General features: G+C 56.2%; 104 protein-coding genes and 1 other annotated feature (1 of these 105 running past the window's edge). Of the genes, 24 read left to right on the top strand and 80 right to left on the bottom strand.

Annotated features, from left to right (window positions below; genetic code table 11):
• The 4 genes from mtaB to prmA all read right to left on the bottom strand — a co-directional run.
• Window positions 1-599, bottom strand: the 5' portion of a protein-coding gene (gene mtaB, locus IDH45_RS18415) for a tRNA (N(6)-L-threonylcarbamoyladenosine(37)-C(2))-methylthiotransferase MtaB (RefSeq protein WP_190929596.1). 751 nt of this gene lie to the left of the window's left edge; only the first 599 of its 1,350 coding nucleotides appear in the window; its start codon is at window positions 597-599; the stop codon falls past the left edge of the window.
• A gap of 5 nt (window positions 600-604) precedes the next feature.
• Window positions 605-1,366, bottom strand: coding sequence for a 16S rRNA (uracil(1498)-N(3))-methyltransferase (locus IDH45_RS18410; RefSeq protein WP_190929595.1), 762 nt, complete (start codon window positions 1,364-1,366; stop codon window positions 605-607).
• 154 nt (window positions 1,367-1,520) lie between these two features.
• A complete protein-coding gene (locus tag IDH45_RS18405; RefSeq protein WP_190929594.1) occupies window positions 1,521-2,195 on the bottom strand; it encodes a site-2 protease family protein in 675 nt (224 codons plus the stop codon).
• 13 nt (window positions 2,196-2,208) lie between these two features.
• On the bottom strand, window positions 2,209-3,210 hold the full coding sequence (prmA, locus tag IDH45_RS18400; protein WP_190929593.1) for a 50S ribosomal protein L11 methyltransferase: 1,002 nt from the start codon (window positions 3,208-3,210) through the stop codon (window positions 2,209-2,211).
• Between the two features lie 186 nt (window positions 3,211-3,396).
• Here prmA and IDH45_RS18395 point away from each other — a divergent pair, with 186 nt between their 5' ends.
• From IDH45_RS18395 to IDH45_RS18380, 4 genes are all read left to right on the top strand, one after another.
• The gene (locus IDH45_RS18395) at window positions 3,397-3,621 is read left to right on the top strand and encodes a hypothetical protein (RefSeq protein WP_190929592.1); all 225 of its coding nucleotides are present in this window, start codon (window positions 3,397-3,399) and stop codon (window positions 3,619-3,621) included.
• Between the two features lie 4 nt (window positions 3,622-3,625).
• Window positions 3,626-4,147 carry a hypothetical protein gene (locus IDH45_RS18390; protein ID WP_190929591.1) on the top strand — a complete coding sequence of 174 codons (522 nt, stop codon included), beginning with the start codon at window positions 3,626-3,628 and terminating at the stop codon, window positions 4,145-4,147.
• 31 nt (window positions 4,148-4,178) lie between these two features.
• On the top strand, window positions 4,179-4,748 hold the full coding sequence (locus IDH45_RS18385; RefSeq protein ID WP_190929590.1) for a GNAT family N-acetyltransferase: 570 nt from the start codon (window positions 4,179-4,181) through the stop codon (window positions 4,746-4,748).
• 182 nt (window positions 4,749-4,930) lie between these two features.
• The gene (locus IDH45_RS18380; protein ID WP_190929589.1) at window positions 4,931-5,518 is read left to right on the top strand and encodes a guanylate kinase; all 588 of its coding nucleotides are present in this window, start codon (window positions 4,931-4,933) and stop codon (window positions 5,516-5,518) included.
• A 115-nt stretch (window positions 5,519-5,633) separates the two neighbouring features.
• Here IDH45_RS18380 and cls read toward each other — a convergent pair whose 3' ends face one another.
• The 14 genes from cls to IDH45_RS18310 form a co-directional block, all read right to left on the bottom strand.
• Window positions 5,634-7,076: a cardiolipin synthase gene (gene cls / locus IDH45_RS18375; RefSeq protein ID WP_190929588.1), complete on the bottom strand. Its 1,443-nt coding sequence runs from the start codon at window positions 7,074-7,076 to the stop codon at window positions 5,634-5,636.
• Window positions 7,077-7,280: 204 nt separating this feature from the next.
• Window positions 7,281-8,666 carry an MFS transporter gene (locus IDH45_RS18370; protein ID WP_190929587.1) on the bottom strand — a complete coding sequence of 462 codons (1,386 nt, stop codon included), beginning with the start codon at window positions 8,664-8,666 and terminating at the stop codon, window positions 7,281-7,283.
• Window positions 8,667-8,962: 296 nt separating this feature from the next.
• Window positions 8,963-9,670, bottom strand: a complete 708-nt coding sequence (locus IDH45_RS18365) for a DNA alkylation repair protein (protein ID WP_190929586.1) — start codon at window positions 9,668-9,670, stop codon at window positions 8,963-8,965.
• A 184-nt stretch (window positions 9,671-9,854) separates the two neighbouring features.
• A complete protein-coding gene (locus tag IDH45_RS18360) occupies window positions 9,855-10,616 on the bottom strand; it encodes a DeoR/GlpR family DNA-binding transcription regulator (protein ID WP_190929585.1) in 762 nt (253 codons plus the stop codon).
• Window positions 10,617-10,637: 21 nt separating this feature from the next.
• Window positions 10,638-12,113: a rhamnulokinase gene (locus tag IDH45_RS18355; protein WP_190929584.1), complete on the bottom strand. Its 1,476-nt coding sequence runs from the start codon at window positions 12,111-12,113 to the stop codon at window positions 10,638-10,640.
• 24 nt (window positions 12,114-12,137) lie between these two features.
• Window positions 12,138-13,400 carry an L-rhamnose isomerase gene (gene rhaA / locus IDH45_RS18350; RefSeq protein WP_190929583.1) on the bottom strand — a complete coding sequence of 421 codons (1,263 nt, stop codon included), beginning with the start codon at window positions 13,398-13,400 and terminating at the stop codon, window positions 12,138-12,140.
• A gap of 65 nt (window positions 13,401-13,465) precedes the next feature.
• Window positions 13,466-13,837: a sensory rhodopsin transducer gene (locus tag IDH45_RS18345; protein ID WP_190929582.1), complete on the bottom strand. Its 372-nt coding sequence runs from the start codon at window positions 13,835-13,837 to the stop codon at window positions 13,466-13,468.
• 16 nt (window positions 13,838-13,853) lie between these two features.
• Window positions 13,854-15,923: a bifunctional aldolase/short-chain dehydrogenase gene (locus IDH45_RS18340; RefSeq protein ID WP_190929581.1), complete on the bottom strand. Its 2,070-nt coding sequence runs from the start codon at window positions 15,921-15,923 to the stop codon at window positions 13,854-13,856.
• A 632-nt stretch (window positions 15,924-16,555) separates the two neighbouring features.
• On the bottom strand, window positions 16,556-17,254 hold the full coding sequence (locus IDH45_RS18335) for an SGNH/GDSL hydrolase family protein (protein WP_190929580.1): 699 nt from the start codon (window positions 17,252-17,254) through the stop codon (window positions 16,556-16,558).
• Between the two features lie 221 nt (window positions 17,255-17,475).
• Complete coding sequence (locus IDH45_RS18330; protein WP_190929579.1) at window positions 17,476-18,408, bottom strand: manganese-dependent inorganic pyrophosphatase; 933 nt, start codon at window positions 18,406-18,408, stop codon at window positions 17,476-17,478.
• Window positions 18,409-18,781: 373 nt separating this feature from the next.
• Window positions 18,782-18,997: a CLC_0170 family protein gene (locus tag IDH45_RS18325; RefSeq protein WP_190929578.1), complete on the bottom strand. Its 216-nt coding sequence runs from the start codon at window positions 18,995-18,997 to the stop codon at window positions 18,782-18,784.
• Between the two features lie 120 nt (window positions 18,998-19,117).
• Window positions 19,118-20,401 (bottom strand): Ger(x)C family spore germination protein, encoded by a 1,284-nt coding sequence (locus IDH45_RS18320; protein WP_190929577.1) that lies wholly within the window; start codon window positions 20,399-20,401, stop codon window positions 19,118-19,120.
• Complete coding sequence (locus tag IDH45_RS18315) at window positions 20,328-21,497, bottom strand: GerAB/ArcD/ProY family transporter (RefSeq protein WP_190929576.1); 1,170 nt, start codon at window positions 21,495-21,497, stop codon at window positions 20,328-20,330. The genes IDH45_RS18320 and IDH45_RS18315 overlap by 74 nt, the downstream gene beginning before the upstream one ends.
• Window positions 21,442-23,130: a spore germination protein gene (locus IDH45_RS18310; protein WP_190929575.1), complete on the bottom strand. Its 1,689-nt coding sequence runs from the start codon at window positions 23,128-23,130 to the stop codon at window positions 21,442-21,444. The genes IDH45_RS18315 and IDH45_RS18310 overlap by 56 nt, the downstream gene beginning before the upstream one ends.
• A 247-nt stretch (window positions 23,131-23,377) precedes the next feature.
• On the opposite strand from IDH45_RS18310, the gene IDH45_RS18305 reads away from it, so the two are divergent.
• Together IDH45_RS18305 and IDH45_RS18300 are read left to right on the top strand one after the other, a co-directional pair.
• A complete protein-coding gene (locus tag IDH45_RS18305; RefSeq protein WP_190929574.1) occupies window positions 23,378-23,884 on the top strand; it encodes a metal-dependent hydrolase in 507 nt (168 codons plus the stop codon).
• Window positions 23,885-24,097: 213 nt separating this feature from the next.
• Entirely contained in the window at window positions 24,098-24,757 is a 660-nt protein-coding gene (locus IDH45_RS18300; RefSeq protein ID WP_190929573.1) for an SOS response-associated peptidase family protein, read from the top strand.
• Window positions 24,758-24,944: 187 nt separating this feature from the next.
• Here IDH45_RS18300 and IDH45_RS18295 read toward each other — a convergent pair whose 3' ends face one another.
• Together IDH45_RS18295 and IDH45_RS18290 are read right to left on the bottom strand one after the other, a co-directional pair.
• The gene (locus IDH45_RS18295) at window positions 24,945-25,697 is read right to left on the bottom strand and encodes an SDR family NAD(P)-dependent oxidoreductase (RefSeq protein WP_190929572.1); all 753 of its coding nucleotides are present in this window, start codon (window positions 25,695-25,697) and stop codon (window positions 24,945-24,947) included.
• Between the two features lie 103 nt (window positions 25,698-25,800).
• Window positions 25,801-26,559 (bottom strand): SDR family NAD(P)-dependent oxidoreductase, encoded by a 759-nt coding sequence (locus tag IDH45_RS18290; protein ID WP_190929571.1) that lies wholly within the window; start codon window positions 26,557-26,559, stop codon window positions 25,801-25,803.
• Between the two features lie 181 nt (window positions 26,560-26,740).
• Here IDH45_RS18290 and IDH45_RS18285 point away from each other — a divergent pair, with 181 nt between their 5' ends.
• Window positions 26,741-27,409 (top strand): TetR/AcrR family transcriptional regulator, encoded by a 669-nt coding sequence (locus IDH45_RS18285; protein ID WP_190929570.1) that lies wholly within the window; start codon window positions 26,741-26,743, stop codon window positions 27,407-27,409.
• A gap of 117 nt (window positions 27,410-27,526) precedes the next feature.
• Here the strand turns inward: IDH45_RS18285 and IDH45_RS18280 are convergent, their stop codons facing one another.
• The 12 genes from IDH45_RS18280 to IDH45_RS18225 all read right to left on the bottom strand — a co-directional run bounded on the left by IDH45_RS18280 (window position 27,527) and on the right by IDH45_RS18225 (window position 42,099).
• Window positions 27,527-28,606, bottom strand: coding sequence for a Gfo/Idh/MocA family protein (locus IDH45_RS18280; protein ID WP_190929569.1), 1,080 nt, complete (start codon window positions 28,604-28,606; stop codon window positions 27,527-27,529).
• Between the two features lie 111 nt (window positions 28,607-28,717).
• Window positions 28,718-29,470 (bottom strand): SDR family NAD(P)-dependent oxidoreductase, encoded by a 753-nt coding sequence (locus IDH45_RS18275; protein WP_190929568.1) that lies wholly within the window; start codon window positions 29,468-29,470, stop codon window positions 28,718-28,720.
• Between the two features lie 21 nt (window positions 29,471-29,491).
• Window positions 29,492-29,866 carry a RidA family protein gene (locus IDH45_RS18270; protein ID WP_190929567.1) on the bottom strand — a complete coding sequence of 125 codons (375 nt, stop codon included), beginning with the start codon at window positions 29,864-29,866 and terminating at the stop codon, window positions 29,492-29,494.
• A 3-nt stretch (window positions 29,867-29,869) separates the two neighbouring features.
• A complete protein-coding gene (locus IDH45_RS18265) occupies window positions 29,870-31,165 on the bottom strand; it encodes a M20 family metallopeptidase (protein WP_190929566.1) in 1,296 nt (431 codons plus the stop codon).
• 58 nt (window positions 31,166-31,223) lie between these two features.
• Complete coding sequence (locus IDH45_RS18260) at window positions 31,224-32,288, bottom strand: hypothetical protein (protein WP_190929565.1); 1,065 nt, start codon at window positions 32,286-32,288, stop codon at window positions 31,224-31,226.
• 109 nt (window positions 32,289-32,397) lie between these two features.
• Window positions 32,398-33,498, bottom strand: a complete 1,101-nt coding sequence (locus IDH45_RS18255) for an alanine racemase (protein WP_190929564.1) — start codon at window positions 33,496-33,498, stop codon at window positions 32,398-32,400.
• Between the two features lie 16 nt (window positions 33,499-33,514).
• Window positions 33,515-35,257, bottom strand: a complete 1,743-nt coding sequence (locus IDH45_RS18250) for a hypothetical protein (protein ID WP_190929563.1) — start codon at window positions 35,255-35,257, stop codon at window positions 33,515-33,517.
• A gap of 16 nt (window positions 35,258-35,273) precedes the next feature.
• Window positions 35,274-36,296 carry a zinc-binding dehydrogenase gene (locus IDH45_RS18245; protein WP_190929562.1) on the bottom strand — a complete coding sequence of 341 codons (1,023 nt, stop codon included), beginning with the start codon at window positions 36,294-36,296 and terminating at the stop codon, window positions 35,274-35,276.
• A 28-nt stretch (window positions 36,297-36,324) separates the two neighbouring features.
• The gene (locus IDH45_RS18240) at window positions 36,325-37,218 is read right to left on the bottom strand and encodes a dihydrodipicolinate synthase family protein (RefSeq protein ID WP_190929561.1); all 894 of its coding nucleotides are present in this window, start codon (window positions 37,216-37,218) and stop codon (window positions 36,325-36,327) included.
• Between the two features lie 70 nt (window positions 37,219-37,288).
• Window positions 37,289-38,419, bottom strand: coding sequence for a Gfo/Idh/MocA family protein (locus IDH45_RS18235; RefSeq protein ID WP_190929560.1), 1,131 nt, complete (start codon window positions 38,417-38,419; stop codon window positions 37,289-37,291).
• Window positions 38,420-38,473: 54 nt separating this feature from the next.
• On the bottom strand, window positions 38,474-40,360 hold the full coding sequence (locus IDH45_RS18230; protein ID WP_190929559.1) for a beta-N-acetylhexosaminidase: 1,887 nt from the start codon (window positions 40,358-40,360) through the stop codon (window positions 38,474-38,476).
• Window positions 40,361-40,407: 47 nt separating this feature from the next.
• Entirely contained in the window at window positions 40,408-42,099 is a 1,692-nt protein-coding gene (locus IDH45_RS18225; RefSeq protein WP_190929558.1) for a hypothetical protein, read from the bottom strand.
• A gap of 151 nt (window positions 42,100-42,250) precedes the next feature.
• On the opposite strand from IDH45_RS18225, the gene IDH45_RS18220 reads away from it, so the two are divergent.
• Complete coding sequence (locus IDH45_RS18220; protein WP_190929557.1) at window positions 42,251-43,132, top strand: AraC family transcriptional regulator; 882 nt, start codon at window positions 42,251-42,253, stop codon at window positions 43,130-43,132.
• A gap of 683 nt (window positions 43,133-43,815) precedes the next feature.
• Here IDH45_RS18220 and IDH45_RS18215 read toward each other — a convergent pair.
• From IDH45_RS18215 to IDH45_RS18175, 9 genes are all read right to left on the bottom strand, one after another.
• On the bottom strand, window positions 43,816-44,145 hold the full coding sequence (locus tag IDH45_RS18215) for a DUF4870 domain-containing protein (RefSeq protein ID WP_317891232.1): 330 nt from the start codon (window positions 44,143-44,145) through the stop codon (window positions 43,816-43,818).
• Between the two features lie 390 nt (window positions 44,146-44,535).
• On the bottom strand, window positions 44,536-44,892 hold the full coding sequence (locus tag IDH45_RS18210; RefSeq protein WP_190929555.1) for a Rieske (2Fe-2S) protein: 357 nt from the start codon (window positions 44,890-44,892) through the stop codon (window positions 44,536-44,538).
• Window positions 44,893-44,940: 48 nt separating this feature from the next.
• On the bottom strand, window positions 44,941-45,996 hold the full coding sequence (locus IDH45_RS18205; protein ID WP_190929554.1) for an amidohydrolase family protein: 1,056 nt from the start codon (window positions 45,994-45,996) through the stop codon (window positions 44,941-44,943).
• Window positions 45,997-46,014: 18 nt separating this feature from the next.
• Entirely contained in the window at window positions 46,015-47,550 is a 1,536-nt protein-coding gene (locus tag IDH45_RS18200; protein ID WP_190929607.1) for an extracellular solute-binding protein, read from the bottom strand.
• 90 nt (window positions 47,551-47,640) lie between these two features.
• Window positions 47,641-48,501, bottom strand: coding sequence for a carbohydrate ABC transporter permease (locus IDH45_RS18195; RefSeq protein ID WP_190929553.1), 861 nt, complete (start codon window positions 48,499-48,501; stop codon window positions 47,641-47,643).
• 11 nt (window positions 48,502-48,512) lie between these two features.
• Complete coding sequence (locus IDH45_RS18190; RefSeq protein WP_223836774.1) at window positions 48,513-49,424, bottom strand: ABC transporter permease; 912 nt, start codon at window positions 49,422-49,424, stop codon at window positions 48,513-48,515.
• A gap of 207 nt (window positions 49,425-49,631) precedes the next feature.
• A complete protein-coding gene (locus IDH45_RS18185; protein ID WP_190929551.1) occupies window positions 49,632-51,872 on the bottom strand; it encodes a helix-turn-helix domain-containing protein in 2,241 nt (746 codons plus the stop codon).
• 637 nt (window positions 51,873-52,509) lie between these two features.
• Complete coding sequence (locus IDH45_RS18180; RefSeq protein WP_190929550.1) at window positions 52,510-54,270, bottom strand: sensor histidine kinase; 1,761 nt, start codon at window positions 54,268-54,270, stop codon at window positions 52,510-52,512.
• Complete coding sequence (locus IDH45_RS18175; protein ID WP_190929549.1) at window positions 54,267-54,947, bottom strand: response regulator transcription factor; 681 nt, start codon at window positions 54,945-54,947, stop codon at window positions 54,267-54,269. The genes IDH45_RS18180 and IDH45_RS18175 overlap by 4 nt, the downstream gene beginning before the upstream one ends.
• Window positions 54,948-55,131: 184 nt before the next feature.
• Between IDH45_RS18175 and IDH45_RS18170 the strand changes: the two genes are divergently transcribed.
• Window positions 55,132-56,172, top strand: coding sequence for an AI-2E family transporter (locus tag IDH45_RS18170; protein WP_190929548.1), 1,041 nt, complete (start codon window positions 55,132-55,134; stop codon window positions 56,170-56,172).
• A 31-nt stretch (window positions 56,173-56,203) separates the two neighbouring features.
• Window positions 56,204-56,689 (top strand): DedA family protein, encoded by a 486-nt coding sequence (locus IDH45_RS18165; protein ID WP_190929547.1) that lies wholly within the window; start codon window positions 56,204-56,206, stop codon window positions 56,687-56,689.
• Window positions 56,690-56,750: 61 nt separating this feature from the next.
• Here IDH45_RS18165 and pdaA read toward each other — a convergent pair whose 3' ends face one another.
• Entirely contained in the window at window positions 56,751-57,536 is a 786-nt protein-coding gene (pdaA, locus tag IDH45_RS18160) for a delta-lactam-biosynthetic de-N-acetylase (protein ID WP_190929546.1), read from the bottom strand.
• Between the two features lie 172 nt (window positions 57,537-57,708).
• Window positions 57,709-58,752, bottom strand: coding sequence for an SIS domain-containing protein (locus IDH45_RS18155; RefSeq protein WP_190929545.1), 1,044 nt, complete (start codon window positions 58,750-58,752; stop codon window positions 57,709-57,711).
• A gap of 201 nt (window positions 58,753-58,953) precedes the next feature.
• Here IDH45_RS18155 and IDH45_RS18150 point away from each other — a divergent pair, with 201 nt between their 5' ends.
• The 8 genes from IDH45_RS18150 (at window position 58,954) to IDH45_RS18115 (ending at window position 66,211) form a co-directional block, all read left to right on the top strand.
• Window positions 58,954-59,670 carry a response regulator transcription factor gene (locus IDH45_RS18150; RefSeq protein ID WP_190929544.1) on the top strand — a complete coding sequence of 239 codons (717 nt, stop codon included), beginning with the start codon at window positions 58,954-58,956 and terminating at the stop codon, window positions 59,668-59,670.
• Complete coding sequence (locus IDH45_RS18145; protein ID WP_190929543.1) at window positions 59,660-61,090, top strand: sensor histidine kinase; 1,431 nt, start codon at window positions 59,660-59,662, stop codon at window positions 61,088-61,090. Before IDH45_RS18150 ends, IDH45_RS18145 begins: the two co-directional genes overlap by 11 nt.
• Before the next feature lie 149 nt (window positions 61,091-61,239).
• A complete protein-coding gene (locus IDH45_RS18140; protein WP_190929542.1) occupies window positions 61,240-62,202 on the top strand; it encodes an ABC transporter ATP-binding protein in 963 nt (320 codons plus the stop codon).
• A gap of 1 nt (window position 62,203) precedes the next feature.
• On the top strand, window positions 62,204-63,145 hold the full coding sequence (locus IDH45_RS18135) for an ABC transporter permease (protein WP_190929541.1): 942 nt from the start codon (window positions 62,204-62,206) through the stop codon (window positions 63,143-63,145).
• 80 nt (window positions 63,146-63,225) lie between these two features.
• On the top strand, window positions 63,226-63,417 hold the full coding sequence (locus IDH45_RS18130; RefSeq protein ID WP_190929540.1) for an alpha/beta-type small acid-soluble spore protein: 192 nt from the start codon (window positions 63,226-63,228) through the stop codon (window positions 63,415-63,417).
• Window positions 63,418-63,599: 182 nt separating this feature from the next.
• A complete protein-coding gene (locus tag IDH45_RS18125) occupies window positions 63,600-64,139 on the top strand; it encodes a sigma-70 family RNA polymerase sigma factor (protein ID WP_190929539.1) in 540 nt (179 codons plus the stop codon).
• Window positions 64,136-65,680, top strand: a complete 1,545-nt coding sequence (locus IDH45_RS18120; RefSeq protein ID WP_190929538.1) for a DUF4179 domain-containing protein — start codon at window positions 64,136-64,138, stop codon at window positions 65,678-65,680. Before IDH45_RS18125 ends, IDH45_RS18120 begins: the two co-directional genes overlap by 4 nt.
• A gap of 231 nt (window positions 65,681-65,911) precedes the next feature.
• Window positions 65,912-66,211, top strand: a complete 300-nt coding sequence (locus tag IDH45_RS18115) for a HesB/YadR/YfhF family protein (RefSeq protein WP_223836769.1) — start codon at window positions 65,912-65,914, stop codon at window positions 66,209-66,211.
• 147 nt (window positions 66,212-66,358) lie between these two features.
• On the opposite strand, the gene IDH45_RS18110 is transcribed toward IDH45_RS18115, so the two are convergent.
• Window positions 66,359-66,895, bottom strand: a complete 537-nt coding sequence (locus IDH45_RS18110) for an NADPH-dependent FMN reductase (protein WP_190929537.1) — start codon at window positions 66,893-66,895, stop codon at window positions 66,359-66,361.
• Between the two features lie 73 nt (window positions 66,896-66,968).
• Window positions 66,969-67,322 carry a HesB/IscA family protein gene (locus IDH45_RS18105; protein ID WP_190929536.1) on the bottom strand — a complete coding sequence of 118 codons (354 nt, stop codon included), beginning with the start codon at window positions 67,320-67,322 and terminating at the stop codon, window positions 66,969-66,971.
• Between the two features lie 342 nt (window positions 67,323-67,664).
• On the opposite strand from IDH45_RS18105, the gene trhO reads away from it, so the two are divergent.
• Window positions 67,665-68,567 carry an oxygen-dependent tRNA uridine(34) hydroxylase TrhO gene (gene trhO, locus IDH45_RS18100; RefSeq protein ID WP_190929535.1) on the top strand — a complete coding sequence of 301 codons (903 nt, stop codon included), beginning with the start codon at window positions 67,665-67,667 and terminating at the stop codon, window positions 68,565-68,567.
• A 19-nt stretch (window positions 68,568-68,586) separates the two neighbouring features.
• The gene (locus IDH45_RS18095; RefSeq protein ID WP_190929534.1) at window positions 68,587-69,231 is read left to right on the top strand and encodes a helix-turn-helix transcriptional regulator; all 645 of its coding nucleotides are present in this window, start codon (window positions 68,587-68,589) and stop codon (window positions 69,229-69,231) included.
• A 145-nt stretch (window positions 69,232-69,376) separates the two neighbouring features.
• On the opposite strand, the gene IDH45_RS18090 is transcribed toward IDH45_RS18095, so the two are convergent.
• The 5 genes from IDH45_RS18090 to IDH45_RS18070 form a co-directional block, all read right to left on the bottom strand.
• The gene (locus tag IDH45_RS18090) at window positions 69,377-70,642 is read right to left on the bottom strand and encodes a glucuronate isomerase (RefSeq protein WP_190929533.1); all 1,266 of its coding nucleotides are present in this window, start codon (window positions 70,640-70,642) and stop codon (window positions 69,377-69,379) included.
• A 94-nt stretch (window positions 70,643-70,736) separates the two neighbouring features.
• A complete protein-coding gene (locus IDH45_RS18085) occupies window positions 70,737-72,224 on the bottom strand; it encodes a tagaturonate epimerase family protein (protein WP_190929532.1) in 1,488 nt (495 codons plus the stop codon).
• A gap of 101 nt (window positions 72,225-72,325) precedes the next feature.
• Window positions 72,326-73,285, bottom strand: a complete 960-nt coding sequence (locus tag IDH45_RS18080; RefSeq protein WP_190929531.1) for a metallophosphoesterase family protein — start codon at window positions 73,283-73,285, stop codon at window positions 72,326-72,328.
• Between the two features lie 111 nt (window positions 73,286-73,396).
• A complete protein-coding gene (locus tag IDH45_RS18075; protein ID WP_190929530.1) occupies window positions 73,397-74,059 on the bottom strand; it encodes an SGNH/GDSL hydrolase family protein in 663 nt (220 codons plus the stop codon).
• Window positions 74,060-74,342: 283 nt separating this feature from the next.
• Window positions 74,343-74,654 carry a hypothetical protein gene (locus IDH45_RS18070; RefSeq protein WP_190929529.1) on the bottom strand — a complete coding sequence of 104 codons (312 nt, stop codon included), beginning with the start codon at window positions 74,652-74,654 and terminating at the stop codon, window positions 74,343-74,345.
• Window positions 74,655-75,159: 505 nt separating this feature from the next.
• Between IDH45_RS18070 and IDH45_RS18065 the strand changes: the two genes are divergently transcribed.
• Window positions 75,160-76,035, top strand: a complete 876-nt coding sequence (locus IDH45_RS18065; RefSeq protein WP_223836768.1) for a pentapeptide repeat-containing protein — start codon at window positions 75,160-75,162, stop codon at window positions 76,033-76,035.
• 592 nt (window positions 76,036-76,627) lie between these two features.
• Here the strand turns inward: IDH45_RS18065 and IDH45_RS18060 are convergent.
• The 17 genes from IDH45_RS18060 to IDH45_RS17980 form a co-directional block, all read right to left on the bottom strand.
• A complete protein-coding gene (locus IDH45_RS18060) occupies window positions 76,628-76,996 on the bottom strand; it encodes a hypothetical protein (protein WP_190929527.1) in 369 nt (122 codons plus the stop codon).
• Window positions 76,997-77,044: 48 nt separating this feature from the next.
• Window positions 77,045-77,209 carry a YfhD family protein gene (locus tag IDH45_RS18055; RefSeq protein ID WP_190929526.1) on the bottom strand — a complete coding sequence of 55 codons (165 nt, stop codon included), beginning with the start codon at window positions 77,207-77,209 and terminating at the stop codon, window positions 77,045-77,047.
• A gap of 147 nt (window positions 77,210-77,356) precedes the next feature.
• Window positions 77,357-78,478 carry a molecular chaperone DnaJ gene (dnaJ, locus tag IDH45_RS18050; RefSeq protein WP_190929525.1) on the bottom strand — a complete coding sequence of 374 codons (1,122 nt, stop codon included), beginning with the start codon at window positions 78,476-78,478 and terminating at the stop codon, window positions 77,357-77,359.
• A gap of 192 nt (window positions 78,479-78,670) precedes the next feature.
• Complete coding sequence (gene dnaK, locus IDH45_RS18045) at window positions 78,671-80,509, bottom strand: molecular chaperone DnaK (protein ID WP_190929524.1); 1,839 nt, start codon at window positions 80,507-80,509, stop codon at window positions 78,671-78,673.
• A 60-nt stretch (window positions 80,510-80,569) separates the two neighbouring features.
• On the bottom strand, window positions 80,570-81,166 hold the full coding sequence (gene grpE, locus IDH45_RS18040) for a nucleotide exchange factor GrpE (protein ID WP_190929523.1): 597 nt from the start codon (window positions 81,164-81,166) through the stop codon (window positions 80,570-80,572).
• A gap of 27 nt (window positions 81,167-81,193) precedes the next feature.
• Entirely contained in the window at window positions 81,194-82,720 is a 1,527-nt protein-coding gene (locus IDH45_RS18035; RefSeq protein ID WP_190929522.1) for a TCP-1/cpn60 chaperonin family protein, read from the bottom strand.
• A gap of 46 nt (window positions 82,721-82,766) precedes the next feature.
• Window positions 82,767-83,792 (bottom strand): heat-inducible transcriptional repressor HrcA, encoded by a 1,026-nt coding sequence (hrcA, locus tag IDH45_RS18030; protein ID WP_190929521.1) that lies wholly within the window; start codon window positions 83,790-83,792, stop codon window positions 82,767-82,769.
• Window positions 83,793-83,897: 105 nt separating this feature from the next.
• Entirely contained in the window at window positions 83,898-84,359 is a 462-nt protein-coding gene (locus tag IDH45_RS18025) for an N-acetyltransferase (RefSeq protein WP_190929520.1), read from the bottom strand.
• A 106-nt stretch (window positions 84,360-84,465) separates the two neighbouring features.
• Window positions 84,466-85,713, bottom strand: a complete 1,248-nt coding sequence (gene hemW / locus IDH45_RS18020; protein WP_190929519.1) for a radical SAM family heme chaperone HemW — start codon at window positions 85,711-85,713, stop codon at window positions 84,466-84,468.
• Window positions 85,714-86,038: 325 nt separating this feature from the next.
• On the bottom strand, window positions 86,039-87,853 hold the full coding sequence (gene lepA / locus IDH45_RS18015) for a translation elongation factor 4 (RefSeq protein WP_190929518.1): 1,815 nt from the start codon (window positions 87,851-87,853) through the stop codon (window positions 86,039-86,041).
• A gap of 380 nt (window positions 87,854-88,233) precedes the next feature.
• Window positions 88,234-88,758, bottom strand: a complete 525-nt coding sequence (locus tag IDH45_RS18010) for an ADP-heptose synthase (RefSeq protein WP_190929605.1) — start codon at window positions 88,756-88,758, stop codon at window positions 88,234-88,236.
• A 285-nt stretch (window positions 88,759-89,043) separates the two neighbouring features.
• Window positions 89,044-89,424 carry a hypothetical protein gene (locus IDH45_RS18005; protein WP_190929517.1) on the bottom strand — a complete coding sequence of 127 codons (381 nt, stop codon included), beginning with the start codon at window positions 89,422-89,424 and terminating at the stop codon, window positions 89,044-89,046.
• 40 nt (window positions 89,425-89,464) lie between these two features.
• A complete protein-coding gene (spoIIP, locus tag IDH45_RS18000; RefSeq protein WP_190929516.1) occupies window positions 89,465-90,766 on the bottom strand; it encodes a stage II sporulation protein P in 1,302 nt (433 codons plus the stop codon).
• Window positions 90,763-91,986 (bottom strand): stage II sporulation protein P, encoded by a 1,224-nt coding sequence (gene spoIIP / locus IDH45_RS17995; protein WP_190929515.1) that lies wholly within the window; start codon window positions 91,984-91,986, stop codon window positions 90,763-90,765. The genes spoIIP (IDH45_RS18000) and spoIIP (IDH45_RS17995) overlap by 4 nt, the downstream gene beginning before the upstream one ends.
• 242 nt (window positions 91,987-92,228) lie before the next feature.
• Window positions 92,229-92,993, bottom strand: a complete 765-nt coding sequence (locus IDH45_RS17990; protein WP_190929514.1) for a YheC/YheD family protein — start codon at window positions 92,991-92,993, stop codon at window positions 92,229-92,231.
• Between the two features lie 4 nt (window positions 92,994-92,997).
• Window positions 92,998-94,128, bottom strand: a complete 1,131-nt coding sequence (locus IDH45_RS17985; protein WP_190929513.1) for a glycosyltransferase family 4 protein — start codon at window positions 94,126-94,128, stop codon at window positions 92,998-93,000.
• A 134-nt stretch (window positions 94,129-94,262) separates the two neighbouring features.
• Window positions 94,263-95,444 carry a hypothetical protein gene (locus IDH45_RS17980; RefSeq protein WP_190929512.1) on the bottom strand — a complete coding sequence of 394 codons (1,182 nt, stop codon included), beginning with the start codon at window positions 95,442-95,444 and terminating at the stop codon, window positions 94,263-94,265.
• Between the two features lie 137 nt (window positions 95,445-95,581).
• On the opposite strand from IDH45_RS17980, the gene IDH45_RS17975 reads away from it, so the two are divergent.
• Window positions 95,582-96,346: a polysaccharide deacetylase family protein gene (locus IDH45_RS17975; RefSeq protein WP_223836766.1), complete on the top strand. Its 765-nt coding sequence runs from the start codon at window positions 95,582-95,584 to the stop codon at window positions 96,344-96,346.
• An 86-nt stretch (window positions 96,347-96,432) separates the two neighbouring features.
• On the opposite strand, the gene IDH45_RS17970 is transcribed toward IDH45_RS17975, so the two are convergent.
• The 4 genes from IDH45_RS17970 to IDH45_RS17955 form a co-directional block, all read right to left on the bottom strand.
• A complete protein-coding gene (locus IDH45_RS17970) occupies window positions 96,433-96,798 on the bottom strand; it encodes a VOC family protein (protein WP_190929511.1) in 366 nt (121 codons plus the stop codon).
• A gap of 70 nt (window positions 96,799-96,868) precedes the next feature.
• The gene (locus tag IDH45_RS17965) at window positions 96,869-97,780 is read right to left on the bottom strand and encodes a phosphotransferase family protein (protein ID WP_190929510.1); all 912 of its coding nucleotides are present in this window, start codon (window positions 97,778-97,780) and stop codon (window positions 96,869-96,871) included.
• Window positions 97,781-97,875: 95 nt separating this feature from the next.
• Complete coding sequence (locus IDH45_RS17960) at window positions 97,876-98,610, bottom strand: SDR family NAD(P)-dependent oxidoreductase (protein ID WP_190929509.1); 735 nt, start codon at window positions 98,608-98,610, stop codon at window positions 97,876-97,878.
• 154 nt (window positions 98,611-98,764) lie between these two features.
• The gene (locus IDH45_RS17955) at window positions 98,765-100,051 is read right to left on the bottom strand and encodes a Gfo/Idh/MocA family oxidoreductase (protein ID WP_190929508.1); all 1,287 of its coding nucleotides are present in this window, start codon (window positions 100,049-100,051) and stop codon (window positions 98,765-98,767) included.
• Window positions 100,052-100,272: 221 nt separating this feature from the next.
• Here IDH45_RS17955 and IDH45_RS17950 point away from each other — a divergent pair, with 221 nt between their 5' ends.
• Window positions 100,273-101,133: an AraC family transcriptional regulator gene (locus IDH45_RS17950; RefSeq protein WP_223836765.1), complete on the top strand. Its 861-nt coding sequence runs from the start codon at window positions 100,273-100,275 to the stop codon at window positions 101,131-101,133.
• Window positions 101,134-101,513: 380 nt separating this feature from the next.
• Here IDH45_RS17950 and gpr read toward each other — a convergent pair whose 3' ends face one another.
• Window positions 101,514-102,515 (bottom strand): GPR endopeptidase, encoded by a 1,002-nt coding sequence (gpr, locus tag IDH45_RS17945; RefSeq protein ID WP_190929507.1) that lies wholly within the window; start codon window positions 102,513-102,515, stop codon window positions 101,514-101,516.
• A gap of 277 nt (window positions 102,516-102,792) precedes the next feature.
• Here gpr and rpsT point away from each other — a divergent pair, with 277 nt between their 5' ends.
• The gene (gene rpsT, locus IDH45_RS17940; protein WP_190929506.1) at window positions 102,793-103,065 is read left to right on the top strand and encodes a 30S ribosomal protein S20; all 273 of its coding nucleotides are present in this window, start codon (window positions 102,793-102,795) and stop codon (window positions 103,063-103,065) included.
• An 85-nt stretch (window positions 103,066-103,150) separates the two neighbouring features.
• Here the strand turns inward: rpsT and holA are convergent, their stop codons facing one another.
• From holA to IDH45_RS17900, 8 genes are all read right to left on the bottom strand, one after another.
• Window positions 103,151-104,164 carry a DNA polymerase III subunit delta gene (holA, locus tag IDH45_RS17935; protein WP_190929505.1) on the bottom strand — a complete coding sequence of 338 codons (1,014 nt, stop codon included), beginning with the start codon at window positions 104,162-104,164 and terminating at the stop codon, window positions 103,151-103,153.
• A gap of 268 nt (window positions 104,165-104,432) precedes the next feature.
• On the bottom strand, window positions 104,433-105,734 hold the full coding sequence (locus IDH45_RS17930) for an anti-sigma factor family protein (RefSeq protein WP_190929504.1): 1,302 nt from the start codon (window positions 105,732-105,734) through the stop codon (window positions 104,433-104,435).
• Window positions 105,731-106,279 carry an RNA polymerase sigma factor gene (locus tag IDH45_RS17925; RefSeq protein WP_190929503.1) on the bottom strand — a complete coding sequence of 183 codons (549 nt, stop codon included), beginning with the start codon at window positions 106,277-106,279 and terminating at the stop codon, window positions 105,731-105,733. Before IDH45_RS17925 ends, IDH45_RS17930 begins: the two co-directional genes overlap by 4 nt.
• Before the next feature lie 830 nt (window positions 106,280-107,109).
• Window positions 107,110-108,192 carry a VanZ family protein gene (locus IDH45_RS17920; RefSeq protein WP_190929502.1) on the bottom strand — a complete coding sequence of 361 codons (1,083 nt, stop codon included), beginning with the start codon at window positions 108,190-108,192 and terminating at the stop codon, window positions 107,110-107,112.
• A 429-nt stretch (window positions 108,193-108,621) separates the two neighbouring features.
• Window positions 108,622-109,893, bottom strand: a complete 1,272-nt coding sequence (tyrS, locus tag IDH45_RS17915; protein ID WP_223836771.1) for a tyrosine--tRNA ligase — start codon at window positions 109,891-109,893, stop codon at window positions 108,622-108,624.
• Between the two features lie 117 nt (window positions 109,894-110,010).
• Window positions 110,011-110,243 (bottom strand) — a binding site (T-box leader).
• Between the two features lie 340 nt (window positions 110,244-110,583).
• Window positions 110,584-113,205, bottom strand: coding sequence for a DNA internalization-related competence protein ComEC/Rec2 (locus IDH45_RS17910; RefSeq protein ID WP_190929500.1), 2,622 nt, complete (start codon window positions 113,203-113,205; stop codon window positions 110,584-110,586).
• Between the two features lie 104 nt (window positions 113,206-113,309).
• Window positions 113,310-113,822, bottom strand: coding sequence for a deoxycytidylate deaminase (locus tag IDH45_RS17905; RefSeq protein WP_190929499.1), 513 nt, complete (start codon window positions 113,820-113,822; stop codon window positions 113,310-113,312).
• 16 nt (window positions 113,823-113,838) lie between these two features.
• Window positions 113,839-115,131: a homocysteine synthase gene (locus tag IDH45_RS17900; RefSeq protein WP_190929498.1), complete on the bottom strand. Its 1,293-nt coding sequence runs from the start codon at window positions 115,129-115,131 to the stop codon at window positions 113,839-113,841.
• Between the last annotated feature and the right edge of the window lie 212 nt (window positions 115,132-115,343).

The following is a 115,343-nucleotide window of genomic DNA, read 5'->3' as shown; positions in this document are numbered from 1 at the left end:
CCGGTATGAATACCGGTCAGCACAATTTCCTTGTATCCGGCTTCTACGAGCATATGCGCCTGCTTGATGACGCTGTCGGGCTTCCGGCTGCGCATCAGGCCGCGCGACCACGGAATGATGCAGAACGTGCAGAAATTGTTGCAGCCTTCCTGAATTTTCAAGAAAGCGCGTGTCCGGTCGGCAAAATCCGGAACGTCCAGTTCCTCGAATTCGCGGGTTTTCATAATGTTGCGGACCGCATTGATCGGCTGGCGCTCCTCCCGGTACTGCTTCACCAGCGGAAGAATCTGATCCCTGCTCTGTGTGCCGATGACGAGGTCGACACCGGGAATCGCCAAGATTTCCGCTGGAGACGTCTGGGCATAACAGCCCGTAACGGCCACGATCGCGTCCGGGTTGCGGCGGACGGCGCGGCGGATAATCTGCCTGCTTTTCTTGTCCCCCGTATTCGTCACCGTACACGTATTGATGACATAAACGTCTGCGGTTTGTTCGAAATCGACCTGCTCGTAGCCTTCGTTTTTGAACAGCTGCCAGATCGCTTCGGTATCGTAAAAATTAACTTTGCAGCCAAGCGTATAAAACGCGACTGTCGACATTTTCGTCAGCCTCCCATCTCTCCGGCTTCGTATAACAAACAAGTCAGTCCTACCATGCCGGCCGTTTCCGTTCTTAAAATCCGTCTGCCGAGCTTAACGCAGACACAGCCCGCCGCTTCGGCCTCCGCCGCCTCGCGTTCGGTGAAGCCGCCTTCGGGACCGACGATCAGCATCACGTTCATGCCGGCCGTTCCGCCCCGCTCGGCAATCGCCTGCAAAGCCGCCTGCTTCAGCATCGTGCCTTCTTCCTTCTCGTAGCAAAAAAACGCCTTGTCCGCCTCACGGGCCGACTGCAGCAGCTGCTTCCAGGAGCAGGGCGGCTCGACCGCGGGAATCCGGTTGCGGTGCGCCTGCTCGGCTGCTTCCTTGGCGATTTTGTGCCAGCGCTCCAGCCGCTTCGACTCCTTCTTCGCATCGTACTGGACGACCGTCCGCTCCGATACGAAGGGGAGGAACCGGACCGCGCCGATCTCCGTTCCTTTTTGAATGACAGTTTCCAGCTTGTCGCCTTTCGGCAGGCTCTGGGCGATCGTCACGCGGATCGCCGGCTCGGCCAGCATCGGCAGCGGCTCGACTACGGCCGCCACGACGCGGTCCTTCGAGATGTGCCCGAGCTTCGCCAGCACTTCGCGGTTATCGCCGTTACTGATAATAATCGTGTCGCCCGTGCGGGCGCGCATTACGTTCGCGATATGATGAGCGTCGTCACCGGTCACGACCGCTTCGGATTCCGTCAACTGCTCCGGCGGAATGAAATAACGCTGCATAACACCCAACCATTCTTTACGCTGTAGTTGCCTCGCGTCCTGTGAATCGGATCGCAGGATGAAACCATCTTCCATCATACAACGTTTTTTGTCGAATTTCTACTACGGACGATTCAAAGAGACGGCGCAGCCGATGGGTCTGCGCCGTCCGAGGTTAGATGAAGATCGCGATAAATTTGCTCATCGAGTAGATCAGATCCCCGCCCAAGGCAAACAACGGATCGATCGTCACCCTTCTCAGCGGCGTAATGAAAATAAGCAGCAAAAATACGAAAATGCCCCATTGTTCATTTTGCGCCATTTTGACCCGGATATGCGTCGGCGCCAAATCCTCGACGATCCGGTAGCCGTCCAGCGGCGGCAGCGGAATCAGGTTAAAGATGAACAGCACGATATTCAGCTCGATCAGCAGCCTGAGGAACAGATCGATCGCCCGGATCACTCCGACCGAGGCACTGTTGAGCACGCCCGTTCCGGCCAGAATATGATAGAGCAGCAGGCCGACGAAGGCCAGAATCAGGTTGCTCAAAGGTCCGACAGCCGAGACGATGATCCCCATCAGCCGCGGATTTTTGAAGTTCGCCCGGTTGACCGGAACGGGCTTGGCCCATCCGAAGCCGGCGATGAAGATCAGGATCGTACCGATCACGTCCAGATGGACGCGGGGATTCAGCGTAACCCGGCCGAGTTGCTTCGCCGTTGGATCGCCGAATTTGTAAGCCGAGTACGCGTGGGCAAATTCATGGAATGTAAAAGCAATCACAAGGACCAAAAAAACGAACGGCAGCTCTTCGAGCGGATACCGTAAAAAACTGTTCAACCCTTCCATCGTCGTCCGTCACCTACCGTTTCTTCGCTACGATCGCTACCCAGTCCTGGTCGCGCTCGACTCGTTCGATCTCGAATCCGGCTTCGGTCAGCCCTGCGGAGACGGCTTGTTCCTTATCTTTGTAGATCCCCGATGTCAGGTAGGTTCCGCCGCTGCCCATTACGTCGTATACGTCTTTGGTGAACAGCAAGATGATTTCGGCCAATATATTCGCTACGACGAGCTGAACCGGAAGCCGGACGCCGAACGCCGGAGCCGCCGCTCCTTCGCCCCCGCTCGAAGCCGCCTCAGCGCTGCGGAGAATGCCGAGCAGATCGCTTTCCATCACGTCGATCTGTCCGGATAGCCCGTTCAGCTCCACATTCTCCGAAGCGTTCTTCACCGCGACCGGATCGAGATCGAGCGCCAGCACCCGCCGTGCCCCCAGCTTCGCCGCCGCGATCGCCAGCACGCCGGAGCCCGTCCCTACGTCGATCAGCTCGGCATCCGGCATTACGTACTCTTCCAGCAGCCGCAGGCACAGCGAGGTGGTCGGATGTGTTCCGGTACCGAAGGCCATACCCGGATCGAGCTCCAAAATAATCTCGTCATCGCTTTCTTTCTCATACGTTTCCCAGGTCGGCTTGATCGTCAACCGGTTCGAAATGCGCATAGGCTTGTAATACTGCTTCCAGCCGTGCGCCCAGTCTTCCTCGTCGACCTCCCGGGTCGTAATCTCCGCCTTGCCTACGTCATATCCGAGTTCGTCCCGCACGAACCGGACATGCTCACTGATTTGCGCGATCAGCTCATCGATATTTTCCGGCTCGGCGAAATACGCCTGGATAACCGCTTCTCCTTCGGGAATATCGTTAAGCGGCGTATCGTACAATTGGCCGTACGACGTATCCCGCTCCTTGTTCAGCGTACCGGATTCCTCGATCGTGACTCCTCCGGCCCCCAATTCGTGAAATCCGCTTGCAATCAGTTCTCCGACTTCCTCGCGCGTATGTATCGATATTTCCTGCCAGCGCATCGTATTCCTCCTATAGGGTCGTGCCCTTCCATTCCATCCATTGTACACCATTCCGGCAGAGCGAGTAAAATCCGCCTGAACCGCCCCGGCCTTAAGGCAGCGGCGCATCCGGTCAGCGGTTTGCCCCGGCGGCCGCATCTGGTACAATATGGATACGTGCAATTTGCTTGGAAAGGAGCTGACAAAATGGCCCGCAACCGCCGATTAACGACCGACCGGGACTTCCAGGAAGCGATGGAGGGCGAGGTCGCCATCCGCGTCTTTCAGGACGATCATATGATCGACTCCGGCGGCATCGTGATCCGGTTCGACGACGATATCGTCGTCACTCAGGCCGGTGTAAGCGAGCTGGCTTATCATCCCAGGGCGCTATGCGAATTTTTCGAGATGAAGGAACGAAAAGGAGGCTGACTGAATGACCGGCAGAACTATCGGATTTCTGGCGCTAAGACTGTTGTCCGTATATTTGTTCATTCAGGCTATATCGTGGGCGTCGAACCTGCTGGGCTTTGTGTACGTTTCCAGCCCCGCCATCGCGGGCGGACCGGGGACGAGCGGGCTGCTGCTGCTCTCTGTCGGACCGTCCGTCCTGTTTTTGCTCGCCAGCCTTTTTTTCTGGTTCCGCACAGAGAAGCTTGTAGGGCACTTTACTCTTCGGGACGCGGCCGAGCCTGACGACAACCGGCATTCGCGCTTTTTCGAGCTCGCCCTGATGGTGGCCGGTACGATTCTCGTCGCCGTCTCCATACCGGAGCTGTTCGCCATTCTGCATAATACGGCCCTGATCGGGATCGACCCGGTTATGGACAATCCGAAGGTCCGGTACGAGATCGGATTCGCAGCAGCGAAGCTGGTTACGAAGCTGCTTCTGGGCATGCTGCTGGTATTCCGCTCCAAAGCGATTGTCGCCCGCCTCAATAAGTGGAGAGACCGGTAGTAACAGTTCTCGGTAAAAGAGGGGGATCGCTATGCTGGACAAAAGCATGCCTTATGCGCGCGTCATTATGAAACGGCAGCCGGGCACGCCCGTTCCGGCAGCCGGATTGCCGGCAGGATATTCCTTCGAGTATTACCGGGACGGGGATGAGCTCGCGTGGGGCATCATCGAGGCGTCCGTAGCTGAGTTCGAACACGCGGAGGAAGCGACGTTATATTTTCGCGAAAACTATGTCCCCTACGCGACCGAAGTAAGCCGGCGGACGTTGTTCATCCGGAATGAAGCGGGCAACAAGGTCGCTACGTTTACCGCCTGGCGGAACTATACGGGGAACCGCCGCTATCCGTTTATGCATTGGGTTGCGGTCATGCCGCGCTACCAGGGGCTCGGCCTCGGCCGAGCGATCGTCGCGCAAGGCGTCCATCGGATGATCGAGCTGGAGGGCGATTGTACGATGTATATACCGACCCAGACATGGAGCCATAAGGCGATCCGGCTGTACCGGTGGGCCGGCTTCGAGCCGGTGCTCGATGAAGCGGCGCCGGGCGGCTTCGAGAACCAGACGGCGAGGGCGCTGACTTTGATCGGACATTTGCTTTAAATGTCGGCGACGAAACCGCGTCCGCTCCCTTGCCTCCCGGCTTCCCTGCATCACCCCCTTACCGTTAGAAACGGCCCGTTCTGCCTGGAATTCGCGTTTTTTCGGAACAAACACAGGATTTTCGGTGCAAATGGCGAATAATGTATATAGCACCGTTATATTAATTCTCGAGGAGGTAGCGCATGTACAAACTGAAGGACAAAGAAATCATCTTCGTCTTTACGGGTCCGACCGGAGCAGGGCGCAAAACGATCGCCGAGATGGCCGGGACGACAATCCAGATGAAGCAAGTCATCTCCTGCACGACCCGTCAGCCCAGAGCGAACGAGGCGGACGGCCGCGACTACCACTTCATTACCAAAGAACAGTTCGAAGCCTCCCGGCGCAACGACGAATTCATCGAAACGGTCGAAATCGACGGCGTCCATTACGGCCTGAGAAGCGCCGATGTAGAAGCCGGCCTGCAGCAGTTCGGATGCATCTATCTCGTGCTGAACCGGTACGGAGCGGAAATCCTGAAAGAAGTGTACGGGGATAAAGTGAAGCGGTTTTTCATCTACGCAAGCCGCGAGACGATCTTAAACCGCCTGAAGGATCGCGGAGATTCGCAGGAGCGGATCGATGGATACTTGTCCCATTACGAAGAAGAGATGGCGTACCGGAACGAATGCGAGCACGCTTACGAAAATATCGACTCGTCGCATACGATCTACGATCTCGCGAAAGCGATGGAACACTATTTGCAGCGGGGTCTTGTCGACCTCGATTAATAACCGCCCGTGCGCTGCCCGTATGAATAGCGGCGAGACGCGATACGGCGCACTACGAACAAGAGACCGCAGTCCGGACACGCGCCGGCGGCAGTCTCTTGTTTGTTTGCTGTTGTTACAGAAGCGGGGAAAGCAGCCTGGCGCACGATTCGAGAAAACGTTTGAACAGCGGGCGTTCCAGATACTTCTTCTCGGTCAGCTCCGTGCTGTTGCGCTGATCCTCCAGGAAAATATCCTGCAGCGCCGTAGCGGTCGCGGTGTCGTACAAAAAGGCGTTGACCTCGAAGTTCAGCTTGAAGCTGCGCAGATCGATATTGGCCGTTCCGACCGAGGCGACCCTTCCGTCGACAACGATGGTTTTCGCGTGCAGAAACCCTTTGTCGTACAAATAACATTTGACTCCGACCGACAGCAGCTCCCCCAAATACGAGGTGGACGCCCAGTATACCAGCTTGTGATCCGGTTTGCCGGGAAGCATGAGCCGGACGTCCACGCCGGACAAGGCGGCCATCTTCAGCGACGTCATCAGGCTCTCGTCGGGAACGAAGTAGGGCGTCTGAATCCATACGCTTTGCTTGGCGGCATGAATCATCTTGATATACGCTTTCTTGATCTGCTCCAGATCGTTGTTCGGCCCGCTGGAGACAACCTGCATGCCGACCTTGCCCGGATGCCGGGCCGACGGGAAATAGGGAGTCACTTCAGCTACCTTCGCTTCCGACGACAAGTTCCAATCGAGCAGAAACTGCATCTGCATCTGGAACAAGCCTCCCCCGCGCACTTTCAAGTGCGTATCCCGCCAGTCGCCAAACCGTTTGTCCAGCCCGAGATATTCGTCTCCCACGTTTAATCCGCCGATATACCCGCACGAGCCGTCGATAATCGCCAGCTTCCGGTGGTTGCGGTAATTGAGCCGAAAGTTCAAGTACGGGATTTTGGGAGGGAAAAACGCCGCGGTCCTGCCTCCCGCCTCGGTAAGCGGCCGGAAAAACCGTTTGGACAGCCCCGGGCTGCCGATATGATCGTACAGAAACCGCACCTCGACCCCTTCCCTCGCCTTGCGCGCAAGCGCCTGGATAAGCGATCGGCCCAGCTTGTCGTTTTTGACGATATAATACATCAGATGAATGTGATGTTTCGCCTTCGATATATCGGCCAGCAGCGAATTGAACTTGCTCCTGCCCTCGGTAAAAATCTCAATATCGTTATCCTGCGTATAAATCGACTGGCCGCTCGCCAAGTTCAAGTAGATCATATCCTGAAAATGGATCATCGCAGGGTCGTGAAACCGGATTTGCCGGATGTCCCGCTTCTGCCGCTCGACCAGATCGTTCACGAACTCGCGCTGCTCGGCTTTGATCTTGTAAATTTTGCGGCGGCTTAAGTTTTGTCCGAGAAACAAATAAAGCAAAAATCCGATACCGGGCAAAAAAAACAAAACCATCAACCAAGCCCACGTTACGCCGACGTTCCGTCTTTCCAGAAAGATGACCGTCGCGGCAAGCAGCAAGTTGAGCAAGGAGAGCAGCGAATATACGTTTTGCATCGATATTTCCATAGTTGTCCAACTCCTCAAGCAGGTTGCTGGCATAAATCGATCCCGGCCGTCAAGCGACAATCGTCCGACAATATGTGGAATTTCAAGCTATGTATCATTATAGCAGGAAGGCCGGGCGTGTAACAGATGCACAAAAAAGACGGGAACACGCGTTCCCGTCTCCGTATCGCATCGCCGGACCGATCTGAAGCCGGACATACGCTATCAGCGTCTCGCCCGCAGAGCGGCCGCAGCGCCCGCTTGCCCGAACTGCACGAAATATACTGCGGTTACGACGATCACCATAACCGAGAGAAAGACGAAAATGTTGCTGTACAGCGCCGCTTCCACAGGCGGGAGCGGGTTCAGCCGCAGCGCCGACGTTCCCGAGTCGAGCGTTTTCCCGATCAGAGCCGTCGCCGAAGCTGCCGCGATGAAGTTCAGCATGGCGAACAGTCCCATCCCGACTCCGGTCTGCTCGGGCGTAAGCGTGCGCGATATCGTATTGGACATGGCAATCTGCATGAACGACTGTCCGACGTTGCCGAAGATCAGGAAAAATGCAACGATCAGCGGGGAATAGCCGACGACCGACGATAACGTCAAGAAGCTGAATAAGATAAGCGATGCCGCGATCGTATACAGATACCGGTTGCCCTTCAGATCGGCCAGCTTGCCCCCTTGACGGCCCAGCAAAGCGGTGCAGATCGCCGCCGGAAACATGACGAATCCTACGGCGAGCGGAGACAGATGGTTGACGTTCGCAAGCAATTGCGGAGCAAGGAACGGGATGGCGAAGTTAAGTCCCGTCATCAGAAAGGCGATGACGAGCCCGAGCGTAAAGGAGCGGTTGCGGAAGATGGCCGGCTGAACGAACGGCTCCTCGGCGGACCGGATGCGCATGATAAACAGGACGAAAAGCACCAGCCCCAAACCGCACAGAAGTAAGCTTCCCGTTGTGATCGCAAGCAATAGGGTCGCAACCGTCGCGGCCAATGCTACCCCTCCGATGAGATCGATCTTGCGCGCCGCCCCGCGTTCGTCGTCCAAATATTTACGATAATAAGGAAGCACGAATATGGCCAGTACGGATAAGGCGAACAAATACCGCCAATTGACCAATCCGGACACGATGCCGGATACGATCGGACCAAGCGCGGCGCCGAGAGCGAGCCCCACCGCCGTCATCCCGAGCGCGCGGCCTCTCCGCTCCTGCGGAAAATACCGGACCGGCACGATCATCGCCGCCGCCGGAATGACCGAACCTCCCGCCGCCTGAAATAATCTTCCGGCGATGACCATCCAGTAATCCGTCGCAGCCAGCCCGATCACGGAGCCGAAAGCAAACGCGCAAATCCCGTAGGTCAGCAAATCTTTAAGCCGATATTTGTCGGCCAGCTTGCCGAACGTGACGGAGCCGATCGCATACACGATCATATATCCGGTCAGCATCCAGCTGGCCTGCGACGGCGTCAGGTCGAATTCCCGGCCGATAACCGGCAGCGCGACGTTAAACATCGAAGCGTTCATAACGGAAATAATTAAAGTAAATACGAGCACGCGAAGCAGCTTATCGGCTTGCTTCAGCCGTGCGGGTGAGATCTCTTCCATCCGTCTTCCCTTCTTTCCCATTCCTCGAATGCCGCTCTTCATAATTTCTTTACATTTCATACTTTCTATATAACTATGTTTCGTATTATGCGGAACAAACGGCCGGGTGTCAATCCTTTTTTCACTACTCACTTCCCCGGCCGCGAGCGTAAGCCCGGCTGCATCTGGCGCCGTTACAACTACCGGGACACGTCGGCACGGCAAAGAGCTGCCCCCAGCCCGCTCGCCAGGAACAGCTCTTTAGTTGGTTGCTTAAACTTCCGCTGTGCTGACCCTGCCGGCCTGAGCAATACCCGCTAGCAGATGCAGGATTTCCGTTTCACGCCCAATTTGCCGGCCGATTCGACTTTATGAATATATTCCTCCGCAAGCGGAACTTTGCAAGCCGTCTGGCCGACATCCACATGGACTTTGCCGATCGCCCGGGCGGCGTCCAGCGCTTCCTGCTGCAGCTCGGGGATATAGGAGCCTGCCGCAATAACGAACCCGTTCATCGTATACCGCACCCAGTTGCGCTCCTGATGAATCGTATCGCGAACGACGCGCAGCAGACCGCGAATGTGTTCGATATCCAGCTGATCGTCCGGTGTGATAGATATATAATTCGCATACGTGCTCCATCCGCAGACCGCTTTCAGCTCCTCTTCGGAGGCGATCCATTCCTTCGCCAGCTCGAGCGCATGCGCACTCTCGGCCGCTACGCCGGCCACCGTATATTCGGCCGGACCGTGCCAGCTCGCTTGGTCCGCCCACCGCCGAAGCTCGTCTGCGGTCATCGACTTCGGATTGATCGACAGCCCGGCCAAGTACATCGCGTCGTAATTGCCGGAATCGTACAGCGCCAGCGCCAGCTCGCGGTTTTTTTTCACGTGCTTCACCAGCTTTTTCAGATCCCCGACCTTAACGCCGAATAAAGGCTCGTGCGCTCCATGACGGAGAAATGTCCGCTTGGTCTGCTCCGTTCCGAGCTCCTTCAAGTTGTCCATTACTTCTTCATATGTCATAGGCTCACCGCTTTCTGCGCTTTATTGACATTATGGCATAGAAGGCTTGCAGAAGGAAGGCTGCAGCCCCGCAATCCCGCGCCCCTGCTGGACGCCGCTGCACCGAAAAAAGAGCCGCATCCCAAGGCGGGAACGGCTCCGGCTCCATATAATAAAGGTAAAACTTGCACATCCGGCACGGTCGTTATACGTCGGTAACCGTGATTCCCAAGCTTTGCAGCTGCTCGGTCGTCTCTCGGTCCAGCTCCGAATCGGTAACGATTTCGTGCACTTTGTGCAGAGGGGCGACATGCGTAAACGCCTGAACGCCGAACTTGCTCGAATCGGCCAGCAACACGACGCGTTCCGCGATCCCGATCATCTTCTGCTTGATGCGGCCCTGCAGCTCGTTCGATTCACTGATGCCCCGCTCCAGGTGGACGCCCTTGCAGGACAAAAAGGCGAGATCGACATGATACGCGTCAAGCGAACGCTCGGCCAGCGGACCTACGTACGACAGCGAACGGGCGGCGAGAATACCGCCGGTGGAAATGACCTCGATCTTCTCTTTTCCAGCCAGCTCCATCGCGACTTTAATCGAATTCGTCAGCACGGTCAACGGAAGGTCCGGCAGATTCGCCGCCATATACCAGGCCGTCGTGCTTGCGTCGAGAAGAATGCGTCCATTCGGCGCGATCCGCTTGACCGCTTCCCGGGCGATCCGCTTCTTCTCCTCCGCCTGCGTAATCTCGCGTTCGGCGTAAGGGATCTCCGGCTGCTGCTGGTCCCTGACGCTCACCGCTCCGCCGTGGGAGCGGCGCAGCCGTCCCGACTGCTCCAGCCGGTCCAGATCGCGCCGGATCGTCTCCTCCGTCACCTCGCACAATTCGCTTAGCTCCGACACTCGAATGCTGCCTCTCTCATTGACCAGTTGTACGATTTTCTCGTATCGTTCCGCGACCAGCATGCGTTCCCTCTTTCCGTGTCGTTATTCGGCCAGGCCGGTAGCGGTACGGAATCGTCCGTACGCGTCTTCCCAGGCTTCCCGGTTATTCGGCTCGTATACCTCCACGGGAAACGACTCGCGGATAACCCGCCGCGCTTCCCAGATGTCCGCGAACACTCCATGAGCGATCCATTGGACGGCCAAGTTGCCGATCGCACTGCCCTCGGCAGGTCCCGCCCAGACGGGCTTGCCGATCGCGCTTGCCGACCACTGGCACAGCAGCTTGTTCTGGATGCCGCCGCCTACCATATGCAGCCCGCTGAATGCGTTCCCGGACAACCGCTCGGTTAACTCCAGCACATAGCGATATTTTAACGCCAAACTTTCCAAAATACAACGAACGACTTCGCCAGGCTGCTCGGGCGCCCGCTGTCCGGTCTCCCGGCAGTAATCCCGGATGCGCGGGGTCATATCGCCGGGAGCGAGGAAGCGCGCATCGTCCGGATCGATCCAGGCGGTAAAGGCGGGCGCCTGTTCGGCCAGTCCGATCAGTTCCGGATACGATAGCGTCGTCCCGCCGCGCTCCCACTCTCTCTTCGTCTCCTGCAAAATCCACAAGCCCATAATGTTCTTCAGCAGCCGGTACGTGCCGCCTACGCCGCCCTCGTTCGTAAAGTTCAGCTGTTGCGCCAGCTCGCTGAGCACCGGACGGTCCGTCTCGGTTCCCATCAGCGACCAGGTGCCGCAGCTCAAGTAAGCGAAGGAGCGGTCTGTCGCCGGAACGGCCGCCACAGCCGATCCCGTGTCGTGTTCCGCGACGGCAATAACGGGGACGGAAGCGATACCGAGCTCCCCGCATACGGAAGGAAGCAGCTCGCCCGCACCCGCTCCCGGCTGCAGCACCGGACCGAACCAGGACGCCGGAATCCCGATCGCCGCCAGCAAGTCCGTATCCCAATCTCCCCGCAGCGGATTGTACAATTGCGTAGTCGTCGCATTGGAAAATTCGTTGTACATGTCTCCGGTAAGGAAATAGCGCAGCAGATCCGGGATCATCAGGAAGCGGTCCGCCTCCCGCAACAGCGGCGAATCGTCCCGTTTCATCGCAGCCAGCTGGTAGATCGTATTAAACGGTAGAAACTGAATGCCTGTACGGCCGAAAATATACGGCGGCGTCAACTGAACGGAGAGGTTCTCCATTACGCCGTCCGTATGCGTATCCCGGTAATGGTACGGATTGCCCAGCAGCTCGCCGCTCCGGCCGATCAGCCCGAAGTCGACGGCCCACGAGTCGATCGCCAGACTCTGAAGCGTTACGCCGCGGTGCTTGGCCTTGAGCAGCGCCTGCTTCATCTCGTGCAGCAGACGTAGAATGTCCCAGTGCAGTCGTCCCCGCACTTGCACCGGGTTGTTCGGGAACCGGTGCAGCTCTTCCGTTTCGATGGTGCGGCTGTTTAACCGGCCCAGCAGCGCTCTCCCGCTGCTCGCGCCGAGGTCATACGCGAGTATGCTCGTCAATTGATATCACCCAACCCGAATTTCTTATTCGCCGCGCTTCAGCAGTACGTCCCGCTCGTATGATTTTACTTCGGCCAGCCACTGCTCGCGAACCGGAACGCCCGATTGGGCGCAGTAGTAATCCCAGACCGCTCCGAACGGATACGATTTGAACTCCTCGGTCAATGCCAGACGCGTCGTATAATCGCCCTCCAGCTCCGCCTGCTTCAGCGCTTCCGCCGGCGTCAGCATGGCGCGGAGCAGCGCTTTGATCGTATTGCGCGTGCCGATGACCCAAGCCGCGACCCGGTTGATGCTGCCGTCGAAGAAGTCGAGCCCGATATGCGTTTTGCCCAGCAAATCGCCGTAGACCAGTTCCTTCGCGATATCGAGCAGCTCGTCGTCGAGAATGACGACATGATCGCTGTCCCAGCGCATCGGGCGGCTTACGTGCAGGAGGATTCCGTCCGCGAACAAAGACAAGGACGACAACTTGTTCGAGATCACTTCAGTCGGATGAAAATGACCGGCATCCAGACAAATCAGCTTGTTGTTCTGCAGCCCGTAGCCCATATAAAATTCATGAGAACCGACGACATACGCTTCCGAGCCGATACCGAACAGCTTGCTCTCGACGGCGTCCAGGTTGTGAGCCGGGTTGAGCTCCTCTGCGAACACTTCGTCCAGCGCGTCTTTGAGCCGCTGTCTCGGGCCAAGCCGGTCTGCCGGAATATCTTTGAATCCGTCCGGAACCCATACGTTCGTCACACAAGTTTGGCCCAGCTGTTCTCCGAAGTACGCCCCGATCTTCCGCGACGCCTTGCAGTGGTCGATCCAGAACTGCCGGATAGCCGGGTCCGGATGGCTGAGCGTAAAGCCGTCCTGCGACTTCTCGTGCGAGAAGCAAGTCGGATTAAAGTCAAGACCGAGCCCGTGCTCCTTCGCCCAATCGACCCACGATTCAAAATGCTTCGGCTCGATCCGGTCCAGCTCGACTTTCTCGTCCGTATCCGCGTAGATTGAATGAAGGTTCACTTTATGCTTGCCGGGAATAAGGCTGAACGCCTTCTCCAGATCGGCGCGCAGTTCCTCCGGCGTCCGGGCCGCTCCCGGATAGTTGCCGGTCACCGAGATGCCGCCGGTCAGATCCTGGTCGCGGTTCAGAAAGCCGCGCACGTCGTCCCCTTGCCAGCAATGCATCGAGATTTTAATTTGCGCCAGCCGCTCCAGCGCCCGGTCGACGTCGATTCCATGCTGCGCATACAGTTTCTTGGCTTCTTCGTAGCTGGATTGAATGGTAGGTTCCATATCGATTGTACTCCTTCCGGATAACCCGTGTAGTCTCGTAGCGGGTTCGCTTCCATACTCGTTCGTCAGAGCGGATACGCCATGACTGACATAAGCGCATTCTCCGCCTGGGTGGCATCAAGTCTGCTGTATTGCACGATAACCGGAATGTCGCTGCGCACTTCGATCGCATACGGAACGCCTACGGGAATCGAAGCGCCGTTTTTTTCGAGCAAGCTCGTGCGGATATGTTTCGTACGTCTGCCCGGCACGATAGCGAACAGATCCTCCATCGGGTCCCGGTCTTCGAAATAGATCGTTATCGCAAGCTGCGCATCGTCGGACGAGCAGTTCAGCACACAAATCGACTCATGGCTCGTCAAATCTCCCGAGCTTTTCTCCGGAATGTAGCCGTCCGGGATGATCCAGTGCAAAGCTCCAGCCGCCTTATGGTTCATCGTGATCCCTCCGCGTTTATCGAGTAAATGCCGCCGGCACACCGCCGTCGATCGTCAGCATGCAGCCCGTCGTTTTGTCCGATCGGGACGAAGCGAAGAAGGCAATGCCTTCCGCAATATCTTTCGGGAAAATGTTCACCAGCAACGTCGTCCGTTTCCGGTAATACTCCTCAAGCTGATCCGGTTCGATGCCGTAAGCGGCCGCCCGCTCATTGCGCCAGTTCGAGTTCCAGATCGCCGAGCCTTGCAGGATCGCGTCCGGCAATATCGTATTAACGCGGATGCCGTACTCCCCGCCCTCGGCTGCGATGCAGCGGGCGAGATGGGCTTCCAGCGCTTTGGCGGCGCTGTAGGCGGAGGCGTTTTTGCCGGCATACACCGCATTTTTCGAGGCAATAAACACCATGTTGCCGCCCTGTCCCTGCGTTTTCATCAGCTTGAACGCTTCGCGGGCGACGAGGAAATATCCCGTGCCGAGCACGTTGATGTTCAAGTTCCATTCCTTCAGCGTCGTCTCGTCGAATGGACTGGAGGTCGCCAGCCCCGCGTTGTTGACGATGATGTCCACGCCGCCGTAAGCCAGAGCGGTTTCGGTATAAGCCGCCGCTACGGCCTCTTCGTCCGTTACGTCCATTTTAACTGCAAGAGCCCGGTTGTCGCCGTATTTTTCGTTAATTTCGGAAGCTACTTTCTGCGCTCCCTCCAGATTCAGGTCGGCCAGGACGACATGCGCCCCTTCCGATACGAGGCGGCGTGCCGTTTCGCTGCCGATCCCCCCGGCTCCGCCCGTAATAAACGCCACCTTGCGGGAAAATTCGGCTTCCGGCGGAGCCAGCGTCAGCTTATACAGCTCGAGCGGCCAATACTCCACGTTGTACGACTCGTTCTCGCTCAAACTGACGAAACGTCCGAGCGCCGTCGCTCCTCTCATCACCGCGATCGCGCGGTGGTACAGCGCTCCGCTTATTTGCGACATCGCCCAGCTTTTGCCAGTGTTGATCATGCCGACGCCCGGAATCAGGATAACGCGGGGAGCGGCCTCGAACATAACGTCTCCCTCGTTCTTATTGCGCTCGAAGTAAGCCGCGTATAACTCCTTGTAGGCGGAGATGCCTGCTGCAAGTTTGGCCTTCAAGCCTTCGATGTCGGACGGGTCCGGCGTCCAGTCGATAAGGAGCGGCACGACCTTCGTATGAACGAGATGGTCCGGGCATGCGGCGCCGACCTGGGACAGCTCCGCGCAATCGCAGCTTCCTGCAAATTGCAGCACATCCTCGCCGTCGTCGAAAGAGAGGATCATTTTTTTCGTATCGCTGACCGCTCCACGGACAGCCGGCATCACTTGCGCAGCGATATCGCGGCGCACATCGGCCGGCAGCGCCTCGTGCTTCACTCCTCCGAACAGCTTCGCCTCGTCGACGCGCGCTTCGATATAACGCTCGGCTTCGTTGATGATCGCGATCGTTTTCTCGTAGCAGGCTTCCGCCGTATCGCCCCAAGTGACGAGACCGTGTTTCTCCATCAGCACGAGCTCCGCCTTCGGATTGGCCAATACGCCTTCGGCGATCATCTTGGAGAGCGTAAAGCCCGGACGTACATACGGCACCCAGACGAACCGGTCGCCATATATTTCGCGTGCCGCCTGCTTGCCGTTATCCGCGCAGCACAAGCTGATAATCGCATCCGGATGCGTGTGGTCCACATGCTTAAACGGCAGGAACGCGTGCAGCAGCGTCTCGATCGAAGCGCGCGGATGTTTGGCATCGATCATGCAGTGCGCCAAATAACCGACCATCTCCTCGTCGGACATCTCCGGCCGCTCGAACAACGGACGGATGTCGTCCATCCGCAGCCCCGTGAAATTGCCGGCCTTCATCGTCGCGAGGTCGGAGCCGCTGCCCTTCACATACATCACTTCCACCTCGCGGCCGCGAAAATCGCGCACCGTCGTCTTGCTCGACGTATTGCCGCCTCCCCAATTGCATACACGACGGTCGGCCCCGATCAGATTCGACCGGTAAACGAGCTGATCAAGCCCTTCTTGCAGCTGCGATGCTTTCGTGTTGTCCCACAAGCTTTGTACCATCGTTCTCCTCCACCTTGCGTTTGTTTTGTTTATGCTTGTTTTCACTATATCATTTTTGTTTGTTTTTGAATATGCTTATTTTCAAAACAAAACGGAAATTTTTTGCGGGAAAAGTCTTGTTTTGTTCAACACCTTTGCCGCATCGCACATCCCCCGGGTAAACGGCAGCTTACCGGTGAGTCGAGAGCGTTCCGCTCCCTCTCCCAAACGTATACGGATACGCGCCGGCCTGCAAAGAAATAAGAGATGCTGGCACCCTTTATTTTCAGCATATCGGGAAGACGGAGAGGCATAGAAGCGGTTTGCATCCCTTATTTCAACCTGTTGGTCGTGTCTGCACCCGTTTCTCCGATTTTAACAGCTCCAAACCGCTCCTGTTCCGTGCCCAAGGGTTTTCGGACCAAATAGGGGACAAACCACTCTTAACCGACATCGGCTCCGGCTCCAGCTCCTACTCCTGCTCCTGCACATCTCCCGTCAAAAGTCCCCGTTCATACACCGGCTGTCCATATTGCTCGCAAACCGGCGGATGCACAAGGCCGAACTTTCACGATAACGTTCCTGCACCCGCACAAAAAGAAAAAGCCGCGTCCACCGCCAAAAAGGCAATCAACGAAGCTTTTCTCCCCGCCTCATATGTCCAGCGTTTCGCAAATGCAGGCGAAAATCCGGTCGTGGCCGATCTGCAAAAAATGAATCGAGTCATAAAACCAGCCCGAAATATCGACTCCCTCCCGCCATTCCGCTTCGATCCAGCGCTCCGCATCGGCCAGCGGAAGCCCGCGCTCCGCCGCGAGTTCGCGCAGCGTATCGTTGAACCGGGCGAACGGCTCCGGGAACCCGTCATCCTTCATCGGACTGTGCCAGCCGTACGTCTCGCCCGATAACGCGGATACCGGACCGCTCGTCCACAAAACAGAGGCGCTGCCCAGCTCACCGGCTTTATCGAGAATGCGCTCCAGATCGGCTCTGTACCGCTCCAGGGGGACCGGACGTTTCCAGTCATTAATGCCGTAGTTCAGCAGGAGCAGATCCGGTTGATGGGCGGCGACCAGCGTATCGAACGCCTCCAGTGCTTGCGGAGCCGTCCAGCCGCCCTTGCCGGAATTCACTACGACGGCTTGCGGATTCAGCTGATGCAGCCGTCTGCGAAGCTGCATCACCCACGATCCGCGGATTAGCTCGGGATTCATGGCGGACTCCCGGGCTTCGTACCAGCCTTCGGCCACACTTCCATACGTCCAGCTGTCTCCAAGCGCAACTACGGTTATCGGTTCCCCGTTCGTCAATTTCCGTCTCCAATGGAGTGAATCGTTCGTTTTCCCGTTCATCCCATGTACCGTCCTTTCGTATTCGGGGACGTATCCCTCGGCTTCCCTCATTATAGAGGCATCCGATTCGCCGAGAAAGCGGTTCCGCACCATCTTCACACGATATTCACGGGCATTGGAGAACAAAAAAAAGCCTTCAATCCCGCCGGAGGGCGGGACGAAGACCGGGTCCGGCATGATAGAAGGCCGAATGGCAGTTCCGAACCGGTTAACAAAACCGATTAAAGTTTGTTAAACACGTCGGTCAGAACCGGTACTATTTGCGATTTGCGCGATACGACGCCTCTCAGCTCCGCTTTGTTGTCCGCGAGCGTTACGTTGTAGGCTTTCTCAACCGCGTGCGCGGCGCGGCCAAGCGCAACGCCTACCGAATCGTTATTGAGAATGTCCGTAACAACGAACAGGAACAAATCGAGCCCTTTCGAAGCGATGATCGCTTCAAGAGCCGTTTCCAGCTCGGCCTGACGGGACAACACGTCGTTAACGTCCACAGCGTTAACTTGCGCGATCTCGACTTTGTACGTGCCCATTTGGAACTCTTTCGCATCGAGGGATACGAGCTCGGCGATCGTTTTGTCGCCCAGGTCCGCTCCGGCTTTCAGCATCTCGAGACCGTAGCTGTCAGCGTCCACCCCGGCGATAGCGGCAAGCTCCCGCGCTGCCGCGACGTCTTCCTGCGTGCAGGTCGGCGATTTGAACAGCAGCGAGTCGGAGATAATCGCCGACAGCATCAGGCCGGCAATCTCCGGACGAATCGAAACGCCGTTTTCCTTATACAATTTGTTCAGGATCGTCGCTGTGCAGCCGACAGGCTCGGCACGGTAATACAGCGGGCCGCTCGTCTCGAAATTCGCAATCCGGTGATGGTCGATCACTTCGGCTACACGGACTTGTTCGATATCGCTGGCGCTTTGCTGGCGCTCGTTATGGTCAACCAAAATGACGGTTTTCGTCTCGTTCGCTACAGTCCCGACAAGACGGGGCGCCTCGGCTTTGAACTTGTCGAGAGCGAATTGCGTCTCGCCGTTGACGTCTCCGAGCCGGACAGCCTCTACGGCCTGCCCCAGTTCGGTTTTCAGCGCAGCGTAAGCGATAGCGGAACAAATCGAGTCCGTATCCGGATTTTTGTGTCCAAAAATTAATGTTTTCTCCATCGTCTGGCTCCTTCGTTTTGTGAATTGGTAGGAGGGGTCTGCTCCAGCCCCAACAATCGATAAGTACAAAAAACTCTACTAGATATAGTACCATTAATTCGTTCCACCGCAACTATATTCGCCAAAAAAGGAACGGCACCTCCTCGATTATAGCTTATAATTCATTTTATTCCTATCCCTTTACAGAGATTAATTTAGCATAAGTTCCCATTACCCTTCAGGTTTGCCTTCGCCCCCCACCTATGCATGCGGGCTCTAAGCAAAATGAGTGTCTCGGGTACCCTCTACTTTCGTCTTTATCTGACCTGGAACCATAACGAAAAAAGCCTGCGCACCGTCCGCAGACTTCTTCGATACAATTACGACGCGCCAATCACCAGAGAAATTTCGTGTACACCCAGCTTCCAAGCAATACGACTACACCAAGCGTCAAGTTCAGCCAAGCGGAAATGAGAGCGGCTTTGCGTTCCCTCATCATCTTCCCGTCTTTATAGACCGTTGCGTCCATGTACAAGATAAAGACGCCGCTCGCGATAAATAATATGACGATGTAATGCAAATATCCGATGTACGTGTTCCCGCCAAACATGAGCCGCCCTCCTTCGCGTTTACGCCATCAAGCCCTCACGCTGTCAAGCTGTCAACGCCAAGCCATCAAACCGTCAACAGCCAAACCGGCAAAACCGCAAGCTATCGAGTCATCAAGCCGTCAAGTCGTCTTGCTGCCGACCCTGCGTATGCTGTTGCTCACTTCCAGCTCGATCTCCAGCGTTCTGTACAGCTCCTCCCATCGCTCCTTCGTGCGGACCTCGCTGGCCCAGTAACCGGGTCTTTTCGCTCTGACATACTCCCCGAAGCCGAATATATCGGACCCCCGCTGCTGGGTTTTGCGGATCAGATTGCGGTATTCCTTCGCCCCGTTCTCATTAATCTGACGTTCGATCTGCCCGATAATGTAGGCGTCCAGCTCGACCTGCTCGCTCGACTTCTCGGATAAGTTCCCTTCGGTATGGATTCTCAATTTCATTACAGGCTTGCCGTCGCGGATCTCGACCTTCGTCCGCGATTTCCGGTGAGTCGCCTGATACATGACCGTCGTTTCCGAATCCGGAATATGTACGACTACACCGTAACCTCCAGGGGACAATCCCTTAATCCCCATAAATCCGGCGATCTCCAGAGGTTCGGTCGTTCCAACCAGCTTATCCGCGCGGAAATAGGCGAGTCCCGCAATCTCGATATTTTCCGCCTCAAGCAGCTTGATATACGGCAGAAAAGGGTCCGTCCCTTTCGAGGAGCCGGCAGACCAGAACCGGCCTGCGAAGATGTTCGGCAGTTTGCCCATCTGCACCGCATGCTCCATCGTGTTCAGCAAGTAAAGCGGCGGCAGCCGTTCCAATTGGGGGGTCAGTCCCATCAGATCACTTGCTTTCCCTTCCGATATGGCGATCCACGTCGTCCTCCGTACCTCCGTGTTGCGGCGCAAATAATCGTTTATATTGGCGAGCCCCTGCTTCGCCAGCTCCTTGGAGATGACGATCACCCGCAGATGTCCCCAGAACAGCCGGTCCGCCATCTTCTGCTGCAAATTCATGATCGCATCGTCCATCGTATGCCCGACCACTTCAAGCACCCAAATCGGCTTCTGTCCGGGCTGCGACCCGCCGCCGGCGTCGCTTGGTCCGAGCGGAATCCGGCCGGGAACGGCGATTTGCGCGGTTAACCGGATCGGGTCCGTCTTCGGCTTCGGAAATGCTTCTCCGACATGCGTAATATTCTCGTCTTGGCCGCTTATCTCGTGCGTTTCGGTATCGATGCCGATTCCGAGCACCATCGCCCGCTCTTCGATCTCCAGCCTGTCCCAGCAGCCGCTGAGCAGGGAACAGACGATCCAGGCCGCAGCCGCGCGAAGAGCCAATCTACTTAACCGGCTGGGAAGAAACGGACGGGGTTGGTTCGGCTCCTTTTCGATCCGTCGTCCGGTTGCGGTCATCGGTTTTGCCACCTCCTTTTTTGCGAAAAATCGCCACGAGCAGCAGAAAAAGCGGGTAGACGAAAGTCAGTACAAGTCCGATCCGCCCGACCATGCTGATAATCTCGTACATTTGGAGCACATTTTTCGGATACATGGCCATCACGAACACATACGGCAGCAGCATCATCGAGAACAGCTTGTGATCGTTCAGGCGGAACAGCTGGCTGAGCGCATGAATCGTAAAGTAATGGGCGGACAGCAAGGTCGTGAACACGGCCGTCACCCAGATCGCCAGAAATGCGGCGTCAAGCCTTTCCAAAATATTGGCGGGAAGCGAAGTCACCTTGGCCAGCTCCAGCGTAGGCCACAGCAGCTTATTCGTCTCCTCCGGGCCGAAGACGGCCAAGGTGGCGATCACGATCAGCAAGTACAAACCGCCCGAAATCGCGATTCCCCAGAATGAAGCCCGCATCGCCTTGCCTGGTGAGCGCATCGCCGGAATAACAAGCGTCATTACGAACGAGCCTTGAAACAACGCCGCGATGATCAAAATCCCGTGCAGCATCCCTGCCGTACTTTCCCCCCACACCGGCTGCAGGTACAGCAGGTTGGCGTTTTTGAGCGACAGTGCGATGATGACCATCGCCGGAAACAAAATGAGCGGAAAGTAAAACTGGTGGATGTACGCGAACGTGGCCAAACTGTTGCGGGTCGACAACGCGGCGAGCAGCAGCATGACGATGACCGTCACATCCAGCGGCGTCTTCTTAAGTACGGACGTAATGACCACTTCGCCGAATTCGCGGGCGGTCATCGCCGTCAGCACTCCGAAAAAAACGATAATGCACACGGTCCCGAGCCGGGCAGGCCACTTGCCGATCAGCTCTTCGCTGTATTGAACGATGGTCTGTTTCGGAAACCGCTGACCGAGCTTCGTAATCAGCAGCAAGCTGACCAGAGCCGTCACAACTGCAACAGCCGTCACCATCGGACCGCCCGTTCCGCCGGCCCGCGAGGCGAACAACGGAAGCGGCAGCACCCCGACCCCGATGATCGTGCTAATAACGATGATCGCCGCTTGGATTTCCGTGATTTGACGCGGATTGTCCTTCATGACCTTCCCCCGATTCGTTTCGTACGGGAAGCGGATCGAGCACATTATGCTTCGAATGTTCCAGCTCGTGCATCCGTTTCTCCGACAGTCTTGTATCATCGCCCGGCTGCAGCATGGCGGGACGCCGCTTCATCCACCAGAGCGGAGCCCGGAACAAGGAATCCTTCATCCCTTCATAGTCGCCCGGGACGATCGGGCTGAGGTACGGCACGCCGAACGATTTCAGCGACAACATATGATTGGCGATAAAGATCAGCCCGACCATGACGCCATACAGCCCGAACATGCCGGAAGCGATAATGATCGGGAATCTTAACAGCCTTAAGGCAAGCGCGGCATTGTAAGCCGGCGTCGCGAAAGAACCGATCGTCGTTAAGGCGATGACGACGACCGTGATCGGGCTGACGAAGCCGGCTGCTACCGCGGCTTGGCCGACGACGAGCACGCCTACGATCGACAGTGCGCCGCCTACCTGCTGCGGCAGCCGGATCGTCGCTTCGCGAAGCACTTCCATGGATATTTCCATAATCAGCACTTCGACGACGGCCGGGAAAGGAACGCCCGCCCTTCCGCCTGCGACGGCAACAGCGAACTCCGTAGGGATAAGCTCCGGGTTAAACGAAATAATCGCCACGTACAAGGAAGGAAAAACAAGTGAGAACAGCAGCGCAAGCAGCCGGGCAAGCCGGATGAAGCTGACCAGCAGAAACCGTTCCGCATAGTCTTCGCTCGTCTGGTAAAATTGGGTGAACACGGTCGGCACGATCAACGCCATCGGCGATCCGTCGACGATCAGGATGACGCGCCCCTCCAACAAATTCGCAACCGCCTTGTCGGGACGTTCCGTCAACTGCACTTGGGGAAACGGCGAATAGTGGTTGTCTTCGATCAATTGCTCCAAATACCCGGAATCCAAAATCCCGTCTATGTCGATCAGCGACAGCCGGTGCATCACTTCATCCAGCAGCTTTCGGTTCGTTATGCCGTCCATGTAACATACCGCCACGGCAGAGCGGGTCCGCTTGCCCAGCTTCAGCGTCTTGATCCGCAGATCGGGCGATTGAAGCCGGTAGCGGATCAGCGACAGATTGGTCGAGATCGGCTCGATGAAGCCTTCCCTCGGACCGCGAATAACCTGCTCCGTCTCGGGCTGGTCGATCGCTCGCTTCTCGATATTGCGCGTACCGAATACGCAGATTTCGTCCGAGCCTTCCACATGCACGATCGTACTTCCGCCGAGCAGCTCTTCCGACACCGCTTCGCGGTCTTTAACTGTAAAGCCGTCGCTGGCGAACAAGAAGTCGTTCATCAGTTGCCGGGTCAGCTTGTCGCCGCGAAGCTTGGCCGTCTCCTGCCGGTTGCCGATCGTCATGAGCGACTTCAGTATTTCCTTGTGAGCTCCGTCGGTCAGATGAGTAAAATAACAAATAACGGCGGGCGTATCCCCCATCACATGGAACGTGCGAATCACGAAGTCGTCGCTTTGCCCGAGACACTGTTCCAAATAACCAATCGTATGCTCGATCCGTTTCGTAACCGGAGAGCGGTTCGGCTCTTGGGGACGGGTTTGCCCATACGGGGCCGCATATTTCCTTTGACGCCGTTTCGGCTTTTGCCAGGGAAACCGGAACATCCGAACACCTCCGTTCTGCGGATGATAGACGAACAAGATCGAAAAAGCTCCATATCCCTGTTAGTATGGTGACCCGCTCTGGAAGTTTATTCATGAGAGCCGAAGAGATTCGGCAAAGAAACGCAAAAAAAGATGTCGAAAAAAGAAACATCTGCGTACCGTTAACGTATGAATGTTTCGAAACCTATATCGTTCGTTTCCGGACAGCCGTCTTTGTCTGGAGGAAAAGTCGGAGAGGAGAATTGTTTTGCTGCAAAAAACGCACAGCGCCGCCGGACTCGTCGCTGCTGAAATCGTACTCGTCTACCGGGACGTGCCGTTTTTGTCCTGGGAGGCTGCGGGGGCTGTGCTGCTCGGCTGCTTGGCCGGAACTTTGGCCGACGTGGATAAGCAGGGATCGACGATGGCCAAGGTGCTGTTCCCGCTGTCGGCGCTGCTTAAGCTGATTAACGTGAAGCACCGGACGCTGACCCATTCGATCTTATGTATCGCCGCCTTGTCGTTCGTCGCGGCCCCCTTGCCCGATTTGTATTACCTCGTATTTCTGGCCGCCTACGCTTCCCATCCGCTGATCGATTTGCTGAACGATAACGGGGTCCAGCTGTTTTGGCCGATTAAAGGCAAAATTCGTCTCCTGCCGAAATGGCTGGCGATCGATACCGGATCTACCGGAGAAACGGTCATCCGCTGGATGCTGCTTGCCGTCAGCTTGTGGATTCCGCTGTCGACGATCCGGTTCGGACTGCTAGGCTAAGGCTTAGCGAAAAACGCCGGAGCTTGTCGCCCTCCGCCGCTCCGGCCGCGTCGTCCGAAGAAAGAGGGCCGCTGCCGGACCGCCCGGGCGATGATGTTCGGCCGAATCCGGCAGCATAGGGGCCGGTTCTCCCTTTCTGATTGTTCGGGATAGAATTGGAAATATCGGTGCATAGTAATTCATGACAATCGCGCCGATAAGGAGACTTTCCCGATGAGCTACCGCCTCGCCCTGCAAACGGATGTGCACGAATTAACCGACCGGTTCCACGTTACACAGGTGCTCGCCTTCCATGAACGAAATAGCGAGATCGCGCCCACCGGGCTTGTTGCCGCGATATTCGGAAAGCAGTCCGAACGTTTGCTGGACGAGTGCCGCTGGGGGTTGATGCCTTACTGGGCCAAAGCGTCCGTTCAGGCCGATACCCGTTCGGCCCTGACGAATAAATCGTTCGATTATATGCTGAAAAGACAACGCTGCATCATTCCTTGCAGCTCCTATTACAGCGTGACCCCCGGACAACGCGGCCGCAAGCCGGAACGTCGCCTGCTCCATAAGGGACGCCTGCTGGCCATCGCCGGCGTATACGACCTGTACAAAAATCCGTACGGCGAGGAGCTCCGGACGTGTACGATCTTGTCCGTTCCGGCGAGATCCGCCGGCCAGGACGGACCGGTGCCGATGCTGCTCAGTCCTGCTCAGATGGACGCATGGCTCTCTACCGAATTTTTGGCTAAAGGCGATTTGGTGGAGATGGTCGAGGACATCGCAGCGATTCAGCCGGAAACGGCCGGACAGCAAAAAGACCAAGTGACCACCCCCAACGAACGACTCGCGACGACACGTACCGCGCTGACTCGACAAGGGAAATAACCCTTCTCCGCTTTAGTACGGTGAAGAACTTGAACTTAAAGACACTTAAAGATACCTGACGTGTCAAAAAAAGGGACATCCACGTAGCGGAATGCCCCTTTTTCTTTCTTCCATACCGTTAACCAGCCAAACCAAACCAAACAATCGTTTCGTATCCGCACCTTGTCCGAAGTACCGCTTGCTCGCCTTATTGTGCGGAATAACCGCCGTCGATCGGAAGCTCGATGCCGGTAATATACGAAGACTCGTCCGATGCGAGGAACAGCGCACCCGCCGCAATATCTTCCGGAGCTCCGAGACGGGGCAGCGGAGTCTGCGCCTGGAACCACTGCTTCATTTTCTCGTCGGCCATCAAGTCCACAGTCATCGGCGTAGCGATATAGCCGGGGTGAATCGAGTTGGCCCGGATATTAAACTTGGCGTAATCGATCGCCGTCGCCTTGGTCAGCAGACGGACCGCCCCTTTGCTCGCCGTATAAGCGCCGGCTCCGCTTCCTCCGGTTAAGCCCGCGATCGAGGAGATGTTGATGATTGAACCGCCGCCGTTTTGAATCATATGAGGAATGACGTGTTTTTGCCCCAAAAACGTTCCCGTCAAATTGATATTCATAATCCGGTTCCACTCTTCCACCGTCATGTCGAGCAGCGGAGTCGCCCCGGAAATGCCGGCGTTATTAACCAGAATATCGATTTTGCCGAACTGCTTGACGGTTTCGCCGACGATGTGAACCCATTCTTCCTCCTGGGATACGTCTTGCCGGAAGCCGATCGCTTCCCCCCCGTTTTGCTTAATCTCGGCCACCACTTGCTGAATTTTGTCTTCCTGGATATCCGAGATGGCGACCTTGGCCCCTTCTTTGGCGAACAAGAGCGCATCCGCTTTCCCCATACCGCCGCCTGCACCAGTAATCAACGCTACTTTTCCTTGTAATCTTCCCATACCGGATGACCTCCCTGGGTGTCTTGTGTAGTCTAAGATCCGAATGCCTGGGCTCGCTTCGCCCGAAATGTTCCTCTCACACAGCCAAAACTGTTCTTCGTTCTTACAAAGTAAGTCCGCCGTCAATCGTCATGATCGAACCGGTCATATAACTGGCCTTGTCCGACGCCAGGAAGGCGACCGCTTCCGCCATCTCCTCCGGCTGGGCGTAACGTCCCATTCTCATGTTGGACACTTCCTCCGGAACGTAGCCGGACTGCTCGAGCATTTTCGGCACGCTGGCCGTCAGCGCCGTTTGCACGCCTCCCGGACAGATTGCATTGACGCGGATGCCTTTTTTGACATATTCGAGCGCCGCCGATTTGGTCAGTCCGACAACCGCATGCTTGCTGGCCGAATAAGCCGCGACGCTGTGCTCGCTGCGAATCCCGGCTGTAGACGCCGTATTAATAATGCTGCCGCTGCCTTGGCGCTCCATCACTTTCAGCACATATTTCAGGCCAAGGAAAACCCCCTTCACATTAACAGCCATGACACGGTCGAATTCGGATTCCTCGATATCGCTTAGCATAGAGAACTTCTGGATAATTCCAGCATTATTAAAGAAAACGTCGATACGTCCGAAAGTGTCCACTGCCGTATTCACATATCGCTGCACATCCTCGCTGACCGCAACGTTGGCCTGTACGAATATCCCTTCCCCGCCCTGCTCCCGGATCAGCCGGAGCGTCTCCTCGCCGGACTCGGCGTTGTAATCGACCAGTACAACCTTCGCCCCGCCTGCGGCGAGCTTTATAGCGCTGGCCCGGCCAATCCCGCTGCCTGCACCTGTAATCAATGCGATTTGATTCGAATGTGTCATTCTGATTCTCCCCTCTCGCAATGCTTGAGTTGTGATATTATGTCTATCACTATGATAGTCATTATATCATCACTACCTATCCGGATACAATCGAACAATTTTCAGACTTCCATTGACTTTGCACAGGTTGTCTGCTAGCATGACCTCGACTATATCTCAAGCATAAGGGGCGGTTGCGGGTATGGACCCCAAAAGCAGATGGGAACAAGAACGGCAGGAAAGCAAAAAACAGCGGGAATTAAGCATGATGGAAGCCGCGGAACGCGTATTTATCCGCAAAGGGCTGGAGAAAGCGACGATGCAGGATATCGCTGCAGAAGACAACGTCGGAGTCGCTACCGTATTCCGTTATTTTCCGAGAAAGGAAAAGCTGATCGTCGCCGTCGCCGCAAAACGGATCGAAGATCAGGTCGCCGTCTTCCAATCCGTTGCCGATATGCCCGGAACGTGCCTCGACAAGCTCGGCAAGCTGTTCGATATATTCATCTCCTTTACGGAGCCGAAATATGTAGAGAGCATGCGGATGCTGGAAGCTTTTGAAAATTACGCGGCGCTCTCCACCGAACCGCTCGAAGATATCGCCTTATATAATCAGGCGCATCACCAGGTATCCGCTATTTTTTCCACGATTATCGAAGACGGCCTTCACGACGGTTCGATCCGCTCCGATATTCCGGTTCAGGAGACGTTGTCCACGCTTGCGAATACGATGGGCATTTTCTCCAAAAAGCTAAGCTTGCAGAAAAACATCATCATGCTCGAATCGGACCTCCCTCCCGAAACGCAGCTTTTATTGCTGAAGCGGATTTTTCTCGATTATTTGAAAGCGCCCGTCGCTGATCGCAGCTAAACCAGCGTTGCTGTACATTCGGTACGTATGTCGCAAGCACGAATAAACCTCCGAAGCCGTTTTCGAGTAACTTTCGAGTAACGGACTCGGAGGTTTATTATTTTTTTAGCTATCCGATCAGCGAACCTGCGGCACATCCAGCCATACGCCGCCCCGCTCCACAGCCTGCTGGGCGATTAAGCCGGGCAGCGTATATTCCATCGCTTTGTAGACGTCGATGCGGGGAGGCGTTCCGCTCTCCAGCGCTTCGATAAAATCGCGGATCAAGTAATACTCCGAAGTCCCGTGGCCGCCCTTCGTCGCTTCCTCAGGCGCGTTCGGATCGCTGATCTCGCAGCGCATCGGCTGAGCGGTCTCCCCGTATTCCGGGTGATCCTCGACATAGATCCAGCCGTCGCTGCCGTAGCCGAGACGTCCGTTCTCAATCTGGCCTTTCGATCCGTACAGCGCAAAATGTCCTGTCGCCGGCTTGCGCGGAGCGACCGAGCTGCGCAACAGTTTGATCGTAGCGCCCCGTGCGGTCTCGAACAGCGCCACCTGCATATCGGTACAGCCAACGCCGCCGGCGGGCAATACGGTCTTGGACGTTCCCGAACCGGTTGCGCGCACAATCCGGTCGTCCATCATCTCCAGCAGCGGTCCCAGCGAGTGGGAGCAATAATGAAGCGGCGGCCTGCGGTCGCGCCAGTACGCCTGACCGGTCGCCGGATCGATGATCCGGTCGCGGATTTCGTGCACATAGTCGCCCTCGGCGTAAAAGATCGTGCCGAACAATCCATCCCGCACCCATTTCCTCCACGTTTGCATGAAATGGAAATAGATCGTATTTTCCGCCATCATGTACGTTCGGCCCGTGCGCTCGACCGCCTCGATAATCCGGAAGCAATCCTCCACGGTAGACGCCGCCGTCACTTCGCATAGCACATGCTTGCCCGCTTCCAGCGCGGCAATCGTCTGAGCCGCATGAAAAGGCACCGGCGTGCCGATCATGACGATGTCCACATCGGATTCGAGCATCCGCTCAAATGAATCGAAACGTCCCGCTTCGGCGACACCCAGCTCGTTGCCTGCGCGTTCGAGCAGCCCGCTGTCGGTATCGCATACCGCCGTCACCCGGATTTGCGGATGATGCATATAAGCCGCAGAACGGCGGGAGCCGCCCAGTCCGACCAGGCCCATTTTCCATACTTTACTCATTCGAGCTTACCTCCCTATATGCCGCCGTACGGCCCCGGATGCCGTATCGTCTGTCCGGCAAAGCAGCTTCCTCCGCCGATCCAGGCGCAAAGTGCAAGCGGCACGTTTTCTTCAAAATGCAAGCTGGCCTCCGTCTACGACAATCGTTTCCCCTGTGATGAAAGCAGCATCATCCGAGGCGAGGAAAGCGAAGACGCCGGAGATATCCTCCGGTTTGCCGACCCGGCCGAGCGGAATTTTCGTCTTGATGTAGTTTTCAATAAATTCCGGACTGTCGATCGCGGCCGACATCGGGGTTTGAATATAACCCGGGCATACAGCGTTCACGCGGATTCCGCTGACTCCAAGCTCCAGCGCCATCGTTTTCGTCAGCAGGACGACCCCGCCCTTCGAGGCGTTGTAGTGCGCGTAGTTCGCTTCGCCGACCAGCCCGTTGGTGGACGCCATATTCAGAATGACGCCTCCGCCTTGCGCCGCCATCCGTTTGGCCACACTCTGGGCTACCCAGAACATGCCGTTCAGGTTGACGTCGATTATTTTCTTCCAGTTGTCCGGCTTGATCTCAAGTACCGGCTCCTCCCAGGCGATACCGGCATTGTTCACCAGCACATCGATCCGTCCGAAACGTTCGGCCACTGCGCTCACCGCTCGCTCGACCTGCTCCGCGTCCGATACGTCGACCACGAGGCTTTGGACGATCGTGCCTTTTGCAGCAAGCTCCGAAGCCGCCTCATTCAAGTCGGCCTCCACATTGGACAACAGCGCAAGCGACGCTCCTTCATCCGCGAATCTCTCCGCTATCGCTCTGCCGATTCCGCGGCCGGCTCCGGTGATCAGCACGACTTTACCTTCAAATCTGTTCATCTGCAGCTCCTCCTTTCCCGATCAATCGCGGGTTTTGGCGATAACGTCGATCTCCACGAGGATTCCGTCGAGCGCCCCTCCGAAACAAGTGCGGGCCGGCATCGGCTCCGAAAAATGGGTGCGGTACATCTCGTTAAATCTGGAGAAATCGTTCATGTCGGCCAAAATCACGTTCACCTTGACGACGTCGTCCATCGTGCAGCCTGCCGCCTCCAAAATGCCTTTTATATTTTGCAAAGTAAGATCGGTCTGTTCCTCGATCGTCTCCCCGATGACGCGGCCTTCCAAATCGAGCGGGCCTTGGCCGGATACGAAAAGGAACCCTCCCGATACGATTCCTTGCGAATAAGGTCCATCCCCGGGGGACGCTTCCTGCGTTCGAATCGCTTTTCTCATCTGTCATTCTCCTCGCATAGGATGGAATACTCCGCACCACGCGGCGATCGTTCTCGCGTAAATCTCCGTCAGGTGGAGCAGCGAGTCGATCTCGACATATTCGTCCGCCGCATGCGCATTGGCGCCTGAAGGCCCGATGATGACGGCCGGTGTCGGACTGTGCAAATTAAACATAAACGCGTCGCAGGCGAATGGCGCTCCCTTCACGAGAGGCTCCGACCCGCATACGCTTCTCGCTTCGTCCTCCAGGACGGAGAGCAGCGGGAAGTCCGGGGCGACCTCGGAACCCGGCAGGAAGCGGATCACCTTGCGGAATTCGGGAATGGCCGCATCGCCCCCGAACATCTCCGTATACCCGCCGATCAGCTCCTGCTGCAGCTGCTCCTCCGTCACGCCGGGGTAACATTCCACCCAGATGTCGATATCGCATCGTTCCGGACCGACGTCGCACAGCTCGGCCTGCAGATCGCCGGCCTCGGCCCGGGTCGGGATAATCGGCATCTCGGATACGGCCGCATACCACGGCGCGGGTCCGGGCTTACAGCTTCGCTCCTGCTCATGCTTCTGCAGAAAGACAAGAAACTTGCCGGCGTCGAACAACGGATTGACAAGCGTCTCTCCGCTGAACGACAGCCCCGTCTTCCCCCGGAACGTGACGCGCCACAAGGCGCCGCCGCGGGTTGCCGGACAGATCGCCAGATTGGTCGGCTCCGGAATGATCGCCGCATCGGCGTTGTAGCCCATCAGACGGCCGGCGAGCGTTCCGTTCGCACCGCCGAACTCTTCGTCCACGACGGATTCGATCGTAACGTCGCCGCCCGGCTGAATGCCGAGCTCGATCAGACACCGCACCGCCATAATCGAGGCCGCCAATCCGCCCTTCATATCGAACGAACCGAGACCGAACAGCTTGCCGTCCGACTCATACGGCTCCCAAGGCGAGCGGGACCAGCCGGGGGCGACGACCGCCGTATCCGCATGACTCGAGAACAGCAGCGAACGTCCGTCTCCTTTCCCCCTCCAGATGCCGGCGACATTGGGCCGATCCGAATAGTCCTTGCCCGGAAAATACGCCTCATGGCTTCGGAAGCCCGGCGCCTCCTCCGGCGAATATAACTCCGTTTCGAGCCCCAGACGCTCCAGCACGCCGGCGATATGCCGCTGGCACTCCTTCTCCGTCCCGTCCGTCACCCGATTCACGGTATCGTACCGGATCAGATCCGACACGAGTCCGATAACGGCGGGGCGGTTGTCCCGGACCCACCGGGAGATGCGTTGTTCCAGTTGTCGGCTGTCCAATAAAACCCTCCTTTCCCGGTACGGCTGCGGCGGGCGCGGCCGTACCGGTCTGATGCGATCATTTCTGCTTCAGCAGCTCCAGCCGTTTGCGGCGAATCTCATCGTTATGCCGGTCCGTAATCCTTCTCATCCCCTCGCCGATCGCATTCCACGCCATGTCCGGGAACGTGGCGCGGTAATCGTTCGATTCGGAGCCGCGGTAGCCCCAGACGAGAATTTTGCGTGCTCCGGCGTCGTAAGCGGCGTCGGTCGCCCAAATGATCTCTTCTTCACGGCCGGGAGGCGTAGCGTATCCTTGTATCCAGATGTTGTGATCCTTATTGTGCTTTTTGCATACGTCCAGATTGAGCTTTGTTTTTTCGTACACGAAATCGTACGGATGCACATCTTTTTGGCCGAGCCAGTACGGATCGGAGCCGATGTTCTCCAGCGTATCCAGCCCGCAGATCTGTTCGATCGAGTCGAGGTTGATGCCGTAAGAACCGCCGAGCATGACGCAGACGATGTTCTCCATTTCCTTCTTCTTGCTGTACTCCGTCACCTCGCGGAAATAGTCGACGACCGACCAGATCCGGAACTCTTCAACCTGCTCGTCGAACTGCTCCGGCATATCTTTGCCGTATTTGTCCCGGAACAACGATTTGCACCGGCTGCAGGCGCACGTGAATACTTTCGGCTTGCCGTTTTCCATCGACTTGGCCGCAAGGTGCGGCTCGTCCCAGAATATGCTTTTGCCGCCGATATCCAGCACCACATCGATCCATTCCTTCGTAAACTTGCGGAAATCCGGGCTGTTCAGGCAGGCGCGGACCGGATCGACCGAACCGTCCGAATACACTTGATGGCTGTCCGGGTAATAGGCGAGAAAATGCGATTTGTCTCCCGGAGGGCCGCCAAGGCCCCAGTTGTCGACCCAGACGTCCAGCCCGTGCCCTTCGGTGATTTGAATGATTTCCTTCATAATCCGGCGGTGGCGGTCCCAGTCGGTATGGGAGAACATGTGCACGACCAGGTTGAAGTGATTGTTTACGATGTCTCGCATATCGGTTTCTACGTGGCGCAATATCCGGTTGCCGTGGTAAGCAACGCCTTTTATCAACTTATCCGGTTGATGATGGATCATATCGGTTTGGCTCCTTTAAATTTGGATTTTGGAAAATCGGCAACCCGCCGATGCGATGCGATACGCTTCGGTGCGGTACAATGCGCCGCGATACGCCCAAACCGGCTACCTAGCGCACTTTCCCTCGGGCGCTTACGTTCCAGAACGATTCAAACTGTCCGTCGCGGGTGACGGCCACCCGGTCGGTCAAGTTCACGACGGCGCAGCAGTGAACCGGAATAAAATCGAGAATGTCTCCGATCGCCAGCCCCTGCTCCTCCGGCGCCAGCTTCAACATGCCGTGCTCTTCGGTCAGCCACTCGAGCGTGATGCCCGGACGTCCCGGCACGTAACCGCGTCCGGTTCCAAGCGGCGAGTCTTCCCCGTCGCTGGAAAATACTTTCGTACCGGCGTCGATGACGGCGCGGTCCGGAGCCGGGCGGCTGATGACGGTCGCTCGTACGGTTAGCGCGCAGCGCTCCAGCTCGTGGGCGCCCAGCTTCACCTGCATCAGGTCGCCGAACACGTAGGTGCCGGGACGCAGCTCGTTCGCCCCGGGGATCGCCGCGGCGAACGAGCTTGACGGCGTCGAGCCGACGCTGACGACGGTTACCGGATATCCGGCTTCGCGCAGTTGCTCCGCCATCCGGGCGGACGTGCCGACTTCCCGCTCGGCGGTCCGGCGGATCGCCTCGGGGTCCGGCACATCGTACGACTGGCCGGCGAACGTCAGCAGCCCTTTCAGACGAAGCCACGGATGGGAAGCGATCACGCCGGCCAGCCGGATAACGTCTTCCCCCGGATTGAGGCCGACCCGTCCGAAGCCGCTGTCGATCTCGATCAGTACGTCGACCGGGACTTCGGCCAATCGTCCGGCTTCGGCTACGGCTTCGACGCCTTCGATGCTTTCGACCGCCGCGGTAATATGCGTCATGGTCAGAAGCGCGGCAAGCCGTTTAATCTTATCCCGGCCGATAACGGGATAGGCGATCAATATATCGCTGATTCCCGCTTTTGCCAGCACCTCCGCCTCGCCGAGTTTGGCGACGGTGACGCCGATCGCTCCGGCCGCAATCTGCATACGGGCCACTTCGGGCATTTTGTGGGTTTTGGCATGGGGCCGCAGGCCGATTCCGTGATCGTCCGCAATTTGCTGCATATGACGGATGTTGCGCTCCACTTTATCCAGATCGATCATGATGCAAGGCGTGTCGTAAGTAGGTGAATTCATCGTGTATCCTCTTTCCCTATAAAACGATTTTAGCAAGTTGTTCCCGGCGGCCCGAGAACGGCCCGACGGCGTGCCATTCGCACCTGCAGCCTTCCGATTCGTCTGTAAAAACAGCGACGGAAAGTCCCGTCTCCACCGCGCCTTCCAGCTCGAAGCGGATTTCTGTACGGTGTTCCGATGCCGCTGCGGATACGATTCGCGTTCTCCGTTTGTCTTTGCAGTAAGCAGCGATCCGGTCGTAGCTTTCAAATACCGGTTTCTCCGGCCAGCGGGCGAGCCGCTCGGAGATCCCGCTGACGATCGCAAGCCATTCGTCCGGCGGGATAACGGCGATCCGCTGCTCGTGCGTCATCAGCGTTCCGAAAAACCGGCTGCCAACGCCGATCTTCAAGGCCGCGGCTCCCCGGTCCACCGCCCGGCTTACGTCGTTATGGCCGTTCTCTCCGGCGAACACGGTGCACGATCCGAGAAACTCGCCCACACCCATATGCGTATCCGGCGTTTTGTAGCCGCCGAGATGATGGGCGACCACGTTCCAGAACCGGTGATCGGGCTCCATCGGTCCGTAATTGAACCCTTGATGGCCGTACGGATACGGCTCCCAGCTGTAGCTGTTCGCCGACCAAGCGACGCCGAACGGAATGAGCCCCATCGTAAACGGCTGGTTGCGCTTGTATAAATACGGCAGAGCGTTTAATCCGAGCTCGTCGTAGTGAATGTTAACCGTACGCGACGGAGTGATGTCCCATTTCTCATAAAACGAATCGAGACGCTGAAAATGCTCCGCCAGCTCCTCGGGCTCGTATTCTTCACCGTTGTGCTTCAAGTAAATCTGATCCGGCTTGCACCGCTCCAGCTCGTCGAACGAATGGGCGCTGATCTCGGCTTTCCCTTCCCGGGATAGCCGGCTAGCCGCCTTCAAATCCTCTTCGTCCAGATCCTCCAGAAACAAGCCGAGATTCGGGATCCAGCCGTGCTCGTTCAACACCCGCACGTAATCCAGATGATCGTACGAACCGGATACGTCGTCGATTCGGCATGTGACGAACGGAGGCATCAGCAGCGCGGCAAACGGCTTGCGGGCAACCCATACGAGACTCCGCCACAACAAATCGTCCAGCCCCATCGCATGGCCGAATACGCTGCGCTGCCACAGAAGAGGCGAGAAATAAAACGCGTAGCGCTTCCCTTCGTCCACAAACACTTTCCGGACGGCTGCGGCAAGCGGACGGCCCACCCCGTCCTCGGCGATCGTCTCGAAGGAAGCCGTCTGACGGGTTACCGCCGTACCCGGTACGCTGCGGAGAAAACGGTAATGCGCGCCCGCTTCCTGCCAAGCGCTGACATAATGCGGCGAATCGCCGAACCAGATATCGTCAAACTCGGCCGGAACCGCATCCTCGATGCCGAAAAACATCCGGACGGCAGTATCCGCCCTGTGAATCGTCCCGTCCCAACTTAACGCTCCGCAGCCTTTACGTACGGCGGTTACGATTTCTTTCCATAAAACCTCGCCAAGTGTCGAAGCGATTCCGTCATGGGCCAGCACGATCGCCGCCGCATCCGTGAGCGGCTCCCGATCCGCTCCTGCTCGGGCCAGGTCGATCACTCGGTAAGGAAAGCCGAAATGGTGAACGGCAGGCAGCAAGGTCCGTTCGAACGCGGTATACTCCGCTTCCAGAGCCGTATTCACTACAAGCAGCAGGACGCGGTTGCCCGTGCTCGGATAATTGCCGGTTGCCTGCAGAACAACGTCCATACCCCTCTACCTCCAATTACGGTCTTAATAGCACTTTTGCCACCTTGCCGGGATTGCCCAGCAGTTTCTCATACCAGAAAGCCCCTTCCTCAAGCGGGGCTTCCGCCAGCCAATCCTCGGGGAAGCCGGCTTTTCCTTCGGCCAGCAGCCTCAGCGCCGTCTCAAAATTGGCCGCCGAATATGCGAAAGAGCCGAAGCCCGTTATTTCATTGCGAATCATGACATTGACCGGCAGGGGCGATTCCGCTTCGTGCAGCCCCGTAAATACAACCTTGCCTCCCGGAGCGGTCAGCTCTGCGCATTGTCGGCGCGTAATTCCCGATCCTACCGCATCGACGGCGATCTCGACCCCAAGCGCTCCCCCGGCGCGAACCTCAGCGGCAACGTCGCCTGCTTTTGGATCGATCGGCTTCGCCCCGAGCTCCTCGGCCATGTCCAGCCGCTCCCGGTGTAAATCTACCGCATAGATCGTCTCTACGCCGTATACTTGCAGCGCCTGAATGACGAACAGCCCGATCGGGCCAAGTCCGAATACGATCGCCCGGTCTCCGGGACGCGGAGCAGCCAGCTCCGCTGCGCGCACGCCGCAGGCGAGCGGTTCGGCAAGAGCCCCTTGCGTGAACGGGACATGGTCCGGCAGCGGATAGACGAACCGGGCCGGAAGCTTAACCCACTCCGCATTGCTTCCCGGCAGGGCGGCGCTGAGCAGCTTGCGGCTCGTGCACAGCTGCTGGCGTCCTGCAAGGCAATACGAGCATAATCCGCACGTTACAAGCGGATTGCCCGTAACTCTCTGTCCAGCCGAGAGCGTCGTCTGGCGCGCCGCTCGCTCTCCGATCGCTTCGATCGTACCGGCAAACTCATGGCCGAATATAAGCGGAGGCTGCCGCAGCGCATTATGCCCCAAATAGCCGCTTAGCTCGGAGCCGCATATGCCGGAATACACCACGCGGATCAGCACCTCTTCTTCGGCCGGCTCCGGACGCTCGGCTTCGCGGATATGCATCTGCTTCGGACCTTCATAGATCAATGCTTTCAACGGGGTCGCCCTCCTTTCCCGGTATCGTTTATACGCCCAATGACAACAGGCCGCTTTTGCCGGCCTCGTATCCAAGCATCAGCTCGCCGATCCGTTTGGCGTCGGCGGGAAGCAGCGGCAGCCTTGTCTCCGCGCTGGAGAACAGGCCAAGCTTATGGAACAACGCCTTCGTCGTCGGGATTTCGTCGCCGGGACCGAACATATGGATGAAGGGCAGCAGCGTCCGGGAGAAGATCCGGTAGCTTTCCGTCCGGTCTCCGGAACGGTACGCCTTCCAGCTGTCGCGGAACGCTTCGGGAAAGATGATCGGCGCTATAATCATGCTACCGTCCACTCCCGCCTCGAACGAGCGGAAGCAGATGATATCGTCCCCGCCGAATACGGTCAGGTCGGAATGCGCTTTCAGCTCGCGCACTTTCCCCAAGTTGTGATCGGTCATCTTGATCGCCGTAATAAACGGAACGTCCTCGGCCAGCTGCAGCAAATCTCCGGTCGAAAACAGCGTTTTGGTCGTTACCGGATTGTCGTAGAACACCAGCTCCAGACCGGTGCCTTCCGCCAGGGCGGTCATATATTCCGCCACCATCTTCAAGGAATTCGGAAAATAATACGGACTCGGGGCGAGGGCCGCCCGCACTCCGCAATCGGCGGCCGCTTTGCCAAGCTCGATCGCTTCTTTCAGATTCGTGTGGCCGAGTCCGACCACGAGCTCTTTGCCGGCCGGCATCCGCTCGGACAAATACCGGACGATCTCGATCCGCTCCTGCGCGGTCAGCGCAGGGGCTTCTCCCGTGCTGCCGCAGGCGACATAACCGTCCACCGAGTCCAGCGTGTAAGCCAAAAGCCGGTCGAACGCGGCATAATCGACCTCACCGTTCAGAAAAGGTGTCGGTATGACCGGAATATTCCCTTGAAGCGCCATGGATATCTCTCCATCCCCGTTATTATGGTTGCCCTTGTACTATAACTGCACCTTCGGAATTCGGATTCCGCTACAGCATTTTCGTAATTTTTTCGGACATCGGCATATTTTTACGGAAGTTCGGCATCTCCGCAGGACGGCCGCCGTTCATGACCGACAGCTCCGACAACAGGCCGACCGCCGTCCACTCGCACGCTTCGTATACGTCTACAGGCGGGCGGCCGCCCATACGTACCGAATCGACGAAATCGTGGATGAGGAAAAAGTCCGAGCCCCGGTGTCCGGCGTTTTTCTGCTCGTCGGTCGCCGTCTTGTACCGCTCCGGCAGCAGGTCCGCATACATATGGAGCGGCCGCCATTTCGCACTGTCCGTATCCGGGTCCATATGGTTCAGCCACAGCTTGTGATCGTCGCCCATCCCTCTCGGCGCCTCGTAGCAGCCCTTCGTACCCTGCAGCGAATAATAGGCCGGGTTATGCGGCCGCTCCGAGATGCAGTCGACCCGTAGCTTCAGCAGCTTGCCGCTTTCGAGCTGGCACAGCGTAACCGCCGTATCCTCCTGGCGGAATTGCGGCGCCGTATGCCAGCCGGTACCGCATGTGATGACCGAACGGATCCGGTCGCCTTCGAACCATTTCATCAACGGACCGATGCTGTGGGTCGGATAAAAGGAACCTCTTCGGCCGTACTGCCAAAACGATCTCCAGTTCGGCGTGCCATCCGGGTACAGCGTTCTTTTCTTTAGCTCGTGGATGTATTCGCCTTCGCCGTAATAGATATCGCCGAACATCCCCCGGCGAATCATTTCGCCGATGATGCGGTTTTCCGGCAAATAACAGTTGTTTTCAGCCATCATATAGGTGCGGCCGCTCTTCTCCACCGTCTCGATGAGCCACCACAGCTCCTCCATGGACACGCCCGCCGTCACCTCGCACAAGACGTGCTTGCCCGCATACAGCGCCTCGATCGACTGGCGGACATGGTGCTGCATCGGCGTGGAGATGACGACCGCATCGATATCGGATTGAATCATATCCTCAAATAATCGGTACTTGTTCGTGATTCCGTACTTCTCGGCGGTCGCGTTCAGCAAATCTTCGTTGAGATCGCAAAAAGCGGTGACCTCCACATCCGGGATCGAGCGAAATCCCATCAACGCGCTCAATCCACGTACCCCTGCGATCCCTACTTTGATCGTCATGGACAATCCTCCTGCCGCTCTTGTATGAGTCCGACTTCAACGCAGCCGACCTGCTTACGGCTGGGCAAGACGGCTCGCCGTCGGAATGAACTGATACCAGTAACAATCGAGTAATCCTTCCACGCCTTGGAACAACAGCCGTGTTTCTTCAAGCTCCTCCAGCTTGGCGACTTTGCCGGATACATAGTCCGCGATCCGCTTCGCCGAAGTTTCCAGCGCGAGGATCAGCCCGCCATAGCGGAAATCGAGCACTTCCCAGCCGAACGCCTTGTTGACCTCGAACCAGCGGTCGCGGTGGCTTGCCTGCAGCTCGCGCACTTTGCCGATCAGATCGGGCAGGACGACGTTCGCGTAATCGTTAAGCTTCATTTTGTCCCCGGCGAGGTAAGCTTTCGTCAGGTTTACTCCCAGCTCCGCCTTCACCGACAGTACGGCGCACAGCTTCTGGAGAATATCGAAGATCGGCCGGTATTCGCCGCTTCGTTCTTTGATCGCCGCAAACTTTTTCTCCAGCCCGGCATAATAGCTGTCGAACTCCCGTCCGTTCAAGTTGGCGTCGAACAGCCCCATCATCGGCTGCTGCCACAGCATCACACGCGACGGGTTGGCCGTCTCCAGATTGTCCTTGCCGATTCCCGGCGCTTCGTCCACCCAGCGGATGTCCATGAAGTCGTCATACTGGCCGCCGGTACAGAAAGCAAACCGCTTGCGCAGCTTCTCTTCGGACAATTCGTCCGCATAACCGTGCTCGGCGAACAGCTGAAGGCCGAGAATCGCCGAAAACCAGTCGCATTCCGTTCCGTCGTCGCCCCACAACGTGGCGATAATCTCGGTAATGCCTTCCTTCTTGCACGCATTCAGCGCCGCGTTCGTCGACTTCATGGTCGCGCCGTAGTTGAGGACGAAGCCTCTCCAGTTCCAGATGCCGCCTGCGAATACGGGGGTGGAGCCGAACGATTTGTGGCGCCGGATCCAATCGACATAAAACTCTTCGTCGTAATGGTAGTAGTCCCAATAGACGAACTGTACGTCCTTCGGCATCGCGTCGATCGTAGATTGCGGAATAACGCATTCTTTGTCGTAATAAGCGCCCGTCTTGGAGCCGGCACGGAAATACATGTCGCTCCACATCATCGGCTCCAGGCCGAGGCGGCGGGTAATCTCCAGGACACGGTACAGATGCTCGTTCATAATTTCGAATTTCGAGCGGTAGCCGTTTTTGGCCAAGTAATGCCCCTGACCGAGCTTCCACGCTTCGTCCATCCCGATATGAATCCGTTTCGTACGGACGGGAGCCGCGGCCGCCTTGATCATTTGCTCGATAAACTCATACGTTTTCGGCTCGCCGACCAGCATCGTTTCTTCATCGTCGCGAATATCGGCGAACGTATTCCATTTCAGCACGTCTTTCAAATGACTGAGCGTCTGTATGCAAGGAATCATCTCGATGCCGAACATATCAGCGTAATCGTCCAGCTCGCGAATTTCGTCCTGCGAGTACCGGCCTCTCATGTAGCCGAAGTAAGGCTGCTCCTTCACGTCGTAGCTGTCTTCCGCATACAGCATGAACATATCGAGCCCCATTACAGCCATCATCCGGATAAACCGTTTGACCGTCTCGGTTTTCATCACCGAATTGCCCTGGGACACGTCGAACATCGGCCCGTTCATCGAGAATTGGGGGCGTTCGCGGATCGTAAACATCTCCCGTCCGTCTTGCAGCGCTTCCACCAGCAAACCTGCCGCCCGGAAAAAGTGAATTTTGCGCGTATAAGAGATGGTAATCCCGTCCTGGTCCTTGTGTACGATAAGTTCCGGACCTTCGTGACGCTTTACATGAACGGACAAACCGTCCGCTCCGCTGCGGAATCCGAGCTCCCCTGCCAATATATCGATTCCTTGCTGTAAATCTGCGATATCCCCATGAAAATAAAGCTGCATAAACGTACTCCTCTCCTTATATGAGCGTTGCCGAATGATTAGTTGTCTTATTTTCCGACCGACAGCGTCTCGCGGTGCGTCCCGTTAAACGGCAGGATCTCCCGCCATACGGGCTCCAGCGTCTCGTCCGCGTAGACGGCTATTTTCGTCTCGCCTGCGCTCGCCCCCTCGAAACGGACCTCCAGCCCCCCGTCGACGCAAGCCGCATCGACCAGCCGGCTCTCATGAAGATCGCGCATGTAGGCCATAGCATCATCCAGCGTCGTATGAATGACGCCTCTTGCAGCGAACGTATCCGTTATCGCTTCCATGATCGCTTTCCAGTGGTCAGGTTTGATATACTGGATGTAACCGGATTCGTGAGTGAACAGCTGCGCCAGCACCTGGGCGTCAAGCGCCCGGGATATTTGGTTGATGCCGTGCTGGATCGTATCGTCCACCTTATTGTTAGGCGCCCATTCGTATCCGTTATCGTCGCGGATTTCCGTAATGCTGGCGAATAGCGATTTCCGGTACATTCCCTCTTTGGCCGGGTACCAGTCGGCATAAAACACCGGTGTAGTCTGTGTCGGAGGCGTCGTTTTTTTGTAATACGGTCCGCCGAACGTCATCGTACCCGGGTATGGGGTGTTCTCCGGATTCATCGAGCAGATAAATTCGCAGCCCCAGCGCGCCAGATGGGGCATGTAGCCTTCCGACAGCTCGTAATAATGCGGAACGAACACTTTGGACATCGGAATATCCGGATGTTTGGCATACCATGCCTCTACGCGCCGGACCCGATCGAGCACCTCGGATTCCGTATACGGCTCGCATGCGGCCGCCTCCGACCAATAGCCCTGATCCGGATATTTCGGGGTATGGCGGAAATAACCGAAATCCCAGTAAGAGAATGCGTGCGGACATGCCGTCACTTGGTTCTGACGCAGCATCGGCCGAAGCTCGTCAAGCACATCCGGAGTCAGATCGTCCAGGAACAAGCCGACCCATGGCTTCCAGCCGAGCTCGACGCAATCGCGGAGCCAGTACAGGCCGGTAGCTCCGCCTTTGAGCTGTCCGAACCCGGATACGTCGTCGATTCGCATCGTCAGAAACGGCGGCAGACTTCGCGTTACGAACGGCTTGCGGGCCGCCCATACGATCGACCGCCACAGCAGATCGTCCAACCCGTACAGCGGACCGAGGACATCGTGCCTTCCCCATTCCAGCGTCGACCATATAGCAACGCGCCCTTGACCGTCCGCTTGGACGACGCTGAGCAGCGGTCCCGGGCCGAGCGTGACGAGCGGCGCTGCGGAGCTGGAGATCGCCGGGGTGATTTCTTTATTCAGATGGTAATGCCTGCGCCTTTCTCCTTGGCGGTGAAGCCGGCTGATCGGATGATCCGCATCGCGGATCGCCACGAATGTCGACGCTTGGCTTCCGGCATAGCTGTGCGCCCATGGTGCGATCTGTTCGCCGAAACTGACAAGCCCGGTTCCTGCTTCGACAGCCCGGACGACCGCGGAAGCCAACTCGGTTTGACCGGACAAGCAGCCCGGATGGGCGAGAATGATCAGGGGCCACTGCGACAATTCGGCTCCGGAGAACGGTCCGGCGGCCTGCTCAAGTAATTCAAAGGATATTCCCATTTGGTTCAAATAAGGCTCCAGCACATCGGAGAAAATCGAATGGCGTTCGTTTCTAGGATCCGCGATTACAAGCGGAAGAGCGCGAAGGCCGTCTGCTGCGTTGCTCAAGTCGCCACCCCTTCTGTACAGTTCGCTGCCAGCGGCGTTTCCGAAGCTTCGGGTGTCCTGCCCCGGAACTGGCGGCCACTGTATGATCATCAAGCATAAAGCTCTATATCAATAACAATAGCAAGGATCAGAAAGGGAGGGTAGGCAATCGGTGACCAAGTTCTTGGACTATGTGATCAGTCCGCTGCCCATTCGCATTATCGATTTGAAGGTCGACCGCTCCAAGCTGAAAATAAAAGGATTAACCCCGATCCAGTTCGGGCATCTGCCCGGAAGAATCTTGATGCGCAGAGGGGCGAAACCGGAAAGCTGGGCGCTGACTTATATCGTAAAGGGACGCGGAACGTTTCAGGTGGGGGACGGACCTGTCCAGCGGCTGGAAGCAGGCTGCCTGTTCTGGGAGCACCCGGACGATGTGTTTCATTACGGGCCGGATCCCGGGGAAGACTGGGACGAGTATTATGTGTACTTCGAGGGCAGCCGCGTTCAGGAATGGCTGGAGAACAGCCTGCTGCAGGATACGGATACGGTGTTTCGGATCGGGATGGACAGCAAATGGGTTCGCAAAATCGAAACGATCGGCGACTATATGGAAAGCGGTCTGGCCGACAATGCCGACCGGGCGGCGCTGCTGCTCGAGTCGCTTATCTACGATTTTTGTTTGGCGAACGAAAGCAGGAAAACGAACGACCGACCCAGCCGCAAGCCGGAATTTACGCTGCAAATACTGGAGGATATCGCAAGCAGCCTGTATCAGACCTGGGACGAGCGTCAAATCTGGGAACGCAATCATATTTCACGCTCCACGCTTCGCCGCATCGTCTACCAGAATACCGGCTACTCGCTGAACGAGTACGTGAACCGGCTAAAAATATCCGAAGCGAAAAAGCTGCTGCGGATGACCAGTATGCAGATCAAGGAAATATCCAAAAAGCTCGGCTTCGAGGACGCCGCCTACTTCTCCCGCCTCTTCCGTAAATTTGCCGGCATGTCGGCTGCGGAGTTTCGCGCGAAGCATCACGATGCAGGCTGATGCCGGGGCCAGCCTGCTTCTGCGTAGGATGCAGCTCCCGGCGTGTCCACACCGCTCCAAACCTGCTGCCTAAAAGGAAAAACCGTCCGGTAAAGACGCCCGGACGATCACTTGACGTGGAGACCCGCACGCTGGTGCGTGGGAGGATTGGGTACCTCCCGCGCTTCAGGTGCGCCATTGATGAGTTTTTTTGCGGGAAAAAACCCCACTCCAGATGAAGCCCGTTCCCCCTCATTCCGCGATCCGATCATGTTTAGCTCGCTGAAACGAAATACGTACGAGTTGGATAACAAAATAGGAGTCTTTGGCACCCTTTATTTTCGGCATATTGATCTACCAGAGATCAATAGAGGCGTTTTGCACCCCTTATTTCACCCCACTCGTCGCGTTTGCCCCCTTTTCGCCGATTTTAACAGCTTCAAACCGCTCTTATTTCCCTGTGCAAGCGGGTTTTGGAAAAAATAACGGCTGCAAACCGCTCTTATTTGGTTCCCTCCGTGCTTGAGGCAGAACAGAAGGTCCAAGTCATCCACGCTGAATGTCATGCGATACCCGCTGACTCGACGAGGGAACCGGTCACTCTTCTACATACCCCGGTGAAGAATGTAGACACTATGCCTATCGACAATAAACACCCGCCTCCATCCCGGAAGCGGGTGTTTTACGTCTTGCCTCGGCAAATTTTATTTCAAAATCTCGAATCCGCCGATCAAAGGAAGCGGCTTGCGCTGGCCGTTCGCCGCGTTGATGATGCCGAGAATAAGAAGTACGAATACCGCCAAATTGCCGAGCGGCCCGATGATCCACCAGCCGATAAACGGAATGACTGTGCTGATAATGTTAATGCCTACCGCGGTGATTAACAGCAGCAGCCCCTGATTGGCATGGTACATCGCGAATTTGGAATCTTTGGCCGTCAGAAGCGGGATGAAGAAAATGATGTACGCCAAAATCGCAATCCCTTTGTTCTTGTCAATATCCGACTGGTCACCGTTAGAAAACGTACTCAACACGATCATTCCTCTCTAATTGTAAGATGCAGCTATTAAGATTTGCCGGCTACCCTCTATACGTTCTGCGCTTGCTCCAGAGCGCACAGCGGAGCTGCACGCTCTGGCAACGGCTGCTCACCTTCCTTCCGCTTGCCTCTCCATCAATGCCGGTCGTGTGAATGCTTCGAAGTCGAGCGAGATTCACAACTTGATGGCTCCTTGATACGTGTATGACTTATTATTTGGCGTTTATTCCCTCATTTCCTTCTTTTGCGACAGCGATTTGTATTATTTTTTTTGCATCGATCCGCTTTTATCGACAAAACCGGCACGTTCACGTACAACAAAAGCTGCCGGGTCGTCCGGCAGCCTTCTGCTCGTGTGCGCAAGCGATCGTTCGAACTCCGTCCTTCAACTGCCGATCACAATCCCTACTTTCCCTTCGCTCACCTCCACTTTATAAGTCCGGGCCCGGACCTTCCCGCTTATAAGCGATTTGCCCGTCTTGATGTCGAATTCCCAGCCGTGCCACGGACAGCGGACAATCTCTCCGCCCCGGCCGTATTCGTACTTGTACACGTCCGACGGCAGCGTCGTCCCGCATACGACTCCTTTGCAGAGAGGGGCTCCCTGGTGCGGGCAATAGTTGTGAAGTGCATAAAACTGCCCGCCGATCCGGTACACGCCGATCTCCCGCCCTTCGATGCTAACGATCGTTCGTCCGCCATCCTCCAGATCGTCCGCCTCCAACACGTAATGTACCGCCATGCTCCCTTCCGCCCTCCTTTCGGCTTCCGGTTTCCTGCCCCCGGCCGGTTACAGCCTATACAGCTTCCTGGCGTTCTCGTAAAAGATTTTGCGCTTCGCCTCCGGGCTCAGCCGCTTCAAAATTTCCGTAGGCGCGTCGAAATCCCAATGCGGGTAATCACTCGCATACAAGATGATATTCTCCGCATCGATCATATTGAACAGATCGATCAAATGCTGCGGATTGTCGGGCTCCTCGATCGGCTGCGTCGAGATGAAGACGTGCTCGCGGATGTACTCGCTCGGCAGCTTCGTCAGCCATGGCACCTGGGAGCGGAGCGCCTTGTAGTTTTTGTCCAGCCGCCACATCAGTCCGGGCAGCCAGGCGATACCGCCTTCGATCAGCACCACCTTCAGGTTCGGATATTTGACGAAGACGCCTTCGCATACCATGCTGACCAGATGGGTCATGAACGTCTGCGACAAGCACGTATGCCACTCGATATACCGTGAAGGATAACCGGCTGCCGTCGGCGCGGTCGTGCTGCCTGCCCCTTCCGCTCCCGGATGAAGGGCGAGCGGCAGGCCGTTTCGCTCCGCCGCCTCGTAGATCGGGTGATAAAACCGCTGGCCGAGCGGCATGCGCGCCGCGCTGGAGATAATCACCTCGACGATATCCGGATGACCGGCAAGCCGGTCGATTTCCCGGGCCGCAAGCACCGGGTCCAGCGTCGATACGGCCATCGCCCCTTTAAACGCCTTGCTTTTGCCGAGCCACTCCGCGATCAGAAAATCGTTGTAAGCCGAGCAGATCGCCGCCGCGAAGTCGGCGTCGTGGGTTGCCGCGATATTGTATATAACTCCGGTCAGAATCGCGTACTCCATGTCATAACGCTCGATCAGCTGCTTGATCATGTGATCCGGGTCGGAGCCCGCCTTGCCGCCTCCCGGGGGAACCGCATCCCGGCGCAACACGCCGACCGGCGAATGGTAGCCGGAACCGACGGAGCCGATGCCCCCGGCCGCCACCCGGCTTTTCCACGGCTCGGTCAAATACGGGACTAACGCCGAATCGTTCTGTTCATTGTGGACGTCGACGTCGATGACCTTGAAGCTTTCCGTCATTCGCTCCTCGCCTCCAGCCTATTTCGTTCCGTAGGTCCGCTTGTAGGCGGTACTGTACATCGCCAGCAATTCGTCTGCTCCGAGCTTTTTAGCCTGATCGATGAATTGATTGTACGTCGTATCGTTGATCGGCGTTTTGCCGGTTACGAACTCGGTCATTTTCTGCTCGAGGAATTTGTTCAGGTTGCTCAGTTTCGATTTCTCCAACTCCAGCTCGGCCTCGGTTTTGACGATCGCTTTAGGCGCCGGAATAATATACTTTTCATATTTAGCGTTGATCGCCTTGCTTTTCTCGTTCAGCCCCCGTTCCCAGGCGTCGCGCGACTTGGCGTTATCAAGCGTAATGTTGTCGTACCAGACTCCGTAATCGCGGCGCAGCGGCACGTACGGGCTCGCTCCGAATTCCTTCATATATAGCGGCTTGCCGTTCTCGATCGTATACGTCTTGTTCACGATGCCGAGGGACAGATAGTTCGAGCCTTCTTCGCCGACGAGGTAATCGAGGAATTGGACGGCTCTCTCCTTGTCTTTCACCTTGGCCGAGATCGCCCGTCCGCTGGCGCCGACCAGCGAGCGCGAGTACTGGTAGTTTTTGATGCCGGAGGCGGCGAACTGCGGGATCGCGTCGAACTCGTAGTCGGCGGGAGCGCCGGCTTTTTTCGCTTTTTCGGTGAGCGGCTCCAGATCCGCTTTCCAGAAATAAGTGACGAGCGATTTACCTTTCAGAATGCGCTCCTCCCACTGCGCTTGCGTCAGCAGCGAATATTCCGGATCGAGCAGCTTCTCGGCGTACAGCCGGTTCATGTACACGATCGCATCCTTGAAGCCGCTGTGATAAGGGGCGAACGCGTATTGGTCGTTGGCCGGATTCAGGTTGAAGAAGCCTTGAATGCCGGTGAACGCCCTGCCGAACACGGTGTACAGGCCGGTGTCGCCGATCGGCGAGTTGGAGACGAGCGGATACGTATCCGGGTATTTCTCCTTCAGCGCCTTCAGAAACTGATAAAACTCCTCCAGCGTTGTCGGTTCCTTCAGATTGTTTTTCGTCATTAAATCTTTACGGGCGTACCAGATGAAGTTGAACCCTTTGCCGGCCGCATCGCCTTCGAGCACCGGCACCGTATATAATCCGCCGTCCGCGCCGGTCGCGAGCGCTTTCGCCTCGGGGTACGTGTCGTAAAACTTTTTCAGATTCGGCGCGATGTTCAAGTAATCCTTCAGGTTCAAAAACACTTTCTCCGGCCCGTTCTCGCGCCCTTCCTGGGTCGTTACCTGGATAAAATCGGTCACGGAGTTCGTCGCGATCATAATTTGCCGTTTCTCGGTCAGGCCTTCCTGGCTGACGACCTGGAAATCGACCTTCACCCCGGTTTTCGCCTCGATTTCTTTGAAAATTTCCCAGTCCGTCCGTACTTTTCCTTCCGTCCGGTCATACACGAGCCACGAAAATGTGACCGGTTTCTTCGTAACGCCTTCCGGCTTATTGCCGTCCGGTCCCGGTTCGTCCTTGCCGCTGCACCCCGCCGCCAATCCGCCCAGCATCACTGTCGCCATCGCCGCCGCGATCGTTTTTCTTCTCAATGGGGCCGCCTCCCTTTCGTATCGTAGAAATGGATCTATAGATGCGGATTCGGAAATCCGTACCTACCCTTTGATGCCGCCGATCATCGTGCCTTGTACGAAATATTTCTGGATAAACGGGTACACGCACAAAATCGGCAGCGTGGCGATCATAATCATCGCGTATTTGAGCGTCTCCAGATGGCTCAGATCTCCTTCGCCCTGCACGTTCGTCCCGGCGATCAAAATGTTGCGAAGCATAATCTGAAGCGGGTACATGCTGCGGTCATTCAAGTAGATAAGCGCGTCGAAGAACGCGTTCCATTGTCCGACTGCCGTAAACAGCCCGATCGTAGCCATCACCGGCAGCGACAACGGTAGCACGATCCGCAGCAGCACCTGGAACGAGCCGCAGCCGTCGATCGTACCCGCATCCTCCAGCTCCTCCGGCAGCGCTTCGAAAAACGTCCGCATAATGAACAGATGCCACGTACTGATTAGCGTCGGCAGGACGATCGCCCAGATCGAATTGAGCAGCCCAAGCTTCTGGACGATGAGGAAGGTCGGAATGAGACCGCCGCTGAACAGCATCGTAAACGCCGCCATCAGCAAGATCGCCCGGCGGCCGGGCAGCCACTTTTTCCCGAGCGGGTACGCCATCGCCGAGGTCGCGACCAGTGTAAGCGCCGTATGGACGACCGTGTACCGGATCGTATTCCAGTAGCTGATCCACAAATCCGGGTTAAATACAAGCCGTTCGTAAGCGGCCAGCGTCACCGCCTTCGGCCATAACAGCACCTGGCCGCTCGCGACCATCGCATGGTTGCTGATCGAAGCCGAAAACACGTACACCATCGGATACACCATCACGATAATAAGCACGATCATGCCCGTCACATTCATGATATCGAACAGTCTGGACATCCAGCTTTCCCTGATCTTCATAACCCTCCTCCTCACCAAAGACTCGTCTCCGAGTATTTCCGCGCGATCCGGTTCGCCAGCACGACGAGGATGAAGCCCGTCGCCGACTGGAACAGCCCGACCGCCGTAGCGAAGCTGAAATCGGCGTCCAGGATGCCCCGGCGATAAACGAACGTATTGATCACGTCCGCCGTCTCGTAGGTCATCGAGTTGTACAGCAGCAATATTTTCTGAAATCCCGTCTCCATAAAATTACCGAGATTAAGCACGAACAAGATGATCATGACGGGAACCATCCCGACGAACGTAATATGCCGGATTTGCTGGAACCGGTTGGCCCCGTCGATTTTGGCCGCCTCGTACAAGGTCGGATCGATCCCGGCGATCGCCGCCAAATACAGAATCGTGCCCCAGCCCACCCGCTGCCAAATCTCCGAGCCTACATAAATCGTCCGGAACCATTCCGGCAGGCCGAGAAACAGGATCGGCTCCATGCCGAACCATTTCACGAGAATATGATTGACGACGCCTGTCGACGGCGACAGAAACGTCACGAGTATGCCTGCAATAACGACGGTGGACAAAAAATGCGGCATGTAGCTGATCGTCTGCACGAATCGTTTGAACCAACGGATGCGCAGTTCATGGAACAGCAGCGCCAGCAGCACCGGAGCCGGGAAATGGAACAGCAGATCGTACACGTTCAGCATGACGGTATTGCGGATCAGCTTCCAGGAATCCGGCGTGTTTACGAAAAACTCGACGAAATGCTTCATCCCCACAAACTTGCTGCCGAGCACCCCCCGGCCGATCGAGAAGTTCTGAAACGCGATGACGACCCCGTACATAGGCAAATATTTAAAGATCAAATAATACAAAATGCCCGGCAGCATTAACAAATACAACGCTTTATGTTTTTTCAACACGAACCAGAAGCGGGACATCGAGGTCACCAGGCGTCACGCCCTTTCTGTAAACGATTCCAATTTATTCGCCTGCCGTGTTCCTTGCCTTGCCCCCACTATAGGTCCGGAGCCGGCAGGTCGTAAAGCGCGTTTATTTGTCCGCTGCCGCCTTTTTTGCATCGCGCGGGAAGCCGCTTGCCGTCAGCACCGGCCGGAAAAAAAAGAGACGTCCGCAAAAAGGAAGTCTCATCTTTGGTGGATCGCCCGGTACTTCGCAGGCGTTGTTCCTTCGTATTTGCGAAAAACCGGAATCAGCGAATTCCGTCCCCAGTAGCCGACCTTCTCGGCGATTTCGTCGATGTTCATATCCGTTTCCAGCAAATATTGCTTGGCTTTCTCCAGCCGGACTTTGGCGATATATTCCACGTATTTGTCCCCAACCTCCTCCTTGAACGTGCGGCTGAAGTGGCCGGCCGACATGTTAAGCTGACGGGCGAATCGTTCGATCGACAACTCTTCGTTGTAGTGCTCCCGGATGTACGCCGCGATTTCGGCAAACTGGCGGCGCCGTACATAAGGCTCGGCCGGCCGGAACAGCTCGGCGTGAATGTCGCGAAGACAGAGCCGGATTTCTTCCCAGGTGACGCAACGGTTCAGCTTGTCGAACAGGCCGGAGTAAAAGGCGATATGAAAATCGCCGCGGTCCGTCTCCGCCGAACGAATCCATGTATTCAGCACGTCCGAACAAAACATCTTGACCTCGGCCGCCCGGGCGTGCTTCCCCGCATCCAGCAAGTCGAACACGCTTTTCAGCAATCCGCCGTAATCCCGGCTCTTGTACATATTGACGAACCGGTTCACATCCTGAGCCGACAACAAACTGTCCCAGCCCGTCCTGCACTGCGCCATCCGCTCCTCTCCGCACAGCTCGACTTCCGGACCGAGCCCTTTGTACTCCAGCATCGCCAGCGCATGTCCGTATGACCGGTGGAGCTGCTCCAAAGAATCGGCCGTACTGCCGATGCCGATCGTAATTCGGCGTACCTTCGCGTACGGCAGCACGATCACCTTTAGCCTCTGCGCCGCCTCGTCCGGACTGCCCCGCTCCGCCGCCTCATGGTGGACGACGCACGCCAGGATATCCGGCTTCGTCTGACACAGCCACACCGGTCCCGGGTATGACTTGCGGATTCGCTCCGCAATCGCTCCGATCCATGACGCGCCGGGCGGCTCCGGCTCCTCCTCCATACCGTGTTCCGGCTTCCGGGAGTACGCCTGGAGCTCGATACACAGCACCGTCCGTTGCACCTCCGTCCCGCTTGCTGCAAGCGGCCCGTCCCGGTATTCGCCGAGCAGCAGCCTCGTCAGCAGATGCTCCTGAACCATCGGAACCATGCCCGTTACGAGACGGGACAACTGGTCGTTCTCAGTCATCAGCTGATCGGAGTAGCGCTTGATGACATCGAAATCGTTGCCACGCCGGGGGAAATCATACCCATGGAGCGGATCGCGGAACGAGACAAGCCCGGTTTTGATCTCATGGATGGGAGCATACAGCTTCCGGCTTAACAAGTAAGAGACCGCGCTTCCAAGCAGCAGAAAAAAACCGAAAAACGCCACGCACAGCTTGCTAATCAGCCGGGCGGGCGCCAGTAGTGTCTGCAGATCGATGACGCTGACATAACTCCACGCATCCGTAAACCGCGACGGAATCGAGGACAGCTTGTTCGCTCTGGCTCCGGGCTCCATCGAGCCGGCCTGGACGATCGCTTCCCCGCTCCGGTCGACCATCGCGGTTCCCAGCACCCACGGCTCCCCGATTCCAATCTTCTCGCGAAGCTTATCCCGGTTCACGTCAACGACCAGGTACAGATCCGGATTGGCGGAATTGAACGGGTAACTCATCACGGCGGAGATAACGGAGCCGGGAAACGAGTCGATGTCGTTAAGCGGATTTTGCATCACCGCGTACGGCTTCGTGAAAACCATCATTTTTTTCCCTGTCAGATGGGGGAACAGCGCCGCTTTGTCCGCTTGGCTTATTTTGTAATGGTACTGAAAATAATAGGTTTTATCCGTATGCATCCTCGAATCGATGACCAGGTCGTGGCCGGCGAAATACAAGTAGGCGTTCGTCACGAGATCTTCGGAGCGGAGCTTGTTTAACTGCTCCATCAGCGAATGAACCCATTCGTTGCGCTGCTGGTTGTCCGGCGGATCGGCCGCGACTTTCAGAAATCCTTTCAGATCGGCCGCGCTTAGCATATGGATCATGCTTGTCTGCAGCAGTGTGAAGGTCGAGTCGGTCTGATCGGAATAATGCCGCATCAGCATGTCGCTCCGGGCTTCCGCATCGCTCTCGATCAGACGGACGACGAAGACATATGTAACCGTGCTCGCAACGAAGACGGGGACAAGAAACAATACGAAATAGCTGGCGAACAACTGCCAAAACAAAGCGATCCGGCCGCTGAACAGACGATTCATCGCAGGTTGCCCCTTCCTCCCGATTCCTTCCGAGACCGAACACCGGAATGTCCTTTGTATCATTGTATCGCCGTCACGCAGAATCAGTACCGGTACCGGAGAAACCGGATCGTTTTTAAGGCTGCGGACGTCGTCAGCAATAAGAAAACCGTCCGGAAAACATCCGGACGGTCCTTTGACGTGCAAACCCATACGTTGGTGCGTGGAAGGGAATGGGTACGGGCTCCGCCGCTCGTTGACGAGGTTTAAAGAGAGCCACCCGGCACTAGGTGTGGCCTGAAAACATTTTGCTTACGTGCAGTTGTGTTCGTCTACGCCATAACGTATGCGCACGCGCACGGTTTCTCAACCTATAAGAGTCTTTGGTACCCTCTAAATTCGGCCTTTCCCAAAAAACGAAACGAATAAAGGCGGTTTGCACCCCTTATTTCAACCCACTGATGGGGGATGTGGCCGTTTCACCGATAATAACAGCTTCAAACCGCTCTTAAGGCCTCCATCCATGCGGATTCGCACCGAATAAAGGGTCCAAACCGCTCTTAATCGGTTCATCCACGGTTTCATCCCCGCTCGAAGCAGAGCAGAAAGCCGAACGGCCATGAAAAAGCGGCTTTCGACAGTTGCTGACCCGTGCCGCTTACAACTCCAAATCAAAATAAAAGCTGACGCCCCGTTCCGTGTTCATCACCCCGTACCGGCTGTCGTGCATATCGAGGATATACTTAACGATGGCCAGCCCGAGCCCCGTTCCTCCGGTTTTCCGGTTCCGCGAACGCTCCACCCGGTAGAACCGTTCCCAGACGCGGTCCAGCTGATCCTCGGGCAGCTTCTCCCCTTCGTTCTCGATGGACAGGCGGATTCGCTCCCCGTCTTTCTCGATCCTTACGGTAATTTCGGTACCTGCGGACGCATGGCGGATCGCGTTCATAAGCAGGTTAAACAGCACCTGCTCGATCTTGACCGGGTCGGCGTGAACCGGCTGCTCATCCGACGTTACGGTTACGACCTGGAGCTCTTTCTCGCTCAGATGGTGGGACAGCTTGTCGGCGATGTCTTCCATCTGTTCGCTGAGCGAATAGCGGAGCTTTTTCGGCTTCGTTTTTTGCGACTCCAGCTTGGTGAGCTCCAGCATATCCTTCACCAGATTTTCCATCTTCTCCGTCTCGTCCAGAATGACTTCAAGATACCGCTCCCGCTTGCCTTCGCTTACGCCGTCCTTGACGCCTTCCACAAACCCTCTTACGATGCTGAGCGGCGTCTTCAGCTCATGGGATGCGTTGGAAATAAACTCCTTCTGCATCTGCTCCATCCGCAGCTTGTGTTCCATATCGGTTTTCAGCCGCTCATTCGCTTCATACAGCTCGCGGAGCGTATTGTCCAGCGTCTCGGACAAGCTGTTCAAGCTGTCAGACAAACTGCCGATCTCATCGCTGCCCTTCACCTGCGACTTCACGGAGAAATCCAGCTTGGCCATGCGCAGCGCGATTTTGTTCAGCGACAGCAGCGGCTTCGTGACAAGCTTCGAGAACAGCAGCGAGAGCAGGACGATCAGGGCGATGCCGCCGACCGCGAGATAGAGGTAGAACAGTCTCAGCGCATCGTAAGCTTCGCTAATCTGCTGCAGCGACGCCACGACGAAGACCAGCTCGCTGACCTTCCCCCCGGCCACGACCGGCTGAATCGAGACGAGTCCGCGCGTCCCGCTGATCGTCTCCGTCCATTCCTCGGTAATCCGCTTTCCGCTCTGCAGCTCCGCTTCCTTCGCGGGAGAGAGTGGGAACCATTCGTCCAGCGCAAGGAACAGCAGCCCCTGGCGCAAATTCCACTGGTTGGGGTGCGGCAGCAGCGCATCGGTAATTACGCCGCCCAGCCGTTCCAACGGTTCCGCGATCCCGCTGCTTGTAATGCTGCCGATTTCCTTCGCCCCCGCTTTTTGGATCACCGCGGGGAAGAAGAAATCTTTCGTGTCCGGATTATCGTAGACGCCCAGCACCTCGATCCGGTCCCCGATGCTCAGATTTGCCTGCAGCAGCTCCTTCAGACCCGAATTGATCAGAAACGACAAGGAGATCCGCACCGCCCGCCCGCTGTCGTCCTGTATGACGACGCGAAACGAATTGTCGTATTTGATTTTGCCCTCCGGGTTTACTATCGCGAGCTGGGCTTTATTCTGGTTGATGAACAACGCCATCTCCCGGGAGATTCGGTCGTCGTCCCAGCGGCCCTGCGCGTATTTTTGCCCGAACGCCTGCAGCTTTTTTTCCAGGGCGGCCGTTTTCTGATACTGGTAAAACTTGTCGAAGAAGAACAGCTGTCCGATCAGCACGACCGCGTAAAAAAGGAAAAAAAACAGTGCGGTAATCGCAAACAGCTTAAACGCCACCCCGCGCCTGTTCATCGGTCCTCCTCAAACTTGTAGCCGGAGCGGATCACGGTCCGGATATGGCGGGCTTCGCTGCCGAGCTTGCCGCGCAGTTTTTTGATATGCGTATCGACGACTCTCATATCACCGAAGTAATCGAAGCCCCATACGTGGTCCAGGATCGTCTCCCGGGCCAGTACGATGCCTTCATTTTTGATCAGATACAGCAGCAGATCATATTCCTTGGGGGACAGCTCGACCTCCTGTCCGTTCATGTCGACCCGGCGGGCGCGTCTGTTAATGACGATCCGGCCGAAGCGGATCAGATGATCTTCCTTGCCCACGGTCCCCTCGATCCGCTTCATCAGGCTTTTGGCGCGGGCGACCAGCACCTTCGGGCTGAACGGCTTCGTTACATAGTCGTCGGCTCCAAGCTCGAAGCCGAGCATTTTATCGTCTTCCTCGGATTTGGCGGTTACGATAATAATCGGCACGGCCGAGCGGGCGCGCAGCTGCCTGCACACCGTCCAGCCGTCCATCTCCGGCATTAACAGGTCGAGAATGACAAGGTCGACGCTGAGCTTCTCCAGCATTTCGAGCGCTTGTACGCCGTTCTCGGCTTCATAGACCGTCCACTGCTCCCGCTCGAAGTAGTCGCCGACGATTTCGCGGATCAGACTTTCATCCTCGACCAGCAATACTTTTCTCCCCATGCTTGCGCTCGCTCCTCTTGCATTAGTTGTCTCTCTATACTGTACCGAATCGGTGTGTACTTAGTGTGTCGATGGATGGAAGAAAAGCAAGATAAACTAGGACTTCCTACACATGAAATACACACCAGTCCGCTATAATGGCTTCCACGGCCATAGACTATTCCCGCTCGAGAGGATGCCTCTGATGAACATTTGGGCTATATTGAATCATAAAGATACGCGCCGCTTTGGAGTTTTGGCGCTGTTCTGCCTGCTGCTGTTCTGGCTCCACAGCATGCTGAATCTGATCCTGCTTACGTTTCTGATGACTTATCTGATGAACCGGCTTCACCTGTATGTGAAACGGTGGATCGACAAAGTCGTCCCGATCAACGCCACCGTTGTGCTCGCCCTGCTGTACAGTCTGCTCGTGACATTGCTCGTTACTGTTATGGTAAAGCTGTTTCCCGCGCTTGTCCATCAGGCGACCCAGCTGTTCGAGCTGGTCAAGCAAGTGTACGACAATCCGCAGAATGAGATGGTCGCTTATTTGCTCTCGCTGCTCGGAGGACTGGACATCCCCAGCATGCTGAAGCCCGGGCTCGATTTTATGATGAGAATCGGCAATTGGGGATTTCATTTGTTTCTGGCGTTAATCTTAAGCTTGTTTCTGCTGCTCGGCAAAGGAAACGTCATCCGCTTCACCGCGCAATTCCGGACGAGCAAGCTGGGCTGGTTCGTCAAGGAAATTGAGTTTTTCGGCCGCAAATTCGTGCGGACGTTCGGGAAAGTGATCGAGACTCAATTGTTGATCGCGCTGATCAACTGTATGTTGACGACTATCGCTTTATGGATTATGGGCTTCCCGAACTTGATCGGACTTGCCCTGCTCATTTTCGTGCTGGGACTGATACCGGTCGCGGGCGTTTTTATCTCGCTCGTCCCGCTCGGCGCGATCGCCTTCAGCATCGGCGGCTTTATCTACGTCATCTATCTGATCGTGACGATCACGATCATTCATGCGATTGAGGCTTACGTGCTCAACCCGAGACTGATGGCGTCCAAAACCCATCTGCCCGTCTTTTACACGTTTGTCGTGCTGCTGTTCTCGGAGCATTTCTTCGGCATCTGGGGGCTGATGGTGGGCATTCCGACCTTCGTCTTTTTGCTCGATATCCTGGAAGTTACACGTATGGGTAAACCGGCTGCCCAGGCAGTTCCTGAACCGGAACCGCGGGAAGTCTGATCGTCTATAACCAATCGGAGCGTGGCTGTTCATGACCTTCGTTCAAGATATGATTATGCAATACGGATATATCGCTTTATTTCTGTGTCTCGCCCTTGGCATTGTCGGCTTGCCGATTCCGGACGAGCTGCTGATGACCTTTGTCGGCTATTTGGCCTCGATCGGGTTTATGAGTATGCCGGGGTCTGTCGCCGTCAGCTTCCTCGGGGCGATGAGCGGGATGATGATCAGCTATACGCTGGGAAGGAAGTTCGGCAAGCCGCTGCTGTGGAGGTACGGCAAGTGGCTGCGGCTCACGCCGTCGAGGCTGGAGAAGGCCGAGACGTGGTTTAACCGGTACGGGCCGTGGACGGTCGGCTTCGGCTATTTTATCCCCGGTATCCGGCATCTGACCTGTTATTTGTCCGGGGTAAGCGCCATGAAGCCAGGCACCTATTTCATATTCGCAGGCGCAGGCGCATTGATCTGGTGCACCTTATTCATTTCGATCGGCTATTTCGTCGGTTCGAAGATTTGAACAAGAAGATTCACGCCAAAAAGAACCAGTCCGCGTCATCCGACTGGTTCCCGCCCCGCTTTTATACTCCGCCCGGAATCACTTCCAAATGCTTGAACTCGTACCCCTGCTCGCGTGCGTAATCGATAATGCTCCCCATCGCCTCGGCGTTATCGCTCGATACGGAATGGAGCAAGATAACGGCTCCCGGATGCAGCTGCCCCGTCACCTTATCGAAGGCGTGCCGCCAGCCCTGCTGCTTGTTCGTATCCCAGTCCACATAGGCGATCGACCAGAACACGTTAATATATCCGAGCTTCCGGCTGACCGCCAGCGTACGCTCGCTGAATATGCCGCGCGGCGGCCGCAGGAACGGCATCTCTTGCTGCCCGGTGAGCTCGGCGACGCTGTCCTTCACCTGCTTCAGCTCGGAGGCGAGCCGCTCGTCCGATATTTGGGTCAGATCGGGATGGCTCCACGAATGGTTGCCGATCCGATGCCCCTCTTCGCTCATCCGTTTCAGCAAATGCGGCTGTTCCCGGATGAATTGTCCGGTTACGAAAAATAACGCCGGCACCTTTTTCTCCTTGAGCACATCCAGTATTTTCGGCGTATGGCCGTTCTCATACCCGTTATCGAACGTTAAATACAGCGTCTTGCCGGTGCCGTCCCGCCGGAATATGGCATCATACGTTTCGAGCACCGGTTTGAAGCCTTCCTCGTCGATGGAGGCGGGCGCTCCGTTCCGGCTTTTCTTGAATCCGAAATGGTACGGCTGACTGCCGGAAGCTTCAGCGGACGCAATATCCGCGGCTAAACCATAAGCGAGAACGGCGGCGATACATACGAGGTTAACCAGCTTTCGCATCTTCCCTAAGTTCCTCCTGAGTGGTTTCCCATATCGTAGTGTAAAAGGGTTTGACTGTATTCTATGCTTTACCGTCCTGCTCATAATCGTGTAATTTTTACCTGTGCGAAAAACCGTCTGGATAACCATCCGGACGGTTCAGCGAGCAATTGCTTATTTGGATTCAGGTTCCTTACAGCTTAACCCATGCGGTAAGGCCATCCGGGCTGTCCGGGTTGATGCCCAGCCGTTCCGCTTTGACCAACGCAACGATTTGCGGGATAAAGATAAATGGAATACCTTGCACTGCGATATCCAGCTCGGCGCCGGATTCAACAGCCAGATCCGCCGCAGCCGGATCAATAACGCCGGCCCGATCGGCATAAGCGATCACGGTCGCGCCGCGGCCTTTAATATCCTGGATCAGTTTGCCCTGATGCGCCGTTCCGTCAGCCGTCAACAAAGCGATGACGAGCGTGTCCGCTCCTACCGTCACCATCGGGCCGTGCCTGACGTCAAGCAGGTGGAACGAATGGGCTTGCACTTTGGCGATCTCCGTCAGCGCGATCGCGCCTTCCGCAGCGATTCCTTGCAGCTCCCCGTCGGCCAGCAGCACCGCATTGGACCATTCGAAGTCGGCCGCCTGGCGGATCGCATTCTCGACGCGCTCCATGTAAGCTTCGCCCTGTCGGATTACAACCGCCAAATCGTTCAGCAATTTCTCGTCCTCGCCGAGGAAAGCGGCAATCATCAGGTTGGCGGTGTACAGATTGGATACCGTCCGCGTCTGGCATACGCTGTTGTCGAACGCCCACGGCAGCTCAAGCGTAAAGTCTGCCTTCTGCGACAACGGCGAACCGGCTACGCAGGACAGTGCCAATACGGGAACATGCTTATACTCGCGGATCAGCTTGACCGCTTCGACCACTTCGCTCGTGCTCCCCGAACGGGACGGCGCGATGATCAGCGTCTCTTCCATCAACGGGCGGTAGCGCTGCGGATTCAGCATCAGGTCGCCGCCCGCTAGTGCGCTTGCCGGAATGCCGGCGCGAAGGCGTACGGAGAACGCGGCGGATTCGCTCAGACAGTAGCTGGAACCGCAGCCTACGAACGTGACGGACTTCGTCTGCAGCCCCCGTACGAAGGCGACGATATCGGAACGTTTCGACATCATATAATCATAAGTTTGTTGAAGCGCAGCGTACTGCTGCTTGATTTCACTGTAAGTTAAACTCATAGTTCGTTACCCTCCCTTATCATCCTAATGAAATTATAAATCATATGAATGATTACAACAATCATTTTTTTGATTGAAAAAATCATTTTAACTTGAATTGTTCCATTTTTGATGGAAATTCCGTCTCCGTTACTCATTTGACGGCCAATGTTATATAATGATCATCGATTACTGTTAGCGCAAAGGAGAGCCGATCGATTCATGTCCCGCACCATACTGATCGCCGACGACGAAGCGGAAATCCGCGAGCTGTTGTCTTTATATCTGGAAGCCGACGGACTGCGGGTATTGGAAGCCTCGGATGGAGCCGAAGCGGTCCGGATGCTCGGAGAACACGAGGTTGCCTTGCTGCTGCTCGATATTATGATGCCGAATATGGACGGCTTGCGGACGCTGAAAGAAATACGCAAAACTCATAACATCCCGGTCATCCTGCTGTCGGCGAAAAGCCACGATAACGATAAAATACTCGGCCTCGGCCTCGGAGCGGACGATTACATCGCCAAGCCGTTTAATCCGTTGGAAGTAACGGCCCGCATCCAGGCGCAGCTGCGCCGGTATTACAAGCTCGGACAAGCTCCAGAGCATAGCGAACCTTCCGTCCTGACCGCCGGAGATTTACAGCTTGATCCGTCCAGCTGTACGGTCAGCAAACATGGCGCCCTCCTGCCTCTGACTTCCCTTGAGTACAAAATGGTCGAGCTGATGATGCGCCATCCCGGCAAAGTATTTACGAAAAAGCAGCTGTTCGAATCGATCTGGGACGATTTTTATTTCGGCGATGACAATACGATTATGGTCCATATCAGCAAAATCCGCGAGAAGCTGGAGGACGATCCGCGAAATCCGGCTTATATCATCACCGTGCGAGGCATCGGCTATAAATTCGAGAAAAGGATCGCCCGTCATGAAACGTAACCGGATCTACTCGGCGATGATGCGCAATTATTTGCAGTTCGTGCTGCTGACCGCCCTGCTCTTCGTTATCGTGCTATGCGTCACGATCGTCTCGCTCGGCATAAAGCTGGAGAAAGGCGCCGTACCGCTTCAGACGGCTCAGGATATTGCGAAGCCCGATTACCGCTCGATCGCTATGGGCGAGCTGGAATCCGCCGGAGCTTCCGTCGAAGTATTGGACGAAGCCGGCCGTGTGGTGCATACGATCGGCCCGGACAACGGCCGGAGCCCGGTTTATACGGATACGGAGCTGTACCTGTTGCTCGGGAATAAGCGCGAGCTGCCCTATTATACGACCGCCATGCCGGTCGCCGGCGAAGACGGCAAGCCGTACCTGGTGCTGCTGAAAATTCCGATGGGCGAAGTAAGCGGCACGGTGGAGCTGCGCAAAAACGCCGAGCAGACCGACTGGTTAATCGGCCGCCATCTGCTTTTGTTTCTGGCGATTTTTCTGTTGCTGCAAATCGGCCTCGTTTTGCTGTACGCAAGGCGTACGTCCCGGAAAATCAGCCGTCCGCTGCACGCGGTTGCCAAAGGACTGCAGCAGCTGACCGAAGGGCAATACGACACGCAGATTCAGATCGCGGCCAAAGCGCACTCGGAAATCGCTCAGCTCCGCGACGCTTATCATTATTTGGCCGGGAAGCTGTCGGACGCAGAGAAGGAAAAAGCGGTGCTGGAGCAAAGCAAAAATCATATGCTGCTCGATTTGTCCCACGACCTGAAAACTCCGCTTACGAGCATCCAGGGTTACGCCCGCGCGCTGCAGGAAGGGATGGTGCCGGACGAAGAACGCAAGGAGCGATACTTGAAGCTGATCCACGACAAATCGGTGCGGCTGACGAACTTGATCGATGCGATCTTCGAGCTGCTGACGATGGATACGCCCGGCTTCAAGCTGACCCTCGTCCGGACCGATCTGGCCGAATTTCTCCGCGAGATCGCCGCCGAGTTTTACGAAGAGCTGGAGGAGAAGCTGTTCAAGCTGGAAGCGGACATTCCGCACGGCCTATGGACGGCCGGCATCGACCCCCGTCAGATGGCTCGCGTTCTCTCCAACCTGATCTCCAATGCGATGAAATACAATCCGCCGGGGACGGAGCTGCGGCTGGCTCTCCGCAGGCAAGGCTCGCTCATCGCCATCGAGGTGGCGGATAACGGCGTCGGCATCCCGCAGCGGCTTCAACCGACGCTGTTCGAGCCGTTCGTGCGCGGCGACGAAGCGCGCAACAGCCTGGGCGGCACCGGACTGGGACTTGCCATCGCCAAAAAAATCGTCGAGAAGCATCAAGGGACGTTGGCGCTTTCCCGGCACACGCCCGGCTGGACCGTATTTACGATCCTGCTGCCCGCCGAGCCGGTTCAACCGAATACCGATTAGCTTTCATTCCGCCGGGCTTGGCGTAAAGCCCCGGCGGTTTTTTTACGATTAAGGCGAGCTTAAGCTTCTCTTCACATTCGGTTAAGACGGGTGAAAGAGTGGTGCGGTAAGCTGGTGTCATCCTTTATACCAGACTGGAGAGAGCTGCTATGACCGCCTCGCAACAATTACGGGAACATTCCGGCGCAGCCGGGCAACCGCCTGTTATCGAAATTCGCAACGTATACAAGCATATCGGCAAAAAAACGATCGTCCGCAACGTTTCCTTCGACGTCTACCCCGGCGAAATATTCGGCCTGCTCGGCCCGAACGGCGCCGGCAAAACGACGCTGATCCGGATGCTCGTCGGACTGATGTCGATCTCGGACGGCTCGATGAAGGTGGACGGACACGACGTGCGGCGCGCTCCGGACAAGGCGCTCCGCAGCATCGGAGCGATCGTCGAAAATCCGGAGATGTACAAGTTTATGTCCGGCTACAAAAATCTGCTCCACTTCGCCAAGCTCGTTCCCGGCAATGGCATAGACCGCTACCGCATCCTGGACGTCGTCTCGATGGTCGGACTCGACAACCGGATTCACGACAAGGTCAAAACGTACTCGCTCGGCATGCGCCAGCGGCTCGGCGTGGCGCAAGCGCTTATGCACAAGCCGAAGGTGCTCATTCTCGACGAACCGACGAACGGACTCGATCCAGCCGGCATCCGCGAGCTCCGCGACCAGTTGAAGACGCTCGCCCGCGAGGAAAGGATCGCCGTCGTCGTCTCCAGCCATCTGCTGTCGGAGATGGAGCTGATGTGCGACCGGGTAGGCGTCATTCAACAAGGAGTGCTTATCGGCATCCAGCAGGTGACGGAGGAGAATACGTCGGAGCATGCCGTCCCGATCCTGTTTCAGGTCGACAGCCGGGAGGCCGCCAGGAAGGTGATCGCCCTCGCGTTCGACGGGCTGGCGGTAGACAGCGATCCGCTCGGCATTCTCGTGACGACAAGCGCCGGCTGCATCGCCGATATTAACGCCAAGCTGGTCGCCGGCGGAGTTCGCGTATCCGGCATATCGATCCAGGCGAAGTCGCTGGAAGACAAATTTATGGAAATGACGGGGAGGCCTTAACATGATTACCTTTCTCCGGATCTTGCAGGCGGAATTTTTGAAAATTTTCGCCAGACGGCGAAACTGGGTGCTGATCGGGGTGCTGCTGGTGCTCGCTTTCGCCCCGACCTATGTCAGTCCGTTGTTCCCTCCTTCGGGGCAAGACTGGCGGACCGAACTGCGCGAGGAAAATAGCAAAATCGAGAAGACGCTCGTTGAGGGACAGCTGACAGACAGCGAACGCCAGCACAAGCTGGACGCGGCTGCGCTGAACCAATACCGGCTTGACCATGACATGCCACCGGAAGAACAATCCGTCTGGGGAACGGTACAATCGCTGTCGATGCTGACCAGCATCATTACGCTGCTCTCCGTCATCGTAGCGGCTGACAGCATCGCAAGCGAGTTTTCCTGGGGAACGATCAAGATGCTGCTGACCCGGCCCGTCGGAAGAACGAAGCTGTTGATGGCCAAATACGTGTCGGTCGTCGGATTCGCCTTGATGCTGATCGGGATACTCGCTGCCGCCGGTTTCGTGCAAGGGCTGATCGATCATGGCTTCGGGCATGTCGCCCTGCCGCATCTGACCCTCATAGACGGCGCTGTCCAAGAAAAATCGATGATCCTTCATACCCTGCAAACGTATGGGCTCAAATCGGTTAATCTCCTTATGATCGTCACATTCGCCTTTATGATCTCCGCCGTTGCGCGCAGCAGCTCCATGTCGGTGCTACTGTCCTGCGTGCTGCTGTTTACCGGGACGACCGTTACTTTCTTGTTCGGCGAGAAAGCCTGGGCCAAATATATATTGTTCGCCAATACCAATCTCACTCCCTATCTGGACGGCGGCGCCCCGCTTCCCGGGATGACGCTGGGCTTCTCGATCGTGATGCTGACCGCCTACTTCGCGATGTTTCACGCTGCGGCCTGGTACTTCTTCACGCGGCGTGATGTAGCCGGATAAAATTACCACTTCCCGCGATGTATGGCATTCGCCGTTTCCTATAATAATATGAAAACCAACTACAGAGGAGGTGAACACACATGCCAAACAACAATACTTATGTTGTACCTCAAAGCGCTAGCGCAATTGACCAAATGAAGTATGAAGCGGCAAGCACGCTGGGCGTAACTTTGGGTGCGGAAACTTCGTCCCGCCAAAACGGTTCGGTCGGAGGACAAATCACGAAGCAGCTCGTGCAAATCGCGGAGCAAACTCTTGCGGGTCGCCGGTAATTTGCATTAGCTGTGTAGGGTCCCGACCCATAATATCTCCTTCAATGCGTAAACCATAAGTCCCGGCCTACGGGAAAAACAGGGTCGTCCGTGAAAACGGACGGCCCTTTGTGTTATCTCTTAAAACTTTTTCCTGGATTGCCCAGTCTAATAAACAAAACCGAAAGGGGAGCACGTTCCGAGTGGATGAGCAAACGAATCCGGCCGAGCTGGTTCTGGCGGCCCGCAGGGGCGACGACGAGGCGTTTTATCGTCTAATGGTCCTGCATCATGACAAGCTGTACCGAATTGCGTTCGCGTATTTTCGAAGTGAAGCGGACGCTCTGGAAGCGATTCAGGAAGTCACGTACCGCGCTTATATGAAGCTTCATTCGCTTCGCAAGCCGGATTATGCGGGCACATGGCTTGTCCGCATCCTGATCAACTATTGCAACGACGAGCGGCGGCGGCGAAGCCGGCAAGCGGAATACCGCTCCGGCGGCATACCGGACGAACGCGCCGACGTAACCGAGATCCGGGCGGTCCGGGACAGCCTGGAATCGGCTCTGGACGTGTTGGAACCGCGGCAGAAGCAGATCGTGATCCTGAAATATTTCGAGGATCTGACGATACGCGAGATCGCCGCAGCGATGCAATATCCCGACGGCACGATCAAAACGTGGCTGTACAAAGCGCTTCGCAAGTTAAAAGACTATATGCGGAAGGACGGGGAACCGGATTGAGGGACAAGTCGAAACGGCGTTTTTGGAAGTACATAATCGGTCTTGACAGTTATCGGTGCAAATGGGCCCGCGTCGCTCCCCCTGAACAGGACTCCCCCGGAGAAACGGAAGCGGAAGCGGCCGCGCATCCGGAGCTTGCACCGGCCCCGGCCATCCAGTCATTGAAGGATGTATATTGGCTGGCCTCCCCCCCTCCCGATATGGAAACATACATCCGGGAAGGAATCCGCCAAGCCAAACGGGAGCTTGCCCGCAAAAAGCGAAAAAAACGGGCGACCGGCGCAGCCGCGGCTCTGCTCGTTCTCGCGCTGTCCGCCGCTCTAGGCTTCTCCCCCGCTTTCGCATCGTTCGTCGGGAAACTGACGACACAGCTTCTTGATTCGAAGGACGGCCTTCACATTGCTGCCGAGCAGGGATACAAGCAGTATGTCGGCAAATCGGTCGAGCACGACGGGATCGAATTACGGATCGAAGATTTAATCGTCGACGAATTGCGTATGGTTGTGTACTATTCGATCAAAGATAAGAACGGCTACGACAGCGTACGGATCCAGGCCAAGTGGGTGGACGCGGCTACCGGTGAGGAGTACCCCGTAGGCCAGCCTATGATGAGCAGCGGCAGCGACATCTTCAGCAGCAGCGGCACGTTCAGCGGACCCTGGGAGAACGGCGCGATGGAGATTCGCTGGAAGGAAGACGCGGCGATTCCGGACAAACTTCGTTTACGTGTAACGATGCATGTGCCGATGAAGCCCGGGTACCAGAAAACCGTGCAGCTGGATAAGGAATGGAACCTTAGCTTCTCGATCCGCAAAGATCAAATTGTCGCCAAACAAGTATTCGAGCTGAACGAGACGGTTTCTTTGGACGGACAAAACGTAACGTTTAAGCGGGCGACCTTGCTTCCTACCGCCATTCGTCTCGATCTCTCGGTCGATCCGAACAACAGCAAGCAGTTGTTCTCCATCGAGGATCTGAGACTTGTCGATCAGGACGGCCTGGAGCTGAAGCCGCTCCGCGGCTTCGAACGGCAATATTTCGTCTATCCGGTTACCCGGCCTAAAACATTGCATACGATCTACTTTGAAGGGAGCCTGCTCGCCAATCCGCAATCGCTCGACCTTGTAGGCAGTACCATCCGTGCGCTGGACAAGAGCAAACGCGAGATTATCGTGGATACCCGCGAGAAAAAACTGCTTAAAGTACCGGACGAGCGGATCAGACTTCTCGATGTGAACAAATATCCGAACCGCTGGGAGTTTTCGTTCGATCTTGAGAAGGACGTTGATAACAAGTTCTCTCCCCACATGATTGACATACATTCGCTGAACACCATGGAGCAAAGCTGGTTCGACCCTTCAGACGGGTATGGGCTCGGTTGCGGAGGGTACAGCTCTTCCGAGGAGACGGTCCAAAAGCTGAACTGCGTGATGACAGGTTCGGAATTAATGGGCGAATATTTCCCCGAGCCGTTCGTGTTCCGGATCTACGACTATCACTATAACAAAATCCGTCAGCCGTTCCGGGTGAAGATCAAGTAACAGCTTACTGCCGCCCGTCTTTGGAAATCATACAAATTATATATGTATGTTTACTTTGTTGGCGTTATCCTTTATACTTGAAATCGATGGGGACCTCTCGTCCCCCTCAAGCAGTAACCTCGAACGGCGGTAGGAAGGAGGCGACTCTTTTTTACCGCTGTTGCTATATAAGGCGGCCGATGCTCCTTGTGCCGAACAGCAAGATCCCTACATCCCTTTGCGAGGTGTTGAATGATGACCAGCCTGAATGTAACTTCTGCAGCCGTCAATTGCTTTAAGGAGGAATGGGGCGTCCGCGAGGGCGATCAGCTTCGCGTATTCGTCCGGTACAGCGGCGGCGGCGACGATGCTTATTCGCTCGGCGTCACCAAGACCGAGCCTCGTTATCCGGCGATCTCGGTTACTCCGGGCAATGCCGGGATCACTTTATTTATGGAGGAAACCGACATCTGGTATTTGGACAATCGCGATCTGACGATCGACTGCCAAGGGCAGGATATCGTGTTTTCCGTCCAGTCGCCGGGTCCGTGACCCGATCCGCGATTCATTCGCGGTTTTTTGGGCGCAAGCCGGTATAATCCGCAAAATACACCGCCTTTACAGGCGGTGTTTGCGAATTGTTTACGAATGCAATGAAGGCTTCACTTAATCGGGGCGGCAGCTCAGCTTGGTGGCCGCTTACGATTTAAGCTTGCGCTGCATGAATACCACTTCCTCGGCCAACCTGTCGATTCGCCTGAGCACATCCTCGTCGGCGATTTGTTTGTCCGGATTAAAGTGGTCGTCATGCAAGTAGACATAGCTTGGTGCGACAAACGCCCGGAAGTAACCGGCAATCGGCTTGAGCTGATTTTCCACGACGAGATAGTGCTGGTACGTGCCGCCTGTCGCGACAAACCCCATCACTTTATTGTATAGGGCGTTCACCGGCACCAGGTCGAACAAATTTTTCAGAACGCCGGTCAGGGAAGACTGGAAGATCGGCGTGCCGATCATATAAAAGTCCGCCTCGGCAACGATGTCGATGACTTTTCGCGTATCGCCCGTATAAGCGGCAGGATCTCTCCCGTCGCAAAATTGGACGTCGTACTGCTTCAGATCGAGCAGTTGCGTTTCAATATCCGGATTGTCGCGGCGTACCGCCTCCAACACTTGATGAACCGCAATCGCGGTTTTGGACCCTACTATCGTCCCTGAAATACCTAGCAGCTTCATCTTCACCATTCCTGTTCGAATCGTAGTTGGACATACGCAAGCGGATCGGTCCAAGGCGGCCTCTTCTCCGGTCTTAGCACTTCTTAGCCTGGCCCCGGTACGCGGCCGTCCGGAAACTCGCTCCGCAGCCGCAGGTCGCTTTGGCATTCGGATTGTCGATCGTAAAACCGCCGGTCATCCCGGCTTCTTTATATCCGATCTGGACGCCATCCACGAAAGGCTGGCTCGCGGAGTCGACAACCACTTTAAACGAAGACCACTCCATCACTTGATCGTCTTCCTGCATCTCGTCGTCGATCCGGATCTGGTACGATAATCCGCTGCAGCCTCCGTCGTTGACGCCGAACCGCAAAAATGCGCCGTTTACTTCCGAATTCTCAATCAGTTCCGCTATTTTGGCGGTAGCTTGATCGCTGATTTGAATCATCGTCGTTCCTCCTCCGTTATCCTGCTTTATTTGGTTAGGAGTGAAGCCTCAAAGTATAAGTTCTCAGCGAAGCCGGATATGCTCCGCCCGCAAGAAAAGCTCCTTCGAAGATCCCACTTCCATAAAATCATCTGAAGTGAACCCGTTTCTTATTTATATTTTTATATCATTATGTATAATAATTATGATCCGTTCCTCGCTTTTTGTCAATAAGAAGCGGAGGGAAATAAATACTTTGTATAGGGCTATGTTGACTTTATGTAAACTAATTCATACAATTTAGAAGACTGCTTGTTCACAGTCGCTTTCATAGCAGATTTCATAGAAAAGGTGAGAACGTTCATGTCCAACCATGAATATGCAATATTGTTGTATTATAAATTCGTGCCAATCCCGGAAGCGGAAGCTTTCGCCAAGGAGCATCTGGACTTCTGCCGAGCGCTCGGAATTAAAGGGCGCATCCTGATCGCCGACGAAGGCATTAACGGCACGTTGTCCGGCACGATCGCCCAGACCGAGCAATATATGCAGCATATGCGCCAAAACCCGCTGTTCCACGATATGGTATTCAAGATCGACCCGGCTGACCGGCACGCCTTCTCCAAAATTTTCGTCCGTTACAAAAAAGAACTGGTCACGTTCCGCTACGACCAGCCTCTCGACCCGAACGTTATCGGCGGCAAGCGTCTTTCGCCAAAGCAGTTTTACGAGAAGCTGCAGCAGGACGATGTGATCGTGCTGGATGGACGAAACGGCTACGAGTTCGATATCGGGCATTTCCGCAACGCGATCCGCCCCGACGTCGAATCGTTTCGGGAGTTTCCGGACTGGATTCGGGAGAATATGGGCGAGCTCAAGAAGAAGCCGGTACTGACCTATTGTACAGGCGGCATCCGCTGTGAGAAGCTGACCGGCTTTCTCCTTCAGGAAGGGTTCGAAGACGTATACCAGCTCGACGGCGGGATCGTCACGTACGGCAAAGATCCGGAGGTTCAAGGCCGGCTGTTCGACGGGAAATGTTACGTATTCGACGAGCGCATCTCGGTGCCGATCAACCAGACCGATGAAGATATCGTCGTAGGAACATGTCATCACTGCAAGAAGCCGGCCGACCGCTATATCAACTGCGCGAACGACAGCTGCCATCTGCAGCATATCGTCTGCGACGAATGCGAAGAACGATACGACGGCTACTGCTCCTCCGATTGCGAGGAACATTCGACGACGACGATCAACTACGGCTAATAAAACGGGTGGTGTCACATTGAAACAGGATAACGGTCTTTCGACCCGTGAGCTTATCATTCAGCTCCTGAAAACAAACGGCGAGCTTAGCGCCAGAGACTTAACCGAACATTTGGGAATTACCGGCATGGCGGTACGCCGGCATATCGATGCGCTCGAGCGCGACGGCTTGATCGAGCCGAGAACCGTGCGCCAGCCGATGGGCCGGCCGACCGCCGTGTACAGCCTCACCGCTCAGGCCGAGCATTATTTCCCGAAGAAATATCATGCCGTAGCGCTCGATCTGCTCGGCGAGCTCGCCAGCGAGGCCGGCGAAGGGATGGTCGAACGGTTATTCGAGCGCCGGAAAGAAACGTTGTTCCAGAAATACGCGAACGCTATGGAGAATAAAGCGTTGTCCGAGAAAGTCGCGGCGCTCGCTTCGATTCAGAACGAGAACGGTTATATGGCCGAATGGGAACAGCAGAACGAGGACGAGTACATTTTGAAGGAGCATAATTGTCCGATCTCGCAAATTGCGAACAAGTACAATCATGCTTGCAAATGCGAGCTAGGGTTGTTCGAATCGCTGCTTGGAGCCGATGTCGTCCGTACGGAATGTTTGGCCAAAGGCGGCAAAAAATGCGTCTACCATATCCGGAAGCGCAAGCAGCATGCGGATTAGGTTTAATCGCTCCGTTTGCCGTTAAGCGGCAAAAAGCAAGCCCCTGTCATGATCGACAAGGGGCTTGCTTGACGTTGGGCGAACGGGAGGAGCGGAAACGGATGGAACCGTCTCCTCTCCCTTCCGTCGCGCCCGCCGTACCGGCTCATTTCACCGGATTTTCTTTGCCCAGGAAGCGCCAGAACGCGCCGCCGAACAGATCGGATACGTCCCGGCGAATTTCTTTTTTCTTTACTTTCCAGCCGGTTTCGAGCAAATCGGCGTATTTGTCCGTGAGCACATTCGCGATAATCTCCCGGGAATGGTCCCACTTGTACAGCAGCTGATCGAGTACCCGGCAGTCGGAATGCTGCGGCGTTACGCTCGTCCCGAGCAGCTCGAAGCGCATGCGCGTCATCTCTTCGATCAGGCTCGGATTGTTCAGGAACCACCAGCAGCCGAACACGTGCAGGTTGCGGAACTTGCGGGCCGCTACGGCCAGCCCGTGCTGGTTCTCGCGGGCGAGCATCGTGCACAGGAATTTGTTGTCCGGGTGCAGCGAGCAGATCTGCTCCACGGTCCGTACATCGCTTAAGCCTACGCTGTCTCCCGCATCGCCCAGCGCCGGATTAACCCGCTTGTTGACCCCGATCATCATCGCGAACGGAATATCGAACTCCTTCGCTACCGGGAGAATACATTTGGCGATAATATCGCCGCGGGCCGACTGCTCCGGATAACGGAACGACGGAGGCAGGGAAACCGCCATGTACAGCGGGTTCATTTTACGGATCCACGTGCGCAGAAACTCGCGGATGCCTTCGACCGTTTTGTCTGTAACCGCCTGTTCGACGTCGTAGCCCCATTCCTTCAGCTTCTCCCACGTGCTCTCCTCCCACTGCATGAGCAGCGGGTCGATCCGGAGCGCCGTGTTAAACCGCGGGTCGACCTCCTGAATCATCTCCCAGGCGTTTCGCTCCGAATCGACGAACGGATCGTTCGTCATACAGACGTTCGCCACGTTCGACAGTTTAAAGATCAGGTCGATATATTCACTTGTCGATTTCGAGGCGAAGAAGGCCCGGTACGATTCCAGATCTCTGGACGCAACGTCGAGTCCGAGACGGTTCAGAACGGTCAGAACGCCGCGGCACGCCTCGCTGTAAGGCGAATGGTCCAGAAACAGCGTCTGCCAGACGAGATCGGCCTGCTCCCGCTTCGACATCGCCCAGAACGATTCGTACGGAAGATCCGGATGGAAGCGCAGCGTCTCCGCCACGAGATAATGATACGTGAGCAGCTCATCGATTCCCCACAGCAGCATATCGCCGAAATCTTCCGTAAACAGATGCGTGTGGATATCGGAAATCGGGGTGGTGCGAATTGTTTCCTTGACGAACGAGCGAAGCTCCTGTTTGGTTTGAATAGCCATGCTGCAGTTCCTTTCCCCGAAAAAACGGATGAGATGAACGAGTCATTGTTAACGTGTGCATGATGCGTACGCTTTCATTGTACACGGATTCGGCTTATTTGCCAAGCAGCTTTACATGTTTGCCGATATGCGTTATCAAAGCGTCCGTGTAGCTAGGCTCGTTGTCGTCCATCGTCCGGTAAAACTCGTCTTTGAACAGAGACTTGTCGCTCTCATCCTTAGCCTGCAGGAGTATGCCGTAGGTGATATGAAGCATCTGACGGGCGTCGTCGTCGTTCAAGTAATCCGGCAATTCGGAATCGGCTACGCTCTCCAGCGGCTTGATCACGTTCAAATCCGCCTTCACGTGATAATACGCGGTCGCCTCTTCGAAATGGTCGTATGCATAAGTATGCATGCGGCGGTACAGTCCCGGATTCGTCTTGGCGATCACCCTCATCGCTTCCAGCCAGTTCGTTCCGGCCGTCTTCAGATGGAACCGGCCTTTCGTATGGACGCCGATCATCGGGAACACCGTAAATTTGTCGCTGCCGGAATGAATGCTCAGCTTGTAGCCGAAATGGTCGGCAATGGCCGCGTGGATCTTCAGCTCTTCCTCGAACCGGGCGACGTCGCCGATGTAATCGATCCCTTTCTGGAACTCTCCGCAGAAGCGGGGCGCCATGCTGAACAGCTTCACACCGCGGCGGTACAACTCCTCTGCGATCAGGAAATGCGAACCCGGGTCGGTCGGCGTCAGCGTCTCGTCGATCGACACTTCGAAGTCGATGTCCCGGCCGGCCGTTTGAATGTATTTGGTGAACACATGCTCCATATAATCGATCGCTTTGGCATAGATAAGCACATTTTTGGCCAAGGTCAGCTCGTTAAAGACGAAACCTGTGCCCGCCGCCTCGAAATTGCGGTTCAAATAGCCGTCCTCGTAACGGGAGCGGACGTCAGCCGGAACTTTCGCGTAGCTCGCCAAAATGTCGGCATCGGATTGCCCTTCCACCGTATTGTCGATATGCTCCGAGCAGTCCAGCGTCAGCATCGTGAAGCCGAGCCCGAGCGCCAGCTCGATGTCGGCCTCCACCTTCAGATGGTCGCCGTCGGCGCCGAAGCCGTCCTTGTAGCCTTCCTGGAAAGCGGCATAACAGGCAGCGTCCAGCACTTCCTTGTAATCGCGGCCGGTCAGGTTCAGCTCGCGGATGCTCTGCTGCGCCAGAATCGGACGAATATCGTGGCCGCGCACCGTCTCGATATGTCCCGAAGAAGCGATGCCGAGCCGGTCGCCGAGCCCAATCGTCGAGATTTGCGTGCCGAAGGCGCGAGGAGCGGTGTAGGGGAAAAACCGGTTCAGTGTCAGCCGGTTGGCATGCGTGAGCGGGCACAGCTTCGCCGAATCCGCCCCCCCTGCTACCGCTTCGCCTTCCAGTGCGTCGGCCAATGCTCCGGCTCCTTGAGCGAGCAACAATTTGCGGCCGTCCCGCTTAATCATAACGAGCGATACGCCCTCATACTCGGCGAGCGACCGCTCGTACGTTTTTACTACGGATCCTGCAGCTTGCAACGTGTCAATAACGGAAAGTAACGCTTGCATGGGAGAACCTCCTTGTATGCGATCGCCGGCATACCGGCGTCTAGCCCCATCTTAGCGCAAATTCCGTCTTGTTTCTGTTCATTTTTTGCGGAATGGACCGATTATTCCACAATTTTTGCTTTTCCAACTCCCGGAACATGCTCCGGCTGCTCCAGAACGACAGTGCCGTCATCGAGCCGCAGCCACGTTTCGAAGCTCCGCTCGCCTTCGCGCAGTCGGATGAGCCGCGACCCGCGCGGAAACCCTTCGCGTCCGTAGGTATTATAGCCCGTCGCCCGGCCGTAGCTTAAGCGGACCCCGTGCAGTTCTCCCCAATAGTCGTTCACATGGTCATGTCCGCAAAACGTCCCCATCACGTCGCCCGCTTCGACGAACGCCGCGAACATCCCGCTGTTCAGCGGCGGGCAGCACACGTTCTCCTGCTTGTGGCCGTAACACGTCTGCGTCTCCCATACCTGATTGTACTCGGGGAGCGGGATATGGAAAAACGCGAGCGCCGGAAGCGGCTCTCCCTTATTCTGTTCCGTCAGACGGGCCGACTGCTGCAAAAACCAGGAAATCTGATCGCGCCGGAACCAGTTGTAGCCTTTGATATGGGAAAGCGGTGAATACTCCCCGGAGTCCAGCCCGTACAGCGCCGCTGCCGTCTGTCCGCTGTGCCCTTCCACTTCCAGTACGAAATTGCCGAAGCCCGACAAATTCGCCGGTCCCGAGTCCGAGACGGCAAACTCGTATGTCTCGACAGCCGGGGCCAACTGCTCCCGGGTAATATTCCCTTCTGTATCGTGATTGCCGAATACGAGCGCCCACGGAATCTTCGCGTTCTCGGCCGTAGCGACCGCATCCCGCAGCGCCTGGAACGGATCGTTGCAGCCTTTGCCGCCCGAATAAATCACATCGCCCGTAAATATGACGAGATCGGGCGCTTCCTCCCGGATGACGAGCTCCATCAAGCTTCTGGTGCGCTGATCGGCCTCACTGCCGTCGACCCAATGAATATCCGTAAATTGTGCAATCGTAAACGTTCCGTCTTCCCGAAATGTCAGCTTCCGCTTGTCCATGGCTCAATCTCTCCCCGATCTAACGTTTGTCTTCTGTTCCGTGATGTCGCGAGATAAAGCAGTGCGGGTCGTATCCGCGGGCTAAGGCTAAGACGCTGGTTCTCCGCCTCTTCAGGCGTTGTCTCCGTTCCATTGAAAGCCGATCGCATTCAGGAAAGCATGCGCGAGCACCGTATGTCCGGTCAAATTCGGATGCACGCGGTCCCAGGCGAGCGCGCCCGGATAGTAGTGGTTCAGCACCGCGTCGAACGCCTTCTGCGTGTCGACGAACACAGCTCCGGTCTCGGCCGCAAGCTTCGCGACCACCGCCCCGTACCGGTCCATCGCCGCACGCATTGCATCTTCCGGATTCGGCTCGATGTAGAACGGAGTCATCAGTATGAGCCCTTTCAAGGACGGCTGAACGGAAGCGATCAGATCGCGAAGCGTCTGCTCGTACTCCTCGATCCCAACGTGCTTCTCGCTGAAGTTCGGCATATCGAACTGCCGCCATACGTCGTTGATCCCGATCATAATCGACAGCCAGTCCGGCTTCAAGTCCAATACGTCCGTCAGCCAGCGCGCCTTCAGATCGCGAACCGTGTTGCCGCTCGACCCGACGTTGATCACCCGGATATGACGGCCCGCATATACGGCGCCGAGCAGCGCGTTGACGACCGATACGTAACCGTTTCCATATTCGGTGCCCCGGCCTTCCCCGACCGGTCTCGCGCGGCCGCAGTCCGTGATAGAGTCCCCGATCATGACCAGTCTGCTGTTTGGTTGAACAAGCATGTGTTTTCCCCCTCCGAATGATGAAGATAACCAATCTCGTCCATTATAAGGGAAGGCGGGCGGTTCGGAATAGTCTAATTTTGCTTGCCTGTGGTCGTACAAAGGAATAACACTTGCTATAAATCAAAATCCAAATGTGACAAGCGATATCTGATTGTAAAACAGCAGTTGACAAGGAAGCTGTTCTATTAACCTAACAACTCGTATTTTTCTCTGGCTCCCAGCGTTCTGATATTAAGCATATAGATGTCTATATATAAGGATCGAACAGGAGTCGCAACGATTAAGGAATGAGTGAACGCACTTTCCTCACAAGCTTATCCGCGAAAGAAGGCTCCCCCATCACACATCCCGCTTTACCGGTAATATTTCCGTTCCGGTCCATACTGAAACGTTCAAATTGAAGCCGCCATCCGCCCATCTCCCGTTTCACGATGTAAGGATATTTCCCTTTTCTTCCATCATCCAACTCGATTTCCACCCAAACCTCATTCCAATCCGGTTTTATCTCGGTGTTCGAAAGTATCGTGTATTGAAGTAGGGTTTCATGGCGCAGACCCTCCTGAAACTCTTTAATCCGTTGTTCCGCCATCATCCCGCAAAGATCGTCCGAAGCTTGAACGGCCGCACCGGCATCCCTCCGCATAACGGCACCGAAGAAAGCATCCGTCGCGTATGTCGGAGTCGCGTACCCTTTCGGCTGCAGTTGGACATACAAAATCCAACCCACTGCAACTATTAAAGCGGCACCCCATACAAATATCCGTTTTTTTCGAAACATGGTTATTATTCTCCGTGAATGATTAATATTTAGATCGATATTTAATCTACCGACTCCTTATTCTATCAAATAATTCCACATAATGGTTCATCAACAAATCATTTTTTATGGTTGACTTAACGCCGGCATGCAGCCAAACACTTCTCTCGAATCAATTCACCGTGCGTGGATCAAGCATCTTCTCTTTCGTCGAGCCAATCTCCCCCTCCCCCCGCCGTCTTGTGCTGATCCCGCACCACCCTATCGACATAGCCTAATTGACGAAGAAATCATTCAGTACTACTATAGAAGAATTGAACCAAGCAGAGGAGGAAAACCGTTGTCTGAGATACACGAACGTTCAAGACAACTTCCCGGCATAAGTCGCGACAAGCTGCAGGGGGATTGCGAGAAATGCTTCGGCTTATGCTGCGTGGCACTGCCCTTTGCAGCTTCCGCGGACTTTGCCGTAAATAAAGACGCCGGACGGCCATGCTCGAATTTGCAGGCTGATTTTCGCTGCGGCGTTCATACCGATTTAAGGAAGCTGGGGTTTAAAGGCTGCACGGTTTATGACTGCTTCGGTGCCGGGCAGATGGTATCCCAGGTTACTTATGGCGGAATCGACTGGCGGCAGGCCCCGGCCACCGCGAAGACGATGTTCGAGGTGTTTCCGATTATGAAGCAGCTGTACGAGCTGCTCTGGTATTTGACGGAATCGCTGACACTGCAACCTGCACAGTCGATTCACGGAGAGATTCGCGGCTTACTCGACGAGACGCTGCGGCTCACCCGCCTTCGTCCCGAATCGCTTCTGGAGCTGGAAGTGGCGGCTCACCGGGCGAAAGTAAACGAGCTTTTGCTGCGGACTAGCGAGCTCGTGCGGGAAGAAGCGCGCCCCAAGGAGACGCGCAAACCGGCGCAAGGACGTCAAAAAGCAATCCGCAGAGGAGTCGACCTCATCGGCGCTAACCTGAAGGGAGCCGATCTCCGCGCCGCCAATTTAAGAGGCGCTTATCTGATCGCGGCCAACCTGAAAGGCGCGGATCTAAGAGCCGCCGACCTGATCGGGGCCGATTTCCGGGACGCCGATCTTAGCGGAGCCAATCTCACCGGCAGCATATACCTCACCCAAGCCCAGCTCAACGCGGCCAAAGGAGATGCGCGCACCAAGCTGCCGCCGTCGCTTGTCCGGCCGGCTCATTGGACGGCTTGATTTTGTACAGATTACAATCTTAACTTCGGAATAAATTGCTTCGAACGGGTTATCCGTACGGGAGAGCGCGCGCATGGCGCATTAAGCACAGTCTCCGCTTGCGATAAGGGGAGCACGCATTACGCGCACTGGACACCTTCTGAGGAATATGCGGTGTTACAACATATGAAGTTGCCGCTTCTTTCTTGAGACTATTTGAGATATTGCCTTTTGTGGTGCCGCCCCTTCTACTCTTCTACTCCTAACGACCAATAAGAGATGTTTGTACCCCTTATGGAGCTGGCTTTTTTCTTTTTCAGAGAAATAGAAGCGGTTTGCGACCCTTATTTCGGCCGCTCTGCCGCCAAACCCGCCGTTTCTGGCAGATTAGTAGCTATAAACCGCTCTTATTTTCGTCCAAAACCCGGTTCCGCTCCAAATAAGAGGTGCAAATCGCTCCTAAGACTGCGATAGCAATATCCCCGCACGCCACACGCCACACGCTAGAAAGACTCTCGCGCGCAACGCGTTCGGAGACTACGCAAAAAAAGAAAGGAAACGGCCCTCTCGGACCGCCTCCTTTCTTTTTTGTATGTCCGATCCATCTATCGGATTACGCCAGGCCTCCGGATTCCCGGACGACGCTCAGCGCCTGATCGTGAACGTCTTCGTTCATCACGGCTGTGAGCAAATAGTTGCGGCCCATCGTGTCGTCCTCGCCGCCTGAGCTCATCCCGCTTGCACTGACGTCGGCCGCGGCAAGTATTCCCGCATTCCGGTCGAAGTCACCGCCCAGCGTCAAATATCCAAGTCCCGGTATGTCGCCGTTGATCGGATTTTCGACATGGTCCACTCCTTCGCCCGCAAATCGTCCGACCTCGTCGATCCGCATGTCATCGATGCGAAGCGACTTCAGCTTGGCCGCCGCTCCTTCGGCATCTTCCCGGCTCTTGAAATAAGCCAGCACGCTTTTCTCAGCCATTCGTCGTTACCTCCGCTCACGGCCTGCCGCAACCGCATAGGTTGCGGATTAGGCGTTCTCCTGGCGTTCGTCCGCCGCTTGAGCGCGCTCGGCCGCTTCCAGATCGGCAGCGTCGGCAAGCGATTCGGAGAATTCGACGTCCTCGTTTCGGGCTATTTCCAGTTGCTCGTTCTCGATTTCGTTCTCAGCATTGTTCGCCTTATGGTTGTTCATCGGTAATCCTCCTCGGTTGGTTGAATTAGGAACTAACTATAGAAGTTTGCCCGGATCGTACACCAACTATGCATCGCGGCTCAAATAAAAAAATGAAAAGCCATTCCACCAGCCTGTTAGCTGATCGAATGGCTTTAGATGCGGGAGCTAATCACCCCGAAACGCTTTTTTCATCCGTTCGAAAATCGACTCGTTATGCTCATGCGTATGCTCGCCGTGTTCTTTGGCAAAATCGCGGAGCAGGTCTTTCTGCTGCTCGTTCAAATTCGTCGGCGTTACGACGACGACCCTCACTTGCTGATCGCCTTGTCCGTAACCGCGAAGTCTGGGAACGCCTTTGCCTTTCAGGCGGAAATAGGTCCCCGTCTGCGTACCGGCCGGGATTTTCAGCTTGACCTTCTCGGTTAGTGTAGGAATCTCGATCTCGTCGCCGAGCGCCGCTTGAACGAACGTTAACGGCACTTCGCAGAAAATATCGTCGCCTTCCCGCTCGAAGAAGTCGTGAGACTTGACGCGGATCACGATATACAAGTCTCCCGCTGGACCGCCTCTCGTCCCGCCTTCTCCTTCGCCGGATACGCGCAGCTGCGCCCCATCGTCGACGCCCGCCGGGATTTTCACGTTGATTTTGCGTTGGCGCTTCACTTTCCCTGCGCCGTGACACGACGAGCATTTCTCTTTGATCGTCGTGCCCTGGCCGTTACAGGTCGAACATACCCGACGGTTGACGATCCGGCCGAATGCGGTGTTTTGCACCACTTCCTGCTGCCCGCTGCCGCGGCAGGTGCTGCAAGTTTCCGGTTTCGTCCCCGGCTTCGCTCCGGAGCCGTGGCACGTATCGCACGACTCGGTGCGCGGGATTTGAATATCCATTTCTTTGCCGAATACGGCTTCCTTAAATTCAATCTGCATCGTATATTGCAAATCGGAGCCGCGCTGAGGAGCGTTCGGATTACGCCGCTGTCCCCCGCCTCCGCCGAAAAACATATCGAAAATATCCCCGAAGCCGCCGAAATCTTGCCCGCCAAAGCCGCCGCCCGTTCCCTGGTTCGGGTCGGCGTGTCCGAAACGGTCGTAGTTCGCCCGTTTCTGGCCGTCGCTCAGCACCTCATAGGCGTCTTTCGCTTCCTTGAACTTCTCCTCCGCGTCGGCCGCTTTGTTGACGTCCGGATGATATTTGCGCGCCAACCCGCGGTACGCTTTCTTGATCTCGTCCTCGGACGCGTCCTTGCTAACCCCAAGCACTTCATAAAAATCGCGTTTGCTCACCGTTTCACCACCCCCAAAATACCCCAAAAAGTGAAGTTAATCTTCGTAGCTTATTCCGATTACTTTTCGGGGACCCCATACGAAATACCCCAAAAAGTGAAGTTGTTCTACAGCTTATTCCACTCGCAAAACGAAAGTCAAAGCCGAGGGTCCCCCGGCTTTGACTCCGACGATCGTTCGTCCTGCGTCTGCTTATTTTTTGTCGTCTACGACTTCAAAGTCTGCGTCCACGACATTGTCTTGCTTGGCTCCTTCGCCGCCGGCTGCACCGCCTTCTTGAGCGGCTTGTGCTTGAGCGGCCTGCTCATACAGCTTGACGGACAACTGCTGCACGACTTCGGTCAAAGCTTCGGTCGCTTTTTTGATTTGCTCGAGATCGCTGCCTTCGAGCGCTTTTTTGAGTTCTTCCTTAGCGGCATTCGCTTTCTCGACTTCCGCCGGATCGGCTTTGTCGCCCAGATCTTTGATCGTTTTGTCGACGGAGTAGACCAATTGGTCCGCTTCGTTGCGGGCTTCGACCATTTCTTTGCGCTTGCGGTCTTCCTCGGCGTGAGCCTCCGCATCTTTCATCATTTTATCGATCTCATCGTCGCTCAAGCCGCTGGACGAAGTAATCGTAATTTTTTGGCTTTTGCCCGTTCCTTTATCGAGAGCCGATACGTTTACGATCCCGTTGGCATCGATATCAAACGTAACCTCGATTTGCGGAATGCCGCGTGGCGCCGGAGGAATATCGCCGAGCATAAACCGGCCCAGCGTCTTATTGTCCGAAGCCATCGCGCGCTCGCCTTGCAGCACGTGAATTTCAACGCTGGTCTGGTTGTCCGCATACGTCGAATATACTTGCGATTTGCTTGTAGGAATCGTCGTGTTGCGGTCGATCATTTTCGTAAATACGCCGCCAGCCGTCTCGATCCCGAGCGACAACGGAGTTACGTCGAGCAATACGACATCCTTGACATCGCCTGTCAGTACGCCCGCCTGGATTGCAGCGCCGAGAGCAACGACTTCGTCCGGGTTCACGCCTTTATGGGGCTCTTTGCCGATCAGCTTCTTGATCGCTTCTTGTACGGCCGGAATCCGCGTAGATCCGCCGACCAGGACTACCCGGTGAATCTCGCTTGGCGACAAACCGGAATCGCTAAGCGCCTGACGAGTAGGTCCAAGCGTACGCTCGACGAGCGGAGCGGAAATTTCTTCGAATTTGGCGCGGCTAAGATTAACTTCCAAGTGCTGCGGAACGCCGTCCACGACCGTAATAAACGGAAGGGAAATCGTCGTGGTCAGAACGGAAGACAGCTCTTTTTTGGCTTTCTCGGCTGCATCCTTCAAACGTTGAACCGCCGCTTTATCTTTGCTCAGGTCGATACCGTGCTCTTTTTTGAACTCGGCTGCCAAATAGTCGATAATCACTTGGTCGAAGTCGTCGCCGCCGAGACGGTTGTCGCCGCTGGTCGCTTTCACTTCGAAGATTCCGTCGCCGAGCTCGAGGATGGACACGTCGAACGTTCCGCCCCCAAGGTCGTATACCAGAATCGTCTGGTTCGTTTCCTGCTTGTCGAGACCGTAAGCAAGCGCCGCGGCCGTAGGCTCGTTGACGATCCGGAGCACTTCCAGACCGGCAATCTTACCGGCATCCTTCGTAGCTTGACGCTGGGAGTCGTTGAAATACGCCGGAACGGTAATGACCGCTTGTGTTACCGACGTACCCAAGTAAGCCTCGGCGTCCGCTTTCAGCTTTTGCAGAATCATTGCGGAAATTTCTTGCGGCGAATAGTCAGTGGTGTCGATTTTTTCTTTATGATTCGTACCCATGTGACGCTTGATCGAAATAATGGTGCGATCCGGGTTCGTAATCGCCTGGCGTTTGGCCGTCTCGCCGACGACGCGCTCGCCGTCCTTCTTGAAACCTACGACCGAAGGGGTTGTACGATTGCCTTCAACGTTAGGGATAACGACGGCTTCTCCGCCCTCCATAACAGCCACGCAAGAGTTCGTTGTACCAAGGTCAATACCAATCACTTTGCTCATCTGATGTTCCTCCTTAATTGTCTCCTATAGATTAGACGCCGACTATCGCAAGCGAGAAAATTAACCGCTAACTTTAACCATCGACGGGCGAATGACTTTATCTTTTAACATATACCCGGTTTGGAGCTCTTCGACAACCGTGCCTTCTTCGTGCTCCTCCGATTCTACCTGCATTACGGCTTGATGGAACTCCGGATTAAACGGCCGGCCGACCGCTTCGATCCGCTGCAGCCCTTCCTGGACCAGCACCTGGTCCAACTGGCGATATATCATATCAACGCCCTTTAACAGAGCTTCATGATCGGTGTTATCCTTCGAGGCAGTGATGGCGCGTTCGAAATTATCGATAACCGGAATCAACTGCTCGATCAGCTTAACGGAAGCGTATTTGGCGAAGTCTTCCTTCTCCTGACGGGAACGCCGCCGGAAATTGTCGAAATCGGCCTGGGTTCTCAAATACCGCTGATAATGCTCATCCGCCAGCTTCCGCTGTTCCTCCAGTTGGCGCTCCGCTTCCGACAGCTCCTTGACGCCGTCCTCCGCTCCGGCCTCTGCCGACGCGCTGGCAGTACCGGTCTCTTCTTGCCCGGTTTCGGCCGCCGTTTCCGTTACTAGTTCCTCCTGATCGAGCGTAGCCTGCTTCTCTTGTTCCGTCACTGCAACTTCCTCCTGTCAATCCCGACGTCATTCATCGGATCTCATTTTAATTACGGTATGTATGCGCAGCACCGCAGCCGCAACTTCTCCGGCTGCCCGCAGCGCATGCATCTTGACGGGCGCGGGATCGACGACCCCCGCCGCCAGGCAGTCCGTGACCGATCCGGTATCGCAATCGATGCCGTGGCAGTCGGACTGCTCCGCAAGCTGTGCGGCTTTGACCGCCTCTACTTTCTCCAGCGGATTAAATCCGGCGTTCAGAGCAATTTGCGCCAGCGGCTTGCGCAGCGCGTGAGCGGCCGCTTCCAGGCCGAACGCTTCCAGCCCGGTAGCCGTCTCGCGATATCGCTCCAGCTCGTGGGCGACCGCCAGCTCAACGGAACCGCCGCCGGGCAAGTAACCTCCGCGAATGGCGGCCTGAACGGCCGCCGCCGCATCTTTGGCGATGCGCGCCCGCTCGCCGACGACTTCGCGGGTACTGGCCCCGACGAGCACCGTGGCGGTCGGCTTCCCGGCTCCGCCTGACACCCGGACTCTGCGGATGCGCCCGTCGTAGGACAACGCGGCGCAGCGCCCGATATACGAGAACAGTTCGTCCTCCGGCTTGCCGAGCGCCGACCGTCTGGCCGGCTTCGCCCCGGTAAACTCGCAGAGCCGCTCCAGCTCCCGTTTCGGTGTCCGTTGCAGCAGCATGATCCCGTGATCGGAGCAAAATTGCTCCGCTTCCGGATCGGCGCTCCGATCCGTCGCAACGAGCCGGATATTCAAGGCAAGCAGCTTGCGCAAATGTTCGGCGAACCGTTCCTTCAGCTTCATAAACGTCTGGAATCCGGATTCCGTTACGAGCGCTTCTTCCTCCAGCTTATCGGGCTCCAGTGCATCGTACAGGACGAGAACCGAGCAGCCGGCACATTCGGTCTCGAAATGGTGAGCCTGATACGGCTTCTGCTCCAGCAGCAGCCCCGGCCACACTTCGTTGTGCCGGCGTTCGTGGGAACTGACGAGATCGGCGAACCGGAACCCGTCCTCCGACAATCGGCCCCCGCCCAGCTTCCTGGCTGCCTCGACGACAAGCTCGGCGATATCGCTTTGCTCCCGCCCGGCCACGTAAGCGATCTGGCACAGGATCGGATCGTCGGGACCGTTCACCGCCCGCGAACGAGCATGCATCCGCTCTGCGGCGAATCGGACCCCTTCCTGAATCCCCTGCACCACTTTGGCGACAGGCACTCCCCGGGTTACTTGGGCGACGCCCTCGGAGACAAGCGCGCCGGCCAGCACCGTGGCCGTCGTCGTCCCGTCTCCGATCTGCTCCTGCTGTGAGCGGGCTACCTGCACCAGCATACGGGCCGCCGGGTGGGTAACGTCCATCTTCTCCAGGATGGTCGCACCGTCATTGGTGACGAGAACGTCCCCGGAAGGTCCGACGAGCATCGTATCCAGCCCCTTCGGACCGAGCGTGCCTTCCACGGCGGAGCAGATCGCTCGTATGGCAGCGGCGTTATTGAGCAGCGCCGCGTGACGCTCTTCTCCTTCATGGTTCGGCTGTTTCATCGTTCCTGATCCTCTCCGGAGGCCGGAGTGCCGCCCGATCCGCAGATCATCTATACCAGCGGGCCAGCACGACGGCCATATCTTTCGACAAATGGTCCAGCAGGCTGATCACCTTGCCATATTCCATACGGGTCGGTCCCAGCAGTCCGATCGTTCCGAGCAGTTGCCCGTCTATCGAATAGGATGCCGTAATCAAACTGCAGTTATTAATCGCTTCAAGGCTGTTCTCCGCGCCGATCTTCACCTGTATGCCGGGCGAGGCGCCCGAAAACATCCGGACCAGCGTATGGGATTCGTCGAACAGATCTAGGATGCCCTTCACCTTGTCTACGTCTTTAAACTCCGGCTGGGTGAGCATATTGGTCGATCCGCTGACGAAGATCCGGTCGTCTTCGTCGCTTTGCAGCACGCTTTCGATTATCCGGATCAGCTCTTCATACTTGGACACGTAACGTCCCATCTCCGTGCTGATCTCATTGTACAGCCGGGTTTTGAAATGAAACAGCGGCACCCCGGACAATCGCGAATTGAGCATATTGACGATGCGTTCGATTTCGTGAACCGGCATCCCTTCGGGGATCGTGATAATCTTGTTCTCCACATGCCCGGTATTGGTTACGATAATCGCAACGGCCGACGACTCGTTCAGCGGTACGATCTGCAGATGCTTCAGCGTCGTAGTCAGCAGTTCGGGTCCCAGCACGATGGACGTATAGTTGGTCATTCCCGATAAGACGACCGCGACGTGCTGGATCATCTGTTCCATTTCCTGCAATTTTTCTGCGAAAAACAGCTTCATCATATCCAGATCCGCAGCCGGCAAATGCCCGCGCTTGATCAGATGATCGACGTAATACCGATATCCCTTCTGGGAAGGGATGCGGCCTGCCGACGTATGAGGCTGCTCCAAATAGCCGAGCTCCTCCAGATCCGACATATCGTTGCGGATCGTCGCCGGGCTAAATCCGACATCGCCCCGCTTGGAGATGGTACGTGACCCGACAGGCTCGGCCGAACGGATGTAATCATCAACGATGGCGCTTAAAATCAGTTTCTGGCGTTCCGATAACATGACGCGGGACCTCCCTTTCCAAGCAAAGCGTCTGTCGTTAGCACTCAATCGAAAGGAGTGCTAAACCTATAACTAAGTTACCAAAAAGAAAAGCACCTTGTCAAGTCAGTCAAGGCGCTTCAGCACTGCTATTTCGTCGCAATTATTTTGCTTTTTGCAATTGACGCAGTCGGTCCAAACTTTCTCCGGAAAAATCTCTTTCGGCACGACGGTAAACCCGATTTTCTCGAAAAAAGCGACCTCGTAAGTCAAAGCCATAATCTTCGGAATCCGCTGCTCCCGGGCTTCGTCCGTCAAAAATGTGACGAGTTTGCGGCCGATGCCCTGGCCTTTGTAGCCGTCCGTTACGCCGAGCGAACGAATCTCGACCAAGTCTTGTCCAAGTCGGAACAAGGAGCCGCAGCCTACGAACTGCCCTTCGTACTCGGCGATGACGAACGTGTCGATCTGACGAGCGAGCGCTTCTTTGGAGCGGGGGAGCATAATCCCTTTTTCCGCGTAAGATTGAATAATGTCGTATAGCGACCCGACATCGTCCGTCGTCGCTCTTCTGCATGATACGGTCATGACGCTTCCCACCTGTAGCTGAACGTTAATATGAATAAATATACATTCAGGTATGGATTTATGCAATATAAATTTTGTCCAGCGGTGCAGATTTTTTACCCCGGTCCTATTCGTCTTCCAGAAACGACCCGAATACGTCGTTACCGAACAAAATTCCCCGCTCCGATAACCGGTAGCCGTCATCTTCCGCCACGAGCAATCCGCGTTCCACAAGCGAACCGATCTTCTCCCCGAACCGGTCCTCCATCCGGATGCCGAACATCCGGTGAAATTCGGAATTGCACACGCCGGACAGCAACCTCAGGCCGACCATCATAAAGTCTTCCATCGCCTCCTGCCGGCTGACCGCGTGCTGCTCCTTTAAAGGCAAACCGTTCTTGCAGGCGTCGATATATGCCTGAACGCCCTTGATGTTGACGTGTCTCTGCCTCTGCGCGTATCCGTGAGCACCCGCGCCCAGTCCGTAGTAGGCGAGATTGCGCCAATACGTCCGGTTATGCCGGCTTTCCCGTCCCGGCTTGGCAAAATTGCTGATCTCGTATTGGCCGTAGCCCGCTTGCTTCATCCGTTTCATGACCGTTTCATACATCTCAAGCTCGTCGTCCTCGTCCGGCAGCGGCAGCTTGTTGGCATGGTACAGCTTGTGAAACAGCGTATTTTCTTCAATCTTCAAGCTGTAGGCGGAGTAATGCTCCAGATTAAGCTTCAGCGCCTCGTCCAGCGTCGCGTTCATCTTCGCCGTCGTCTGGTTCGGAAGGCCGAGCATCAGATCGATCGACAAATTGTCAAACCCGGCGGCGCGCGCATTTTCGATGCTCCGGTACACGTCGTCCGTAGTATGAATCCGTCCGATCGCCGACAACAAAGCGTTGTCGAACGACTGTACGCCGAAGCTGATCCGGTTCACGCCGCCTTCGCGCATCGCCGCCAGCTTGTCCGGATCGGTCGTTCCGGGATTCGCTTCCATCGTAATCTCGCAATCCGCCGTCCGGTCGGCGAAATAAGTGTTAACCGTATGAAGGAAAAATCTCATCTGCTCCGGAGTCAGCACCGTCGGCGTCCCGCCGCCCACGAAAATCGACTCGATCCGCTCGGCGGGCAGATGCTTCACCGTAAGCTCCATCTCCCGCTCCAGTGCGTGCAAATAGTTCATCACCGGCTGCCCCTGTACGACATACGAGTTGAAGTCGCAATAGTGGCACTTGTTCGTGCAGAACGGGATATGGATATATACCGCCCGGGGCGGCGCCTGGTCATAGTCGTTCCGCTCGCTCCCCTGGTCATCCCGCGCCAAATCTATGAACTGTCCGGTTGCTGGTACATGGGCAGTATCCGATGTCTGCTTCTGTGTCATGCTGTCACACTCCTTTCCTTCCTACTCCACCCCGAATCGACGAATAACGGAAATTGCACGGAAAGCCCAGAAAAACGGAAAAGAGATATGGAAGACAAGGGAAGCAAAGAGATGCTGGTATACAAAAAGGGGGAAAAGATGTACGGCGTAAAGTTTACGGCCCGCATTTGAACCCATGTCCCCACCTTCTATCCATTAAAGGGGACCTGGGTTCAACGAGCGGGTGGAGCGTACATTTTTCCACCTTGTCACAACCACTTCATCTCTTAATTCCTTACAAGCCTTCATCTCTTTTCCGTTTTTCGCTTCGGTTATTCGCTTTACGCTATTCGTCGATTTTCAGCACCGCCATAAACGCTTCCTGAGGAACCTCGACGTTACCGACCTGCTTCATCCGCTTTTTGCCTTCCTTCTGCTTCTCAAGCAGCTTCCGCTTCCGCGAGATGTCGCCGCCGTAACATTTGGCCAGAACGTTTTTGCGCATCGCCTTGATCGTCTCGCGGGCGACCACCTTCTGCCCGACTGCCGCTTGGATCGGTACCTCGAACATTTGACGCGGAATAATGTCCTTGAGCTTCTCACAAATGATCCGTCCGCGGTTGTAGGCGCGATCCCGGTGAACGATGAACGACAGCGCGTCCACCTGCTCGCCGTTAAGCAGGATGTCCATTTTGACCAGATTCGACTGGCGGTAGCCCGACACCTCGTAATCGAACGAAGCGTAACCTTTGGTGCTGGACTTCAACTGATCGAAGAAGTCATACACGATCTCCGACAGCGGCATATCGTAAATGAGCGTAACCCGGGTCGTATCCAAGTATTCCATATTGATGAATTCGCCGCGTTTGCCTTGGCAAAGCTCCATGATCGCCCCGACGTAATCTTTCGGTACGATAATCGAAGATTTCACGTACGGTTCCTCGACGAAGTCGATCCGCCCCGTCTCCGGGTAGTTCGACGGATTGTCGATCAGCAGCACGTCCCCGCTCGTCAGCGTAACACGGAAAATAACGCTCGGCGCCGTCGTAATCAGCGGAATGTTGAACTCCCGCTCGATCCGCTCCTGAATAATCTCCATGTGCAGCAGTCCGAGAAAGCCGCAGCGGAAACCGAAGCCCAGCGCCGTCGACGTCTCCGGCTCGTACCGCAAGGAAGCGTCGTTCAGCTCCAGCTTCTCGAGCGCTTCGCGCAAATCGTTGTAATCGGCCGTATCGATCGGATACAGACCACAGTAAACCATCGGATTGATTTTCCGGTAGCCGGGCAGCACCTCGGCAGCGGGATTTCTCGAATCGGTAATCGTATCGCCGACTCGGGTATCCTTCACGTTTTTAATCCCGGCCACAACGAATCCGACATCGCCTACCGTCAGTTCGTCCACCGCGGTCATACGCGGCTTAAACGCCCCGACCTCGATCACGTCGAACTCGGCTCCGGTCGCCATAAAGCGGATCGGAGTCCCTTTGCGGATCGTACCGTCGATAACCCGCACGTACACGATAACGCCCTTGTACGCATCATAATACGAGTCAAAGATAAGCGCCTTTAGCGGCTTATTCGGGTCCCCGTTAGGGGCAGGCACCTTTTGTACAATCTGCTCCAAGATCTCCTTAATCCCGATGCCTGCTTTGGCGGAGGCGAGAACCGCTTCGCTTGCGTCGAGCCCGATGACGTCCTCGATTTCCTGTTTGACCCGTTCCGGTTCCGCACTCGGCAAATCGATCTTGTTAATAACCGGCAATATCTCCAGGTTATTGTCGAGCGCCAAATATACGTTCGCCAGCGTCTGTGCCTCGATCCCTTGCGCCGCATCGACGACGAGAAGCGCGCCTTCGCAGGCGGCAAGGCTGCGGGATACTTCATAAGTAAAGTCGACGTGTCCCGGCGTGTCGATCAGGTTCAATATATAATCGAGGCCGTCGTCCGCCCGGTAGGCGAGACGAACCGTCTGCAGCTTAATGGTGATCCCGCGCTCCCGCTCCAGATCCATATTGTCCAGCACCTGATCCTGCATTTCACGTGTGGTCAGAGCTCCCGTATATTCCAAAATCCGATCCGCCAGCGTAGATTTGCCGTGATCGATATGAGCAATGATACTAAAGTTTCGAATCATGCTTTGTCTGTCCGTACTTTGCGGCATGTTGACCCTCCCGGTTTTCGCGCATTACACTCCATTATAACAAAATTCCGGGGCTGGCAGCAATCGGGGGTAAACGGCCTATATTTCTTTACGAAAAAAATACGAAACTACGATCAGTTCCCCGGGCTGCCGTAACCGGCAAAACCGCCGGGATTCGCGATTCCGGCGGTGATAGTAGGCGTTAGTTTCAACGAACACCGGTTGGCGCTAATCGCTTCCATTATATCCGGTCCCGCCCGGGCGAACAACAGACACCTGTCGGCCCAAAGACGCCAAAAAGGGCTCCCGCCGGTCCTGAAGGACACGGGAAACCCTTCCCCGGGTGAACAACCGTTTAACGCCGGAATCCGCCCCATCGCTCCTGCCACGCAGGCCCGATGTCAGAGCGACTTCCAGTCCTCTTCCGTCAGCTGTTCTTCCAGCGCATATTCGAAATCCTCGACATCGTATGTTTGAACGGGGACTTCCCCATCGATCACTTTGTCCAGAAATTCCAGATGATCGGTCACGATCGGCGCTTTCTCGTGGAGCGCGGTCAAAATCAGCTCCGTCTCGACCGGATCAAACGTCTCGCCATAGTGGGCGTTGTCGATCGCGTACACGACCGTAAAGGTGACTTCGTCGTTCACAAGCAGCGGCGGACTTTTTTTCCACGGCATCTGCAGCGCCCGCTCAATCTTTTTGCGGTTGAACGACTCTTCAAAAAAAGCGATCAGTTCTCCGATTTTTTGCTTTACGTGCTCATCTTCGTCCGCTTCCGGCATGACAGGCTCGTCGCTGTCACGCATTTCATACAGCTCCTGAATGGTGGAGAACGGGATCAAATACTCCACAGGACGGCCCGGCACCAGCAGTTGCCCGTATACGGCAACCATGACGGCTTCGATTACAAAGCGCCGGTTCATCATGGCAATTCCTCCTTAAGAACTTTGCGAAGCAAAGTTCAACTTCGTAAGCATCCGCCGAACTTTGCGTAGCAAAGTTCAACTTCGTAAGCATCCGCCAAGTTTTACGTAGTAAAACTCAACCTCGTAACCAGCTTGCTGACCCCTATATCATACCACTTGCTTCGCGGACAAACCAGCGGCTGTTTGACCGTTTCAAACGCCCGTTTGAAACGAATCCCGGATATGTGCTTTTATGTATATTCCCCGTTATCCGGTTCCTTATTTCGCAACCCGAGCGGTACGTTAATTGACGATGCTGTCCAGCAAAGAAACGACAGTGCGGATCGTGCCATGGGCAACCGATTGCAGCATATCGCCGATCTGGTTGCCGACCCGGTTGACGCCCGAATCGGTGGTGAGGGGCTGCGGCTGTGGCTTCGGTTGGGCGGCCGTCGCTGCGTTTTCTCCCCCTTGACCCTTGGCGCTAACCGGCGTTTGTCCGTTCCCGGCGGCCGGCGGCGCCTGCGTAACCGACTGCGGCTGAACGGCGGCGCCCGGCTGCACCGAAGCCGGGGCCGGCCCGTGGATGCGCTCCATGCCTTTGGTGGCAAGCTCGATTCCGAAAAAAATGCCGAAGCACATCATCAGTACGACACAAACGAACATTCCCGAGTAGCGTGACATGTCGTTTCTCCCCTTCCTTCATCGCCATGCGATGTGTTATTTACCGATGGACCGCCACGGCGGCCTGGTCAGACACGTTCCCTTTCGCGCTGACGCCGGCCGGCGCGTTCACTTTCTCCGCTTCCCAGTATAGAGCGGCAATCGTCTTGGCCAGCGCATCCGCCGTCCGGTAACACTCCTCCAACGAATTGTACGCTCCGCCTACTTCGATCAGGATGCTGTTCGGCGATACGGACTGATTGTACTCGGCATGTCCGCCGCTTCCCTTATCCCAGATTCCCCTCGACAGCCCGGGGTAGTTGGCTTCCAGTTTCTCGTGAATCCGTTTGGCGAACGCCTCGTTTTGCTCCCAGCGCTCATTTTTTTTGCCGACGATAAAGTACACTTTCGCGTAATCTTTGCCGCCGATCGACGCTGTCGTGATATCCCGTCCCGCCGAGTCGCGATGAATATCGAACAGAAAGTCAAGGTCCTTATGCTGGGCAAACGCTTCCTTAACCGTCTGCATCGAATATTTGTAGGAAAAATTCCAGTTGTATCCTTGGACCGCCGTCGGATAATCGACGCCCGAATGTGCGCTGCCGATGCCTTCCTCCTCCAGCTTTTCCGCCAGCCGTTTGCCGATCAGCGTTACGTTTGTCTTCGAATCTTCAGCTTCATTGACATTGCTTACATTCAGCTCGGGTAAATACGACTCTCTCGGATGCGAATGATATACAAAAGCAACCTTGCGTCCTTCGGTAGTCGGTTTATGGACCGGGATCGGGTCCGGCGCTGCGGTGCCTCCGCCTCTCGCAGGAGCGGCCGGGTCCGGAGCCGTTCCGGTTCCCGTCTGCGGCGGCTCGCCCTGATCCGGCGGCGGCGCCTCCCCTCCCGGGGTATCCGTCGTGCCGGACGGCGCGGGCGTACCATCCTTACCGTCCGCAGGCGACGGCCCCTTGGCGATCAGACCGCCGCCCGGCTGGCCGCTGCGCAAAGCCGGGAGCTCGCTTGCCAGCAGTGACTTGGGCTCCGACGGATCGACGTGGAACATGCGCTCCGCCAAATACACCCCGATTTTACCGCCTGAAAACGTCGTTTCGCCGGGACGTTTCATCGAAGTGGCTTCCATGCCGAGCATATCAATGAAGAAATCGGCGGAGACGGCCGAAGCCATCCGCTTCATCGAGCTTTTCGGCGACACGTTCGCATAGGACATCCATAAGACGGCGGCGGCGGCGAGGGCGAACAGCAGCAGCGCAATTCCGGCGTAGGCGATAAAGATCCGCACCATGATGCCGCCGTCCTCCGGATCGGAGCGAACGGAGCGGACCATATGAACCAGACGGGCTCGTTTCATCATCCGAGGCTTCCTCCTTTTCCTTTCGCCGATCCGGCGGGTGCGCTCGCTTTCACCGCATCCTTCTGCAGCTCGGCGATAATGTTGGCGATCACATCCGCCGTCCGGTACATTTCCTCAAGCGTATTGTAGGGGCCGCCGATTTCCATCAGGATGCTGCTCGGGGATAACGACTGGTTGTACTCCCCGTTGCCGTTCGAGCCTTTACCGTATACCCCGCGGGAGATGCCGGGCATTTTCTCCTCTAGCATCGCGTTCAATTTTCCAGCGAACTCGGAATTTTTCTCCCAGCCGGGATTTTTTTTGCCGACGACGAAGTACACCTGTGCGTAATCTTTTCCGCCCAGTTTAACCGTCGTTTTTTCTCTTGCCAGCGAGTCGCGATGAATGTCGAAGATCATGCCGATATTCTCGTTTTGGGACAGCGCGGTCTTTAACGTCTGGGCGGAGTACGCGTACGATTTGGCGTATTGAAACGATTTGACGGTGGACGGGTAATCGGTCGTCTCCTGAATGACCCGAATCCCCTTTGCCTCCACCTGTTCCTTCAGCCGCTTGCCGACCAGCGTTATATTGATGTCGGGATCATAAGCCAGATCCGGCTTGGTGATGCCTTTGCTTTTCAGCTCGGGCAGAAACGATTCGCGATTATGCGAATGGTAAATGAACACTTGCGGCGCTTGGGCGGCTTCGGTTGCCGGATCGGACGGCGGCGGAGCGACCGGGGCGACCTGAGGCGGATCGGACGGGCCGATCTGGGTAGGAATCGCATCGGCCGGCGGCGTAAAGTCAGCCGGTGAATCGGCATTTTGCGTCGCCGTTCCCGAGTACAGCAGCGCGCTCGCCTCACTGCGCAGGCCGGGAATTTCGCTGGCCAGGAGACTGGCCGGATCGAGCGGATGAACGCCGGTCAGCGAACGGATCAGAAACGTCGCGGTATTGGTCGGCGAAAATGTCGATGTGGTTATCTCTTTCTGCAGATGAGGCATCTCCATCGCCAGCATGTCCAGAAAAAAAGCGACGGAAAGCGTCGCAACGGCGCTTTTCATCGAAGAAATGGAGGAATTGGACCCTTTGTTTTGCGCGAGACCGATCAGCCCGGTAGCGAACAAAAGCAGCAGCGAGGCGGTCGACAGTAGAGCGAATTGGCGGCTCACCGAACGGACGGTCCGCAGCGTGCGGGTAACGGCGCTGACATTAAACGTGGCTACGACCCATTTCATCGATATCCCTCCCCGGATGTGAGTGTGTCTATCAAGTCTATCTGTTATCAAATCTATGAAAGCCGCGCGTCCGCTAGAACGATCCCAGGTAAAAAAAGTCCCCTTTTCTCCGCGCGCCGACCAACCGTACGATGACGATGCCGGTTCATACCTGGGCATTTTATCGCACGATCAGCCTGCCGCTTGCGGGTATAGGGGACGATTCGTCCGGGCACTCTCACAATCTCTCAACCGGTTCGGGGTTATTTCCGGATTCTTCCGTAAGCTTTGGCATACCGGATCACTTTCCGGAACATCGACTTATCCTTCAGCACCCGGAAAATGTACGGGTCCGGGTTCGTATTCACTTCCAGAATCCACGGATGCAGCGTATGGTCCAGCGCCACATCGAGGCCGATCTCTTTGACGCCGGGGAAGGAGCGGCTCATTTGTCTCGCCGTCGATAACCCAAGCTGCTTCAGCCGGCTCATCATCCTCGTGCGGCGTGCCGCCGGCATATGGCTTCCAAGCAGCGTCTCCGCCTTCATCGGCGTTCCGCCGTTATGGTAATTGGTCACGATCTTCTTCGGATGGGCCAGCCGCCCGATAATCCCGGTCGTTTCCCACCTTTGCTGCAAATTGTGCTGCACCATGACCCGCAGATCGAATCTGCGCCCGTTGTGCTTGAGCAGATGAATGCCCTTCTGCACCAAATAAGGACGGCGCGCCTTTGCCTGCGACAAAGCGGCGAACATCGCGGCGAAGGAACGGAACGAGCGGGCTTTCGCCCCCGATTGAAACCAGTAAGCATCTTTACCTTCGCCCCGCTTCTCCACCCGGATCACTCCGTTGCCGAACGTTCCTACATTAGGTTTCACGTAAACCATACGGTGCGTATCCAACATGTTCCGAAGCGTATGCCGGTTCATTCTCGCCGTAACGGGTACGTATGCCCTCAAGCTCTCATCCCGCAGCAGAGCGGCTGTTTTTCTAAGTTTGCTCGTCACTCTGGTTATGTTTTTGGGCATGCTTTTAGTTTCTCCTTTTTCGGTATTGGCGGTACAACCCGGCCAGCCGGGCTGCGGTAGACGACCAGCCGAACCGGCGCACCACGTCTTCCCGGGCGCGAATCGCCATCGCTGCGGAACCTTTGGCGTCCCTCGCTACGATTTGGATCTGCTCGGCGAACGCTTCCGGACTCCGGTATCGGGCTACCAGCCTGCCTGTCGTGCCGTGGCGCACGATTTCCCGGATGCCGCCGTTAGCCGAAGCGACGCAAGGGGTGCCGGACGCCATCGCTTCCACATTTACGAGACCAAATGCTTCATGCCCTTGAGACGGGCAGACGAAGCAGTCCCCGGCCCAATACAGCCTGGGCATACGTTTGCGCGACATATAACCGGCAAACCGGGCCGGAACGCCGTACCTCGCCGCCATCTGCTTCAATCCCCTCACATACGAAGCGTTACCCGCGCCTCCGGCGACGAGCAGCTTAGCTTGAGGGACCGAACGTCGCACGAGCTTCATCGCCCGGATGAGGACGGGGACCCCTTTTTTCGGGATCAGACGCCCTGCAAACAAGACGGAGAACGAGCCGCTTACGCCGAATTCGCGGCGCGCCGCAGCTCTCTGCGAAGCGCTCGGAAGCTTATATTGTGAGACGTCCACACCTAGCGGCGTATGCTTTACTTTATGCCGGACGCCGGGGAAAAGCGACCGGATCTGCGCGGCCAGCGATTTGCTGTTGGCGACTACCAGGTCGGCGGCTGCAAGCTGGCGGGCCGCTTGGGTAAGAGTCGTCCGGGGCGGGCTGATAAACGTCGTCGAATGCAAAAAAACAGCGATCCGCGTCCCTGGAAACCGGCTCCTGACGCGCGGCACATAAGACGGGCGGTTGTCGATTTGAATCCAATCGAAGCGCCTGCCCGCCATCCGGCCAAGCACATGGCCGAGATACCGCCCTGCTCCGCCGCCCGGAACCCGGACATGGGACAGCGCGCCTTGACGCGACGAAGCCGGATAACCGGCACTGCGGCGGCTGTATACCGTCACGCGGTTCGAGGCGGACAGCCGTTTCGTAATCTCGGTGATGCAATGCTCCACAGAGCCGCCCACCCGGGGCGGAACGGGTATTTCTCCGGGAGCGATTACGGCGATGTTCATCCTTTCTGGTCACTTCCTCGTTTCATGGGTAGCAATCCCTTTCATCGTATGCTTTAGGCGTATTGGCGGTATGGGTCCTGTGCAATAAAAAAACTCCCCCAAGCCCAAAGGGGAGCGTAATACGTCATTGCTTGCTATCGTGCTTGTTCGTTCGGCGGCTGTGTCCCCCGGTTGCCTTGCAGCTCGATGCCGACCTCCGTCAGCAGCCAAGGTGAACCGGCTGCCTCTCTGGCGAAGCGGAACCGGAACGTCTGCTCGCGAATCCCGCCGCCGCGTCCGTCCACAAGCGCCTTGATCTTGTACTCCGCGGTCAGATCGTCCTTCGGATCTTGCACAGCCGGCAGCTCGTACCTCACGCTTTCCACCGACCGGAGCAGCTTGCGGTACCGGCTCAGCGTGTCAGGGTCGGTTCCCCGGAGAGCGGCGATTAGCAGCGCGTCGTCCTGCTGCTTGAGCGACTCCAGAAACGTCTCCGCCAGCTTGGCCGGAAGCGACCGGTCCAGCAGCGCGTCCAGCTGGCCCGCCGCCTTATGGACCATGAGCTGATGGGCGTAGTCTTCGGCTCCCGTCTTATGCGTCGAACTGCCGAGGAAATGAATGCAAAAATGTCCGGAGAAATCATTATCCGGAATACCGTCTCCGCCATGAGGCATGCCGTGCATCGAGCCCGCTATTTTGCGACCGCCGTACAAGACGAGAATAGCCCGGCGCTTCCAGCTCCACGAGCCGTCGTAGATATGCTTCATCGTCGCCGTATCTTGCTTGGTGAGCGGCTGCACGTCCGCATGAAGACTGCCGGCCCGTCTCTGCGCCCGAAACGTCAGTCCGGTCTCGAGATCCACGACCGTCACTTTGCTCTTCAGCGGCACGCCCGTTTTGGCATCGTCCCAGGCAACCAGCTCTCCGTAGTGGATCGTTCGGAGCGATTCGGCGTATTGGACCCATGCCTTGCGAATCGGGGCGGGCATCGTGATGACCGATCCCGTATCCGGCTCCAGCAGCGAGCCGTCTTCCCTTAGTGAGAACGTCCGGCTCGAGCCGCCTACCTTTACTTCCATATAAGCATTGCCGTAAGGGACCCGGCCACCGGCCCCATGATCCGCAGCCGCAGCTGCTTTCGGCCATGCCCGGCTCCAGGCTTTTTTTACGAACGACTTGCGTGTTTCATATAACGCGCCCTGACTCGTCTTGACGGAAACGATAAATTGTACGGTCGCCGCTTTGGCAGCCGCCTCGTGGGGAGCGGCTGATACCGGCCCGGGCATAACAAGCGCAGTTGCAAAGGCAAGAAGCAGAACAGTCATTCTGTAGGCCACAGGCTAGCCTCCTCCATCAAGAATCACTTCCGTATTGTTCGCCAGCCTCGGCAAATTATGTGGAATAAAATTCAGGTTTGGGAAAACCTATAGACGAGTCCTTACCCTATAACGAACAGAGAGGCGAAAAACGAACCATGAGATTGAAATGGATGAGGCCTGTCGCATGCGCGGCGCTGTTTTGCTGTCTGATCCCCGCAGCGGGCCAGGCTGCCGGCGCCAAGCCGAAGTCGAGGGAATATTATGAGACGCGCGGGGATATTGTGTGGGAAGTGCCGATGGAGGAGAAGTGGATCGCACTGACATTCGACGACGGTCCCGATCCGGTATACACGCCGCAAATCGCGGAGCTGCTGAAACAATACGAGGCGAAAGCTACGTTTTTCGTTACCGGAGAGCGGACGGCGAGATTCCCGGACACGGCGCGCCAGCTTGTTGCGGACGGCCATGAGCTGGGCAATCATACGATGATGCACTCGTACTTTCGCCGCGGAACGTCGGAGAAGACGATCGATACGGAAATCCGCAAAGCCAAAGAAGCGATCCGGGCGGCAGGTTTGACTGACGCGCCCTGGTTCCGTCCGCCCGGGGGCCACTACAGCGAAGCGATCGTCGCCGCAGCCAAGCAGCACGGTTATACGGTCGTCCTATGGTCCTGGCATCAGGATACCGAGGATTGGCGTGCCCCCGGCGTGGCGAAAATTACGAATAAAGTGTTGAACAACGCGAGAAATGGGGATATCGTCCTGTTTCACGACCATGGGGAAGGAGCATCGCAAACCGTACAGGCGCTTACGAAAATATTGCCGGAGTTGAAAACGAGAGGGTTTCAGTTCGTAACGGTTACGGAACTGCTGGGCGAGCGGAAACGGCACGGACATCCGGTCGACGATGCAGGCTGACCGCTAACTGCCCTCCCCATCCCATCCATCCGGCAGTCCTGAAGCGTTATACGCCTTCAGGAACTGCCGGATGCCTATCTGCCCCTTTACTGACGCTTCGCTTCGGATAAATGCCAGCAGACGCCGGCGGGATCGATCAGATGAACTTCCCGCTTGCCCCACGGATACAAGGTCGGTTCCTTGCAGCGGACCGGATATTCGCCGTTTTCCGTTATCCGCCGGATACGCGTCCACCAGCCGTCCAGATCGGACACGACCAGCTCCACCATAAAGTTGTCCTGGAGTTCCCGGTTATGAAAATTTTGCAAATAAAATTCCAGCTCGTCCAGCCGGAAGATCGTAATTCCGTTGTCCGCATATATTTTCTCGAATCCCAGCTCCTCGAAAAACCGCTGAGCCAGCCCGTAGTCATCGCCCGACGGGACAAAAGGTTTTAGCTTGATCGCCTGCATCCTGTTCCCTCCGTTCATACAAGTCGCCGCGGAATCCGCCGTCCGTCCCGGCTGCAATCGTGCGTTGTATTCAAATCCGTTTAAGCAAACTAAGCATATAGGCATCTACCCGTTCGGCCATCATCCCGTCCGTAAGTCCGGTAACGCCCAGAGCTTTCCAGCCGCTGAATACGGCCGGCGGACCGAACAGCGTATCGATAAGCGCTACCAGATCCCAATAAGGGTCGTAAGCAAATGTTTTGCCGGCTGCGGCCTCGTAGGCCGACAGAAAAGCGTCAGCCGTCGCGACGTCGTACAGCTGGGCCAGGTCGGACCGGCACTGCCCGACATCGATGCCGGCCGGTCCCCGGCAGCCGTTAATCCAATCGACGACGCCGCTAACCGAGCCGCCGGTCCACAATACGTTGGCCGGGTGGTAGTCCCGGTGAATGAAGCACGTCTTAGCTGCGGGACGCCTGTCTCTTGCATATGCGATTGCTCTGGTCCACTCGCTTGACAAGCCGGACCACTCCGGCGCTTCGAGCGTCTCCAGATCGATGTAGGCCGCATACTGCCAAGCGAAGCCGTCCGCCGGGACTGCATGAATCCGGGTCAGCGTATCCGCCAATCCTCCCAGCCATCTGTCCGGATTCTCGGGACGCAGCACGACGGACCCGCTTATCTTGGTCATCAGTACGGCAGGCATTCCGCATGCTTCTCCCGACTGGTCGCAAGCAACGAGCTGGGGCGCCGGCAAGCCGCTGTCGGATGCGAATAGGAGACTTTCCGCTTCGTGCCAAGCGGCGTCGGGTTCCTCCTGCAGCCATTCCTCATTGTTGATAAGCCGGAGCACATAGTCGGCTTCTTCCTGTCCGGTTTGGAGCGTAATGCTGTGGATAAGCGACGACGTCCCTCCCAGAAGCCTGGATACGGACGTTACCTTGGCGCCGGGACATACCGAGTCTACTACCCATTCCAGCGCCCGGTTCGGCAACTCTATCATCGAAGCCCACCTCCCCTCTGCCGGAACTATTGACTTCCAGCCTTCTAGTCCATCTAGAAATCATTGTAAAACATATGCGGACCGTTTGACACGGTTTACCCAAATAAATCCACCACCGAACCTTGCTCCATCTCCCCGAAAAGCAGCTGGATCACCTTGCCCGCCATCCGCTCCGGAGAGGTGAGCATACCGCTCTCCTTGGCCTTATGAAACAGCTCCGCAGCGGCGAACTGGCCCGAATCGCGGGTCCTCGCTTCCTGCTGCAGGGCGGTGTCGACCATTCCGGGCCATACCGAGGCAATCTTGACGGCTCCCGGCCCTTCTCCCTGCTCTATCCCGACGCTTCTCGTAAATACGTCCAAGCCGGCCTTGGAAGCGCTATACACGCTCATGCCCGGCAGCAGATTTTGAGCGGAGCCCGATGAAATGTTTATAATGCGTTTGTCGATCCGCATCTCCTTGGTATGCCGGATAAAAAGAGAAGCAAGCAGAACAGGGGCAAGCAAATTAATATGGATATTAGCCGCAATCGCGCCCGGATCGCCGGACCCGACGTTACTCAGCGGAGCTACGACGCCAGCATTGTTGATCAAATATATGCCTTCCAGCTTCGACTGGTCCAAGCAATCAAACACCGTTTGCATGAGACTTTCGATCCTGTCGGTTTCGTTCAGATCAAACGGGATATGACGAACATTGTCGCTTTGGGCGAGCCGGTCTTCGTTTCGATTCCGGGAAATGCACAACAGCAAATGATCGGGAGCCATAAGCTGCTCCGCTATCGCTTGTCCCAGTCCTCTGGATGTACCGGTAATCAGGAAAACTTTCATCTCGTCCGCCTCCATTTTTAATTATCTGATATTAGTACCTGATACTAATATATCCCCACTTCTTGGAAGCTGTCAAATCGACGGCCGCGTTTTTTTATAAACAAACAATAAAACCCCCGCTCCCCGCGCTGGGCGGGGGCAGAGGTTTCTGTGGTTAAAACTGGACCAGATCGCCGATACGGACCGGCTGTCCGGTTTTCATCGAGATGTTGCCGGCGATTCCGGTCAGGATCGATACGGCTCCGTCCACATGGGAAGCGGCCCGCTCGAAACGGTCCTCGGTCCGGTCGCCGAACAGATCGTTCAGCAGGAGCGGGTCCCCGCCGCCGTGTCCGCCGGCCCGTTCTTCGATCGCCACTTCATACGGACGCTCAAACATCGGCTGAACGGTCAGCTTTTTGTACGAAAGCGCCCCTTCTTCCTCCTTCTTGCCGCCGGAGTTCACATACGCCCGCTCGACGACCTTCATCTCGATCCGCCCTTTGCTGCCGTTAAATACGACGTTGTAGCCTTCCCAAGGCAAGTAAGCGTTCAAGGAGTAAGTCAGTATCGCTTTATTTTTGTAACGAACCATCACGCCGAGCGTATCCTCGATGCTGATGCCGTCGCCGAATACGCTCTGGTCGCGCTGATAGCCGTCGTCTTTCTCCGCGTCCAGATACAGCGCCTTCAGATGTTTGTTGTTCTCCATATGGATGGCGAACGGATCGTCCTTCGCCGCTTCGCTTCCATGGGCCCGCTGGTAAAACTTCGTCACGCCGCGGCGCTCGGCATTTTCCCGGCCGTAGAACATCAGCCCGCCCATCGCATACACCGTCTCCGGCGCCGTGCCCAGCCAGAAGTTGACGAGGTCGAAATGATGCGTCGACTTGTGGACCAGCAGCCCGCCGCTGTTGCGTTTGTCCCGGTGCCATCTTCGGAAATAATCGGCTCCGTGCAGCGTATTCAGCAGCCATTCGAAATGAACGGAATGAACGTCTCCGATGGCGCCGTCCATGATCAGTTCGCGAATCTTCGTATTATGCGGAGCGTACCGGTAGTTAAAGGCAACGCGCAGATCGCGTCCCGTCCGCTTGACCGCATCGATAATCTCCTGGCACTTCTCTTCGTCCACGGTCATCGGTTTCTCGGTGATTACGTCGCAGCCCAGTTCCATAGCGCGGATAATGTACGTATGATGCGTGCGGTCCATCGAGGTGACGATAACCGTATCCGGCTTCTCGCTTCGGATCATCTCGTCGAATTGATCGGAAGCGTACAGCTTCGCCTCCGGGTAATCGTACTTCTCCCGCAGCAGACGGTTGGCGTATTCCAGACGGGTGCGGTTCACATCGCAAAAAGCGACCAGTTCGCAGCGGTCCCGGTAGCTTTTGGCCAAGGCACCGTAAAAAAACTCGGCTCTGCCTCCGGTTCCGACCAGTGCATATTTTCTCCGTGTCATCGGTATTCTCCCCTTACTCGTTGTTCATTCGCTTTCATTTTAACGCAACATATCAACGGATTCTCCGGATTTATTGCGGATTTCCGCTCATTCTTTGCATATCTTGCGCAACCTCAGCTCCGATTATCGGGCAGGCTGTGTCCGCTCCAAACGCGCTAACGCTACTTGTCTGTCTATCCAAATGGATGTACACTTTAACCAACAAGCTCAAGGAGATCGCCATGAAGAAGAACGGAATGAAGGGGGCCGCGCAAGTGCGGGAGCCGTTTTACATTCATCAAAATAAAATATCGGGCCACCATTCGATGCCGACCAATCATTTTCATGAACCGTACGAAATCTATTATCTGATGTCGGGCGAGCGCAACTATTTCATAAAAGACAATACGTACCGCGTCCGCAAAGGCGACGTCGTCTTCATCGATCAAAACGAGCTGCACAAAACGGCCGACGTCGGCGTGCCGAATCACGAGCGGATGCTTATTAATTTTAATAAACGGTTTCTCGACACGTTCAACGAACCGCTGCTGTTCGAGCCGTTCCGCCGCAAAATAAGACGGCTGTCGCTTAATCTCCAGGAGAGGGAATGGATCGAGCGGCTGCTCCAGGATATGCTGAGAGAGGATACGGAGGAGCTGCCGGGAAGCGAGACGTGTCTGCAAGCCCAGCTCGCTACGCTGCTTCTCTGGTGCGGACGCAAGCTGGACCGGCAGGAGCAGGAACGGGAACCGTACGAGCACGAAAGCCCGGCTCACAAAAAAATGTCCGAGATCGTCGAATATATTAACGAAACATATGCTTCGCCGCTGTCGCTGGAATCGGTGGCGAAGGCGCATTACGTAAGTCCCTATCATCTGAGCCGAACGTTCAAAAAAATAACCGGATTTTCGTTCGTGGAATATGTCAATACGGTCCGAATCCGCGAGGCGCAAAGGCAGCTCCGGGAAACCGGCCTGAAAGTGACGCGGATCGCCGAGAACGTCGGGTACGAAAATATCGGCCACTTCGGCCGTGTCTTCAAGGAGCTGACGCGGACGAATCCGCTGGACTACCGGAAATCGGCCAGGCCTGACGGCTCCTGAATGGAGCCAATGATTGGCGTGCGGTTTGTGCATATAGAAAAACCGTCCGGTAAAAATAGCGTCCGGACGGTTTTTGACGTGCTAAGTCGCCTTCACTAAAAAGGAGACTCATGGGAAAACGTAAATCCACGGGTTCTATGACAAAATAGGAGTGTTTTGCACCCCCTATTTTCAGCGCTTTCGACAAACCGAACCAATAGAGGTGGTTTGCCCCCTTATTTCAACCAACCGGTGGGATCTGCGCCCTTTTCTCGGATATTAGAAGCTTCAAACCGCTCTTATTCCGTGTTCAAACGGGTTTTCGGACCATATAGCAGGTACCGCTCTTATTTGGTTCCTTGCCCGGTTGAAGCCGGCCGGTACGTCAGTGCGTCAGCAGATTAGTGCGTATAAGCCGCAACGTTGTCCTGATCGATCGCGTCATGCAGGGCGGCGTTCAGCCCGCTGGCGATAATGTTGGCCATGTCTTCGATAAACTGGTCGATATCCTTCGGCGTTACGAGAAGGTTATGACCGACCGGATCGAGCACTTCCTTGACGAGCTGCAGCCGTTCGCTTTCGTTCATGCCGTCGAGCAGGCCGAAAATCTGGCTCGTATTGCTCGTCTGCTGCTTAAAATGATCGATCATCATATCCATCGTGCTGTTCACGATCGTAGACGCATACACCACGGTAGGTACGCCGATGGCGATGACGGGCACACCGAGAAATTCACGCGTGAGCCCCTTGCGTTTATTGCCTACGCCCGACCCCGGATGAATACCGGTATCGGCGATCTGGATCGTCGTGTTGACCCGCTCCAGCGCTCTGGAAGCCAGCGCGTCGATCGCAATGACCAGATCGGGCTTTGAGCGTTCCACGATGCCCTGCACGATCTCGCTCGTTTCGATTCCGGTCGTACCGAGCACCCCGGGCGCCACCGCACTGACCTGACGGTATCCGGGACTGACCTGATCCGGCATCAGCTCGAAAAAGTGCCGTGTGACCATCACGTTTTCCACAACCAAAGGACCAAGCGCATCCGGCGTCACGTTGTAGTTGCCGAGTCCGATAATAAGCACCTTGGCTTCCTTCGTGATGCCGATCCGCTGCAGAAATGTAGAAAACTCCTGGGCCAGCCGGGTAGCCACCTTGTCCTGCAGATCCGAATCTTTCTCCCTCAGTCTCGGAACCTCGAGCGTAATATAGTTTCCTATCAGTTTGCCTACCGCTCGGGAGCCCTGCTCGTTTTCAATATGCATTTTCGTAATGACCATGTCATCGTCTTCCGCCGTTTCCGTATGTACGCCGGGGATGGTGTCCCCGTGCCGGCTTGACGCCAGCTCCTTCGCTTCCAGCGCAAGATCGGTGTGAACCGAATACGGGCTCAAATCGAGGTCCATTTGTTTGTTCTCCTTTCCATTCCAACCTGCTTTGTAGTTTGTGAGCTTTTCGCTGCGATTATGCGGCAGGCGGGAGGCGGTTCGGCGGCGTACGGACAACGTCTTCGGAGGAGCAGATCGGTATTGGGTTTGACCCCGGCGGAGGCGTTCTGCTGTTATTGCAATTTGGCTTGTACCGTGGTAGAATGTATAAAGTTGTCGACAGACATGATACGCGACGTACGGTTGTCCCTGACACAGTCGCGTGCACGTTTTCGGTTTAAGGAGGTGAACGATCGTGCCTAACATCAAATCCGCCATCAAGCGCGTGAAGACGAACGACAAGCGTCGCCTTCAAAACGCTTCGCAAAGATCGGCCCTGCGTACGGCAGTCAAAACGTTCGAAACTGCAACAGCTTCTAAAAACGTTGAATCGGCTAAAGATGCCCTGATTACTGCGTCCAAAAAGCTGGATAAAGCCGTTTCCAAAGGCTTGATTCATAAAAATGCGGCTGCCCGCAAAAAGTCTCGCCTGGCGAAACAACTCAACGCGCTTTCCGCACAAGGTTAAGCGAAAAAGTCCTTGCACATCGGCAAGGACTTCTTTATTGTTTTCAGACCGTTTACCGTCGTCTCCATACTGTAAGAAGTAGTTCTCACGAAGCAAGCCGCATCAGGAACATTTCCAACCCCAGCACCTTGTCTACCTTCCCCGTCTTCAGTCTGTAATCGAGCTCAGCCAACTCCGCGAGAATCGTCTCCAGCTTGTCCGGCGTATACTTCTGCCCCTGCTCGGCAGCCACCTTGACCGCATACGGATGAAGTCCGATCTGGCCGGCCATCTGCTGCTGCGAATAACCGAGCTTGGACAGCTCCTTGACCTGGAGCACGATCCGGAACTGGCGTGCGATGAGCAGCACGATCTTCACCGGCTCTTCCTTTTGCTTGAGCAGGTCGTACAGGATCGAGAACGCACGGTTCAACCGCAGCCTGACGATATCGTCGATCAGTATAAATACGTTTTGTTCGGTGCTCCGCGTTACGAGCCGGTCTACAATATCTCCGGTTACGGTTCCGCCCTCCCCCACGAACAAAGACAGCTTCTCCATCTCCGCCGAAAGCGCCTGAAGCCCTCCCCCGGTATACAAAATAAGCTGATCGTCCGCACCTTCCGCGAACGTGAACGACTGCCGGACCGCCTGTTTCTTGACCCATTGCAGCAATTCCTCCGCATTCATCGGCACGAACGGAATCGTCGTATCCTTTAGCGACTTTACGATTTTTTTACGTTCGTCCAGCTTGTCCGCATTCACGATAAATACGATCACGCTAAATTCCGCGGCAGCCTTCATATACTCCAGCAGCTTCTCCGGATGATGCTCCACCTTGCCGCTTTCTTTCGCTCCGGTAAAAAACTGGGCGTTATCCGCCAATATAATCTTCTTGGGCGCCATAAAAGGCAGCGTCTGCGCATCCTCGAGCACGATATCGAGGCTGGTCTCCGCCAGATCGTATTTGCTGATGGCAAACTCCCGGTACTCCGGTTCGATCAGCTTCTGGATCAAATAACCGGTAAATTCCCGAAGCAAATAAGTTTCCGAGCCGTAGCACACATAAACGGGCGACACGTTTCCTTTGCCGATCTCCCTCGCCGCCGATTTGTAATCCACGTTCCCCACCTCTTGACGAGTCTGCTGTAACCTGATCTTCATCTTAACAAAAACAAAGGGATCACGTCAAAATCAATAGACTTTGACATCATCCCTTTGTCCCAGCACATCTATATAAACATCCGGCCTAGGCTCCCAGGCGCCGGTGCCGAATGGTCATACGCGGCAGGACTTCGAATTTCTCGGTTGTTACTATAACATACGCGGCGGCGGCGAAAAGGTGCGGCGGAAACGAGCCTATTTTGAAAAAAGCCGTAAGCGCGGACGCTTACGGCTGCTGTATATTCGTTTCCTTCCGCTGGGCTACGTCGATTTCGATCCGTTTCGTGACGCCGCTCTCCGTCGTGAGCGAGTAGGTCAGCTTCGAGCTGCCGCTCCATTTCAGAAGCCGGACTTGTTCGTTCTCCGACCACTGGGGCGACGTGTACATATGGGTCTCTTTGCCGTCGGCCGTACGGATGACGATCGAACGGCTGGCCTGGTCGGCCACGGCAACCAGCACGCCGTCCTCCGACAGCAGCTCGGGGTCCGGTTTGGCCATTAACCCCATGGTGTCCGGTCTGCCGCTCTTCGCCGAATCGGAACTAGTCGATTCCGGTTGTTCCTCCCGACCTTGATCAGCTGTAATATTATTTTTGTCGGTAATGGCAGGGTCTGTCGTCCTGTCGCCCGAGCTGTCACCTAACGCCGGTGCCGTAATCTCCATCCTGGGAGGAGCGATATCCGTCTCCGGGGAACCGCCTCCGGCCTCTGTATTCGTCTCCGGCTTCTTGGCGTCGTCCGGGGCCGTAAACGTATTTATGCCGCTGCGTTCGCCGATTTCTTGCGCTCCCGCTTCTTGTCCGGCATTCGCCTGTTCGGACGGCTTCGCCGGCTGGAAACGCGGCTGTACTGCCGGGTCCGCCCGCTCAGCCGTTTCTTTATCGGGAGAAGATGCCTCCGAGCCGACGCTTTGATTCGTGATGGCTGTCCCTAGCGGCAGCTTCTTCTCCATATTGCCGGCCGAACCGTCAGCATCGGAGGTATCCGACTTCGCATCCATCGCGGGTGCGCCGCCGGATTCACGTCTTAGCTGTCCGGCGCTTTGCGGGGCCGCCGTAGACTCCGCGCTGCTGTACAATAAACCTCTATCGTCAGCTACTTTATTGGTGCCGTCCATCTCGTTTATAAACAAAGCCATCAGCAGCCCTGCCGCTACGATGCCGCCCGTGGCCGCGATCGACCAGATTCCTCTTGTCCGGCGGGGACGTTCGATCGGAGCCGGGATTGCTGTTACGGGAGCCGGTACGGTCACGGAATCGGCCCCCGCAGTCGCCGTAGCCGTTGCGGCCAGTCCGTCGCCCTGCCGGTCGATCTCCGCAAGCTGCGGCAGGATGGAATCCACCAGACTGAAGGGAGGCGCGACTTTGGGCAAGCTGGCGAGCTCTTGGGACAATTGCCGCAGCCTGGAATACATTTCCGCACAATCCGGACACTGCTGCAAATGGGCTGTCATAGCCTCATGCTCCGAGTCGTTCAAATCCCGATCCAGATCTCGCTGCATCAGTTCCATCACCTCTTGACAATTCATCCCCGCACACCACCTTTCTGGTATTCTTGGAGTAACGACTGCAGCTGCTGCCTCGCCCGGAACAAGTACGATTTCACCGTGTTCAGCGGCAAGTCCAGAGAATCGGCGATTTCGTTATAAGAGAAATCTTGCAGGTAGCGGAGCACGACCACGGTACGATGATGCTCGGGAAGGCGTTCGATCGCCTCCTGAATATCTTTGGCGACATACGTCGATATCAGCTCGTCTTCCACGTTATTGTGGGACGTAAACGTCATGTTGTGCTCCTCGATCGAAACCGTCGCTTTCGTCCGTCGAAACTTGTCGATGCAAATATTCGTGACAATCCGCTGCACCCACGTTTTAAACTGCGCTTTTTCTTCGTAGGAGTTGATTTTCGTATATATCCGGATCAGCGCTTCTTGCGCGGCATCTTTAGCGTCTTGCTCGTTTCCAAGAATGTAATAAGCGGTACGATACACATGTGTCTCGATTTCTCGCAATAGGGTAATTAGAGCGTCGCGATCGCCCGATTGGGCAGCTTTGATTAACTCCAGCGCTACCACAAGGATCCCCCTCTCTTGCAACCTTTTAAACGGGATTGTCGAAAAAAAAGTTGCACCAACCATAAAAAAAATTCCGGCACGCCGGTCAATTACTAGAATAACAGAAAATTTGGATGCGGTATACCGCTCTCCGGGCGCCTTCGCATCGGCATATCTCGCTGCTGTCCGCAAGCTCCGTCAAGTTTTAGGCCGTTCGGTTAAGAAGACGGGGTACCCGGGGGGAAAGTTCGGTCGAAGGCGGGAAAACGCGCAGATGCCCATGCTTGTGGGGCCCGCTATCCGCACACTCCAAGGATAAACGCCTGCCGGCGACTTTTGACGCTGGCGTTTACCGAGATTTAGAGCCACTCCCACGATATACGTTCTGGTAAATAAGAGAAAGCGTCCGGACGGTCCTTTGACGTGTAAACCCATACGTTTATTTGTACGTCGGAAAGGAATAGATACCTTCGCTCCAGCCGCTCGCCCTCAGTCGTGTTGTCTTTTTGCGCCGGTATGGCTAACGAACCCAGCATTCGTTATCAGAGCCGAATCCGGGCGTTTGAAATTGCAACGAACTCTTGAATTGTTATTCCGGCAAATCGGATCGTTTTTTTCCACTTTCGGTTCGATAACGATTCCCGGATTCGTTACGTCTGGGATAACGTCGTTTTTCAGCCATAAGCACGATCCAATTCGTTAGACATCGGACCTGAGTATACGTTCTCTAACGCCAAGGAAGGACCCCCTTCCCATTTAACACGGTAAAGAACTTAAACGTTCTGGCAGATGAAACAAAAACCGCCCCGAAGTACGGGACGGCTTGCTTGCAGGAGCGGTCGGTCCGGGAGTTACACCACTTCATGCCCGGTACCGCTCCATTTTTCGTAGATCAGCGTTTTGTCTTTGCGGAACAGCCGCAAGCCGACATGCAAGGCGAAAACGAGATTCACCACAAGGACGATCATCGTGCACAGGGCGAACAAGATCGGAGGCAGCTTTTGGACAGTTTGGCTCAGAATGACGGCGTTAAGTCCGCCGACGATTCCGTACAGGCTGCCGTAACGGATCAGCAGCTCTTTCAGCCGGATCCGCTCGCCTTGACCCTTCACCCGAATCCGGACGATATATTTGCCGAACGTCCAGCCGTTGGTCGCATAAGGCAGCGCGATGAAATACAGGAAACTGGTAATAAAATAAATCCGCAGATCCGCGCTTTTCATAAAGAAAACAACGAGCGGGAACAGCAGCATCGCATCAAGCTGAACGGCGATCAGCCGCCTGGTCAGCCCGACCCGTTCGGACTTCAGATCGACGTTTTCATCAAGTCCCTCGATCCGGGGGAGCAGCTTCATCAGCAGCGGAGCCGCCAAATACCCGATTACGCCGCCGGACGTATTCAACAGTAAATCGTCGACGTCGAACAGCCGGTACGGGCAATCGTAGATGCCGTAAAGCCCGGTCACCTGCGTCACCTCGAAAAACAGCGACAGCCCGAATGCCGAAACAGCCGCCGCCGGCAGCCGAAAGCGGAAATAATACCTCAAGTACGCCCCAAGCGGGACAAGCAGCAGCACGTTAAAGGCCGCCTGCCAAAACGCTCTTTCCTTAAACAACTGCACATAAGTGGACGGCTGCGCGAAGTGAACCCCGGTTTCTTTCCAGAAATCGTACACGAACCGGAACGGGACGAAGGACGCCATCGCTCCCTGAACGGCCGTACACGTATTCCGCGTGGCGGGAAGCGGCAATATAACCAGATATAGTGCAGTCATCAAATACAAGAGCAGCGAGTAGATGATTACCGCACGAAATTTATGCAAATATCCGTACTTGCGGTATTGGACGATCAGAAACGGGAGCGTGATGACGAATGCCGCAATCGGAAACGTCAGGATCGCATATCGGATCGGAATCAGGTAAGCTTCGAACAAGGGCGGTATTCCTCCACATTAATATTGATGGCAGGCAGAAAAAGCTTTTAAAAGAAGCCTTTGCCACGGCCACGTCGAATGACTCTGCGTAAGTCGCAGCTTTTCTTCGTCAGAAACTCGCAATTCGCTTTCGAAGTAGTGTAACGCTTTTAGGCTCTACCACTTTAACGAATAAATATTTCAGTAACGATAATGAAACGTCTTCTTATGTTTACTCTTAAAAAGACGCTTGCGGCTTCGTTTCGTTACAAGCTCAATGGTCAGTATACCGCCGGCGGTTCCTTCTATCCATCGACGTTTCTTACGCCTTGACCGTGCAGTCTTGCAAGATTGTCACGTCAATGCCTCTGGCTGCCTTTCGGCTTAGGAGACAACAAAAAGGAAGCCGGCCGAATGCCAACTCCCCTAGCTTTCAGAAATCGTAATTCCTCACGCTTCAAACTTAATCAGATAATAATTTTTCTTGCCGCGCCGCAGCACGACGTATTTGCCATGCAAACGGTGTTGTTCCCCGATCATGCTGTCGATCCCGCTCATACGCTCTCCGTTGACATAGACGGCGCCGCTCTCGATATCCTGCTTGGCTTGACGGCGGGACGGGGCGGCCTTGGCTTCCACCAACAGGTCGATCAGTCCGGTCTCCTGCTGTCCGCTCAGTACCGTCGTCGGCATATCCTGAAGCGCTTCGACGAGCTCCGTTTCGCTCAGCCGGGCGAAATCTCCCGAGAATAACGCCTGCGTAATGTTCTCGGCGCTCTCCACCGCTTCGTCACCGTGCACGATCCGGGTCACTTCCCGAGCCAGCTCCCGCTGGGCGGCGCGTTGTTCCGGCCGCTCGCCGAGTTCCGTCTCCAGCGCCGCGATTTGCTCGCGCGTCAGGAACGTAAAATATTTCAAAAACTTGATGACGTCGTTATCGTCGGTATTGATCCAGAACTGATAAAACTGGTAAGCGCTCGTCTTGTTGCGGTCGAGCCAGATCGCGCCGCTCTCCGATTTGCCGAACTTTTTGCCGTCGCTTTTCGTGACCAGCGGCATCGTCATGCCGTAAGCTTCGCCGCCGCCCATCTTGCCGATCAGATCGAGCCCTGCCGTAATATTGCCCCATTGATCGCTGCCGCCGAGCTGAAGCGAGCACCCTAAATCCTGATGCAGCTTGTGGAAATCGTAGGCTTGCAGAATCATGTAACTGAATTCGGTAAACGAAATGCCGTTAGCGAGCCGTGAATCGACCGAATCTTTGGCCAGCATGTAGTTGACGGTGAAATTTTTGCCGACATCGCTCAGGAACGAGATCGTGTCCAGCGTCGACAGCCAATCGTAGTTGCTGACGAGCCTTGCCGCATTGTCCGGAAGGTCGAAGTCGAGAAACCGCGACAGCTGGCGCTTCAAGCTTTCCGTCCACTGCGCCACCGTGTCGGCCGTATTCAGCGAACGTTCCGACGAGCGGCCGCTCGGGTCGCCGATCAGTCCGGTGCCGCCGCCTACGAGCGCCATCGAGATATGGCCGGCCAACTGGAACCGGCGAAGGCACAAAATTGGCAGCAAGCTTCCGATATGCAGACTGTCCGCCGTCGGGTCAAATCCGCAATACAGCACGACCCGTTCGCTCTCGAGTTTTTTCTTCAGCCCTTCCCGGTCGGTCACCTGGTACACCAGCCCCCGGTACTCCAAATCTTCCAGCAATTGTTGATCCGTCATACGAGCTTCACTCATTGTCGATCTCTCCTTATGTCGTGTAAATGAAAGATCCCCATAAGCGGGGAGCTCCCGGCATTCATCTTCAGTACAACAAAAAAGACCCGCCCCTCTGCAGCTTACAGGGACGAGTCATCGCGGTACCACCCTAATTGAACGTGCCGTTCGCGGCATGCTCCACTCGATCGGTTAACGGCCGATTGTCCGTCCTCCCCTTCCGTTTGCAAGAAACGGGTTCGGTTCGGATGCTCCGGGACGTACTTCGCGTTCATTCGCGTACCGGCTCGCACCAACCGCCGGCTCTCTGGGACTGCGATATTGAAGCGCTACTGATCCTTGTACGCGGCTTGTTTCTTCCGCCAAGTCCGCCCTGCAAGGAAGTTCCCATCGTCGCACTGATATGGGGATTGCACGTACATTTTATACCATTTTGGCGTGGAGTTGTCAATCGCGACCGATTCCAGCTGCGAAAACAGACTTGATTTACTTGTGAACACTTGCTGACTCTACGAGTAAGAGGTCCTTTCCGCTTTAGCACGCACAGTGATCACTCTTATATCAATAAGAAGCCGGACCATCACGTGACCCTGATTCAGCTAACACTTGCGAAAACAAACCGACTCTTTCTAAACCCAGGTTTTCCGGCGGCCGCAGCTCTTGAAGACGCTCACCTGTCTGGTGGAATTCCAGCAGCTACAGCTTCTTATCCACCCGGACCCCTTGCCCGGTTACCGTAAACACCACCTCTCCGTCGCGATCCGTGCGGTAAATCGTCGTGCCCGATCGCTCAAGACGTTCCAGCACGCCCGGGCTCGGGTGGCCGTAGCTGTTCTTGAGACCGACCGAGATGACGGACATTCGCGGCTGCCAGAAGGCGAGCCATTCGTCGGTCGTCGATGTTTTGCTGCCGTGATGGGCGATTTTCAGAACGTCGACAGATACCGGAGAAGAAGAAGAAGAAGGCGGATCGCCGCGAGTCCGGTTCAGCGCTTCGAGAAGCAACTTCTCCTGCCGGGCCTCCATATCCCCGGTAAATAAAAAGCGTATGTTTCTCATATTCAGGAGCAGCACGACAGACTCGTTATTTTGCTCCTCCGCAAGCCGGACTGGCATCTCGGGTCCGGACGCAGTGAGCGCAGTCAGTTCGGTGTAACGGTCCAGCGCGACCGTTTTCCCCTGCTCCAGCGTGACAACCTCGGCGCCGCGTCTCATCGCCGTCTCGAACAGCTTGCGCGAGCCGGCGTTGCCCTTCCACGTCCCGTTCATAACGACGGTACGCACCGGGATCTGCTCGACGACCGCCTGCAACCCGCCGATATGGTCCTGATCCTGATGACTGATGACGAGCAGGTCGAGTTGATGGACCCCTCTTTGCTTGAGCAGCGGGACGAGCTGTTTCTTCCCGACTTCGTAAGGATCGCGGCGCTCCTTCCACTCCTCACCCGGCTTGCGGAACGTCACCGTCCCTCCCCCGTCGATCAGCATATGACGGCTTTGCGGCGTTCGCACGAGAATCGCGTCGCCCTGGCCGACATCGATGAAATGGACTTTGCCATCCCGGACGAACCGGTCCGGCTCGTAGCCATGCCACAGAAATAACATAAAAACCGCGACTGCCGCCATAGCAAACGCCGGCTTGCCGCTTTCCTTCCATTTGGCGGCGCCTGCATATACCGCTCCCAGCAGCACATAGTACAGCAGCACCCACAGGAGGGACGGCTTCGGCCAGACGAGACGAAGCGGATCGTGCACCGCCCCGACGTCCACCAGCCAGAACGTAATATCGTTCAGATAAGACGTGACGACACCGATCCAGCCTGCAGCTCTTTCATAGATCAACCCGGCCAGCAGCACGAACGTCCCGAGCGGCAGCACTGCGAAGCTGATAAACGGAACAAGCAGCAAATTGGCCAGCGCCGATAACAACGAGACTCCGTTAAAATAAAACACGGTAATCGGAAACGAGATCAACTGAGCTACGACCGTAACCGACAACAACGAGTTCAGCGCTTGCGATCGGACCGGAAGCAGCCTCGAGAACCGGGGCACGCCGATGATGAGCCCAAGCGTCACGAGAAACGACAATTGGAAGCTGACATCGTACAAAAAATAAGGATTCCATACCAGCATAGCGAAAGCAGCCAGACTGATAATGTTCAATGCGTCCTTCCAAAGCCCCCGCCTCGCCGCATACAGCCCGATCATCGCCATAATGCCCGCGCGAACGGCGGACGGAGAGCCGCCTGTCAGAGCGACGTAAAAGGGCACGATCACCATCGTGATGACCAGAATCCGCTCCCGCGTAAGGCCGAACAGCCGCAGCAGCCACATACAGCCTCCGACGAAAACGGCCACATGCAGCCCGGAAATCGCCAGAATGTGCGTCAAGCCGAGCTGCGAAAACTGCTGATACGTATCCGGGTCCATATCGTCGGTTAAGCCGAGCACCATGCTTTTCATATAACCCGCATCAATCCGGTCCGGAAACGCCCGATCCATAATCCCTCCCAGATAACTCCGCAGATCGTCGTTCCAGCGGTACACCTTGCTCCAGTCGGACAGCGGCAACTGCCGCTTTGCGATCGCCCCGTCGCCGGCGTCTGCCCCCCCGCCCGTCAGTCCATCGCTTCCTTCTGCCGCTTCACCGCCCGGTTGTCTGCCTCCGCCCCGCAGCTCCCCGTCCGCCTCCGGACCGGTGCGAGTCTGATCCAAGCCTTTCACCGACAACTGCCAATGAATCTGTTTCCGGTACAAATAGGCGCTGTAATCGAATCCGCCGAAATTGCGTGCCGACCCCGGTTTTTGGATCGTCCCGGCCAAGACGATCGGATCGCCTCGCCCCCATCCGGACGCCCGCTCCTGCTCATCGGCGTGGAGCAGGCGGATCGACACCTGTACCTTCTCGCGCAGGCGGACCGTTTCCGCCTCGCGGACGGCAGCACGGTGGGCAAGAAGTACGAAGGACACCTTATCCCCGTCGACGGCGACCGGGGAAGCGATCGTACCGGCCAACTCCACTTCGGCTTCGGCAGCAGCCATTCCGATTTCGGTCTGGCCGCTTAGTTGAACGGCCGAAGGAAGCGCCAACGCCGTCATATTGCGCGAATCGTAGCCTTGATAATAAGCGGCCGCCGCCACGGCGACGAGCAGCGGCCCGATCCATCTGCGCCCTGGCAGGGCGAGCAGCACCGTCATAACGGCCAGAGCGGCAGCAGCGATCGCCCATTTCCAGGAAAGCATTCCCGGCGGCATCCGGCTGCCGATCGCAGCGCCGGTCACCGCGAGTACCGCAACCAGCGTAAGCGGCCGATTCATACGATCCCCCCTCGTAGGGGCGAAACAACTCGACTTCCATACATAAGAAAAAGCACCCCTTCTCAGTCAAACCGAAGGAGGTGCTTCCTCTCAATTCGTATCCGTTAATTCGTCACTTCGTCGATAATGCCCGGCGGCGGCGTATAGTCGGCCAATTGCCGGAAGCGGATTCCTCTCGTTACCATCATCTCCGTCACTTTTTCCCGATCTTTCGGGTAAGGACGGTGATACACGATCTCGACGATCCCGCTGTTCGCGAGCATATTGGCGCACGTCCAGCACGGCTGGTCGGTGACGTATACCGTAGAGCCTTCACGGTCGTGCCGGTCGGTGAACAGCAGCAGATTTTGCTCCGCGTGAATCGTCCGGATGCAACGCTGCTTCTTCACCATCTCCTCGCGTCCGTCAACGACCTTCACTTCATACTCCTCAACCAGCATACAGCCGGCTTCCGAGCAGTCGGGTACTCCCATCGGTGCGCCGTTATAGGCGGAGCCGAGAAGCTTTTTGCCTTGGACCAGCACGCTGCCTACGCGTCTACGGCTGCATTGTGAACGGGTGGATGCCATATAAGCGATATCCATGAAGTACGTGTCCCAGTCTTTGCGTCTGCTCATCGCCCGGCGCCTCCGATTAGGATTGGCTGGCGCGAATCGCCTGATCCAGATCGTACAGGATGTCGTCGATATTTTCCGTTCCGACCGACAGACGGATCATGCCCGGGGTAACGCCGGTGGACAGCAGCTCTTCGCCTTCCAGCTGGCTGTGAGTCGTGCTCGCCGGATGGATGATCAGCGACTTGGAATCGCCGACATTGGCCAGGTGCGAGAACAGCTTCACGTTGTTGATCACTTTCTGTCCGGCTTCCACGCCGCCCTTGATGCCAAACGTCAGGATTGCGCCTTGGCCTTTCGGCAAATATTTGGATACGAGGCCATACGACGGATGGCTCTCGAGACCCGTATAGCTGACCCAGTCAACGGCCGGATGCGTCTCCAAGAATTTGGCGACGGCAAGCGCATTCGAGCTGTGGCGCTCCATCCGCAGGTGCAGCGTCTCCAGCCCTTGCAGCAGCAGGAACGAATTGAACGGCGAGATCGTAGCGCCGATATCCCGCGCCAGTTGAACGCGTGCTTTGATGATATACGAAATCGGTCCTACTGCGTCCCAATAAACAACGCCGTGATAGCTCGGGTCCGGCTCGGTAAGGCCCGGGAACTTGCCGCTTTCCTTCCAGTTGAAATTGCCGCCGTCGACAATAACACCGCCGATCGAAGTGCCGTGGCCGCCGATAAACTTGGTCGCCGAGTGGACGACGATATCCGCTCCGTGCTCGATCGGGCGAAGCAGGTACGGACTCGGGAACGTATTGTCTATGATAAGAGGAATGCCGTTTTCGTGAGCCACTTTCGCAACGGCTTCGATGTCGAGAATGTCGCCCTTCGGATTGCCGATCGATTCGGCGTATACCGCTTTCGTCTTCGGCGTAATCGCCTTGCGGAAGTTTTCCGGATCGCTCGGATCGACGAACTTGACGTTAATACCGAGCTTCGGCAAGGTGATCGCGAACAAGTTGTACGTGCCGCCGTACAGGCTGCTGGCGGAGACGATCTCGTCGCCCGCTCCGGCGATGTTGAAAATCGCATACGTGATAGCGGCTTGTCCGGAAGAAGTCGACAAGGCGCCGACGCCGCCTTCCAAGGCTGCGATCCGCTTCTCGAATACGTCCGAAGTCGGATTCATCAGACGGGTGTAGATGTTGCCGAACTCTTTAAGGGCAAACAGATTGGCCGCGTGATCGGTGTCACGGAAGCCGTACGAAGTTGTCTGATAAATCGGAACCGCGCGGGATAGTGTCGTCGGATCGATTTCCTGGCCGGCATGGACGGCCAGCGTTTCCAGGGCAAGCTTGCGTTGTTCAGTCATGGGAAAACGGTTCCTCCTTTAGATTTCCGGTTGTAGAGGTTGTTCAAAAAGTCCACTTTTGATCACGAAGCAGATACAGGAAGCCTATTCGACATCGAATATGGAATTCAGCCGGAACTTCCGGTGCTCACGTAGCTTCACTACGCTCCGCTCCTCATTTCCTAGCTTCATCCCATCTTCTCGGTGCTGAAAACCGGACTTTTTGAACTCGC

The organism is Paenibacillus oceani, assembly GCF_014705615.1.
GTDB lineage: Bacteria > Bacillota > Bacilli > Paenibacillales > NBRC-103111 > Paenibacillus_AB > Paenibacillus_AB oceani.
Note: the sequence above shows the minus strand (reverse complement) of the source record. Positions and strands in the feature narration are given on the sequence as shown.

What these genes read in the sequence shown, in the direction of transcription:
- IDH45_RS18335 (WP_190929580.1), bottom strand. Translation starts at nt 17,254, where the DNA reads ATGAACGGGAAAACGAACGATTCACTCCATTGGAGACGGAAATTGACG.
- IDH45_RS17970 (WP_190929511.1), bottom strand. Translation starts at nt 96,798, where the DNA reads ATGCAGGCGATCAAGCTAAAACCTTTTGTCCCGTCGGGCGATGACTAC.
- IDH45_RS18360 (WP_190929585.1), bottom strand. Translation starts at nt 10,616, where the DNA reads ATGCTGGTCGCGGAACGATACGAGAAAATCGTACAACTGGTCAATGAG.
- IDH45_RS18365 (WP_190929586.1), bottom strand. Translation starts at nt 9,670, where the DNA reads ATGACATATGAAGAAGTAATGGACAACTTGAAGGAGCTCGGAACGGAG.
- IDH45_RS18090 (WP_190929533.1), bottom strand. Translation starts at nt 70,642, where the DNA reads ATGGCTATTCAAACCAAACAGGAGCTTCGCTCGTTCGTCAAGGAAACA.
- IDH45_RS18140 (WP_190929542.1), top strand. Translation starts at nt 61,240, where the DNA reads ATGACCGCCTCGCAACAATTACGGGAACATTCCGGCGCAGCCGGGCAA.
- IDH45_RS17910 (WP_190929500.1), bottom strand. Translation starts at nt 113,205, where the DNA reads ATGAATCGGCCGCTTACGCTGGTTGCGGTACTCGCGGTGACCGGCGCT.
- IDH45_RS18390 (WP_190929591.1), top strand. Translation starts at nt 3,626, where the DNA reads ATGACCGGCAGAACTATCGGATTTCTGGCGCTAAGACTGTTGTCCGTA.
- IDH45_RS18325 (WP_190929578.1), bottom strand. Translation starts at nt 18,997, where the DNA reads ATGTTTGGCGGGAACACGTACATCGGATATTTGCATTACATCGTCATA.
- IDH45_RS18010 (WP_190929605.1), bottom strand. Translation starts at nt 88,758, where the DNA reads ATGAACCGGCGCTTTGTAATCGAAGCCGTCATGGTTGCCGTATACGGG.
- IDH45_RS18410 (WP_190929595.1), bottom strand. Translation starts at nt 1,366, where the DNA reads ATGCAGCGTTATTTCATTCCGCCGGAGCAGTTGACGGAATCCGAAGCG.
- IDH45_RS18005 (WP_190929517.1), bottom strand. Translation starts at nt 89,424, where the DNA reads ATGTCACGCTACTCGGGAATGTTCGTTTGTGTCGTACTGATGATGTGC.
- IDH45_RS18330 (WP_190929579.1), bottom strand. Translation starts at nt 18,408, where the DNA reads ATGGAGAAAACATTAATTTTTGGACACAAAAATCCGGATACGGACTCG.
- IDH45_RS18155 (WP_190929545.1), bottom strand. Translation starts at nt 58,752, where the DNA reads ATGAGTTTAACTTACAGTGAAATCAAGCAGCAGTACGCTGCGCTTCAA.
- IDH45_RS18320 (WP_190929577.1), bottom strand. Translation starts at nt 20,401, where the DNA reads ATGACCGCAACCGGACGACGGATCGAAAAGGAGCCGAACCAACCCCGT.
- cls (WP_190929588.1), bottom strand. Translation starts at nt 7,076, where the DNA reads ATGGAAATATCGATGCAAAACGTATATTCGCTGCTCTCCTTGCTCAAC.
- IDH45_RS18190 (WP_223836774.1), bottom strand. Translation starts at nt 49,424, where the DNA reads ATGTCCCGCTTCTGGTTCGTGTTGAAAAAACATAAAGCGTTGTATTTG.
- pdaA (WP_190929546.1), bottom strand. Translation starts at nt 57,536, where the DNA reads ATGCGAAAGCTGGTTAACCTCGTATGTATCGCCGCCGTTCTCGCTTAT.
- IDH45_RS18150 (WP_190929544.1), top strand. Translation starts at nt 58,954, where the DNA reads ATGTCCCGCACCATACTGATCGCCGACGACGAAGCGGAAATCCGCGAG.
- IDH45_RS18250 (WP_190929563.1), bottom strand. Translation starts at nt 35,257, where the DNA reads ATGGACGTTGTTCTGCAGGCAACCGGCAATTATCCGAGCACGGGCAAC.
- IDH45_RS18200 (WP_190929607.1), bottom strand. Translation starts at nt 47,550, where the DNA reads ATGGCGACAGTGATGCTGGGCGGATTGGCGGCGGGGTGCAGCGGCAAG.
- hrcA (WP_190929521.1), bottom strand. Translation starts at nt 83,792, where the DNA reads ATGTTATCGGAACGCCAGAAACTGATTTTAAGCGCCATCGTTGATGAT.
- IDH45_RS18180 (WP_190929550.1), bottom strand. Translation starts at nt 54,270, where the DNA reads ATGAACAGGCGCGGGGTGGCGTTTAAGCTGTTTGCGATTACCGCACTG.
- IDH45_RS18230 (WP_190929559.1), bottom strand. Translation starts at nt 40,360, where the DNA reads ATGCAGCTTTATTTTCATGGGGATATCGCAGATTTACAGCAAGGAATC.
- IDH45_RS18255 (WP_190929564.1), bottom strand. Translation starts at nt 33,498, where the DNA reads ATGAATTCACCTACTTACGACACGCCTTGCATCATGATCGATCTGGAT.
- IDH45_RS17960 (WP_190929509.1), bottom strand. Translation starts at nt 98,610, where the DNA reads ATGAAAGTTTTCCTGATTACCGGTACATCCAGAGGACTGGGACAAGCG.
- prmA (WP_190929593.1), bottom strand. Translation starts at nt 3,210, where the DNA reads ATGCGCTGGCAGGAAATATCGATACATACGCGCGAGGAAGTCGGAGAA.
- gpr (WP_190929507.1), bottom strand. Translation starts at nt 102,515, where the DNA reads ATGGACCTCGATTTGAGCCCGTATTCGGTTCACACCGATCTTGCGCTG.
- lepA (WP_190929518.1), bottom strand. Translation starts at nt 87,853, where the DNA reads ATGCCGCAAAGTACGGACAGACAAAGCATGATTCGAAACTTTAGTATC.
- IDH45_RS18290 (WP_190929571.1), bottom strand. Translation starts at nt 26,559, where the DNA reads ATGACACATTCGAATCAAATCGCATTGATTACAGGTGCAGGCAGCGGG.
- IDH45_RS18235 (WP_190929560.1), bottom strand. Translation starts at nt 38,419, where the DNA reads ATGACGATCAAAGTAGGGATCGCAGGGGTACGTGGATTGAGCGCGTTG.
- dnaK (WP_190929524.1), bottom strand. Translation starts at nt 80,509, where the DNA reads ATGAGCAAAGTGATTGGTATTGACCTTGGTACAACGAACTCTTGCGTG.
- IDH45_RS18405 (WP_190929594.1), bottom strand. Translation starts at nt 2,195, where the DNA reads ATGGAAGGGTTGAACAGTTTTTTACGGTATCCGCTCGAAGAGCTGCCG.
- IDH45_RS18315 (WP_190929576.1), bottom strand. Translation starts at nt 21,497, where the DNA reads ATGAAGGACAATCCGCGTCAAATCACGGAAATCCAAGCGGCGATCATC.
- IDH45_RS18145 (WP_190929543.1), top strand. Translation starts at nt 59,660, where the DNA reads ATGAAACGTAACCGGATCTACTCGGCGATGATGCGCAATTATTTGCAG.
- spoIIP (WP_190929515.1), bottom strand. Translation starts at nt 91,986, where the DNA reads ATGAAATGGGTCGTAGCCACGTTTAATGTCAGCGCCGTTACCCGCACG.
- IDH45_RS18285 (WP_190929570.1), top strand. Translation starts at nt 26,741, where the DNA reads ATGGACCCCAAAAGCAGATGGGAACAAGAACGGCAGGAAAGCAAAAAA.
- trhO (WP_190929535.1), top strand. Translation starts at nt 67,665, where the DNA reads ATGTCCAACCATGAATATGCAATATTGTTGTATTATAAATTCGTGCCA.
- IDH45_RS18170 (WP_190929548.1), top strand. Translation starts at nt 55,132, where the DNA reads ATGAACATTTGGGCTATATTGAATCATAAAGATACGCGCCGCTTTGGA.
- IDH45_RS18075 (WP_190929530.1), bottom strand. Translation starts at nt 74,059, where the DNA reads ATGCTTGTTCAACCAAACAGCAGACTGGTCATGATCGGGGACTCTATC.
- IDH45_RS18295 (WP_190929572.1), bottom strand. Translation starts at nt 25,697, where the DNA reads ATGGGAAGATTACAAGGAAAAGTAGCGTTGATTACTGGTGCAGGCGGC.
- IDH45_RS18385 (WP_190929590.1), top strand. Translation starts at nt 4,179, where the DNA reads ATGCTGGACAAAAGCATGCCTTATGCGCGCGTCATTATGAAACGGCAG.
- IDH45_RS18260 (WP_190929565.1), bottom strand. Translation starts at nt 32,288, where the DNA reads ATGATCCATCATCAACCGGATAAGTTGATAAAAGGCGTTGCTTACCAC.
- IDH45_RS17955 (WP_190929508.1), bottom strand. Translation starts at nt 100,051, where the DNA reads ATGACACGGAGAAAATATGCACTGGTCGGAACCGGAGGCAGAGCCGAG.
- IDH45_RS18345 (WP_190929582.1), bottom strand. Translation starts at nt 13,837, where the DNA reads ATGAACCATAAGGCGGCTGGAGCTTTGCACTGGATCATCCCGGACGGC.
- rhaA (WP_190929583.1), bottom strand. Translation starts at nt 13,400, where the DNA reads ATGGAACCTACCATTCAATCCAGCTACGAAGAAGCCAAGAAACTGTAT.
- IDH45_RS18135 (WP_190929541.1), top strand. Translation starts at nt 62,204, where the DNA reads ATGATTACCTTTCTCCGGATCTTGCAGGCGGAATTTTTGAAAATTTTC.
- IDH45_RS18310 (WP_190929575.1), bottom strand. Translation starts at nt 23,130, where the DNA reads ATGTTCCGGTTTCCCTGGCAAAAGCCGAAACGGCGTCAAAGGAAATAT.
- IDH45_RS17965 (WP_190929510.1), bottom strand. Translation starts at nt 97,780, where the DNA reads ATGATAGAGTTGCCGAACCGGGCGCTGGAATGGGTAGTAGACTCGGTA.
- IDH45_RS18240 (WP_190929561.1), bottom strand. Translation starts at nt 37,218, where the DNA reads ATGGCGCTTCAAGGGAATATTCCGGTCATACCGACACCTTTTCTGAAC.
- IDH45_RS18165 (WP_190929547.1), top strand. Translation starts at nt 56,204, where the DNA reads ATGACCTTCGTTCAAGATATGATTATGCAATACGGATATATCGCTTTA.
- IDH45_RS18070 (WP_190929529.1), bottom strand. Translation starts at nt 74,654, where the DNA reads ATGATGGCGGAACAACGGATTAAAGAGTTTCAGGAGGGTCTGCGCCAT.
- IDH45_RS18055 (WP_190929526.1), bottom strand. Translation starts at nt 77,209, where the DNA reads ATGAACAACCATAAGGCGAACAATGCTGAGAACGAAATCGAGAACGAG.
- IDH45_RS17985 (WP_190929513.1), bottom strand. Translation starts at nt 94,128, where the DNA reads ATGAACATCGCCGTAATCGCTCCCGGAGAAATACCCGTTCCGCCCCGG.
- IDH45_RS18025 (WP_190929520.1), bottom strand. Translation starts at nt 84,359, where the DNA reads ATGACCGTATCATGCAGAAGAGCGACGACGGACGATGTCGGGTCGCTA.
- IDH45_RS18175 (WP_190929549.1), bottom strand. Translation starts at nt 54,947, where the DNA reads ATGGGGAGAAAAGTATTGCTGGTCGAGGATGAAAGTCTGATCCGCGAA.
- IDH45_RS17950 (WP_223836765.1), top strand. Translation starts at nt 100,273, where the DNA reads ATGAAGAAGAACGGAATGAAGGGGGCCGCGCAAGTGCGGGAGCCGTTT.
- hemW (WP_190929519.1), bottom strand. Translation starts at nt 85,713, where the DNA reads ATGACACAGAAGCAGACATCGGATACTGCCCATGTACCAGCAACCGGA.
- IDH45_RS18185 (WP_190929551.1), bottom strand. Translation starts at nt 51,872, where the DNA reads ATGAATCGTCTGTTCAGCGGCCGGATCGCTTTGTTTTGGCAGTTGTTC.
- IDH45_RS18340 (WP_190929581.1), bottom strand. Translation starts at nt 15,923, where the DNA reads ATGGTACAAAGCTTGTGGGACAACACGAAAGCATCGCAGCTGCAAGAA.
- IDH45_RS18300 (WP_190929573.1), top strand. Translation starts at nt 24,098, where the DNA reads ATGAGCTACCGCCTCGCCCTGCAAACGGATGTGCACGAATTAACCGAC.
- IDH45_RS18195 (WP_190929553.1), bottom strand. Translation starts at nt 48,501, where the DNA reads ATGAAGATCAGGGAAAGCTGGATGTCCAGACTGTTCGATATCATGAAT.
- IDH45_RS18280 (WP_190929569.1), bottom strand. Translation starts at nt 28,606, where the DNA reads ATGAGTAAAGTATGGAAAATGGGCCTGGTCGGACTGGGCGGCTCCCGC.
- IDH45_RS18085 (WP_190929532.1), bottom strand. Translation starts at nt 72,224, where the DNA reads ATGCAAGCGTTACTTTCCGTTATTGACACGTTGCAAGCTGCAGGATCC.
- IDH45_RS18275 (WP_190929568.1), bottom strand. Translation starts at nt 29,470, where the DNA reads ATGAACAGATTTGAAGGTAAAGTCGTGCTGATCACCGGAGCCGGCCGC.
- IDH45_RS18395 (WP_190929592.1), top strand. Translation starts at nt 3,397, where the DNA reads ATGGCCCGCAACCGCCGATTAACGACCGACCGGGACTTCCAGGAAGCG.
- IDH45_RS18080 (WP_190929531.1), bottom strand. Translation starts at nt 73,285, where the DNA reads ATGGACAAGCGGAAGCTGACATTTCGGGAAGACGGAACGTTTACGATT.
- IDH45_RS18115 (WP_223836769.1), top strand. Translation starts at nt 65,912, where the DNA reads ATGATGACCAGCCTGAATGTAACTTCTGCAGCCGTCAATTGCTTTAAG.
- IDH45_RS18105 (WP_190929536.1), bottom strand. Translation starts at nt 67,322, where the DNA reads ATGATTCAAATCAGCGATCAAGCTACCGCCAAAATAGCGGAACTGATT.
- IDH45_RS18060 (WP_190929527.1), bottom strand. Translation starts at nt 76,996, where the DNA reads ATGGCTGAGAAAAGCGTGCTGGCTTATTTCAAGAGCCGGGAAGATGCC.
- IDH45_RS18270 (WP_190929567.1), bottom strand. Translation starts at nt 29,866, where the DNA reads ATGAGAAAAGCGATTCGAACGCAGGAAGCGTCCCCCGGGGATGGACCT.
- IDH45_RS17900 (WP_190929498.1), bottom strand. Translation starts at nt 115,131, where the DNA reads ATGACTGAACAACGCAAGCTTGCCCTGGAAACGCTGGCCGTCCATGCC.
- IDH45_RS17930 (WP_190929504.1), bottom strand. Translation starts at nt 105,734, where the DNA reads ATGAATTGTCAAGAGGTGATGGAACTGATGCAGCGAGATCTGGATCGG.
- IDH45_RS18380 (WP_190929589.1), top strand. Translation starts at nt 4,931, where the DNA reads ATGTACAAACTGAAGGACAAAGAAATCATCTTCGTCTTTACGGGTCCG.
- IDH45_RS18130 (WP_190929540.1), top strand. Translation starts at nt 63,226, where the DNA reads ATGCCAAACAACAATACTTATGTTGTACCTCAAAGCGCTAGCGCAATT.
- IDH45_RS18205 (WP_190929554.1), bottom strand. Translation starts at nt 45,996, where the DNA reads ATGACGGAAAGCTTCAAGGTCATCGACGTCGACGTCCACAATGAACAG.
- IDH45_RS18210 (WP_190929555.1), bottom strand. Translation starts at nt 44,892, where the DNA reads ATGGCGGTACATTACGTGTTGGAGGCGGACGATCTGGAGGATGGCGGA.
- IDH45_RS18110 (WP_190929537.1), bottom strand. Translation starts at nt 66,895, where the DNA reads ATGAAGCTGCTAGGTATTTCAGGGACGATAGTAGGGTCCAAAACCGCG.
- IDH45_RS17990 (WP_190929514.1), bottom strand. Translation starts at nt 92,993, where the DNA reads ATGCCCAAAAACATAACCAGAGTGACGAGCAAACTTAGAAAAACAGCC.
- spoIIP (WP_190929516.1), bottom strand. Translation starts at nt 90,766, where the DNA reads ATGATGAAACGAGCCCGTCTGGTTCATATGGTCCGCTCCGTTCGCTCC.
- IDH45_RS17975 (WP_223836766.1), top strand. Translation starts at nt 95,582, where the DNA reads ATGAGATTGAAATGGATGAGGCCTGTCGCATGCGCGGCGCTGTTTTGC.
- IDH45_RS17905 (WP_190929499.1), bottom strand. Translation starts at nt 113,822, where the DNA reads ATGAGCAGACGCAAAGACTGGGACACGTACTTCATGGATATCGCTTAT.
- tyrS (WP_223836771.1), bottom strand. Translation starts at nt 109,893, where the DNA reads ATGACGGATCAACAATTGCTGGAAGATTTGGAGTACCGGGGGCTGGTG.
- IDH45_RS18035 (WP_190929522.1), bottom strand. Translation starts at nt 82,720, where the DNA reads ATGAAACAGCCGAACCATGAAGGAGAAGAGCGTCACGCGGCGCTGCTC.
- IDH45_RS18370 (WP_190929587.1), bottom strand. Translation starts at nt 8,666, where the DNA reads ATGGAAGAGATCTCACCCGCACGGCTGAAGCAAGCCGATAAGCTGCTT.